Source organism: Enterobacter cloacae complex sp. P27C (genome assembly GCF_014895705.1).
Classification (GTDB): domain Bacteria; phylum Pseudomonadota; class Gammaproteobacteria; order Enterobacterales; family Enterobacteriaceae; genus Enterobacter; species Enterobacter bugandensis.
On the sequence record NZ_JADBQB010000001.1, the window covers coordinates 170532 to 280475 of the forward strand.

Below are 109944 nucleotides of genomic sequence, written 5' to 3' on the forward strand. Positions count from 1 at the left end.
CGGGAACAGTTCGGTTCCGGTAAATTCGGCATCGGTGGTGGACAGAGTTTTATCACCCAGAAGAACCGTCATCGGTACAATCTGATCCCCATCCGTGTTGGTGAGCTTAGCTGCGCTAACGAGGCGTACTTTGACGTTACTGGTCGCGGAGTTGGACCATACCTTGGTGTTCAGGCGGTAGCTTTCCAGGCCCCGACCCGGCAGATACTGCATGTCGATGCTGGCTGGCAGCGGCGTGTTATCGGCCTGGGTCATATCCAGCTGTGAATCAACGCTGGCGTTGACGGTAATATCTTTCTGGATCGCCAGCGCGCTGGCAGATGTGGTCATCGCGGCAACGATCATCAGAGGTTTAATAAATTTACGCATTGATATCTCCATATTTTACAAATGAGCACCCTGGCTCTTTAAACAAACCACAAGGGTTTTTACAGTGACGTCGTGTTATTGCACGACGGGTAAGTCAGCTTCTTCAGCGGTTTTTTTCACCCAGTTGAAGTAGCGGAATTTGTATTTCTTGCCGTTTACCTGATTAAGCGTTTTTAATTTCCGCTCGGTATCCGGATAAATCGTGGCGTCTTCTTTAATCCATTTACAGACGTCGTCTGACTGACAAATACCGATCTCCCTGAGCGGCACGCGCAGGGTGCCGGCGTTGGTGACGGTCCCCCGTGCGGGATCGATATGCAGCGAAACGCGCTCCGTGGCAGGGGCCAGATGTACCAGCGCCCCCCAGATAACATTGACCCCAAGCTTTGCCGTCGCTGCCGTGCTTTCGGGCTGACCGGGAATAATGCTGTCCGGCTGTTTCACCCCTTCAAAATAGACTCGCCAGGTGGTCTCTTTTTCCGGCGGCGTCAGTGAAACAAGGCGCACCACGCGCATTGCGCCTGCCGCCAGGGCAAATTTATCGGGCGTCACCACGACGCCGCCTTCTTTCCACGAAGCAACGTCAATCTCTTTTTCCTGGGCCGTTCCGGGGTTAAGAATTTTCTTTTGCCTCACCCGAATGAACTGAATATCATCCGTTTTCGATGCCACTTTTATTTGCGCTGCGCCGGCGCTATCCACGTTAAGTTCCATTGGATAGACGCTCATATTGGCCATTGTCATTTCTGAGAAAAATGACAGCGACAGCGCGGCGACATAAAACGCGGTTGTCATATTCACTTTTTGTTTCTGTTTCACATTCAGCCTGCCTGCTCTGAGTTCTTGTGCGGTTTTTAACACCAGGACACCGTCTGCTTTCGTATCGCTTCAGGGCAGGGAAACTTTAACCAGAACAGCAGGTTGTGAAAATTTGTATTAGTTAACCGCTGATATACAGTGATTTATCCTGATTTGCTGGGCTTAAAGTTGTATAGTTAAAAGAAAATGCCGCTACCCAGGATGGGAAGAAAATTCCTGTTGATGAAAAAAGAACCAGCTCAGGAAGCGATTTTCTTGCCGATGTCACAGGGATAAAAAAGCCTGCGGTAATAGCTGAGAGTGAAATATGTTTTTTATATGCAATAATTCGTTGTTATTTGATCCTGAAGCACATGCAATTAGTCTTGTTGGTCAACCGGAGTCTGTATTAACGCTCTCGGCGCCAGCCGTTCGCCTTTTACAGGAGTTTATTCGTCATAAAGGGCACGATCTGAGTCGGGAGGAATTAATTACGCGCGTCTGGGAGGAGTATGGCTTTACGCCGTCTGGAAATAACCTCAACAAAGCGGTCAGTGAATTACGCAAAAGCTTCCAGTCTCTTGGGGAACATCATAATTTCATTGTGACGATACCCCGGTATGGATTCCGTTTTGTTGCCGATGTGATTTGCCAGCCTGCGCAAATTGTTCAACCCGCTGAAGCACAGCCGAACTCTTCCGTCGTGCCGTCAGAGGCAAAACGTCAGCGTATTTCCCTTAAATGGGGCGCCGCGGCGGCGGTATTGTTAGCATCAGCACTGGGGTTAGGCTTGCTGTTTAACCAGCAGCAGAAGATCGCTATACCGATGACGCCAAAGCCCGTCGCGCAGAAAATAGCGGGCTGTAGCATCTGGCTTATTAACGATCATGGCCGGCCACTGGTGCTCTCGAAACTGGCGGGGCTGCTGGAGGCGAATAATGTAGCGTGCGCGCGCGAGGCGTACAATATCTACTATTTCAGCGCCCGCTTTAACCTTGCAGTTGCGGATGAAGTGTTCATTGGTGCATGCCCGGTCAATAAAACCAGCCTGTGCAAAACCATTCGCTATAAAAGCGGGGCAGAAAAATGAAAATGAGACTTCTGTTTGCTGCGGGTGGGGCGCTTGCTGGCGGCGCGCTGGCGCTCTTTATTTATTCCGGGGGCATATATAAGCGTGATGCGCTGGCCTGCAGTACGGAATTTAACTTTACGCGTAACGAGGGAAAAGCGAATGAGGTCCGGGTCAATACCGTGGCCCAGTTCTATTTTCATCGTGACGGCACCGGCTTAACAACGTACAAAGGTGCAGCTATGGCTGAAGGCCGGGGCATGATCGTTGACAGGGATGTGGATTTTACCTGGTCGCGACGGGACGATGATAACGTTATCGTGTTGAGCTACACCAAAACCTGGCGTCGGCATAATGACAATACCCCGGACGAAAAGTGGGGAGGCTTTGCGAGGCCGACAGCCCGCTATTACCTGACGATCTCCGAGCTTGCGCCCGCCGTGTGGCTGATACAGGACCGGCTCTATCCCACCTATATTTGCCGCGGTGACTAGGGCATAAAAAAAGGAGAATGCCTGAGGCATTCTCCTTTTTGTTTCAGCAGGTCTGCTTAATCGCGGCTGGCGAAGCCCAGGATGCTCAGCAGGCTGACGAAGATGTTGTACAGCGACACATACAGGCTCACAGTCGCGCGGATGTAGTTGGTCTCACCGCCGTGAATAATGTTGCTGGTTTCATACAGGATCGCGCCGGATGACAGCAGGATAAACACCGCGCTAATCGCCAGGTGCAGGGCAGGCAGCTGCAAGAAGATGTTTGCCACCATACCAATCAGCACCACCACGATACCCGCCATCAGCATACCGCCGAGGAAGGACATATCCTTGCGCGTGGTCAGCACGTAGGCCGAGCAGCAGAAGAACACCAGCGCGGTACCGCCCAGCGCCATGCCAATCACGTCACCCATACCGGCAGACAGATACGCGTTCAGGATCGGCCCCAGGATATACCCCAGGAAGCCGGTGAAGGCGAACGCGGAAAGAATACCGACCGGTTTATCAGCGGTTTTGTAGGTCAGGAACATCAGACCGTACATCCCCACCAGCGTCAGGATCAGGCCCGGAGACGGCAGCATCAGCACGGTACTGGCGGTAGCGGTGATCGCCGAAAACGCCAGCGTCAGGCTCAGCATGAAATAGGTATTGCGCAGCACCTTATGGGTGCTGAGTAGCGATGTGCGGTCGCGTGAGGAAGTAATTATACGATCCATGAGTCACTCTCTTATGACAGATGTAATTAACGGAAAGAATAGGAAACGGTGCGCCAGTCTCAAAGTGGTTTTACCCATCTTTACTCAGCACGTTAGCGCTGAAGGTGGTCATTTCTTCTGCAAAAGCATGTGTAACCAGTATGAACGGCGGTTTAAAAGTATTTACCAGATCAACCTCTTATAGGTTACTGAAAAATATTGCGTTATTGCCTTTCGGGCGCTAAGAGTTATCTCCGGATCGTCATAAAACAGACAATAAGGCGAAGGAAATGAAACCACAAACACGCACGCGCTTTACGCTCTCTTTACTCACCGCCGGGATCCTGTGCGCCAGCACGGCGACCTGGGCGGCTAACGTGCCAGCAGGAACAGCGCTGGCCGAAAAACAGGAACTGGTCAGAAACAATGGCAGCGAACCGGCCTCGCTCGACCCGCACAAAGTCGAAAGCGATGTCGAATTCAATATTATCAGCGATTTATTCGAAGGGCTGGTGAGCGTATCCCCGTCAGGAGAAATCCAACCCCGGCTGGCTGAAAAATGGGAGAACAAGGACAACACCGTCTGGACGTTCCACTTACGTCCGGGCATCACCTGGAGCGACGGGACGGCCATTACCGCAGAGGATGTGGTCTGGAGCTGGCAGCGCCTGGTTGATCCAAAAACCGTTTCACCGTACGCCAGCTATCCCGGCAACATGCATATCGTCAACGCGGCCGATATCGCTCAGGGGAAAAAATCCCCCGACACGCTGGGCGTAAAAGCAATTAACGATACCACGCTGGAAGTAACGCTCACCCAGCCCAACGCGGCGTTCCTGGCGATGCTGGCGCACCCGTCGCTGGTGCCGGTGGATAAAGTGCTGATTGGCCGTTTCGGCGAAAAGTGGACCAAACCGGAGCATTTTGTCAGCAGCGGAGCGTATAAGCTGTCCCAGTGGGTGGTCAACGAACGCATTGTGGCGGAGCGTAACCCGCGCTACTGGGATAACGCGCATACCGTTATTAACAAAGTCACCTATCTGCCGATCACCTCCGAGGCCTCGGATGTGAACCGCTATAAAGCGGGCGAAATTGATATTGTGTATACGGTACCCATTAACCAGTTTGCTCAGCTGAAGAAAACGCTGGGCAGCCAGCTGGACGTCTCCCCGCAGCTGGCGACCTATTACTACGAATTCAACACCACGCGCCCGCCGTTCAACGATGCCCGCGTGCGCAAGGCGCTGAACATGGCGCTGGATAAAGACATCATCGCTGAGAAGGTGATGGGGCAGGGGCAGCGCCCGGCGTGGCTGATTAGCCAGCCGGACATCGGCGGGGTCAAGCTGCAGAATCCGGATTACGCCAGCTGGCCGCTGGACAAGCGTATTGCTGAGGCGAAAAAACTGCTCAACGAGGCCGGGTATAACGAAAGCCATCCTCTGAGCTTCAACCTGCTCTATAACACCTCTGAATCGCACCAGCGCATCGCGATTGCGGCCAGCTCTATGTGGAAGAAAAACCTCGGCGTAGACGCGAAGCTGCAAAATCAGGAGTGGAAAACCATGCTGGATACCATGCACACCCACAACTTTGACGCGGTGCGCTACGCCTGGATTGCCGACTACGACGACGCGGCGACCTTCCTGAACAACTTCCGTACCGGCGACAGTGAAAACACCAGCCAGTACAGCAACCCGGACTACGATCAAGCCTTGATCAACGCCGCAAAGGCCAAAACGCCGGCAGAGCGGGGTAAGTTCTACCAGCAGGCGGAAGACCTGTTGGGCCGTGATGTGCCTGCCATTCCGGTTTATCACTACGTCCGTACGCACCTGGTGAAACCGTGGGTGGGTGGCTTTACGCCGGATAAGCTGGGGTACTATTTCACAAAAGATATGTACATCAAAAAGCACTAAGCGAGAGGGCTGGATTTTATGCTGATAAAATCGCCGATGTGTTGTCAGTTCAACCGATTAAGCACATTTTGGCTAATTTTAAAGCGAACGATTGCAGCCACTCTTTACAGCATGCGGTGAGGTGTTTATAGTTCGCCTCACTCAGGAAGTGTGGCCGAGCGGTTGAAGGCACCGGTCTTGAAAACCGGCGACCCGAAAGGGTTCCAGAGTTCGAATCTCTGCGCTTCCGCCAGATATAAACCCCAGCTTACTCGTTAAGCTGGGGTTTTTCTTTCGTCTTATCTCAGAGTTGCCTTTTACCAGATTCTGGCCATTCCTTCGCTTGCCGGGCGAACGAGAGTGAAGCCAAATTTAGAATACAGCTCGGGGACATCCGCCATTAAACAAACGTAGGCCCCTCTACAGGCATTGTTATCCAGCCATGCCACAAGCGTTTCCATGATGAGTCTACCGAGCCCCTTTCCCTGATGAAGATGGTCAACGGCGACGTCGACAATATCAAAATTCAACGCACCGTCTCCCACGATTCGCCCCATACCCACGAGTTTTCCCTCACACAAAATATGCATGCCATAACAACTGCCAGGCAGCGCTTTGCGTGCTGCCTCCAGCGGACGAGGGCTAAGACACGAGATTTCGCGCAGGCGGCAAAACGCTTCTGCGGAGGGGACGGTTTCAACTACGGTATAGTTTTCATGCATAAAAAGCTCCAGTCAGTATCTCTCGGTGTGTAATCCCCTCGGGCTAAACAGCGTTAGCGCCCGGCGGCGTTTCGCTGGCACAGGCTTACAATGAAACGTGCAACGTATTAATATTATTGCAGAATGTAGGCCGGGTAAGCGTAGCGCCACCCGGCAAGAAAGGCGAGGTTTATGAACGGATAAAGGCCAGAATGTCCGCGTTAATGGTATCCGCGTGGGTGGTATGCATCCCGTGCGGGAAGCCCGGATAAATTTTCAGTACGCTGTTCGCCAGCAACTTATCCTGCAGCAGGGCAGCATTCTTATACGGCACGACCTGATCGTCGTCGCCCTGCATCACCAGAACGGGAACCGTGATGGTTTTTAAATCTTCAGTCTGGTCGGTTTCTGAAAACGCCTTAATCCCCTCGTAGTGGGCCCTGGCGCTGCCGATCATGCCCTGACGCCACCAGTTCTGAATGGTGCCCTCTGAAACCTCAGCCCCCGCCCGGTTAAACCCATAAAAAGGACCGCTGGCGACGTCGAGGTAAAACTGGGCGCGATTCGCGGCCAGCGCTTTACGAAAGCCGTCGAAAACCTCTACAGGTGTCCCGCCAGGGTTGTTTTCTGTTTTCACCATCAACGGTGGAACGGCGCTCACGAGTACCGCTTTGGCAACGCGCCCCTGCGGCTGGCCGTACTTCGCAACATAGCGGGCCACCTGGCCACCGCCGGTTGAGTGGCCGACGTGCACCGCATTGTGCAGATCCAGGCTTTCGACCACGGCCGACGCGTCAGCCGCATAATGATCCATATCGTGCCCTTCGCTGACCTGGTCCGAACGCCCGTGACCACGGCGGTCGATTGCGATAACGCGATAGCCTTCCGCAAGGAAGAAGAGCATCTGGTTATCCCAGTCATCGGCACTCAATGGCCAGCCGTGATGGAAAACAATGGGCTGAGCCTCTTTCGGACCCCAGTCTTTGTAGTAAATATTGACGCCGTCTTTCGTTGTTACGAATGCCATACCGCAGACTCCTCTGTTAAAGACGCAACGATCGCTGGCTGAGCGCAGAGCGAACCATTATTGTCTTCATGATGTTGGCTTGTTTTGTTTCCCGTACCGACAGTACCCCTAAAGTGTAGGAGAAATAGTAAAACCGGTGGGTTTCATTCGTGTGAATGGTATCCAGAAGGGGAAAGCGAATGATGGGCTCTGGAGTGACTCCCAGAGCCATCAGAGGAGGGGGCGTTAACGGTTCTCTTCAATATAACGGGCGAGATCGGCCGGGGTTTTCAGCACCGTCGCCACGTCGGTAGGCGGGATCATACAGCCGTAAACGTCCTGCACCTCCAGCACCATGTCGACTGCCAGAATGGAGTCGAGAATGTCGGATTCAATCAGCTCATCGTGAAAGCCAACCTTGCGGGATAACACTTTTTCAAACAGGGCGAGAATATCGTGTTCCATCATTTTTCCTGGGATAATTAATGTGTGCGGGCGTAAGCGTCTAGCAGCTTGCGGTCAATTTTGCCGTTAGGATTTAGCGGCAAAGCGTCTTTTACGATAATTTGTGAAGGCACCATGTAGTGGGGCACCACGTTTGCCAGCGAGGTTTTGATCGCATCCGGTGCAAGCTCCGTCACGCAGAACGCGGCGATGCGCAGCACGCTGCCGCAGGGTTTCATCAGCGGCATCACCACCGCTTCGCTGATGCCGGACATGGCCAGCAGGCGGTTTTCAATCTCGCCGATCTCGATGCGGTAGCCATTCAGCTTGACCTGGCTGTCGTTGCGGCCCTGGCAGTAGATGAGCCCGTCTTCATAACCCAGATCGCCGGTCCGGTAGCCGCGGAACGCATCATTTTCCCGACGCAGCAGTTTTGCCGCGTTCTCCTGCGGCAGGCCTAAATAGCCGCGCATGACGTTTTTGCCCCAGATAATCAGCTCGCCCTCGGCGGAAATTTCCATTCTGCTGTCCGGCATCATCACGCCCACCGGCAGCACCGCGCTGTCGCTGTTAAGGATCTCATCCGTGATCTCAACCACGGTTGTCGCAATGGTCGCTTCCGTTGGGCCATAGGAGTTGATGATTTTGGCCTGCGGGAAACGGCGGCGGAGCTGTTTCACCAGCGCTTTATTGAGCACTTCACCAATGAAGATAAAGACGCTGAGTGCAGGCAAATACTCGCTGTTAAAGTGCGGAGAAAGCAGTTGCTGGTAGGCAAAAGAGGGGGTGGAAACCCAGGCGGAGACCGCGTTGCTTTGCAGTCGCTCGAGCCAGTTCTCTTTCTGGATATCCTCTTTGGCATTCAGCACGATGTGGCCTCCCATCGCCAGGTTCGCCAGCAGAGGGATCAGGGAGAGGTCAAAGCTGAACACCGCGTGGTTCATCAGCACCGGTTTTTCCGGCAGCGAAAAGTCCTGGCTGACCCACTTCATGAAGTGCCATACGCTTTCACGTCCAATCTGCACGCCTTTCGGTTTTCCGGTGCTGCCTGAGGTAAACATGATATAGGCCAGATCCTGCTCCTCCAGCACCTTGCCCGCCTCTCCGGTGGCGATGAACTGCCGCGTCACCACGTCGTAGTAATAAGGGGCGCCGGTCAGGTTGCAGATCTCGCGAAGCCGCTCCTGCGGGTAGATGCAGTCCACCGGGATGTACGGAATGTTGTGCAGCAGGCAGCTATAGATTGCCACGGCGAACTCGGCCTGCTGATGGCCGTACAGCACGATCGGCGTACCGTCTGCGGGCTGGCAGCGTCGATAACGATCTGCCCAGTCCGTCACGGCAGAGGAAAGCTGGAGCCAGCTTAAGGTTTCGTCGCTGCCGCTGATGGCCAGCTGCTGCGGGGAGGCGGGATCGCGCAGTGCCGCACGCAAGAAATCCTGCAGTTCCTGAAGATCGGAGTGATTTTTCATAGAGGTGACATTCCACTGAAGATGTAAAGGGATCCTGCGGCGCTTCCCAGCGTCAGAATTCGTCCCAAAAACGCAACGGCCGGATACTGCAATCCGCGGTGTAACGTTGGGCTGCGTTTGGCTGACCACAGCAGCATGTTGTGCGCAACGGAAATCGCGCCAAACAGCGCGCCGCTGATGACGTAATGGCGTTCCAGGCCATTCCACGCCCCCATGCAGAACAGGGTGCAAAAAATACCGATATTTTGCGCCAGCGTTTTGTTCTGGCGGAAAAAGTTAAACTTCATCAGGTTCATATAGACGGGCATAAAGACCACGTCGCGCAGCCATTCGGACAGGCTGATGTGGAAGCGGCGCCAGAAATCCTGCGGGTTCTTTGCAAGAAGCGGCATGTTGAAGTTTGCCGGAATATTCAGCCCAAACAGCCGGCCCGCGCCGATGGCCATATTGCTGTAGCCCGCAAAATCGAAGTACAGATAGGCGCTGTAGGCAATCGACATCACCACGCCCACGGTCAGGGTAAACGGCTTATGGCTCCAGGGCTGCACGACGAGCGAATCGATCAGCATGGCAAAAAGGAACTTCTGAATGATGCCGGTAATAATTTGCTCCAGCGCCGTTAAAAACTGTTCGCGGTTAAGGACAAATGCCGGCTTATTCACATCGCTCATCCATGTCCGCCAGCGATACATCGGGCCGGCCAGAATAATAAAGGGCATAAAGAGATAGCAGAAATAGTGCAGGAAATTCTGGCCCTCTTTTTTACTGCGATACAGCAGTACATCCACAGCGCGGAAGGTCATAAAAGAGAGACCGATTGTGCCGAGGTGATAATTAAAATGTAATTTCACCAGAACCAGAGGCAGCAGCGTTAAAACGACCGCCTGCCAGGTTTTTAATCTGCCTTTTTCTTTTAACGTGGCGACAAGATAAAACCAGCAAAAGACGGCCACGGGAACACTGTAATTGCCCTGAAAAATATAACCCCAGCCTAATGCTGTCACCACGGATAAGGAAACTAGCCAGGTCAGACGGTGGCGTAAAACACGATTAACCATCGCAAACGCCAGCGCGGATGAAAATAAACAGACAAAAAACATTCCTGAGCTGTACATCATTTCGCCTCAGAATTTTTGATATTCAAAATGCAGCTGCATACTCATGCTGTCATCGACAGCGGTCCATGCAACGACGGTGATCGCCAGCAGTAAATAAAGGCAAAAAAGACGGATCGCGATTTTCATTATTTAAAACTCTGTGCAATAAAGCGAAGCATTGGCACCCAGGCCAGTTCGGTAGGGTGCAGACGATCCCAGTTCCAGCCGTTCTGATACGGCATGGCGTACATATCCAAATACGGGATCTGGTTCTCTTTCAGAATGGTTTGAATCTGCTTATCGAACGGGCGGAAGGTGTCGGTATTGTAAAGTGCCCAGGGGTTAACCGGGTCGACGATAGCTATCACCTGCACGTGATGCGCTTTCAAAAGCTGAACGGTTTTCCTGAACGCGGCGAACTGCCCCGGCACCACCGGCGTGTCATCCCACTGCTGCGGCTTACCGTCCTCGTCGTAAATCGTTTTGTCCATCCACAGCGTGGCCGCGCTCTGATGGCGCTTTTTATTCAACTCGCGGGCATTCGCCAGCGCTTTATCCCAGTCAGGGGAAAGACGGGCGGTTGGCTGCTGAGGCCAGGGCTGCGCCGTCTGTGGCCTGATGTTGAGCAGCGACAGCCAGTCGTTTTTAATCAGGGTGCAGAAGTTTGCAAACTGAAAACTCAGCTCGTCCCATATCAGCGCCGGATGCCAGCCATACACACGCATTTGCCCGAAGGTTAAATGGCTTATCTCTTTCGCATCAATATGCTTCAGGTAATTAACCAGGAACGGGCGCGCCTGCGGATCCTTCATCAGGGGATTAAAAATCGAGCCCGGAAAATTATCCGCATAGATAGCGGGCGGCAGGCCTTTTGAATAAAAGCCGTCAGGCGCCAGAAGCAGCACCACTTTGCTGTTTGCGTTAAGGCTATCTTTAAAACGCGAGAGAAGTAAAAATTGCGTTTCGTCATCGACAAACGCATCGCCATAGGCCACGACGGGCTGGTGCAATTGCTTATTAAAATAATTAAATACGGCGTAATGTTCCTCTTCTGAGGTGGCGACCTCAGACGCACCAAGGAAGAAAATAGCATTCCCTTCTAAAGCATGGGAAATAGTGGCTATTTTTTCCGCCTGTTCTTTTGTCGTCCCTGCCATGGACTTGATCAGCGGCTGGAATTTAAGCGGCGGATCAAAGCTTGTCACCAGCGGGTGAAAACTCAGGACTAAAATGGCCAAAACGGCCATCAGGATATGTAAGCAAAACGTATTTTTGATTTTCATCATCAACCAGTAAGGCGCTATGACAGTAATGCGTTAAAACCCGCATTACCCGGATTTATTACCATTACAAAACACATGGCCGTCTATTTTTTTTGGCATTCTATACCACGGTGATTTAAAAGGATGAGCGTTGCTGTGTAACGGTATGTACAAGGGGGGAAGGGGGGAGGGCAGGAAAGCGTCCGGGTGACTTTTTGCGCAGTCAAACGCCTGCAGGCAAAAATAGAAAAATTCCTGCTTTACAAGGCGCTAATAGATGTTTATAGTGCGCCTCACTTTGGAAGCGTGGCCGAGCGGTTGAAGGCACCGGTCTTGAAAACCGGCGACCCGAAAGGGTTCTAGAGTTCGAATCTCTACGCTTCCGCCAAATTCGAAAACCCTGCGATAGCAATATCGCAGGGTTTTTTCGTTTTACAGCGCAATCACCAGCTCCCCGGAGTGACTCCGCGAACAGCAGAGCGCCACCTGCTGGTCAGCCGCGCTTTTTTCTGCCTCCGACTGCACGCTATCCCTGTGGTCCACCACGCCGTCAATCACTGGCGTCAGGCAGGCGCCGCAGATCCCCATTTCGCAGGACAGCGGCACGTCCACGCCGTTTTCCTGTAATACCTGAGCGATGGTCTTATCCGCAGGCACCGGCCAGCGCTCGCCGGTGGAGGCAAGTTTGACCGTAAAGATCTCACCTGCGACGCCGCTTGTGACAGGGGGAGCGGGCTGAAACGCCTCGCTGTGGATATGGGCGTCATCCCATCCCTTCGCCGCCGCCACATCGCGCGCTTTCTCCATAAACCCCGCCGGTCCGCACACCCACGCGTGCAGCCCCGCTTCAGGCGCGGGGAAATGCTTCGCCAGCGTGGTTCGTGGGGTGGTGGTATGAATAATGCAGTCACCGCACTGCGAGAGTTCGCGCGCAAACGCCGCGTTTTCCCGGTTTCTGACGTAATAGTGCAGCGTAAACGGCGTTCCGGTCGCTTTCAGCTGCAATGCCATCGCATACAGCGGCGTAATGCCAATCCCTGCTGCCAGCAGCAATACCCGCTCAGCCTGATGCAGCGGAAACAGATTGCGCGGGGCCGAGATTGAAAGCCTCTGTCCCGGACGCAGCGTTTCGTGAACGTAGCGCGACCCGCCGCGCGAGGCGGCTTCTCGCCCCACGCAGATAAGATAGCTCTCGTCGCCACATGCCCCGGTCAAAGAGTACTGGCGGACCACGCCGCAGGGCAGGTGGACATCAATGTGTGCGCCGGGTTGCCACGCCGGTAGCGCGTCGCCGTTTTCGGCCACCAGCCTGACGGCGAGGCTTTTATCCCCCTCGCGCCACAGCCCGTCAACGATCACGTTCAGCATATTGGCCTCCGTCATACCAGGAAAAATTCGCCAAAGCCCATCTTCTTCAGTCCCCGACGGTAGGCAATCGAACTCTTATCTGCCGGAATATGGGCTTCCAGAGTGAGATCCAGCGGCAGACTTTCCGGGCGCTGGGTTTCGACCATCAGGCGATCCTCTTCAAAAATGCGCAGGTTAAAGGCATGCACGTCCTCCACCGGAATATGCAGATCAAAGTTGCGCGCGATGGGCGCGAACATGCGGGTCACCCGTGACGAGACGGGCGAGGCGGCGTTCATAATCACCAGCCGCGATTCACCCGGAAAATGAATCGTCAGGGTGGCGGTAAACGGCAGATGCATTTCAAAATGGCGCAGCCACTGGAACCCTTCTGGCGCCTGCACGGGTGAACTGGCGGGATAGTTGCTCACGGAACTCCAGTAATCGGCCACGAAACCGAAGGCCGTCTCCTGCGGCTGATAGATAGGGACAAGCTGATTATTGGGATCGGCAAAGGTATCGGTATGGATCCACGCAAAGTGGGCGACATCCAGAAACCCTTCCACCTGGCGCCCGGCGAAGCCGTTCACCTCAAACGCCGGGCAGTTGATCTGCTGAAATCCGTCGTCGCTCCAGTGCGGCATGGTGGGCAGCGGCACGGGATTGTCCGGGTCAAACGCCAGGCAGGTCCAGATCAGGCCGAAGCGCTCTTCCACCGCGTAGTTAATCAGGTTCAGCTTCGCCGGAACGGGCTGGTCGGGGCTGGACGGAATGCGGTTGCAGCGGCCGTCTTCACCAAAGCGTAAGCCGTGGTAGGGGCAAATAATCCCGTGATCGTCGTGAAAGCCGAGCGTCAGCGGCACGCCGCGGTGCGGACACACGTCCCGGGCAACCACGACCTGGTCGTTAATTCGGTAAATCACCAGCTGTTCATCCAGCAGGGTGGCCTTGACGGGGGCCGGGCCGACGTCGCAGGCGCGCGCAACCGGATGCCAGCATTTCGCCAGGCGCAGCCAGTCCTCTGGCTCAAACGTGCAGTGGGCGGGTGGTGTCGGTTCTCTTTTCATCGTTGTCCCTCTTGTTTAGCCTAACGGGCCGCCCTGAATGGTCTCGCACAGACCGTTGATAATGCGTTCCCCGGTCTCCTCTTTGAGCTCCTGATACCAGGCCTGCGTCAACGCCATATCTTTCCCGTGGGTGACGTCGCAGCGTTTACGCGCTTTCAGCACCAGGTCACGCACCCGGTCGCAGCGCAGGGCTTCGTACTGCCGCAGCGCCAGCGTAATGTTGTGGTTTTCACGCAGGCATTCGCCCAGCACCACGGCGTCCTCCATGGCCGCGCAGCCGCCCTGGCCGATATCCGGCGTGGTGCTGTGCCCGGCATCGCCGAGCAGCGCGACGTTGCCGCGTACCAGGCTGTCGAACGGCTCGATGTCATGGATTTCAATGCGGTTGGTGGTATCGGGATCCAGCGCGGCGATAAGCTTCTGCACCGGCGGCGCCCAGCCGCGGAAGTAGCCCGTGAGATCGGCGCGCAGGGTGGTGCGATCCTCCGCCAGGCCCGCGGGCAGCGGCACGTCAAAAAAGAAATAGAAGCGTCCGTTGGAGACGGGCATCAGCGACACGCGTTTACCCTCGCCAACGAAGGTGGTCCACTGGTGCGCCGGGGCAATCTCTTCATCAATCTTCACCAGCCCGTTCCAGTTCACGTATCCGGCGTAGCGGCGCTCCGGGGTATAGCCCAGCACGTACGGACGAACCGCCGAGTGGCTGCCGTCGGCGGCAATCACAAAATCGCCTGTTGCCGTGGTGCCATCGGTAAAGGTCACGCTTACGCCCGCGTCGTCTTCGTGGACGTGTTCCACGCGCTTGCCGAACTGCACCTTGTCGCGCCCCCAGAAGTCCAGCATTTCGCGCTGGAGTTCAGCGCGCGAGACGGGGCAGGGGCGCCCGCCGGTACGCTCAACCAGCGGGGCGAGGCTGAAGCGGGTCAGGGTGTCGCCGCGCCGGTAATCCTTGTAGGCCATAAAACGCATCGGACCGCCGTAGGTTTCGATAATGTCGCCCATGCCGAGGTGCTGCATACACTTCACGCCGTTAGGCCAGATGGAGATGGCCGCCCCGACGGGCCGGATCTCTTTTACGGCTTCAAACACGGTACAGTCGATGCCCGCTTTCTTTAGCGCGACGGCAGCGCTCAGGCCGCCAATACCCGCGCCAATGACGATTGCTTTCATGCTTCTCTCCTTTTGCAGGGTGTAAAAACATTCAGCAATTTGCGTACCAGGCTGCAGAGTGGCGAAAACGGCGTTGTGGGAGGTGAGTTTGCACTGCTAAGGTGCGCAAACACGGTGAATATGCTTTTTTATGAATCAATAATTTCCTGTCCAGCCATACAGAATCGACTGTTTCACATCGGCGACAAGAGTGGCGTGGTTTGTGCAACAACCCGGAGGAGGACAATAAAGGAGACACTATGATCGCACTGCACGACTTCAATTATCTTCCTGAGAAAGAGGCTCTCGCGCTGCTCACCCCTTGCGTGGCGCTCCCCGGCTGGGCTGAGGCTCTGGTTTACGGACGGCCTTACCCGAGCCGGAGTGAATTGACGATCGCGGCGCAGGCGCTGATGCAGCGCTGGGATGAGGCGTCGTTAGCGCAAGCCCTGAGCGCGCACCCGCGCATCGGCGAAAAGCCCGCGGGTGAAGAGGTGGAGGCGGCGCTGTCGCGTCAGGAGCAGGGCGCGGTGAATGACCGTGACGCGGCGCTTGCGCAGGCGCTGCGCGAGGGTAACGCCCGCTACGAGGCCCGCTTCGGCCGGGTGTTTCTGATCCGCGCGAAGGGCCGGAGCGGCGAGGACATTTTACAGATACTGAATGCGCGGCTGAAGAACAGCGACGCGCAGGAAATCCATGCTGCGCTGGAACAGCTGCGGGAAATTACGCTGCTGCGCCTTGAAGGAGTTATCCACGAATGAGTACACTCAGCACCCATATTCTCGATATTTCTACGGGCAAACCCGCAGCGGGCGTGACGGTTCACCTTGAACGGGAGGGCGAAATCATGGCGACGGGCGTGACCAACGTAAATGGTCGCATCACCGAATTTGTCCCATTCCTGCCAAAAGGACGCTATCGGCTGGTGGCGGAGATAGGCGGGTGGTTTCGCACAACCGGCCGGGAGACGATCTACCCCTGCGCGCAAATTGATTTTGTGACGGGAGAAGCGGCAGACGAGCACTTCCATCTGCCGTTTGTGATTGCGCCAGGCGGGTGGTCAACCTACCGGGGCAGTTGACCACACCCGCTCGCCGTTGACCCAGGTCTCACTGATGTTGCGCTCGTCGCCCAGGGTCATCAGCACAAATAGCTGCTCGTAGATATCCTGACAGCGGCGATTGCGCAGGCGCTGCAGCGGCGTCACGTCAGGATCGATAACCACGAAATCCGCCTCTTTGCCGGGGGCGAAGTTGCCAATCTTATCGTCCAGCCTGAGGGCGTGCGCGCCGCCCAGCGTGGCGTGATAAAACGCCTCGCTGGCGCGCAGGCGGTAGCTCTGCAGCTGGCCGACCTTGTAGGCTTCTCCCAGGGTGCGCAGCATGCTGAAGGTGGTGCCCGCGCCGACGTCGGTGCCGATGCCCATCCGCACCTTGTGCTGCCAGCAGGCGGGCAGGCGAAACAGCCCGCTGCCGAGAAACAGGTTCGAGGTGGGGCAAAACGCCACCGCCGAACCGGTGTCGTGCAGGCACTGCCACTCGCTGTGATGCAGATGAATCGCGTGGGCAAACACGCTGCGCTCGCCGGTCAGGCCGTAGTGGTGATACACGTCCAGATAGCGCTCGTGCTCCGGCCAGAGATCGTTCACCCAGGCCACTTCGTTTGGGTTTTCGCTGAGATGGGTCTGCAGCCAGGTATCCGGAAACTCCTCTCTGAGCAGGCTGACCGCGGCGAGCAGCTCGGGTGAGGACGTTGGGGCAAAGCGCGGCGTAATGGCATACCCCAGCCGCTCCCGGTGGTGCCAGCGCTGGATCAACTCCCGCGTCTGCCGGTAGCTCTGCTTTGCATCTTCGCTCAGGTAGTCCGGCGCGTGCCGGTCCATCATCACCTTTCCGGCGATAAGGCGCATGTTGAGGCGCAGGGCTTCGGTAAACAGCGCTTCGACCGATTGCGGATGCAGCGTGCAAAACACCAGCGCGGTGGTGGTGCCGTTGCTCACCAGTTGGTTAATGAAAAATTCGGCGATCTCTTTCGCGTAGGCTTCATCGGCAAACTGGCTCTCCACCGGGAAGGTGTAGGTGGTCAGCCACTCCAGCAGCTGTTCGCCAAAGGCGCCGATCATCTCCGTTTGTGGATAATGAACGTGGGTGTCGACAAAACCGGGCAGCAGCAGCCTGCCGCGCAGGTCCGTATAGCCTTTGTGGGGGGCGAGATACTGCTCGCCCTCCTGCCACGCCATCTGCGCCAGAATTTTTCCGTTCTGGATAAACAGCAGCCCGTCCTCAAGGTAGCGGGCGTGTTGGGCAATCGCATCTGCGCTGTCGCAGACCTGGGCGATATCGAAAAATGCACCGCGTATCGCAGTCTGGTATTCCATCGTGGGTCCTGCCTAAGTGTTTGCGTAGCGGGGTGAAAAAGCTCAGCAAGAACGGTGCCAGAATGAACGGGCCGCAGATAAACTGCGGCCGGGGGGAGGGTTTACTCTTTTTGCGTCGCCACGCGGGAGCTGAACGAGGCCGCGCCTGCCGTCTCGCGCTCTTCCCGCGCCAGCCAGCGGTAGGTCACGCCGCCGAGGAAGACGCCGATAAACCAGCTGAAGTTTGCCACTTCATGCAGGGCCGGGATAAAGCCAATCACCAGACCTACGGCAACGGATGGGAGCAGCGCGCCAATGGCCTTCGGGTTAAAGCCGTTGCGGTACCAGTATTTGCCCTTTGGCGTGTCGTCGAACAGATCGTCTACCGACACCTTGCCGCGCTTAATCAGGTAGAAATCGGCAATCAGAATGCCGAACAGCGGGCCGATAAACGCTCCAAGCACGTCCAGGGTGTAATGGATGAGCTCCGGCGAGTTGAACAGGTTCCACGGGGTGAGCAGGATCGAGCCGACGGCGGCAATCATCCCCCCGGTGCGGAAGCTGATCTTCTGCGGCGAGCAGTTAGAGAAATCAAACGCCGGTGAGACAAAGTTCGCGACGATGTTGATCCCGATGGTGGCGGTGATCATCGTCAGCAGGCCAATTGCCACGGCCAGATCGTTACCTACGCGGCTGACGGTTTCGATCGGGTCGGTGATCATGCGGCCAAACAGCGACTGGGTGCCGGAGACAATCACCACGGTGACGATGGAGAACAGCAGGAAGTTAAACGGCAGCCCCCAGCGGTTGCCACGGCGGATCTCACCCATGCTTTTGCCGTAGCGGGAGAAGTCGCCAAAGTTTAGCAGCGGGCCGGAGAAGTAGGAGACCACCAGCGCGGTCGCGGTGATCATCTGCCAGGTCTGCTCGCCCGCGCTCAGGGATTTGCTGGCGAGGGTGAAAGAGATCCCGTCAAAACCGGCCTTGTATATAATCCAGCCCGCGAGGGCCAGCATCACCACATAGACCGCCGGACCGGCGATATCAATAAAGCGCTTAATGGCGCTCATGCCGTGCCAGAAGACCATCGCCTGGAGAGCCCACATGATGGCAAAGCAGATCCAGCCCAGCGGCGACAGTCCCAGGAAGGCACCGGCGGTAAGGCTCGCCAGAGAAGGCCAGAACTTCAGCACCACCAGCATCAGCGCGTTGGCCGCAAGCCAGGTCTGGATGCCGTACCATGCAAAGGCGATAAGCCCGCGGATCACCGCCGGAATATTGGCCCCGAACACGCCAAACGCCTGACGGCTGATCACCGCATAGGGCACGCCCGCCATCTGGCTCGGTTTGGCTACCAGGTTGGCGCATAGCTGCACAATGCAGATCCCCACCAGCAGGCAGAGCAGCACCTGCCAGCTTGCCAGCCCGAGCGTAAAGAAGCTCGCGGCAACAACGTAACCCCCCATGCTGTGAACGTCGGACATCCAGAAAGAAAAGATGTTGTACCAGCTCCAGTTCTGGTCACGCGTCGGTGCCAGATCCTCATTGCAAAGACGTGGGCTGTAAACCGCACCGGAATCAGCGGCCGTACCCTGCTGTGCGTTTTGACTGTTTGGCATGAAACCTGCTCCTGTGAATGAAAACCCGTTGAGTGGGAGTGCAAACGGTGTTGCAGGATCCAGGCCAAAATAATAAATCTTGTATGCAATATTTTATTTTTATGTATACGATTCGATAACGGAAAGTAAAATTCGGAGTGGTGAATGAACAACATAAACGCCCTGCAGACCGCGCCAGACCTGCATGACAAAGACGAAACCATCTTCCAGGCATTGATGACAGCGATTGTGGAACATCAGCTGCTGCCGGGGAGCAAATTGCCGGAAGAGGCGCTGGCCGAGGTGTTTGGCGTGAGCCGCACGGGCATCCGCAAGGTGCTTCAACGACTCGCCGCTGTGCAAATGGTCACCCTGACGCCCAAACGTGGTGCACACGTCGCCAGCCCGACGGTGGAAGAGGCGCGGCACATCTTCCGCACCCGCGCGCTGCTGGAGGTCGCTAACCTGCCGGACGTACTGGCGCACTGTCAGCCGCCGCACCTTGCAGCGCTGGAGGCCATTATTCGTCAGGAGCAGCAGGCGCACGAGGCGTACGACGGCCCGGCGGCAATCCGACATTCCGCCAGTTTCCACATACAACTGCAGGCCATCTCCGGTAACCAGGTGCTGACGGAGATGGTGACAAGCCTGAGTCAGCGCTCCTCGCTGGTGATTGCTACCTGGGGCGCGCCGTGGCGTCAGGGCTGTCGCTGCAACGACCACGAACAGCTGGTGGATCTGCTGCGTCAGAAGGCGCTGCAGCCGCTAAGCGATGCCCTCATGCACCATTTTGAACACATCGTTTCCAGCCTCTGCTTCGAGCGGGCGGGCGAGTGCCTGCCTGATTTTGCCCGGCTGTTTGCCGGCCACAAGGAGTCGTAATGTCTGTCTGTATACAAGTGATCAACCCCAACACCAGCCTCGCGATGACGGAAACCATCGGCGCGGCGGCCCGTGCGGTGGCGGCGCCGGGAACGGAGATCCTCGCGGTCTGTCCGGGCGCGGGCGTGCCGTCTATAGAAGGCCACTTTGATGAGGCCATCGCCGCCGTCGGTGTCCTGGAACAGATCAAAAAAGGCAGGGAGCAGGGCGTGGACGGTCACGTGATTGCCTGCTTTGGCGATCCGGGACTGCTGGCGGCGCGCGAGCTGGCGCAGGGGCCGGTTATCGGCATTGCCGAAGCTGCCATGCATATGGCGACGCTGGTCGCGACGCGCTTTTCGGTGGTCACCACGCTGCCGCGCACGCTGATTATTGCCCGCCATCTGTTGCACCAGTATGGCTTTCAGGACCACTGCGCAGCGCTGCACGCCATCGACCTTCCGGTGCTGGCGCTGGAGGACGGCAGCGGTCTGGCGCAGGAGAAGGTGCGCGCGCGCTGTATACAGGCGCTGAAAGAGGATGGCTGCGGCGCCATCGTGCTGGGCTGCGGCGGCATGGCGACGCTGGCGCAGGAGCTGACCCGCGAGCTGCGCGTGCCGGTGATCGACGGCGTCAGCGCGGCGGTGAAGATGGTGGAATCGCTGGTTGCGCTGGGGCTGTCGACCAGCAAGCATGGGGATCTGGCCTTCCCGGAGAACAAACCGTTAAGCGGGCAGTTTCAGGCATTGAATCCATTTTAACTTTTGGGGGTGGTATGGGGCTTTTCGAACAGGATTATCCGCGGGATCTGCGCGGCTACGCGGGCAACCCGCCGCACGCGCGGTGGCCGAATCAGGCGCGCATCGCGGTGCAGTTTGTGCTCAATTATGAAGAAGGGGCGGAAAACCACGTTCTGCACGGCGATGCCGGGTCCGAGCAGTTCCTGTCGGACATCATCGGCGCGGCCAGCTACCCGGACAAACACATGTCGATGGACTCCCTCTACGAATACGGCAGCCGCGCCGGGTTCTGGCGGATCCACAATGAATTTCAAAAACGCGGCCTGCCGCTGACGGTCTTTGGCGTGGCAATGGCGCTGGCGCGTCACCCGGAGATTGTTGAGGCGATCAAAGCCGCGGATTACGACGTGGTCAGCCACGGCTGGCGCTGGATCCACTATCAGAATATGGACATCAGCCAGGAGCGCGACCACCTGCATAAGGCGGTGCAGGTTCTTACCGACCTGTTCGGCAAGCCGCCGACGGGCTGGTACACCGGGCGCGACAGCCCCAATACCCGCCAGCTGGTTGTGGAGCACGGCGGCTTTGACTACGACAGCGACTACTACGGCGATGACCTGCCCTTCTGGATGGAAGTGACCTGCGGCGACGGCACTCAAAAACCGCACCTGATCGTGCCCTATACGCTGGATGCGAACGACATGCGCTTTGCGACCGCGCAGGGGTTTAACACCGCCGAGCAGTTTTATACGTACCTGAAGGATAGCTTTGACGTGCTGTACGAGGAGGGGGAGAGCGCGCCAAAGATGATGTCCATCGGCATGCACTGCCGCCTGCTGGGAAGGCCGGGGCGTTTTCGCGCGCTACAACGGTTTCTGGATTACGTGCAGCAGCACGATCGGGTGTGGGTCTGTACCCGCCAGCAGATTGCCGACCACTGGCGGGAAGTGCATCCGTTTCAGAAGTAATTGTGCGATGTTTTGCCGGGTGGCGGCTGCGCCTTACCCGGTCTACGGCTACGACATCAAACTCACCTGCGCCGCAACAATGCGCCACACGTAGGCAAACCGCACCTACGGAAACCTAAAAGATCGGCCTGACGTTGGATGCTCCGCTAGCCATTTTTAGGTGTACCCATCATGTGAGTATTAGGTTTTTTTTGCCTGAATGATAGATTTTTCGTCACTTCAGCCGGAAAATCCCTCCACTTTAAAGGGAAAAGGAAGGAACCGGATGTTCACGCTCTACATGAGATGGGAAGCCCAGCGAATACTGGCGCCGGATAATATTCAGTTCATCCTCACGCCACGTGAAGCGCTGGAGATGGCGAGCATATTCTACGAACTGGATTACCTGGAATATGACTATCAATGTAATCCCCTCCACCGTAATAGCGTCCCGAAACGGCGGCAAGGTGTTCACCATCGCCACGCGGCACAGCCCTACAGACGCAAGCAGCGTTCCGAATATGACGGACTTTATGATGAAGTGAGATGGAATCTTGAGCACGGCTGGATGGTCGGCGTGGACACGGGGGAAAAGTGGAATAAGTTCCGCAATCCATTCTCCTTTGATGGCGAAGGTAATCTGGTTTACGACTGCTTCATGGATACCTACAGCGAGAGCTTCCCGCAGGTTGTGCGTCAAATCTACGAGTACGCCCTTAACGAACACCAGGGCAGGAAGCCGCCTCCGACCGTTAAGGAGCACTATTCCGATGCCCCGATACAGCACGCTCAGGCCGCAAAAACCATAAACAGCAAAGCCGCGGGAAGTCTTCTTGCGGCGGGTGGCATCTACAACGGCAACATAGAGGGGTTTCATAAGACCGCACAGCAGCTAGGCGGCGATGCCCCAGCAGGTTACGATCAGGTTATGGACAACAAAGGGTTAATCATTGCTGGCGCTTCTGTTGCTGCGGGTCTTGGTCTTGTTCGATTAGGGGCTGCTAGTGAGATTAACGATCTTCACGTTCTGGGAAAAGTTGAGGGTGAATATTCGATGATAAAGCCCGGACCATTACCTAAAGAGCTAGCAGAAACCTTTTCCAGTGGTACATACAAAGAGATCTCTCTATCAACAGATACACGTTTTTATAGAGGTGGTGTTGAGGGGCGACCTTTAGGTCAATTTTTCGGATATGAACAACCTCTGGGTGTACTTCAAACCAGGGTAGATAAGGCGCTACTACCTAAATGGCCCAATGGAAGTGAATCTCCTCTTGATAGCTATCATGAGATTCAAATACCCGCAGGAACAAAAGTATATGTTGGAAAGGTAGGTTATCAAACAGACCTTTATTCCGGTGGAACTGAGCAAGTTATAGTGCCTACACCGTGGAAAATACCTGGCATTAAGATACTTGGACGTGGCGGTTTAAAATGAAAAATGAAATAAAGAAAACGGTAATTGATATCATCACCATACTGTCCTCAAATGATGAGGATTCGTGGGCAAAAATATTTGAAAAACTGGGCTTCGAGCTCGATGTTGATTATGAGTCATCCATTTACTCATTGAAAAAACTCTACGGTGGAATGGGATCATTTAACGATATTGTTCTTCATAAAAATGGAATACCTCTCATTCGAGAAAATGACGAGTTAGAAAATTTGAGACATAAACTCTATAAGCAACTCGATCATGCCATCGGCTTGTTAAAAGCAGGTTAATTACCATAACTGCTTACAACGTGCATCGCTAGAACAGCGCTCAGGGCGATTTCCCGCCCTGAGCAGCAAATCATTACACCATCAAACTCACCTGCGCCGCAACAATGCGCCACCCGTATGCAAATTTTACCCACGTCTGCTGCTGGCGGCCAATCCGCTCCGTACCTTCACGGGTAAACTCGGTGCTGCACACGGCATAATCCTCCCCGAAGGTGGTAATCACGGTGTGGCGCAGCGTCCGCTGAAGCCCGGCAGACGGGCGCGCCGCCCTAAAGGCGCGGATTTCATCGATCCCGTACAGATTTTCCCCCGCCCCCAGACGCACCGTGTTTTTGTCGTGCCAGAACAGCTCGTCCAGCACGGCAATGTTGTTACTCACCAGCGCGTCCTCGTAGCGGTAAAACGCGGCGGTCACCTCGGCAACCACCCACGGCAGGTTAATGTCATCGTGATTGATCATGCTGCAACCTCCGCCGGGCGGGCATCGGTGATGCCGCTCTCTTCCAGCACGCGCGCGACGCGCAGGCAGGCCTGCTCGTTAAACGGCGCGGCAATCAGCTGCAGGCCAATCGGCGCGCCATGTGCGGTGCGCAGCGGAACGGTGGTCACGGGCAGGCCCAAAAATGAAATTGGCTGGGTCAGCATCCCCATGCTGGCGCGGATGGGGAGCGGCTGACCGTTGATCTCCATGGTTTGCTCGCCGATCCGCGTGGCGCTGCGCGGCGTCGCGGGGGCGATCAGCACGTCGGCCTGGGCAAACAGCGCGTGAAACGCCTGCCGCGCCTGCGCGCGGAACCGCTGGGCCTGAATATACCAGGCGGAGGGGATCATCGCGCCTGCCAGCAGTCGCTCCCGGGAGTGCGGCTCAAAGCGCTCGGGCTCGCGGCGAAGCGCGGGCAGGTACTGATTTCCCCCTTCGGAGGCGCTGATGATAAACGCCGCGGAGCGCGCCAGCTCGGCGTCCGGAAACTGCAGCTCATCCTGCACGTCGAGCGCCTTCGCCACCCGCGCCACGGCGTCTCTGGCCTGTGCGTCGCACCAGGTGGTGAAGTAGCCGCCGAGCACCGCGCAGCGCAGGCCGTCAAGCCCGCGGTCTAGCAGGGGGCGCGTCTGCTCGCGCGAGCTCTCTGCCTGAAAACGGTCGCTGCTGTCCCGGCCCTGCAGCGCGTCGTACACGGACGCCAGGTCGCATACGCGGCGGGCGAAGGGGCCGATATGATCCAGGCTCGCGACAAACGGATGGCTGCCGGATCGTGACAGGCGGCCAAAGGTGGGCTTGAGGCCATAGATGCCGCACAGGGAGGCCGGAACGCGAATCGACCCGTTGGTGTCGGTGCCGAGCGAAAAGTGCACCAGCCCGGCGGCCACGGCGGCGGCTGAACCGCCGGAGGACCCGCCCGCAATGCGCGTCAGGTCGTGCGGGTTACGCGTCGCGCCGTAGTGGCTGTTCTCGGTGGTAAAGCCGTAGGCGTAGGCGTCCATATTCACCATCCCGGACAGCAGCCCGCCCGCGCTGCGCAGCTGGCGCACGGCGAAGCTGTCAGCGGCCGCAGCGGGACGCTGGCTGAACAGCTCGGCGCCCGCGAGGGTGGTGTGTCCGGCAACGTCGAACAGGTTTTTCACCGCGTAGGGCACGCCCGCCAGCGGCGGCAGGGGGCGCTTCTCGCGGCGCAGGGTGTCGATGTTCTCGGCCTCGGCGAGCATGCGTGCTTCCGTCACGGTGGTCCAGGCATTGATCTGCGGATTAACGCGCCCAATCGCCTCCAGCGTCTGGCGGGCAATCTCATGGGCGCTCAGCTCGCCCGCGCTCAGCGCCTGTTGAATGTCGCTGATACTCATCTCGTGTAGCGTCATGCTTTATACACTCCTGCGATCTCCAGACGGTCGTCGAGCGGCAGCGCCATCAGCGGGGCGGCCATGCTGGCAATGCGGCTGAACTGCAACTGCAGCTCAGCGCGGCGGGCATCGTCCAGCGTCACGCCGAGCACGGACTCCATTTGCGCAAGATACGCCTGCCAGTCGGGTTGTTGTGTCGTCATTGTTTTCTCCTCAGTATCCGGCGGCCGCGCCGTTGCTGCGCGGGTCAAACGCCCCTTCAAACAGCCCGTTGGGGTGGCGGACAATCGCGCCCGCGTGGCCCATCGCTTCACTGAAGTCAGGGAATATTTCTACCTCATGTCCGAGTACCTGAAGCCGTAAGACCGTCTCAGCGGTAAAGCGTCCTTCCAGCTTTAACGTGTCTGAGGTTTGTCCCCAGGTGCGCCCCAGCAGCCAGCGCGGGCGGGAAATGCTTTCCTGCAAGGGCACGCCCTGAACCACGTAGCGGGTAAAGAGCGCGGCCTGGGTTTGCGGCTGTCCGTCACCGCCCATCGATCCGTAGACCATTACGCGCCCGTCCTTAAGACGCGCCGCCGCCGGGTTCAGGGTATGGAAAGGCTGTTTGCCCGGCGCGAGGGCCAGAAGATGAGCGGGGTCGAGGCTGAACGACGCCCCCCGGTTCTGCCAGACGATGCCGGTATCGGGCAGCACCACGCCGCTGCCGAACTCGTGATAAATACTCTGGATAAACGACACGGCCAGCCCGCTGTTATCCATCACCCCCATCCACACCGTATCGCCGGGCCCTTTTCCGGTTCCCCACGGCGCGGCGTGGCCGTCGTCAACCCTGTCGGCAAGCGCCTGCAGGGCGGCGGGATCCAGCAGTTTCTGAATCTCGGTTTTCAGCTCATGCGGGTCGGTAATGTGGGCATCGCGCAGGCCAAAGGCCAGCTTGGTGGCTTCAACGATGCGGTGAATGGTGTCCGCGTCGTCGGCCTCCGCCATATTCAGGCGGTCGGTGATGCCGAGTATCGCCAGCGAGACCAGCCCCTGCGTCGGCGGGGCGTGGTTAAAGATCTCCCCCTGCTGATGCTGCAGCTTCAGCGGCGCGGTGCGCCGGGCGACGTGCGCGTTAAGATCGGCCAGCGTCACGGGCATGCCCAGCGTCTCCATGCCGTGCGCCACCACGTTCGCCAGCGGGCCGCGATAAAAGCTGTCCAGACCGTCCTCTACGAGGCGCGTCAGGGTTGAGGCCATGGCGGGCTGGTAAAAACGGCTCCCGACCTGGGGCGGCTTACCGTTCACCAGCCACGTTTCCGCGAAGCCGGGGATGGCCTTCAGCTCGTCGAATTTACTGGCCGTGGCATGGGCCTGTGAGTCCGTGACCGGGGTGCCGTTCTGCGCATAGTCAATGGCGTCGGCCAGCAGGCGGGCCAGCGGCAGCGACTTGCCGGTCATCTCGCGGGAGACCTTCAGCGCCTCGTCCCAGCCGCTCACCGTGCCGGCGACGGTCAGCGCCGCCTGCGGTCCGCGATGAGGAATGTGCGTGTGCCCGTCGTAGGCGGCAAGCGTTGCGCGCGATCCCGCCGCGCCGCTGGCGTCAACGGCGATGGGGTCGCCTTCTGGCGGCACGATAAGCCAGAAGCCATCGCCGCCCAGCCCGTTCATGTGGGGGTAAACCACGGCGATGGTGGCCGCCGCCGCGACCATCGCTTCAATCGCGCTGCCGCCTTCGCGCAGCACCGCCAGCGCGCTCTGGCTGGCAAGATGGTGGGGCGCAACGGCCATGCCGTGCGTGGAGACGTTGCTTTGCATGAGAAGTCCTCGTAACACTGAAAGTCACAAGGCGCTGCAAAAGCTGTTCCAGTTCTGAAAGAAAAGTTTCAGTAAACTGGCACGTATAATGAATACGTATAAAGAAAGGTATAATGTGATGAAACAAAAGTTACAGAGGCGCTATGGAACAACTGGATGAACGTCTGAAAGCACAATACCCGTCGCTGTCGCCGCAGGAGCAGCGGGTGGCAGACTTTATATTCGACCATTTTGACGACCTGATCAGCTACAACAGCGCCGAGCTGGCGCAGCTGAGCGGGGTGTCGAAAGCCACGGTCAGCCGCCTGTTTAAGCGTCTGGGCTATGAGAAATATAAGGATATGCGCGACGAGCTGCGCACCCTGCGCCAGAGCGGGATGCCGCTCACCGATAACCGCGATGCGGTGCAGGGCAACACGCTGCTGGCGCGCCACTACAAGCAGGAGATGGCGAACCTGACCCAGTGGGTCAATGCCCTTGACGCGCAGCAGTTTGCCGACGCCATGGCCTGCATGGTCAAGGCGCGGCGCATTGTCATTATCGGCATGCGTAACGCTTATCCGGCGGCGCTCCACCTGCGCCAGCAGCTGCTGCAGGCGCGCGGTCAGGTGCTGGTCCTGCCGCAGCCGGGCCAGAGCCTGAGCGAGGAGCTGGTGGACCTAACGCCGGACGATCTGGTGGTGATGATGGCCTTCCGCCGCCGCCCGCGCATCATTCGTCCGCTGATGCAGCAGCTTCAGAGTAGCGGTATTCCGGTGCTGCTGATGTGCGAGCCGCAGGCCCACAGCTTATTTCCGCTGGCGAGCTGGCAGCTCTGCGCCCCGCTGGACAGCGTCTCCGCCTATGACAGTTATTCCTCGGTCAACAGCCTGATCAACCTGCTGGCAAACGCCTTCCTGCATGACATTCTCGATAAAGGCCGTCCGCGCATTCACGAGATTGCCTCCCTCTACCAGCAGCTGGACGAACTCGAACAACGATAATGGGGCATCAGACTGGTGCTTTGCATTGAAATGGTGCAATTGAACGGGGCGAAAATAGAGAGTATTTTCGCCCCGTTCGCGTTTTATCAGGCTTTAAGAGAAAATTCCCCGCTTCGCCTTATCTGGCACATTAGTTGCAAAATCACATTCAAAGAATCTTTTGTTTCATGTTAACGTTACGGGGAAGCACCATGAAAAAACTGTTTATTGCACTGGCCGGGGCCGCCTGTCTCTTCACTCAGCTGCCGGCAAAGGCTGACCAGCTTCAGGATATCGAGAAGCGCGGCACCATTCGCATTGCCGTTCCGCAGGATTTCCCGCCGTTTGGCTCGGTAGGGACCGATCTGCAGCCGCAGGGCTACGACATAGACATGGCGCGCTATCTGGCGAAACAGATGAAGCTCAAGCTGCAGCTGGTGCCGGTGACCAGCGCCAACCGCGTGCCGTACCTGCAAACCGATAAGGTGGACCTGGTCATTTCCAGCCTCGGTAAAAACCCGGAGCGCGAGAAGGTGATCGACTTCAGCCGCGCCTACGCGCCGTTCTTCCTCGGCGTGTTTGGCCCGAAAGGCGCCGAGCTGAAGGACGCCGCCGCGCTGAGCGGAAAAACCATCGGCGTGACGCGCGGGGCGGTGGAGGACATGGTGCTGACCGGCCTGGCACCGAAAGATGCCAACGTGAAACGCTACGAAGACAACAACACCACGCTCTCGGCCTACCTCTCCGGCCAGGTGCAGTACGTGGCGACCGGCAACCTCGTGGTGGCGGCCATTTCGCGCCAGAACGCGGATAAAGCCCCGGTGCCGAGCTTTATGCTGAAAGACTCACCGTGCTTTATCGGCCTGAAGAAGAACGAACCGGCCCTGAAGGCGAAAGTGGATGCGCTGATTGAGCAGGGCATCAAGGACGGCACGCTGAACGGCCTGTCTGAGCAATGGCTGAAGGCCCCGCTGCCGGCAAACCTTGGCGCCTGAGCCTATGACGGAGCAACTTGATTTTTCAGCCCTCTGGCCGCACTGGCCGGAGCTGCTGGCCGGGCTGTGGGTCACCATTCAGCTGACGGTAATGGCAACCGTCGGCGGGCTGGCAATCGGGATTTTCGGCGCAGCGATCCGCAGCGGACGCACCACCTGGTACAGCCGGATCTGGGGCGGCTACGTGGAGATCATCCGCAACACGCCGTTTGTGGTGCAGCTGTTTTTCATCGTCTTCGGCCTGCCGAATCTTGGCCTGAAGATGACGGCGGGGGAGGCGGCGCTATTGGCAATGGTGGTGAACCTGGGCGCGTACAGCACCGAAATTATCCGCGCGGGCATTCAGGTCACGCCGAAAGGACAGTGGGAGGCCGGGCGCGTGCTGGGGCTGACCCGTCTGCAGACGTTTATTCGCGTGGTGCTGCCGCCCGCGCTGCAGCGCATTTATCCGGCGCTGGTGAGCCAGTGCATCATCGTGATGCTCGGCTCGTCGGTGGTGTCGCAGGTCTCGTATGAAGAGCTGACCTTCGCCGCTAACCTGATCCAGTCCAGAACGTTTTTGAGCTTTGAGGTCTATCTGGTGACAACCGGGATTTACTTAGCGCTGTCGATTACCCTGCGCCAGCTGATGATGGCGGCAGGACGCAAATGGCTGGGGGTGCAGGCATGATGACCACCTTTACCGACTGGGACATTATTCGCAACCTGCTGCTGGCCGGACGCTGGACGGTACTACTGTCGCTGGTGGCGTTTGTCGGCGGGGCGGTGGTAACGCTGCCGCTCCTGCTGCTGCGCCTGACGGGCGGACGCACGGTGAAGCGCATTATCCGCGGCTATATCGAGCTGTTTCAGGGCACGCCGCTGCTGATGCAGCTGTTCCTGGCCTTCTTCGGCGTGGCGCTGTTCGGCATCGACGTCTCGCCGTGGACCGCCGCCTCGCTGGCGTTAACCTGCTACACCAGCGCATTTCTGCTCGATATCTGGTACGGCAGCATTCGCGCCCTGCCGAAGGGGCAGTGGGAAGCCTCGCGCTGCCTGGGCCTGACCTTCGGACAGACCCTGTTTCGCGTGGTCGCTCCGCAGGCGCTGCGCATCGGCATCGCCCCGACGGTGGGCTTTGCGGTGCAGGTGATCAAAGGTACCGCGCTGGCGTCGATTATCGGCTTCATCGAGCTGACCAAGGCCGGGACCATGCTGACCAACGTGACCTATCAGCCATTTAAGGTCTTTGCGCTGGTGGCGCTGGGCTACTTTATTCTGTGTTATCCGCTGTCGCGCTACAGCCGCTATCTGGAGACCAAATTCAATGCCTCTCATCACCATTAATCAGGTGCAGAAGTACTACGGCGATAACCACGTGCTCAAGGGCGTCGATCTGGATATCGATATGGGCCAGGTGATCTCCATTATCGGGCGCAGCGGATCGGGCAAAAGCACGCTGCTGCGCTGCATCAACGGCCTGGAAGGGTATCAGGACGGAAGCATCAAGCTGGGCGGCATGACCATTACCGACCGGGATTCTCAGGCGCGCGAAATCAGCCGCTCGGTCGGGATGGTGTTCCAGAGCTTCAACCTGTTCCCGCACATGACGGCGCTGGAGAACGTGATACTCGCCCCGCGTCGGGTGCTGAAGAAAAGCGCCGCCGAATGCCGCGAATTGGCCCAGCGCATGCTGGAGAAAGTGGGGCTTGGCGATCGTCTGGATTACTACCCGTCGAGCCTCTCCGGCGGCCAGCAGCAGCGCGTGGCGATTGCCCGCGCGCTGGCGATGTCGCCGAAAGTTTTACTCTGCGACGAGATCACCTCCGCGCTCGACCCGGAGCTGGTGGGCGAAGTGCTCAAGGTGCTGGAGCAGCTGGCGGCCGAGGGGATGACCCTGATTCTCGTGACCCATGAAATGAATTTTGCCCGCGAAGTGGGCGACCGCGTGGTGTTTATGCACCAGGGGAAAGTCTGGGAGCAGGGCGACAGCAAAACGCTGTTCGCCAACCCGCAGACCACGGAACTGAAGCAGTTCATCTCCTCCGTGCGCGGCCTCAACTGATAAGGACTGACAAATGGATATCGCACACTTTCCGCAAATCAACCCGCCCCAGCGCCTGCTGATGGGGCCGGGGCCGATCAACGCCGACCCGCGCGTGCTGCGCGCCATGTCGAGCCAGCTGATCGGCCAGTACGATCCGGCCATGACCCACTACATGAACGAGGTGATGGCGCTCTATCGCGGCGTGTTTCGCACCGAGAACCGCTGGACGATGCTGGTGGACGGCACCTCCCGGGCGGGGATTGAAGCCATTCTGGTCTCCGCCATCCGCCCCGGAGATAAAGTACTGGTGCCGGTCTTTGGCCGCTTTGGCCACCTGCTGTGCGAAATTGCCCGCCGCTGCCGCGCGGAGGTGCATACCATCGAGGTGCCGTGGGGCGAGGTGTTTACCCCGGACCAGGTGGAGGATGCGATTAAGCGTATTCGTCCGCGCCTGCTGCTGACCGTGCAGGGCGACACCTCCACCACCATGCTGCAGCCGCTTGCGGAGCTCGGTGCCATCTGCCGCCGCTACGATGTGCTGTTTTACACCGATGCCACCGCGTCGCTCGGCGGCAACGCGCTGGAGACCGACGCATGGGGGCTGGACGCCGTCTCGGCAGGGATGCAGAAGTGCCTCGGCGGCCCGTCGGGCACGTCGCCGATCACCCTGAGCGCGCGCATGGAGGAGGCGATCCGCCGCCGCAAATGCGTTGAGGAGGGCATTCGCACCGACGCCCACCGCGACGGCGATGAGGAGATGATCTACTCCAACTATTTCGATCTCGGCATGGTGATGGACTACTGGGGGCCGGAGCGCCTCAACCACCACACCGAAGCGACCACCGCGCTGTTTGGCGCCCGTGAGTGCGCGCGTTTGATCCTGCAGGAAGGGCTGGATAACGGCATCGCCCGCCACAGGCTGCACGGCGATGCGCTGCTGAAGGGCATTCAGGCGATGGGGCTGGAGACCTTTGGCGATCTGAAGCACAAGATGAACAATGTGCTGGGGGTGGTCATCCCGCAGGGCATCAACGGCGACCAGGTGCGTAAGCTGATGCTGGAGGATTTCGGGATTGAGATCGGCACCTCGTTTGGCCCGCTGCACGGCAAGGTGTGGCGCATCGGCACCATGGGCTATAACGCGCGCAAGGACTGTGTGATGACCACCCTGAGCGCGCTGGAGTCGGTGCTGAACTACCTGAAATTCACCACCACGCAGGGTGCGGCGATGCAGGCCGCGTGGGACCACTATCGCCGCGAGACGCCGCAATGAGCCCGGCGGCAGAACGGGTGATGGCCCGCGCCGACGCGCTGGCCGCCATCAGCGAAACCCCGGATGCGCTGACCCGGGTCTATCTCTCGGTGCAGCATCAGCAGGCCAACCAACTGGTGGGGCAGTGGATGAGCCAGGCGGGCATGACCGTCTGGCAGGACAGCGTGGGCAACATCTGTGGACGCTATGAGGGGGCGCTGGAAGGGGCGCAGGCGGTGCTGCTTGGATCGCATCTGGATACCGTGCGCAACGCGGGACGCTACGACGGCATGCTCGGGGTGCTCACGGCCATTGAAGTGGTGGACAGCCTGCATCAGCAGGGGGTGCATCTGGCGCAGGCCATCGAGATTGTCGGCTTTTGCGATGAAGAGGGCACCCGCTTCGGCATTACGCTGTTAGGCAGCCGGGGGCTGACGGGCACCTGGCCGCAGGGCTGGCTGGAAAAAACTGACGCCAGCGGCATCAGCGTGGCGCAGGCGATGACCCAGACGGGGCTCGATCCTGCCCGCGTGTCGCATGCCGCAAGGCGTCAGGAAGATTTCAGCGCCTATCTCGAGCTGCATATTGAGCAGGGGCCGTGCCTTGAGCAGGAGGCGCTCGCACTTGGCGTGGTGGAAGCCATTAACGGCGCCCGTCGCCTGAACTGTCGCTTCACCGGCGAGGCCGGACATGCGGGAACCGTGCCGATGCTCCACCGCAGAGACGCGCTGGCCGCCGCCGCCGAGTGGATGGTTATCATTGAAAACGCTACCCGACAGCAGGGTGGCAACCTGGTGGCGACGGTCGGGGAATTGCGCTGTCTGCCGGGAGCGGTGAACGTGATCCCCGGTGAGGTTCAGCTCTCGCTCGATATTCGCGGCCCGCAGGATGCACCGCTGGACAGGTTGCTCAACGACCTGCTGGAACATGCCCGGGCGATCGCATCGCGCCGCGGGCTGGCATTTAGCGCCGAGGAGTTTTACCGCATTGCCGCCACGCCGTGCGATCTGCACCTGCAGAACGTGCTGGGGGAGGCCGTCAAATCGGTACAGGGGCGCTCGCTGTCGCTGCCCAGCGGCGCGGGCCACGATGCGATTGCCATCGCGGAACGCTGGCCGGTGGGCATGCTGTTCGTGCGCTGCAGGGGCGGAGTCAGCCACCACCCGGCGGAATCGGTGATGGCTGAGGATGTTGCGCTGGCGATTGAGGCGTTTTCGCTTGCGGTGATTCAGCTGGCGGATCGCGTTACTCCAGCCCCAGCGTATACTGCGCGATCTTAAAGTAGATAATCAGCCCGGTACCGTCGATAAGCGTCGCGATAAACGGCGCGGAGACGACCGCCGGGTCAATGCCGCAGCGCTTGAGCACCATCGGGATCACTGACGACACAATCGCGCTCCAGAGCGTAATGCATACCAGCGTCAGGCTGACGATAAGCGTGATTTCCAGCCCGATACCCATCATCCAGGCGCGGATGCACCCGGCAATACCGAGCGTCACGGCAATCATCAGCGAGGTGGTCATCTCTTTGCGCAGCACGCGGCCTACGTCGCGCAGATGCACTTCACCCAGCGCCATGGCGCGCACCAGCGTGGAGGTGATCTGCGTTCCGCTGTTGCCACCCGTGCCGATCAGCAGCGGAATAAAGAACGCCAGCGCGATGGCAGACTCCAGCGCCTCTTCGAAGTGCTGGATCACCGAGCTGGTGTAGGCTTCCGCGACAAACAGCAGCAGCAGCCAGACGGAGCGTTTCTTCCACAGGCTGAAGGCGCTGGTTTCCAGATAGGGCTTCTCCAGCGGCAGCGTCGCCCCCTGAAGCTGGGCGTCTTCGGTGACGTCATCTTCCAGCAGATGGGCGATTTCGCGCTCGGTCAGGCAGCCGACGAGCTTGCCGTGGGTTACCACCGGCACGACGTCCGCGTCGCCGTGGGCCAGAAGTCCGGCGACATCGGCTCGTTCATCTTCCGGTTTGACCTGCAAAAACTGTGAAATCATCAGGCTTTTAATTGGCTGCACGGTATCCGTGACCTGCAATAATTTGCGTACCGCAATCATGCCCGCCAGGCGTCCATGGTCTTCAATAAAAATATGCGACGGAATATCATCGTCTTTTAATTTTTCGAAGAATTGCTCGCGCGCCAGCGCCACGCATAATGAAACGTCGAGGACAATAAAATCGGTATTCATATATTGCGCGACCGCGCTGTCATTGAATGCCAGGTTGTGGTTGTGAATAGCGTAAGACATAGTGAATTCCCTTTGAATAATAAAATCTCTCAGGGGCGAGCAAGACAGGGCATGTCGGAAAGGAGATCCCCACGTCCTGGGTTCAGCACTGTACACCGTATCCCGCAAGGGAAGTTATACTGACAAAGCCTTGATTCGACAGTGCCTGTTTTACCCTGTGCCGGTTCTCTCGAACCCACCAGAGCGATAACGTGTATTTGTACAGGAGCCTCGCCATAACGAGATCGTTGTAAAGCGTGAGGAATAATACGCTTGTTTAAATTTATCGCTCAGGAAATTAAATAATGTTTAAGAAAGGTTTAGGTAAATCTTATTGATAAAATGTTGAGGGTTTATTTAAGGTTATTCATTTTAAATGGAGGATTAATTAACGGGGGAAGGAAAATGGCGTGGTTTGATAATCTGCTGAATCATTTTGCGCTTTATCCGGCACATCTGTTCGCGCTGTTATTCATAATGGCGCTGAGCAAGTCGACGGTGCTGATCTCCTCCGTGCTGCCGCCCGCCTCGGTGATGCTGCTGGCGGGCATCGGCGTCAGCCAGGGGAGCATGCACCCGGCGCTGGCGTGGCTCGCCGTGGTGCTGGGGGCAACGGCGGGATCGGTGCTGAACTACCATATCGGCCAGCTGATGGGGCACACCCGGCTGGTCGCGCGCTTTACGGCGAAGCATGCCGCTACGTTTTTACGGGTTCAGCATCAGCTGCAAAAAAACGGTGTCATCGTACTGTTTACGTCGCGCTTTCTGGCGGTGTTGCGTTATGTCGTGCCGCTGGCGGCAGGGATGCTCAGGCTGAACGCCGTCAAAGTTTACATCGTCAGCCTGCTTTCCGCCTGTGCATGGGCGGCGCTGTATGTCGGCGCGGTCACCGGCATCAGCGCCTTTTGAGTTACAGGCTTCCCATTCCGCCGTCCACCAGCAGTTCCGTTCCTACCGTGTAGCTCGACTCGTCGGACGCTAGGTAGAGCGCGGCTTTTGCCAGCTCCGTCGTCGAGCCCATTCTGCCGAGCGGCACCAGCTTGAAGATCTCCGCCATCATCGCGTTAAGCGTCTCTTCGCTTAAGCCCGTCTTCGTAAATGCCGGCGTTTCCACCGGACCGGGGCTCAACCCGTTGACGCGGATCCCGCGCGGCAGCAGCTCCGCCGACAGCGTACGCGCCAGCGACAGGAGGGCGGCCTTGCTCGCGGCATACACGCTGCTGGTGGGCAGGCCGATGCGTGCGCTCACGGAGCCGCAGAGGATCACCGACGACGGGTTATTCAGCAGCGGCAGCAGCGCCTGAATTAAAAAGAACGGTCCCTTCAGGTTGATGCCCATCAGGCGGTCCCACGCATCCTCCTGCCAGGCTTCCAGCGGCGCGTGCGTCACGTCGCCAGCGTTGAGAAACACCGCGTCCAGGCGTGGCCAGCGGGCGGCGAGGGTTTCCGCCAGCGCTTTTTGCGACGCGATATCGCCTGCGTCGGTTGGGATCACCCAGGCCTTATCGCCCAGAATGCGCTCTGCTTCGGCGAGGGTGTCCGGGTTGCGTCCGGTCACGGCGACGCGCGCGCCTTCGGCGATAAACGCCTGCGCGGTGGCAAGACCAATGCCGCTGGTGCCGCCGGTAATCAGCGTATATTTATCTGTTAAACGACCCATGTTCTTCTCCTGAAATGTCACTGGAGAAAGCACTATAGAAACGTTAGTATCGAAAGGAAACCAGGTACCAAATGGATACTAACGAGGCAAGAGGTGTGCTATGGCAGAAATGCTGGAGGTGTGCTGCGAAAAAAAATCTGAGGCGTATACCTGCCCGATGACGCAGTTTGTCAACCTGATATCCGGTAAGTGGGCGATCCCCATTCTCTATCGCCTGATTGTGTTCAACACGCCCGTACGCTTTGGCGATCTGCTGCGTGCCGCTGCCCCCATCACGCAGAAAGAGCTGACGAAGCAGCTCCGCCTGTTTGAGCAGCGCGGGCTGGTGACGCGGACGGTCTACCCGGAGATCCCCCCGCGCGTGGAGTATCAAATTACCGAGCTGGGGTTAACCCTGCAGGACGCACTTTCGCCGCTGGCCGCCTGGATGAGCGAGTACGGCGACCAGCTTGAGCGTTAGGCTACTGTTTAACGTAGCGCGGTGCTGGAACCCCGGTGCGCGCGCTGTTAAACAGCTCAAGGCGCGCCGCTTCGTAGCGATCCCACAGGGCGGCGTCATGCATCGGCGGAATAGTGATCTGTTCGCCCTGATCCAGACCCGCCAGTGACGCATCGACCATATCGTCGGTGGTCATCACCGACCCTTCCGGCAGATCGTTCACCGTAACCCCTGAATGGCTCCAGATCTCCGTCGCCGTCGCGGCGGGCAGCACGGCCTGAATGCGCACGCTGCTATCGGCAAATTCTTCCTGCAGTCCGCGGGTAAAGCTCAGTACCCAGGCTTTGGTGGCGCTGTACAGCGCGCTGCCCGCACGGACATGGAGCGATAACACCGAGGCGATATTGATCAGCGTCCCGCGATTGTTCTGCGCCAGGCGGGGCAGGATGGCGTAGGTCAGACGCATCAGCGCCGTGGTGTTGAGGGTGTTGATGGCTTGATGCTGCGCCACATCGCCCGCGAGGAACGGGGCCATCTGCGCGGTGCCCGCGTTGTTTACCAGCGTATCGATGGCGGTATTGTGACGCAGTTCATTTTCCACGGCGCGGATCCCGGCTTCATCGCTGAGATCGGCCACCAGTATAGCGACGGCCACGCCATAGCGCGCGCGCAGGTCGGCGGCGAGGGTTTTCAGGCGATCCTCGCGGCGGGCGACCAGGACCAGGTTAGCGCCGCGCGCGGCCAGGCGATCGGCATAGACGGCCCCGATCCCGGAAGAGGCGCCGGTAATTAAGGCGGTGGTGATTTGCGTAGTCATCATGTGTTACCTCAAAGCAAAGTAGGTTATTTGGTTTCAATATGAAACTGAATTAACTCTCTGCTATTTGGTTTTATAATGCAACTATTTTGCCGGGCATTTTGTGCTTTTGCCGTTGGGAACGATCAGGAGGGGAGTTTAGCCACGATCTCTTCAGGCGTCAGTTCGCGCCCATCGTCGGCGATAAGCGCCAGTTTACGCAGGGGTTTGCGCTGTTCGCTATCGACGAGAACGGTGCCGCATTCGTTTTCCGCGAACAAAAATTCATTGCCCCACTGGGAGAGAGCAACCAGCACCGTCTGGAGCGCGCGTCCCTTGTCGGTCAGAACGTATTCCTGCCAGGCGCTGCCGTCGGAGGCGGGCTGAAGCCGGAGGATGCCTTCATCGACCAGCAGCTTCAGCCGCGAGGTGAGCATGTTTTTCGCGATACCGAGGCTTTTCTGAAACTCACCGAAGCGTTTAATCCCGCGCAGCGCGTCGCGAACGATCAGCAGCGACCACCAGTCGCCAATGATATCCAGCGAACGGGCGACGGGGCAGGTGCTCTCTTCAAGGCGGGTGCGTTTCACGGTCAGGTCTCCGGTGGGGTATGGTTTTATTATAAAACTAATTAGCGCCCACCGTAAGCACGTTAATCATCAGTTTGAGAAATGCTTCCCGAAAAAACTGTCACGAATCTGTCACACTCACTGGAACATTAAAAAAACGTGAGGAACGAGGGATGAGAAAAGCACTACTCGCAGTGGCCGTGGCAGGTACCCTTTCAATGACCTTTGGCGCACAGGCGCAGGAGACGCCGAAAGGCTATCAGCTGGAGCAGGTGTTAATCATGAGCCGTCACAACCTGCGCGCGCCGCTCGCCAACAACGGCAGCGTGCTGGAGCAGTCCACGCCGAAGCAGTGGCCGGAGTGGGACGTGCCGGGCGGTCAGCTCACCACCAAAGGCGGCGTGCTGGAAGTCTATATGGGCCATTACATGCGCGAGTGGCTGGCGCAGCAGGGGATGGTGAAGACGGGAGAGTGCCCGCCAGCAGATAGCGTGTATGCTTACGCCAACAGCCTGCAGCGTACCGTCGCCACCGCGCAGTTCTTCATTACCGGTGCGTTCCCGGGCTGCGACGTTCCTGTGCACCATCAGGAAAAAATGGGCACCATGGACCCGACCTTTAATCCGGTGATTACCGACAACTCACCGGAATTCCGCGAAAAAGCGCTGAAGGCGATGGAGACCGAGCGGCAGAAAATGCAGCTTGGCGAAAGCTATAAGCTGCTGGAGCAGATGACAAATTACGCCGATTCCCCGTCCTGCAAAGAGAAAAAAGTCTGCTCGCTGGCAGACGCGAAAGATACCTTCAGCGCCGACTATGAAAAAGAGCCTGGCGTATCCGGGCCGCTGAAGGTGGGTAACTCGCTGGTGGACGCGTTCACGCTGCAGTATTACGAAGGTTTCCCGGCCGACCAGGTGGCCTGGGGTGAAATCAAGACCGACCAGCAGTGGCGCGTGCTGTCGAAGCTGAAGAACGGCTATCAGGACTCGCTGTTTACCTCCACCGAGGTGGCGCAAAACGTGGCGAAGCCGCTGGTGAAATATATCGATAAAACGCTGGTCACCGAACAGGCGAAAGCGCCTAAGATTACTCTGCTGGTAGGGCACGATTCGAACATCGCTTCACTGCTCACCGCGCTGGATTTCAAGCCGTATCAGCTGCATGACCAGCAGGAACGGACCCCGATTGGCGGCAAGATTGTCTTCCAGCGTTGGCACGACAAAAACAGCAATCAGGAGCTGATGAAAATTGAGTATGTCTACCAGAGCGCGGAGCAGCTGCGCAACGCCAGCGTGCTGTCATTGCAGTCACCCGCGCAGCGCGTGACGCTGGAGCTGAAGGGCTGTCCGGTGGACGCGAACGGCTTCTGTCCGGTTGATAAATTCAATGCGGTCATGAATAACGCGGCGAAGTAAAAGAGAACCCCCCGCTGCGGCGGGGGGAAACGCTTAGACGTTTTTACGTTCGATGGTTTGCTCGCCCCAGAAGAGCGAGTCTTTGTCCGTTTTTTCGAAGGCGCGAATCAGCACTTCATCGTTGCCTTCTTCCCAAATCTGCTCGGCCAGCTTTTCGTCGTAGTTCGCGACTTCAAAGATGGCTTCGGCAATCTCCGGAGAGGTGTTGCGTAAACTTGCCCATTCGCCCACGTGGTGAGCTTTGGATTCCTGTGTTGGCATACTTTTCCTCCTGTTGGGTTAGCCGTTCAGTTTTTTAGCGAGACCCGCGACGTATTCACCCTGATAGCGGGCGATAGAGAGTTCTTCATTGCTTGGCTGACGTGAGCCATCCCCACCGGCAATGGTGGTTGCGCCGTACGGCGTCCCGCCGCGCACCTGAGAAACGTCAAACAGCTCCTGCGCGCCGTAGCCAATTGGCACAATCACCATTCCATGATGAGCAAGGGTAGTCCAGGTTGAGGTAATCGTCTGCTCCTGGCCGCCGCCGGTGCCGGTAGAGCTGAATACGCTGGCGAGTTTGCCGTACAGCGCCCCGGATGCCCAGAGCCCGCCGGTTTGATCGAGGAAGGTACGCATCTGGCCTGACATATTGCCGAAGCGGGTCGGGGTGCCGAAGATAATGGCATCATACTCCGCCAGCTCCTGCGGGGTCGCGACCGGGGCATTTTGTGTTTTTCCCCCGGCTTTGGCGAACGCTTCCGCCTGCATGGTTTCCGGTACGCGTTTTACCACAACCTCAACGCCGTCCACTCTGTTTGCACCTTCTGCTACCGCGTGAGCCATGGTTTCAATGTGTCCATACATGGAATAATAGAGCACCAGAACTTTTGCCATTTTGCATCACTCCTCGTTGGTTTTTCTGACAGCGGATCGCTGCGTTCATTTAAAGATATGACATCACGGCCAGACTGCAAAAATGAACGGCATTTCTTTGATTTATAACAACATGGTTACAATAAGGTGCTGTAGCAAAATGAAACAACTTTCTGGTCGTCGAATTTTAAAATGATAAGAAAGGCTTATAGATTTCCGTCGCCTTATCTGACCCGAAAGGCAGATATCATGTTGCAGAATATTACCCGTGGCTTGCCGGATAGCCTCAGTCCACTAAGCTTAGTTTCACGCGGCACAGATAAAGGCCCTGTCCTTTAGCCGCGAGGTGAAAGAATCCTCTTTTACTGAATGCAATATGATGTCTAATGTTTCACACTCTGGAGGTTAGAGATGGCAAACCATCGTGGTGGTTCAGGTAATTTCGCTGAAGACCGTGAAAGAGCATCAGAAGCAGGTCGTAAAGGTGGCCAGTCTAGCGGGGGTAACTTCAAGAACGACCCTCAGCGCGCATCAGAGGCTGGTAAAAAAGGGGGTAAAAATAGCCACGGCAGCAATAAGTAGTACGCCGGGTTGACTCCCTGCCGCCGGGTTTCCCGGCGGTTTTTTTATGTCTGCAACATTGAACTGTAACCAAAGGCAACGCACACTACAGAATTGATCTCACTTGTTGGTGTCGCATGTCCGTCTCACGCTTTAAATTCTCCATAAAACCGCAGGAAGCCATCCTTATTCTCATCACCATGTTCTGGGGCGGGACCTTTCTTGCCGTCCAGTACGCGGTGACCCTCAGCGATCCGTTCTTTTTTGTCGGCCTGCGCTTTGCGACGGCGGCGATAGCCGTGGGGCTGATCTCCCTTAAAACGCTGCGGGGTCTGACGCTGAAGGAACTCAAGGCCGGCGTGGCGATTGGGATTGCGATAGCGATGGGCTACAGCCTGCAGACGTGGGGATTGCAGACCATCTCCAGCAGCAAATCCGCTTTTATTACCGCCATGTACGTGCCGCTGGTGCCGCTGCTGCAATGGTTATGCCTCGGGCGGCTACCGGGGCTGATGTCCTGCATTGGCATCGTGCTGGCGTTTATCGGCCTGATTTTATTAGCCGGGCCGGAAAATAACCTGCTGGCGCTGGGGCCGGGCGAGATCATTACCCTCGTCGGGGCCATTGCCATCGCGGCGGAAATTATTTTGATCAGCGCCTGGGCTGGGAAAGTGGACGTCAAGCGCGTGACGGTGGTGCAGCTCGCGACGGCGTCGCTGGTGGCCTTCGCGACGATGGTGCCAGCCGGGGAATCCGTGCCGCCGATGTCCACGGGGCTGGTGGTGGTCGCGCTGGGGCTTGGCATCTTCAGCGCCATTATCCAGGTGACCATGAACTGGGCGCAGCGCAGCGTATCGCCAACGCGGGCGACGGTGATCTACACCGGTGAACCGGTCTGGGCGGGGATTTTCGGACGACTGGCCGGCGAGCGTTTGCCGCTGCTGGCGCTGGTGGGCGCGGCGTTTATTGTCGCCGGGGTGCTGGTGAGCGAACTAAAGCTCAGAAAGCGGGGGCGTGAAGCGAGTCATTTGACTGCTGAAAAAGGTTTAGATTGAAAAAAAGCGCAACGTTACTTAGGATATGTACGGATTAAAACCGTACACGGTGATGTAAACCATGCCAGCACTTAAAAAACAGCGTATCGATCTTCGCTTAACGGACGAAGACAAAACAATGATTGAAGAAGCGGCGGCGATGACGAATCAAACGATCACCCAGTTTATGGTGAACAGTGCGTCAGAGCGTGCTGCAGAGGTCATCGAGCAGCACCGTCGTCTCGTGTTAAACGAAGCCTCCTGGAATGCGGTGATGGATGCCATCGATAATCCGCCAGAGCCAAATGAACGCCTCAAGCGAGCGGCAAAACGTCTTCGAAACATGGAGTGAAGCGTCTTGGCAAATCTCACGATTGAAATGTTTTCAGAGGGAACCGACTATGATTTCGGGGATTTTGATTGTGGTGAACCCTCGCTAAATGCCTTCCTGAGAGAACACCTGGTGCGCCAGCACAATGGACGTATTCTACGAGCCTACCTGCTTAAAGAGCGCGACCATCCGCGCGTGCTGGGCTATTACACGCTATCGGGAAGTTGCTTTGAGAGAGCGATGCTTCCTTCTAAGACTCAGCAGCGTCGGATCCCTTATCTCAACGTACCCAGCGTGACGCTGGGACGTCTGGCTATTCATAAAGAACTACAGGGAAACGAGTGGGGAACAACGCTTGTTGCACACGCTATGCGGGTGGTTTACCTGGCTTCGCAGGCTGTGGGAGTACACGGAATATTTGTTGATGCCCTTAGCGAGCAGGCTAAACGATTTTATCTGAAGCTGGGGTTCATCCCGCTGGCAGGCGAAAACAGCCATTCTTTGTTCTTCCCGACAAAAGCTATCGAACGACTGTTTGAGCAGGCGTGATCGCTCTTAAGGAGCATGCAGGTCGGGTAAGGCGTAGCCGTCACCCGACATATCGATTTCACGAATCCTGATGCGCCGCTGCGGCCTGCGGCGCGGCAGCCACCCGGCGGCTCAGCAGGGCGTTAAGCAGGATCGCGCCGAAGGTCGCCGTACCAATCCCGCCAATCGCAAACCCGCCCAGCGTCAGGGCAAAATCGCCCGCGCCCAGCACCAGCGTGACGGCCACCATGATCAGGTTGCTGTTCTGGCTAAGGTCAACCCGATGCTGCACCCAAATGCGCGCCCCGGCCACGGCGATCAGCCCGAACACCACAATCGACGCGCCGCCGATGACCGGTGACGGAATGGTGTGGATCAGCGCGCCGAACTTCGGTGAGAAACCAAGAAGGATCGCCATTACCGCCGCCGCCACGAAGACCAGCGTTGAGTAGACCTTGGTCACCGCCATCACGCCGATGTTTTCCGCGTAGGTGGTCACGCCGCTGCCGCCCACGGAGCCTGAGAGCATGGTCGCCAGCCCGTCGCCGACGAACGCGCGGCCCATGTACGGATCCATGCTGCGCCCGGTCATTCCCGCCACCGCCTTCAGGTGCCCTAAGTTTTCCGCCACCAGGATCACCGCCACCGGGGCGATAAGCATCATCGCCTGCGTGTTAAAGGTGGGCGAGGTCACCTGCGGCAGACCGAACCAGGCGGCCTGATGAAGCAGGGTAAAATCGACCGGCTTGCCCATGCCGAACACGTTCGCCAGCAGGGCGTAGATCAGACAGGCGACAATCAGCCCGACCAGGATCAGCAGACGCTGGATCATCCCGCGCGTAAAGACTGCCACCAGGCCGATGCACAGCACCGTGATCACCGCCATCCAGCTTTCAAACGGCGAAGCGGAGACGCTTTTCACCGCAATCGGCGCGAGGTTCAGGCCTATCGCCATCACCACCGCGCCGGTGACGACGGGGGGCATCATCCGTTCGATCCAGCGCGTGCCGATCTTCATCACAACGAGACCAATTAGGGTATAGACCAGCCCGCAGGCGATGATGCCGCCGAGGGCCACGCTCAGGTTGGGGTTGATCCCCTGGCCGTTAAAACCGGTAGTGGCGATGACCACGCCGACAAAGGCGGCGCTGGAGCCCAGGTAGCTGGGCACGCGCCCGCCGGTAACAAAAAAGAACAGCAGGGTGCCGATTCCCGACATCAGAATAGACAGGTTGGGATCGAGCCCCATCAGCATCGGCATCAATACCGTCGCGCCAAACATCGCGACTGCATGCTGGACGCCCATCACCATGGTTTGCCCGAGCGGGAGGCGTTCATCCGGCGCGACCACGCCTGCTTCAGTAGAGGTCGATTTCAACTGCCAGTGGGGAAATCCGAACATGGTCTGTCTCCTTAAAGCGCCTTAGCAGGCGGGTCGCATAAGCGCGTGGTAGCTGCGGTCGAACCACACCAGACCTTGCGGGGCGGGGTGGCGAATAATCGATACGATGTCGCAAAACAGAATGTCGTGAGTACCGACGCTGACCACCTGGCTGATGCGGCAGTCAAACGAGGCCAGCGCATCCTCCAGACGCGGGCAGCCCGTGTCGCCCGTCTGCCAGCGGGCGGCGGTAAAGCGTTCCGCCATCGGCGTTTTACCGCCAAACAGATTGGATAAAGGCTCCTGTCCGGCGCTCAGGGTATTCACGCACAGGGTGCGGTTTTCGCTGAACGTGGGCCAGACCGACGCGCCGCGGTTCAGGCACACCAGCAGGGTGGGAGGGGAATCCGTGACGCTGCATACCGCGCTGGCGGTGAAGCCCGCCATCCCCGCCGGGCCGTCGGTGGTGATGATGTTGACCGCCGCGCCGACGCAGGCCATGGCGTCGCGAAAGGTTTGTTTATCGGGTGTCATCACGATCGCTCCTTACGCCAGTCCGCAGGCATCGTCGAAGGTCAGGCGCGGCAGGCGCCCGTAAAGTTTGCGCGTATCGCCATAGCCAATGTTGATCAGCAGGTTGCTTTTAAGCGTTGTGCCGGTGAAAAAGGCCTCGTCGACCTTTTGTCGGTCAAAGCCCGACATCGGCCCGGTGTCCAGGCCGAGTGCGCGGCAGGCGAAAATCAGATACGCGGCCTGCATTGAGCTGTTGCGAAAGGCCGTCTCTTCCGCCAGCGCGGGGCTTGCGGTAAACCAGCTTCTGGCATCGCCGTGCGGGAAAAGCTCGGGCAGGCGCTCGTAGAATTCCCCGTCCCAGGCAACAATCGCTGTCACCGGGGCGGTAAGCGTTTTCTCGAGGTTGCCGCTGGAGAGCGCCGGGCGCAGCTTCTCTTTTCCCTCTGCGCTTCGCACAAAGACAATGCGCGCCGGTGAGCAGTTGGCAGACGTTGGGCCCCATTTCATCAGGTCATACATCTCGCGCAGCGTCTCGTCGCTGACCGGCATATCCAGCCAGCCGTTGTGGGTGCGGGCACCGGTGAACAGCGTTTCCAGCGCGGCGGGGGTAATGGCTTCGCTCATTAAAGCTCCTTATAAAGCGGGTTCAGGGCTGTGCAGCAGGCTGGCAAGCCCGTTCAGCAGCAGGGTGTTAAAGGTGTCCGGCTCGGTGACGTTGCAGGCATGTCCGCCCTGGCGCATGACCGTTTTGTGGGCGTGCGGGAGGGCGGCGTGCAGTTCAGCGGAACAGACGGACGGCACCAGCACGTCGTCGGCGGAACAGATAATGTGAACCGGGCAGCGAATGCGTGCGGACTGGCGGCGGAAGTCGGCTTTTTTCAGGGCGCTGAGCCTGCGCAGCAGGTTGGTTTTACCCTGGAAATGGGCCAGCGCCAGCGCTTCTTCGGCCTCCAGACGCGGCGCGCGGGCGGCCATCCAGTCTGCCGGGTAGAGAAACAGCGGCTGCGCCTCGACCCACGCCTGCGCGCCGCCGGAATGCAGCAGCCGCTCGCGAACGTCAAAACAGCGGCGGGTGTGGGCATTGAGGGTCAGCCAGCCGTTGACGCACACCAGCGCGGTGAGGGCGTCGGGCCTGTCGAGGGCCAGTTGCAGGCCGACCAGCGCGCCGAGCGCGTGCCCGACGACGCTGTAGCGCGCAATGCCTGCGTCAGCCAGCGCCTGGGCGAGCTCGTCTGCCATCTGCGCAAGGCTGTAACCCTCCGGCAGGGTGTCGGGGTTATTGCCCGTTCCCCGCTGGTCATAGCACACCACCTGATACTCCGGCTCCAGCGCGGCCTGCTGGGGCAGCCAGTAGCTGCCGCTGCCGCCGAGACCGGAAATAAAGACCACCACGGGCGCACCCTCGTACGGCGGCGGCGAGACGGAAAGTTTCATGCCTGCCTCACTTCGCGATGTGCGCAACGGTGGCGATCTCAACCAGCGCGTCCGGTTTTACCAGCCCGCACTGAATGCAGAACCGCGCCGGTTTATCGCCGGGGAAGAACTCGGCGTAGATTTCGTTAATCGCGGCGTAGTTTTTCCAGTCGGTGATAAAGATGCTGTTGAAGGTCACGTCCTCCATGGTGCCACCCGCCGTTTCGATCACGGTTTTGATCGTCTCCAGCACGTGGCGGGTTTGCGCCTTTGGGTCGTTGATAAATACCACGTTGTTGTCTTTATCAAACGGCAGCGTGCCGGAGACATACACCACGCCGTCGGCGAGGGTGCCGGGGACGAACGGGGCGATGGGCGTGCTGGTGCCCGGCGGGATGATTACGGATTTCGGCATCGTGTGTCTCCTCAGGCGATACGGGCGAGCGGAGGATTCAGGGCGTCGCAGAAATCCGCAACGTTACTGACCCAGCCAAAAAAGGTTTCGATATTGAACAAAGCTGCCTTTTGGGCGAATTCCGGCCCGGCCTGATGGGTCGCGTCTTCCAGCACCACGCCGAAATACTCGAGGAAAAAGCCGTCGCGCAGGGTCGATTCCACGCACACGTTGGTGGCAATGCCGGTGAACACCAGGTGGCGAATGCCCCGGCTGCGCAGGAGGCTGTCGAGCGGGGTGTTGAAAAAGCCGCTGTAGCGCGGTTTCGGCAGGACGATATCACCCGCCTGCGGGACCAGCTCATCCACCAGCTGATAATCCCAGCCGCCTTTGGCCAGCAGCTTGCCCTGCAGTTCGGGCCGCTTGCGCATGGTTTTCAGGGCGTTCGACTTGTGGAAGTTGGGCGAGCCGGGGCCGCCTGCCTCGATGTACTGGTCATCCCAGCCGTTCTGGAACCAGATGATGAGCATTCCCGCCGCGCGCGCGGCGGCGACGGCGGTTTTGATGTTCTCGATCACAGGCCTTGTGGCGGAGACGTCGAACCCCGCCAGATCCAGATAACCGCCCTGGCTGGCATAGGCGTTTTGCATGTCCACCACGATCAGTGCGCTCTGCTGCGGCGCAAAGGTGATGGCTTCCGGGCGAGCGTTTAAGGTCGTCATTACGCCACCTCCTTCGTGACGGCAGGGATATGGGCGCGGCACTGCATCAGCGGCTGGATGCGCTCGCCGAAGGTTTCCACGCCGGTGAGGAAATCATCGAAGGTCAGCAGGACGCCCTCCGCGCCGGGTACGGCTGCCACTTCGTCGAGCATCCTGGCAACGCTGGCGTACGAGCCAACCAGCGTGCCCATGTTGATATTGACGGCGGAGGTCGGGTCGGCCATCTGGCGCACGTTGGTGTCTGCGCCGGAACGGGTATCCTTCTGGCTCTGCTCGGTAAGCCAGCTCAGGGCGTCGTCGTCAGCGCCGTCCTTATACCGTTCCCATTTGGCGCGTGCGGCGTCGTCGGTTTCGTCGGCAATGACCATGAACAGCACGTACGAGCCCACGTCGCGCCCGGTTTTGTCGGCGGCCTCCTTCATGCGTGCCGCGGTCGGGGCAAAGGCGGCAGGGGTGTTAACGCCTTTGCCGAAGCAGAAGTTGAAGTCAGCATATTTCGCGGAGAATTCCATGCCCGCGTCGCTCTGCCCGGCGCAAATCACCTTCATCGGCACCGACGGCTGCGGGCTGACGCGGCAGTCGTTCATGGTAAAGAAGTCGCCTTTGAAGTCGCTTTTGCCGGTGCCCCACAGGTCGCGCAGCACCTGCACGTATTCGGTCAGGTAGTCGTAGCGACGGGAGAAGTAATCGTCGCCCGGCCAGAGTCCCATCTGCTCGTACTCCGGTTTTTGCCAGCCGGTGACCAGGTTAACGCCAAAGCGCCCGCCGGAGATGGAGTCGATGGTGGAGGCCATGCGTGCCACGATCGCGGGCGGAAGGGTGAGGGTGGCCGCGGTGGCGTAGATCTGGATCCGCGAGGTAACCGCTGCCAGCCCGGCCATCAGAGTGAAGGACTCCAGGTTGTGATCCCAGAATTCCGTTTTGCCGCCAAAGCCGCGCAGCTTGATCATCGAAAGCGCAAAGTCGAAATGGTAGTGCTCCGCTTTCTGCACGATGGCTTTGTTCAACTCAAAGGTCGGCATGTACTGCGGTGCAGTGGTCGAGATAAGCCAGCCGTTGTTGCCGATGGGTACAAATACGCCAATTTTCATCACGAACCTCTCTTCATTACGTCGCAGGTGTAACGGTGGTTTTGCAAAGGCAATGCCAGTTTTGAAAACGCTTGTGTTATTAATGTGTTAATGGGAAGTTGGGGAATTGATGCCGCTAAATGTGGACTAAATGGTCAAAAACATTGCACAGAAAACAGGCACTCATGCGCGATGGGAGTGCAGAAGGTCGTGGCGAGGCGGGGGTTTTGCTATGCTGAGCGCAGGAAAGAAAATGGAGAGCGGAAATGACACAAGGCGCAGTGAAAACACCCGGAAAACGTTCGCAGGCGGTGAGCGCCAAAAAGCAGGCGATCCTCAGCGCCGCGCTGGAGACCTTTTCACAGTTTGGCATTCACGGCACGCGCCTGGAGCAGGTGGCGGAGCAGTCCGGGGTGTCTAAAACCAATCTGCTCTACTATTACCCGTCGAAAGAGGCGCTGTATGTGGCGGTGATGCAGCAGATCCTCGATATCTGGCTGGCACCGCTCAAGGCATTTCGCGAAGAGCTGGCCCCGCTGGTGGCTATCGAGGAGTACATTCGCCTTAAGCTCGAGGTGTCGCGCGATTACCCGCAGGCGTCAAGGCTGTTTTGTCTTGAGATGCTGCAGGGCGCGCCGCTGCTGCAGGCGGAGCTGACGGGGGATTTAAAGCAGCTGGTGGACGATAAGTCGGCGATTATCGCCGGATGGGTTGCCAGCGGAAAGCTGGCCCCGGTCGACCCGCAGCACCTGATCTTTATGATCTGGGCCGCTACCCAGCATTACGCTGACTTTGCGGCCCAGGTTGAGGCGGTGACCGGTAAAACGCTCCAGGACAAGGCGTTTTTCCAGAGCACCCTCGAAAACGTGCAGCGGATGATTATCGAAGGGATCCGCGTGCGTTAATTGCCCGGCGGGAGAGGGCAGCTTAAGTCGCCCTCTTCACACTGCATCAGCGAGGCCAGAAACGCCTCGCGCTCCACGGTTTTTTCCGCCAGGCACTGGTTAACAATCATTGGCTGGACGCTCCCGCCTTCCGTCCCCGAACCGATAAACGCGCAGTCCGCGTCGCGCAGGGTAATCCACGCCTGCTGCGCTTTTTTCAGCAGGTCGCGCTGGGGGGCCGCCGCGCGTTTGATGGCGGCCTGATAGGTCTGGTTGAGTTTTTTATCGGCTGCCTGGTACTGCTGCGCGCTACAGGTATTCAGTTCAAGCTGCGTGGTGGCGTTGTCGCACTCGTTGGCCAGCGCGCTGGCGCTCAGCAGCAGTGCCGCACCGGCGATAAGATATCGTTTCATATACTCCCCAATAAAATAAGGCTCCGTCTCCGGAGCCTTATTAGCACAGCGTTAGCCGATTGTCATCAGGCTGGCGTTACCGCCCGCCGCCGCGGTGTTGACGCTGAGCGAGCGCTCCACGTACAGACGCTCCAGCAGCAGGTTGGTTTCCCCGCGGGCGAAGCCCTGCACGGAAACAATCGCCCCGCTGCGGGCCGCCACCTGCTCGCACAGCTCGCGCAGCTGGTCGGAATCACCGTGGTAGATCACCGCGTCAAACGGCTGGGTTAGCAGGGCATCGGCTTTCGCGAAGTGAATACGGGCCGAGACCGCTTTCGGCAGCTGTTTGGCGAGATCGCGATGCAGCGCATCGTCCGGCCACAGCACTTCACACCCGGTGGCCATCGCCGCGGCTAGCTGTACCAGCGCGTCCTGCTCGTTATCCGCCACGCACAGTACGTGCTCGCGCGGCATCAGCGTCCAGGTGTTGCGCTCGCCGGTTGGCCCCGGCAGCAGACGCTGGGTACCGGCCTGCGCCAGTTCGCCGTACTGCTGCGCAATCGCACGCAGTTCAGGACGGTTATCAGCCCACTTAATCAGCGCCTCCAGCGGCTGGGTCAGCACGGCTTTCACCTGCGCGTCCACCGGATATTCAGCGTCCTGACGCGCCAGCGTCACGCCCAGGGCATTTTCCGGACGGTTCGCCAGCAGACGGTACAGGTAGAGCGGACCGCCCGCTTTCGGACCCGTACCGGAGAGGCCTTCGCCGCCGAACGGCTGCACGCCCACGACCGCGCCAACCATGTTGCGGTTGACGTACAGGTTGCCGACTTTGGCCGTGCCGGTGACCTGCGCAATGGTCTCGTCGATACGGGTATGCACGCCGAGCGTCAGGCCGTAGCCGGAGGCGTTGATCTGGTCGATAAGCGCGTTGAGGTTGTTACGGTTGTAACGCACCACGTGTAGCACCGGGCCGAAGACCTCTTTTTTCAGCTCGTCGAAGCTTGCCAGCTCAATCAGCGTAGGCGGCACGAAGGTGCCAGTCTGCCACTCGCGGGCATCTTCGCTGTTCTCGCGCACCGCCTGGAACACTGGACGGCCTTTGGCGCGCATGGCCTGAATATGGTTTTCAATGTTGGCTTTGGCTTCCGCGTCGATCACCGGCCCGATGTCGGTGGTGAGACGGCCCGGGTTGCCCATGCGGCATTCCGCCATCGCGCCGCGCAGCATCTTCAGCGTGTGGTCAGCCACGTCATCCTGTAAGCACAGCACGCGCAGGGCGGAGCAGCGTTGACCGGCGCTGTCGAAGGCGGAGGCCAGCACGTCAACAACCACCTGCTCGGTGAGCGCGGAGGAGTCAACAATCATGGCGTTCATGCCGCCAGTTTCGGCGATAAGCGGGGTAGGACGACCCTGCGCATCCAGACGGGTGGCGATGTTGCGTTGCAGCAGGGAGGCCACTTCGGTCGAACCGGTAAACATCACGCCGCGCACGCGGTTATCGGAGGTGAGTTTGGCGCCCACCGTTTCACCGCGCCCTGGCAGCAGTTGCACCACGCCCGCCGGAACGCCTGCTTCCAGAAGAATGTTGATGCCCTGGGCGGCAATCAGCGGGGTTTGCTCTGCCGGTTTCGCCAGCACGCTGTTGCCTGCGGCAAGGGCGGCGGCAATCTGGCCGGTGAAGATCGCCAGCGGGAAGTTCCACGGGCTGATACAGACCACCGGACCGAGCGGGCGGTGCGTTTCGTTGTCGAAATCATCGCGCACCTGACCGGCGTAGTAGTGCAGGAAGTCGACCGCCTCACGCACTTCGGCGATGGCGTTGCTGAAGGTTTTACCCGCTTCGCGCACCAGAATGCCGATGAGCTGCTGCATCTGATCTTCCATTAGCACCGCGGCGCGTTCCAGAATGGCGGCACGCTCCTGCGGCGGGGTGGCGAACCAGATTGGCGCGTTGTTCACCGCGCTCTCCAGCGCCTGTTCCACTTCCGCTTCGGTTGCTTCACGCGCGTAGCCGACGATGTCCTTCGGCTCTGCCGGGTTGATCACCGGCTGCATTTCACCGTCCTCAACGGACTGCTCAAGGATCGGTTTGGCCTGCCACTTCTGCAATGCGCTGTTGAGCAGGGCAGAGGAGAGCGACGCCAGACGGTGTTCGTTCGCCAGATCCAGGCCCGCCGAGTTGACGCGGCCCGCGCCGTACAGCTCGCGCGGCAGGGCAATTTTCGGATGCGGCAGACCAATCTGGCCTTCCTGCGCCGCCAGCTTCTCTACGGCCTGCACCGGATCGGCCACCAGTTCGTCAAGCGGCAGGGTGGTGTCGGCGATGCGGTTAACGAAGGAGGTGTTCGCCCCGTTCTCCAGCAGACGACGCACCAGGTACGCCAGCAGGGTTTCGTGGGTGCCCACCGGGGCATAGATGCGGCACGGGCGGTTCAGCTTGCCGTCCGCCACTTTACCGGTGACCTGCTCGTACAGCGGTTCGCCCATGCCGTGCAGGCACTGGAACTCGTACTGGCCCGGATAGTAGTTCTGCCCGGCCAGGCTGTAGATCGCCGCCAGGGTATGGGCGTTGTGGGTCGCGAACTGCGGGTAAATCAGGTTCGGCACGCCGAGCAGTTTTTTCGCGCACGCGAGGTAAGAGACGTCGGTGTAGACCTTGCGGGTATAGACCGGATAGCCTTCCAGACCTTCCATCTGGGCGCGTTTGATTTCGCTGTCCCAGTAGGCGCCTTTCACCAGGCGGATCATCAGGCGGCGACGGCTGCGGCTGGCCAGGTCAATCAGGTAATCAATGACGAACGGACAGCGTTTCTGGTAGGCCTGGATGACGAAACCAATCCCGTTCCAGCCCGCCAGCTCCGGTTCGAAACACAGTTTTTCCAGCAGATCGAGGGAGATCTCCAGACGGTCAGCCTCTTCGGCGTCGATGTTGATGCCGATATCATACTGGCGCGCCAGCAGGGTCAGGGACTTCAGGCGCGGATAGAGCTCTTCCATCACCCGGTCGTACTGCGCGCGGCTGTAGCGCGGGTGCAGGGCGGAGAGCTTAATAGAGATGCCCGGACCTTCATAAATACCGCGACCGTTGGATGCTTTACCGATGGCGTGGATCGCCTGCTGGTAAGAGACCATGTAGGCCTGCGCATCGGCGGCGGTGAGCGCCGCTTCGCCCAGCATGTCATAGGAGTAGCGGAAACCTTTGTCTTCCAGCTTATGGGCATTCGCCAGCGCTTCGGCAATGGTTTCCCCGGTGACGAACTGCTCGCCCATCAGGCGCATCGCCATGTCCACGCCTTTGCGGATCAGCGGCTCGCCGCTCTTGCCGATAATGCGGTTCAGAGAGCGTGACAGGTTGGCTTCGTTATGGGTGGAGACCAGCTTGCCGGTAAACAGCAGACCCCAGGTGGCGGCGTTGACGAACAGCGACGGGCTGCGGCCAATGTGGGAGTGCCAGTTGCCGTTGCTGATCTTGTCGCGGATCAGCGCGTCGCGGGTAGCTTTATCCGGAATACGCAGCAGCGCTTCCGCCAGGCACATCAGCGCCACGCCTTCCTGTGAGGAGAGGGAGAACTCCTGCAACAGGCCCTGCACCATCCCGGCGCGGCCGGTGGCGGTTTTCTGGTTGCGCAGCTTGTCGGCTAACTGATACGCCAGGCTGTGCGCCTGGGCGGCAATGGCTTCCGGCAGGCGGGCCTGCTCCAGCAGCATCGGCACGGCGTCGGTTTCGGCGCGGCGGTAAGCCCCGGTAATGGCGGCGCGGCTGACGGACTGCGGCAGGATCTGCTCGGCAAATTCGAGGAACGGCTGGTGGTTTTCTTCCACCGCCGTCGCGGCGTCGTCGCTTTCGTTCGCTGCGCCCGCCAGCAGGGCAGGCAGCTCAGGCAGGCCATCTTCACTCTCCAGCCTTTCCAGATAGTTAAAAATCGCCTGCTTGATTAACCAGTGCGGTGTGCGGTCAATGCGGGTTGCTGCGGTCTTAATCCGTTCGCGGGTCGCGTCATCCAGCTTAACCCCCATGGTGGTCATCCCCATGCCAAAACTCCTGTTGTTCTGTAATAGCGTTCTGTTGATAGCGTGAAATATCTACCATGTTGCAACTTTGTGCAACCGTGTTAAATGTGACCTGGTTTGCAAGCTGGAAAATGAATGGATTGTTAACGATTAGTTAGCTGCGAAAAAGAACGCGCGACGGTTTACGAAGCCAGTTTTTATGCGGTGCTTAACACTTTTTAAAGGTGCAACCCGTAAAAGCGTGAGCGAGTGCAACCTATAGGAAAGACGTATAAAACCAGGGATGAAATTCATGTAAATGCAGTGTTAAATCGTTTGTCAGTGGGAAGCGTATACGGCAGGATAGCGCGCCCAACGGAAACACATACACACATCACTACGTTCCGGTGATGACATAACAAGGCAACCCGGACGGTTGTCGCTCGACATTTTGGAGAATTTGAATGGCTATTAGCACACCGATGCTGGTGACATTTCTCGTTTATATTTTTGGCATGATCCTGATAGGGTTTTTGGCATGGCGTTCCACTAAAAACTTTGACGACTACATCCTTGGCGGGCGCAGCTTAGGCCCAATGGTCACCGCGCTCTCTGCGGGCGCATCCGACATGAGCGGCTGGCTGCTGATGGGGCTGCCGGGCGCGATTTTCATCTCTGGTATTTCCGAAAGCTGGATCGCCATCGGCCTGACCGTCGGCGCGTGGATCAACTGGAAGCTGGTGGCAGGCCGTCTGCGCGTACATACCGAAGCCAACAACAACGCCCTGACGCTGCCGGATTACTTCACCGGACGCTTTGAGGATAACAGCCGCGTGCTGCGCATTATCTCCGCGGTGGTGATCCTGGTGTTCTTCACCATCTACTGTGCCTCCGGCATCGTGGCCGGTGCGCGTCTGTTCGAAAGTACCTTCGGCATGAGCTACGAAACCGCCCTGTGGGCCGGTGCGGCGGCAACCATCCTCTATACTTTCGTGGGCGGCTTCCTGGCCGTCAGCTGGACCGACACCGTGCAGGCGAGCCTGATGATCTTCGCCCTGATCCTGACCCCGGTGATTGTGATTTTCACCGTTGGCGGCTTTGGCGATTCACTGGAAGTTATCAAGCAGAAGAGCATCGAAAACGTCGATATGCTGAAAGGGCTGAACTTTGTCGCCATCGTCTCCCTGATGGGCTGGGGGCTGGGCTACTTCGGTCAGCCGCACATTCTGGCGCGCTTTATGGCGGCGGATTCTCACCACACCATCGTTCACGCGCGTCGCATCAGCATGACGTGGATGATCCTGTGTCTGGCGGGCGCGTGTGCGGTCGGCTTCTTCGGTATCGCCTACTTCAGCAATAACCCGGCGCAGGCGGGCGCGGTGAACCAGAACGCCGAGCGCGTGTTCATCGAGCTGGCGCAGATTCTGTTTAACCCGTGGATTGCCGGTATTTTGCTCTCCGCGATCCTGGCGGCGGTGATGTCCACCCTGAGCTGTCAGCTGCTGGTTTGCTCCAGTGCAATCACCGAAGACCTCTACAAGGCCTTCCTGCGTAAAAATGCGAGCCAGAAAGAGCTGGTGTGGGTAGGGCGCTTTATGGTGCTGGTGGTGGCGCTGGTAGCCATTGCGCTGGCAGCCAACCCGGAAAACCGCGTGCTGGGTCTCGTGAGCTACGCGTGGGCGGGCTTCGGTGCCGCGTTTGGGCCGGTGGTGCTGTTCTCCGTCATGTGGTCACGCATGACCCGCAACGGCGCGCTGGCGGGGATGATCATCGGTGCGGTGACCGTCATCGTCTGGAAGCAGTTCGCGTGGCTGGGCCTGTACGAAATCATTCCGGGCTTCATCTTCGGCAGCATCGGTATTGTGGTGTTCAGCCTGCTGGGTAAAGCGCCGTCTGCCTCTATGCAGAAGCGCTTTGCGGAAGCGGATGCGCACTACCACACTGCGCCACCGACTAAGCTGCAGCCAGAATAATTTTCTCACGCAGTACCGTAGGCCGGGTAAGCGCAAGCGCCACCCGGCTTTTTTCTTGCCAAAATCCGTATTTTCCTGTGATATCCATGTGCTTATAACAATGAGGATAGCGATACATGACCATCAAAACAGGGGTAATGGCGGCGGCATTATTGATGCTGGCGGGCTGCAACGCGTCATCGCAACATGCGGCGGTAGAGACCTGCAAAGCGGATAACCAGATGCAGCAGACCACGCTCTATTTTGGCTTGAATCGCCCGGCAGGGGCGCAGATTACCGGCAGCGAGTGGCAGCAGTTTGTTGACCAGGACGTGACGCCGCGTTTTCGCGATGGCTTAACGGTGTTTGATGCGCGCGGGCAGTGGCTGGGGAACGACGGGAAAGTGGCGCGTGAACCCAGCAAAGCGTTAATGCTGATCCACGGTAAAGATGCGCAGAGCGAGAAGAACATCGAAGCGTTGCGCGGGATCTATAAGTCTCGTTTCGCGCAGGAATCGGTGATGCGGGTCGACCAGCCGGTGTGCGTACAGTTTTAATAAAAAACGGCGGGATAACCCGCCGTTGTTGTTTTGTAGCAAAGCTATTTACAGCACTAATCCCGCAAAGCTCGCCGACAGCAGGCTCACCAGCGTCGCACCGTATACCAGGCGCAGACCAAACCGCGACACCACGTTGCCCTGCTGCTCGTTCAGCCCCTTAATCGCCCCGGCGACGATGCCGATGGAGGCGAAGTTGGCAAACGAGACGAGGAAGACGGACAAAATACCCAGCCCGCGCGGTGACATTTCATGAGCAATTTTTTGCAGCTCAATCATCGCTACAAATTCATTCGCCACCAGCTTGGTTGCCATAATGCTGCCCGCGTTTAACGCATCGCTGAGCGGAATCCCGATAAGCCACGCCAGCGGATAAAACACATAGCCCAGGATCTGCTGGAAGCTCATGCCGAATACGCTGGAGAAGAGGGCGTTAACGGCGCTGATGAGGGCGATAAAACCAATCAGCATCGCCAGAATAATCATCGCCACCTTAAAACCGGCCAGAATATACTCGCCCAGCATTTCAAAGAAGCTCTGGGATTCGTGCAGTTTTTCCAGCTTGATATCCGGCTCGGCTTCCGGACGCACCGGGTTAATGACCGAGAGAATAATAAAGGTGCTGAACATGTTCAGGATCAGCGCGGCAACGACAAATTTGGCGTCGAGCATGGTCATATAGGCACCGACAATCGACAGGGAGACCGTCGACATGGCCGTGGCCGCCATGGTGAACAGACGACGCGAGGAGAGATCCCCCAGCACGCCTTTATAGGCAATGAAGTTTTCCGACTGGCCGAGGATCAGCGAGCTCACCGCGTTGAACGATTCCAGCTTGCCCATGCCGTTCAGCTTTGACAGCAGCGTTCCGATGATTCGAATAAAAATCGGCAGGATCCGCCAGTGCTGGAGAATACCAATCAGTGCGGAAATAAAAATAATCGGACACAGCACGCCGAGGAAAATAAACGCCAGCCCTTTTTCTCCCATTCCGCCAAAGACGAAATTCGTCCCTTCCGAGGCAAATTTAAGCAGTGACTCAAAGAAGCCGGAAACGTATTTAATCAGGAATAGCCCGCTTTCGGCGTGCAGGAAAAAGAACGCCAGGGCAATTTCAATAACAATCAGCTGTAAAACATAACGAATGCGAATTTTTCGGCGGTCGAAACTCACCAGCCAGGCAAGCGCAAGAATAATCACCAGCGCCAGCAGGAAATGGACAATCTTAAACATGGAATATTTTCGGTTGGTTTTTGAGGCGGATATTTAGCCACAGCACTGGTTAACCGTAAATGGGCATTTTTATTATAACTTATAAACTTAACGGTAACGGTGGCAACTATTAACAGGCTTTGAGTTTACAACTCGTCATCAAATCACCACACATTTCGCTTGTGTTTCCTTCCGCCGTAATGATAATCACTATCACAAGAATTTACCTTTCTTTGCATCAGTTGACCGCGATAAACATTTAAGGTGTCGGCATGTTTGTTCCATTTCTCATTATGTTACGTGAAGGCCTTGAAGCGGCCCTGATTGTCAGCCTTATCGCCAGCTATCTGAAGCGCACCCAGCGTGGGCGCTGGATTGGCGTGATGTGGGTTGGCGTCTTCCTTGCCGCGGCGCTCTGCCTGGGCTTAGGTATCCTCATCAATGAAACCACCGGCGAATTCCCGCAGAAAGAGCAGGAGCTGTTTGAAGGTATCGTCGCCGTGATTGCGGTGTTCATCCTGACGTGGATGGTCTTCTGGATGCGCAAAGTTTCCCGCAACGTGAAGGTGCAGCTGGAGCAGGCGGTGGATAACGCCCTGCAGAAGGGGAATCACCACGGCTGGGCGCTGATCATGATGGTCTTTTTCGCCGTGGCGCGCGAGGGTCTGGAATCGGTTTTCTTCCTGCTGGCGGCATTCCAGCAGGACGTGGGCATCTGGCCGCCGCTGGGCGCCATGCTCGGTCTGGCAACGGCGGTGGTGCTGGGCTTTCTGCTCTACTGGGGCGGCATTCGCCTCAACCTGGGCGCCTTCTTTAAGTGGACCAGCCTGTTCATTCTGCTGGTGGCCGCGGGGCTGGCAGCAGGGGCGATCCGCGCCTTCCACGAGGCGGGCCTGTGGAACCACTTCCAGGACGTGGCGTTCGATCTTAGCAACGTTCTCTCCACCCATTCACTGACCGGCACCCTGCTCGAAGGCATCTTCGGCTACCAGGAAACGCCGAGCGTCAGCGAAGTGGCGATGTACTTTATCTATCTGGTTCCGGCGCTGGTGCTGTTCGCGATGCCGCCGCGTACCGGTTCGCAGGCGTCGCGCGTTGCGCCGTAATTATTGTTTTAGTTACAACATACTTTTTAAGGGAAGAGTCATGGCAATTCAGTTTCGTCGTAGTGCATTGTGCGCAGGCATTGCCGCGCTGTTCGCTTCTGCATTCGCTGCGCAGGCTGCGGATATTCCGCAGGTAAAAGTCACCGTTAACGATAAGCAGTGTGAGCCGATGACCATCACGGTTAACAGCGGTAAAACCCAGTTTATCATTCAGAACCACAGCCAGAAGGCGCTGGAGTGGGAGATCCTCAAAGGCGTGATGGTGGTGGAAGAGCGCGAGAACATCGCGCCAGGCTTCAGTCAGAAGATGACCGCCAACCTGCAGCCGGGTGAATACGACATGACCTGCGGCCTGCTGACCAACCCTAAAGGCAAGCTGATCGTCAAAGGTGCAGCGACGGCGGACGCGGCCAAAGGCACGGCCCTGCTGAGCCTGGGCGACGCTATCACCGCCTATAAAGCCTACGTCACCAAAGAGACGGCGGACCTGGTCACGGGTACCAAAGCCTTCACCGACGCCGTGAAAGCGGGCGATATCGAAAAAGCGAAATCCCTGTACGCGCCAACCCGTCAGCACTACGAGCGCATCGAGCCGATTGCCGAGCTGTTCTCTGACCTCGACGGCAGCATTGATGCCCGCGAAGATGACTACGAGCAGAAGGCCGCCGATCCGAAATTCACCGGCTTCCACCGTCTGGAAAAAGCCCTGTTTGGCGATAACTCCACCAAAGGAATGGAGAAATACGCCGGGCAGCTGAACACCGACGTGCTGGAGCTGCAAAAGCGCATCAGCGAGCTTGCCTTCCCGCCGTCGAAGGTGGTGGGCGGCGCGGCCGGTCTGATTGAAGAAGTGGCCGCGAGCAAAATCAGCGGTGAAGAAGATCGCTACAGCCACACCGACCTGTGGGACTTCCAGGCCAACGTCGACGGTGCGCAGAAGATTGTCGAGCTGCTGCGTCCTCAGCTGCAGAAAGAGAGCGGCGAACTGCTGGCGAAAGTAGATGCCAACTTCAAAAAGGTCGATACCATCCTGGCGAAGTACCGTACCAAAGACGGGTTCGAAACCTACGACAAGCTGACCGACGCCGACCGTAACGCGCTGAAAGGCCCGATTACGACGCTGGCGGAAGATCTCTCCCTGCTGCGCGGCGTACTGGGTCTGGACTAAGCACGATGCACAAGCACGAAGAATTCGACGTGGCGGAACCTTCCCGACGTCGTTTGTTAAAAGGGGTAGGGGCGCTGGGCGGCGCGTTTGCCCTGGCGGGAGGTTGCCCGGTGGCGCATGCGGCGAAATCGCAGAGCGCGCCCGGTACGCTCTCGCCGGATGCCCGCATGGAGACCCAGCCGTTTTATGGCGCGCACCAGGCGGGTATTCTCACGCCGCAGCAGGCTTCCATGATGCTGGTGGCCTTTGATTCGCTGGCCAGCGATAAGGCGGATCTGGAGCGTCTGTTCCGCCTGCTGACGGCGCGCATCGCGTTTCTTACCGCGGGCGGGCCGGCACCGGATACGCCGAACCCGCGCTTGCCGCCGATGGATTCCGGTATCCTCGGGGCGTTTATCGCGCCGGATAACCTGACCATTACCGTGTCGGTAGGGGAGTCGCTGTTTGACGGCCGCTACGGCCTGGCAAAACAGAAGCCGAACGCGCTGCAGAAGATGACGCGCTTCCCGAATGACTCCCTCGACGCGGCGCTATGCCACGGCGATCTGCTCCTGCAGATTTGTGCCAATACCCAGGACACGGTGATCCACGCCCTGCGCGATATCATCAAGCACACGCCGGATCTGCTGAGCGTGCGCTGGAAGCGGGAAGGGTTTATCTCTGACCACGCCGCCCGCAGCAAAGGCAAAGAGACGCCGGTTAACCTGCTGGGCTTTAAGGACGGCACGGCCAACCCGGACAGCAGCGATGCGGCGCTGATGAAAGACGTGGTGTGGGTGACGGCAGATCAGGGGGAACCCGCATGGGCGGTGGGCGGCAGCTACCAGGCTGTGCGCATTATTCAGTTCCACGTGGAGTTCTGGGACCGCACGCCGTTGAAAGAGCAGCAGACGATTTTTGGCCGTGACAAGCAGAGCGGGGCGCCGCTGGGCATGAAGCACGAGCATGATGTGCCGGACTACGCGAACGACCCGGATGGCGACATTATCGCGCTCGACAGCCATATTCGCCTTGCCAACCCCCGCACCAAAGAGACGCAGTCCAGCCTGATGATGCGCCGTGGCTACAGCTATTCGCTGGGCGTGACCAATTCCGGCCAGCTTGATATGGGGCTACTGTTCGTCTGCTATCAGCACGATCTGGAGAAAGGCTTCCTGACCGTGCAGAAGCGGTTAAACGGCGAAGCGCTGGAAGAGTACATTAAGCCCATCGGCGGCGGCTATTTCTTTGCCCTGCCCGGCGCGCGCGATGCTGGCGCGTATCTCGCACAAGGTCTGATGGAAGCCTGATAATCGTCCCTGCGATAGTTCGCGGGGACATTATTTTTTCATATGACTATCTTATTGTTATATTTCTGTAATATTCATATATAAGACTGATTCCGCTGCAGGAACAGTCTTAAAAGTTGCATTCAGGTAAAATAAATGTTGCATTTATGATAACTCCTGATGTACTTAAGATAATACAGCGGTAGTTCCCGGCAGTGATGCTGAATCACTATGGAGATCGCGAATGGTTGCGTCCTGTACTGGACAAGGTAAACATAACAACCGCAGCACCCGGCGCGGAGGCTCAGACTCCGGCAGCGATTTCCTCACCACTAAATTCTCCCCCACATCTCAAGAACCTGATTCGACCGACGTGCAGACCGGTGCGCGTAGCCGTTCTGTATCGTCATCTGATAAAGCAAGCAATGGCTTACAAGGAAGCCAACCCTCTGATGTTCGTGCGCATAATCGTGCCGAAGCTGGCGCGTGTGATGAATACCAACAACTCAAGGTGCTATCCATGGGAAGACAAAAAGCAGTGATCAAAGCTCGTCGCGAAGCAAAACGTGTGCTGAGACGGGACTCACGTAGCCATAAACAGCGTGAAGAAGAATCGGTCACCTCGCTTGTGCAGATGAGTGGCGTAGAAGCAATTGGCATGGCCAGAGACAGCCGTGATAATTCTCCAATTGTGGCGCGCAATGAGGCTCAGGCGCACTACCTGAATGCTATCGAGAGTAAACAGCTCATCTTTGCAACCGGTGAAGCCGGATGCGGGAAAACCTGGATCAGTGCAGCCAAAGCGGCGGAAGCGCTGATCCATAAGGACGTGGAGCGCATTATTGTTACCCGTCCTGTACTGCAAGCTGATGAAGATCTCGGCTTCCTGCCCGGCGATATTTCGGAGAAGTTTGCTCCGTACTTCAGGCCCGTCTATGACGTGCTGGTGAAGCGGCTGGGTGCATCCTTTATGCAGTACTGCCTGCGACCAGAGATTGGCAAGGTGGAAATCGCGCCGTTCGCCTATATGCGCGGACGTACATTTGAAAATGCGGTCGTTATTCTCGACGAGGCTCAGAACGTGACCGCTGCGCAAATGAAGATGTTTTTAACGCGCCTCGGGGAGAACGTGACGGTTATCGTCAACGGCGATATTACCCAGTGTGACCTGCCGTCGGGCGTGAAGTCCGGCCTCAGCGACGCCATGTCACGTTTTGAGGAAGATGAGATGATTGGGGTGGTACGCTTCACCAAAGAGGACTGCGTGCGTTCGGCGCTGTGTCAACGGACGCTGCAAGCGTATTACTGAGTGTGCTGTTGCGTTCAAGGCCCGGGAAACCGGGCTTTGTTTTATGTGCATTTTATTCCCTCTCCCCTGGGGAGAGGGTTAGGGTGAGGGTCTCAGGCCGCACCGAGCTGAATATAGCACTGAGGGGGATTGACTCGCTTCGCTCGCCCTGCGGGCAGCCTGTTCGCTTCGCTCTCAGTCTGTCCAACTGGCTGCGCCAGTTGTCGAACCCCGGTCGGGGGTTCTCATCCCCCCACAGGCGTGCAATATGCGAAAAAAAAGCCCGCATTTTCATGCGAGCTCTTCTTAAAATATGGCGGTGAGGGGGGGATTGACTCGCTTCGCTCGCCCTGCGGGCAGCCTGTTCGCTTTGCTCACAGTCTGTCCAACTGGCTGCGCCAGTTGTCGAACCCCGGTCGGGGGTTCTCATCCCCCCACAGGCGTGCAATATGCGAAAAAAAAGCCCGCATTTTCATGCGAGCTCTTCTTAAAATATGGCGGTGAGGGGGGGATTGACTCGCTTCGCTCGCCCTGCGGGCAGCCTGTTCGCTTTGCTCACAGTCTGTCCAACTGGCTGCGCCAGTTGTCGAACCCCGGTCGGGGGTTCTCATCCCCCCACAGGCGTGCAATATGCGAAAAAAAAACCCGCATTTTCATGCGAGCTCTTCTTAAAATATGGCGGTGAGGGGGGGATTCGAACCCCCGATACGTTGCCGTATACACACTTTCCAGGCGTGCTCCTTCAGCCACTCGGACACCTCACCATATTGTTTTGCTGCCTGACCGCTTGGGGGGCAACGGGGCGCTACTATAGGGAGTTGCGCGAAAGCGGTCAAGCAGATTTTCTGCATTCGTGCTTGTTCGGTTAAGCCTTAATCAGCTTATGTCGTATAGCGCAGGATTAACGCTGCGAATCGAGCACTTCGCTGTTTTTCACCACCTCCTGCGCTTTGCCGTAGCTTTCGATCAGCAGCTGGTAGGCCGGGAAGATGTGGGTGTATACCTCAGCCCATTCAGCCGCATCTTCACGGTTCCAGGTTCGCTGGATCTCAGAGGCCACAGCGGCGGTATCCATCGGCACCACGCCTGCCTGGACCACGCGGGCCAGGGTGATCTCCTGCGCCATTTTGCTGTAGGTGCCGGAGGCATCAATCACCGCAAACACTTTATATCCGTCCGCCACCGCGCTGATGGACGGGAAGGCCATGCAGACGCTGGTGATCGTGCCTGCAATAATTAACGTCTTGCGACCGGTAGCTTTTACCGCCGCCACGAATTCCGGGTTATCCCAGGCGTTGATCTCACCTTTGCGGGCCACATACTGCGCATGCGGCGCGTTGGCGTGGATCTCCGGGATAAGCGGGCCGTTCGGTCCCTGTGGAACGGAGGCGGTGGTGATCACCGGGATCTTCGCCAGCGTGGCGATCTTTGCCAGCGCCGCCGCACGGGCGCGCAGCTCCGGCATGGGCATGTCGCCGACGGTCTGGAACAGCCCGCTCTGGTGGTCGATAAGCAGCATGACGGCATCATTTACGTCAATGACGGGACGTGCACCGTTGAAGTTTGCAGGGGTAGACATATTGCGCTCCTTAATTACGTTCAGATCTGGCCAAAGCGGCCGGAGTTGAAATCACGAATGGCTTCCGCGATCTCGGTTTTACTGTTCATCACAAACGGGCCGTAGCCCACAATCGGTTCATTCAGCGGCTCACCGGCCATCAGCAGCAATTTCGCGTCGCTGTTCGCTTCCAGATGCAGCTTTTCACCGCTCTGACTTAGCACAACCAGCTGCGCTTCACCCGCTGGCGTGGTGCCGTTCACCGTTACGCTGCCCTCAAGTACCACCAGCGCCGTGCTCCAGCCTTCGGGCTGGTTGAGCGTCAGATGGCTGCCCTGGTTAAGCGCGATGTCCCAGACGTTCAGCGGTGAGAAGGTATGGGCCGGGCCCGTCACGTCCTCAAGGCGACCGGCGATGACCCGCAGCGTGCCGCTGTTATCCGGCAGCGTGACCACCGGGATATCCGCTTTGGTGATGCTCTGGTAGCCGGGCGTCGCCATTTTGTCTTTGGCGGGCAGGTTGACCCACAACTGCATCATTTTTAGTTCACCGCCTTTCTGCGCGAAGGCGCTGGAGTGGAACTCCTCGTGCAGGATGCCTGCGCCCGCCGTCATCCACTGCACGTCGCCGGGGCCAATAATGCCGCCTCTGCCGGTGGAGTCGCGATGCTCCACTTCGCCGGCGTAAACGATGGTCACCGTTTCAAAGCCGCGATGAGGATGCTCGCCCACGCCGCGTTTCGCGCCGTCCGCCGGGAAGGTGTACGGTCCGGCATAGTCCAGCAGCAGAAACGGGCTCAGCGGCTCGCCGTGCGTCTGGTAAGAAAACATTGAACGAACCGGGAAACCGTCACCGACCCAGTGCGGACGAGGTGCGGTATAAACGCCTGTTACGTTTTTCATGATGAACTCCTGATGTTCTGTTGATGTAATTAGCTTATATTCAGGGTTAATATCCCGGTAGATAGTGAAAATGACATTCACTGTTCTGAATATGGAACGATGAGGGCGTATGCAGGATCTCAATGATTTCGCGTGGTTTGTGAAGGTGGTGGACCATGGTGGATTTGCGGCGGCGGGTCGGGCGCTCGATCAGCCCAAGTCAAAACTGAGCCGCCGGATTGCCCAGCTGGAAGAGCGCCTTGGCGTGCGGTTGATCCAGCGCACCACCCGGCAGTTTACGGTGACGGAAGTGGGGCAGACGTTCTATCAGCACTGTAAAGCCATGCTGGTAGAGGCCGAAGCTGCGGAAGAGGCGGTGGCGGCGTTGCAGGCCGAGCCACGCGGCGTGGTCAGGATCACCTGTCCGGTCACCTTGCTGCACGTGCACGTGGGGCCCATGCTGGCGCGGTTTATGGCGCGCTATCCGGGGATCAATCTTCAGCTTGAGGCCACCAACCGACGGGTTGATCTGGTGGGAGAGGGCATCGACGTGGCGATCCGCGTTCGTCCACGTCCGTTTGATGACAGCGACCTGGTGTTAAGAGTGCTGGCAGACAGGGGACACTGCCTGGTGGCGAGCCCTGCGCTGATTGCGCGGATGGGTCACCCTGCCGTGCCCTCTGAGCTGAGCGAGTGGCCGGGTTTGAGCATGGGGGTGGGAAAGCAGCTGCACAGATGGGAGCTGAGCGGGCCGGAAGGAGCGAAAGCCGCGATTCATTACACGCCGCGCTTTATTACCACCGACATGCTGGCGCTGCGTGAAGCGGCGATGGCGGGGGTGGGCGTGGTGCAGCTGCCGATTTTGATGGTCAAGGATCAGCTGGCATCCGGGGAACTGGTAAGGGTGCTGGACGCATGGGAACCCCGACGGGAAGTGATTCACGCTGTTTATCCTTCCAGGCGAGGTTTGCTGCCGTCCGTCAGAACGCTGGTGGATTTTCTTACTGAAGAGTATGCGCGGATGGTGGAGGAGTAACGATCCCCTCGCCCTTTTGGGGAGAGGGTTAGGGTGAGGCGCTCAGGCTGCACCGAGCTGAATATAGCACCGGGGGGGATTGACTCGCTTCGCTCGCCCTGCGGGCAGCCTGTTCGCTTTGCTCACAGTCTGTCCAACTGGCTGCGCCAGTTGTCGAACCCCGGTCGGGGGTTCTCATCCCCCCGCAGGCGTGCAACATGCGAAAAAAAAGCCCGCATTTTCATGCGAGCTCTTCTTAAAATATGGCGGTGAGGGGGGGATTCGAACCCCCGATACGTTGCCGTATACACACTTTCCAGGCGTGCTCCTTCAGCCACTCGGACACCTCACCATATTGTCATCCCGTTGTTGCTGGGACGGGCGCTAATGTAAGGAAAAGCCGAACTGCCGTCAACCCACTTTTTCAGTAATTTAGCGCGTTTAGACAAACTTCAGGCAACATGATTCTTAAATGTGCTGAAAGCGTCTTTTTTATCAACAACACGGTCACGCAATAAATTTGCTATGCTGACCGTCCAGTTAAAAAGCAAAATAAATCAGCGCAATAAAAGGCAGGATTGACTATGGATATACTCTTCTATCACCCCACTTTTGATACGGCTTACTGGATTAAGGCACTTTCTGCGGCACTGCCGGGCGCTCGCGTTCGTGAGTGGAAGCGGGGCGATAACGAACATGCTGACTACGCGCTGGTCTGGCATCCGCCGGTAGAAATGCTCCAGGGCCGTAAGCTAAAGGCCGTGTTTGCGCTTGGAGCCGGCGTGGATTCCATTCTGAGCAAGCTGAAAGCACACCCTGAAATGCTGCCGGAAGATATTCCTCTGTTCCGCCTGGAAGATACCGGTATGGGCCAGCAAATGCAGGAATATGCCGTCAGCCAGGTGCTGCACTGGTTCCGCCGCTTTGATGACTATCAGGCGCTTAAGCAGCAATCCCGCTGGGAGCCGTTGCCTGAATATCCGCGCGAAGCGTTTACCGTTGGTATCCTCGGCGCGGGCGTGCTGGGTTCGAAAGTGGCTGAAGCGCTCGCGCCGTGGGGCTTCCCGCTGCGCTGCTGGAGCCGCAGCCGTAAAGACTATCCGGGCGTTGAGAGCTTTGCCGGAACGGATGAGCTTCCGGCCTTCCTGAACGGCACGCGTGTGCTGATTAACCTGCTGCCCAATACGGCGGAAACGGTGGGGATTATCAATGAAGGCCTGCTCAACCAGCTGGACGACCAGAGCTACCTGATGAACCTGGCGCGCGGCGTGCATCTGGTCGAGCCGGATCTGCTGAAGGCGCTGGATAGCGGGAAGCTTAAAGGCGCCATGCTGGATGTCTACAGCCGTGAGCCGCTGCCGGAGGAAAGCCCGCTGTGGCGACACCCGCGCGTGGCAATGACTCCGCACGTTGCCGCCGTGACGCGACCTGCCGAGGCGGTGGCCTATATCTCGCACACGATCGGTGAAATAGAGAAGGGTAACCCGGTCACCGGACAGGTCGACCGACAGCGCGGCTACTGAGAGAAACCCGGCGTTCGCCGGGTTTTTGCTAATATTCGCCGCTGATAACTGCTATCCTTTGGAAAAAACGCAGAGGAGAGAAAGATGTATCCCGTTGACCTGCATATGCACACCGTCGCCAGCACCCACGCGTATAGCAACCTCCATGATTATATTGCCCAGGCGAAGCTTAAGGGCATCAAGCTGTTCGCGATAACCGATCACGGCCCGGATATGGCGGATGCGCCGCACTACTGGCATTTTGTGAATATGCGTATCTGGCCACGTCTGGTGGACGGCATTGGGATACTGCGCGGCATTGAGGCGAACATCAAAAACACCGACGGTGAAATTGACTGTACCGGCCCGATGCTGACCTCCTTAGATCTGATCCTTGCCGGCTTCCATGAGCCGGTTTTCCCGCCGCAGGATAAAGAGACCAATACCGCGGCGATGATTGCCACTATTGCCAGCGGCAATGTGCACATCATCAGCCATCCGGGCAATCCGAAATACCCGATTGATATTCCGGCCGTGGCGCAGGCCGCGGCGAAACACCGCGTGGCGCTGGAGATTAATAACTCCTCGTTCGTGCACTCGCGTAAAGGCAGTGAAGCCAACTGTCGCGAAGTGGCTGCCGCCGTGCGTGATGCGGGTGGCATGGTGGCGCTGGGCTCTGATTCGCACACGGCCTTCACGCTGGGGGATTTTAGCGAGTGCCTGAAAATATTGCAGGATGTGGATTTCCCGGAAGAGCGCATCCTGAACGTCACGCCGCGTCGTATGCTTGATTTCCTCGAGTCGCGCGGCATGGCGCCGATTGATGAATTTGCCGATCTTTAATTGAATAACGGAATAAAACAATGAATGAATTTTCCATCCTTTGCCGCGTGCTGGGCTCCCTGTATTACCGCCAGCCGCAGGACCCGCTGCTGGTGCCGCTGTTTACGCTGATTCGCGAAGGTAAACTGGCGCAGAACTGGCCGCTGGAACAGGATGAGTTACTGGAGCGCCTGCAGAAAAACTGCGATATGCAGCAGATCTCAACGGACTACAATGCTCTGTTCGTGGGCGAAGAGTGCCGCGTGTCGCCGTATCGTTCCGCCTGGCAGGAAGGCGCGACCGAAGCGGAAGTGCGGGCATTCCTTTCAGAACGCGGGATGCCGCTGAGCGATACCCCAGCCGATCATATCGGTACGCTGCTGCTGGCCGCGTCCTGGATCGAAGACAACGCTGGCGACGATGAAAATGAAGCCATCGGGATCCTCTTCGAAACGTATCTGCTGCCGTGGGTGGGGACCTTCCTGGGAAAAGTGGAAGCCCATGCCACCTCTCCGTTCTGGCGAACGCTGGCCCCGCTGACGCGTGACGCCATTGCAGCAATGTGGGACGAGCTGGAAGAAGAGAGTGAAGAGTGATGTAAATCACAAAAATCCTGCAACGATACATTTCAACTTGCACGTAATGTGCTTCTGATCTCATTTCTATGGCGCGCTTCTGCTAAGATGCGCGCCATGAACATATTACTTTGTATTGCAATCACGACGGGCATCCTCTCCGGTATTTGGGGATGGGTAGCGGTGTCTCTCGGTCTGTTAAGCTGGGCTGGCTTCCTGGGCTGCACGGCCTATTTCGCCTGTCCTCAGGGCGGGCTGAAAGGGCTCTTTATCTCAGGCTGCACGCTGATGAGCGGCGTTATCTGGGCGCTGGTCATCATGAAAGGCAGCGCGCTGGCGCCGCATCTGGATATGCTGGGGTACGTCATGACGGGTGTCGTCGCCTTCCTGATGTGCATCCAGGCGAAGCATCTGTTGCTGTCGTTTGTGCCGGGAACCTTTATGGGGGCCTGCGCAACCTTTGCCGGGCAGGGGGACTGGAAGCTGGTGGTTCCTTCCCTGGCGCTGGGGCTGCTGTTTGGCTACGCCATGAAGAACAGCGGTCTTTGGCTGGCGGCGCGACGGGAAAAAACGCAAAACATCACCGCGGTGAGTGAATAAAAAAAAGGCGAGATAATCATCTCGCCTTTTTTTATGCGCTGCCCGTCAGGATTCCGGAGGCACCGACATATCACGGTATTTCACCAGGATCGGGTTCTGTACGTCCGCTTTGTTTTGCAGATCCCACAGCCCGCGATCGATACCATCGTTGATTAAGAAGATCACGCCGGTTTCAATGGCTGACATCAGACACATCATGACCGGTTCGTTAGAGGTGTAGCCAATTTCTCCCTCCAGCAGGCGCTGGTAATCAATAAAGCGGAATACCCCAGCCTGAACTTCATAAGACAATATCGTTTTGCTGGTGTTGACCGAAGAGAGCACTTCACCGGTACTGACGTTCACGACGCGCAGGTTAACCGCAATTTGGTCGAGCTGGTACTGGGTATCTGCGCCGATACCGAAGTAGCGCGCGCCCACGCCACCCGATTTCACATTGCTCTCGTAACCGATAATCGACCCTTCAATCATCACGTTTGCGGCGGCCAGAGACTGCAGAGGCATCCGGTTATTGTCCGCAACGGTGCCATTCTCCTGCGCGGCACGAATGATTTTTCGTTCATTTAACAGATTCTGAAGCCCCTGGCGTTCCAGCGGAATAAACCAGTGCGAATCTTTAAGTGCAGTCACCAGCATGGCGGTGGCGCTTTGCGGCACCGCGGTGGAGAAGTTACTTGCCGGATAAGGCTTAAATTGTCCGGTTTCATCCTGAATGTTGTATACCGAGACAAATATCTTGCCCGTAGGTGAAGGCAAATGGGTTAAATCACGGTAACTCTGGGCCCGCGGCATTAATGTGGGTTTTGCAGCTTCTTTAGGCGGAGCAGTTAAACAACCGCTCAATAAGCACACTGCAACAAATATCAGGAAGCGCTGCATGGTCGTTGTCCTTATTTAGCTATTGTTTAAAAGTCAGTTGAATTATTTTGCAGGCCGGAAACCTCTATGGTGGAAGTTTTTCCGGTTTTACGATCGGTCACATTCAACTGGAGCTGTCCGTCCCTGTTGGCGATGTCGACGATAAAGTCGTTGGTCATCATTCGGCCGGGTTTGCCGGTATTAATGTTGGTCAGCAATCCCCCTAAAATCTGCGACTGGATAGCCTGGGTGAAGTTATCCAGTGCGGAAGGGGTATCAACGGTAAAATCCTGAAAGCTCGGATCTTTATAGGAGTTTTGTGCCTGAGCTTGATTCAGCAGAAAGGCACCGTTGTTGGGGTTACCGCCAAAGTTAGGGTTACGGAACTGGAAGGTCATATTTCCGGCCCAGCTCAGGGGAGCAATAAGCATGATCGAAACAACTGCATATGCAATACGCATGACAGCCTCCGCATATCGGTTCGCTAGAACTCATCTTTTGCTAAATCGCTGGTGCTTAATAGGGCTTTATCTATTTGCAGGCGATTAATAGCGTCTTCAGTTTGAGCCAGTGCTAAGGCTACGTTTTTATCGAAGTCTGTTTTCGAGGGGAATAAAAACGTTTGATAAATAACGTCCTGATTGGCCGTTATGGTTATCCAGCTTCCCCAACGTGCACTGGGCCGCTCGTTGATTGTTAAATTACCCGTGTAAGGACTGTCCCATTTATCGCTGAAGGCCCGGTAAAAACTGTGCCCGATCGATGAGACAGTGTGGTCAGTTAACAATCCGGGAACTTCGACCTCAACGGCCTGCAGGTTCCCTGCAGCGAGCAGGAGACTCGCTGCGGCGATCCAACTCAACGTGCGCTTCATGTGATTAACGCCTGAGGTTATCGTTTGCCCATGAAACCGCCTGAGTTCGGTTTTTAACAGCTATCTTCTTGAAAAGATTATAAAGGTGCGTCTTTACCGTATTTTCGCTGATAAATAACGAACGGGCGATTTCAATATTTGAAGCACCAATGCGTAATTTGTTCAGGATCTCTTTCTCACGGTGGGTGAGCAGCGCTGATTCCGAACTGTTATAGCGGTAATTTCCGGAGTGCGTGATGAGGTAGCTGGCCAGCTTTTGCGAGAAATAGCATTCGCCGCGCAATATGCCTTGCAGACCATCTACCACCCGAACCTCTTCTTCAGTGACGTAGAACACGCCATTGATATGCGGCCAGCTTTCAATATCTCTGAAAGGATATTCATCAGGCGTATTCAATAATAACACGCGGATATTATTGTTTTTCCTGCTTAAGTTATCTTGCCAGTAATGGATAAGCTTTTTATCGGCTTCCATCATATCAAACAGAATGATGCTGCCAGGCGCAATATCATCAAAAGAACGTTGAATATTATGCAATTTCCCGTTCAGTGATAGAGATTGCTTTAAATGTTGTAATAAAGCTGTCGCTTGCAGAGAAGGTTTTGTGATCAACAGTAATGTATGACCATGTAAACTATGGACTTCATTATACATGATGAAACCCCACTTATTTTTGGCACCTGACAGCCGCCCTCTCTGTAAAGAAGAGGGCACCAGAAGTACTGACAGATGTTGCACTGCTGTGTGTAGAATCAGAACATAACCTCCACAGGGAGGTAAATATAAAACCAATTTCGTACATCTAATTTCAATCTAGCTTTTACGAATTTTAAAGCAAGTGTTAATCATGTAACAAGATGTAAAAATCAATATTAATTTGTGAAAATTGCAGATTTTGAATGTTGCTATTTGATATGAAAGTTGTACATGGAAATAGTAGTGCATAGATTTTAAAAATCATACAAATATAATTAACCAGTTAATATTTATAAGTATTTATTATTTTATTTAGTTTGTACCCAGGTATGAGTAACTGATACTTTCTAAGTCATGCCGTTCTGGTTTTTCTGGCTTAAGAAAACTCGCCTTGTGTCACGCCCTGAAGAAAATGTCATCCTGGCGTTACGCTTAAACAACGCGGGAAGGGGCATGGACGGCTTTCGCGCCGTTGTACAACATGTCGCGCATAAATATTTCATAAAAAATAAAAACGGCCTGTGTCATGCCTTTTATGGTGCAAATTAAAACTTTGTGGTGACCTGAAAAATAAAAATAAGCCGCGCGGGTGAGATATTTAAAATGTTTCAGCGGACATACTCTTCACCGTAACGACGCGTTAACAAAAACGAGTCGTTTAATACGAAATACGATCAGGGTGTTTTCAGGTAGCCGGGTCCAGGGTGACAACATGAAAAACACATCGTTATTTTTGATGTTTACATTACTGGGTGCGCCTGGATTTGTAACCGCCGCGAATTCAGATTTAGCAAACGCTGAATATAATTTTGCGGTTAATGAATTAAGTTATTCATCATTAAATCAGGCAGCCATTATTGGTCAACAGGGCGTATTTAATGACGCTCAGCTTCGCCAGGAAGGATCGAAACTCTTGTCCGTCATTTCTCAGGATGGGGCAGGCAACAGAGCGAGAGTTGATCAATCAGGGACTTACAATATTGCCTGGATCGATCAGAGCGGTAACGGGAACGATGCAGGTATTACGCAGGATGGATATGGTAATAGTGCGAAAATTATCCAGAAAGGGTCGGGTAATAGAGCAAATATTACGCAGTACGGTACGCAGAAAACCGCAGTTGTAGTGCAGAAACAGTCGCAGATGGCAATTCGCGTTATTCAGCGCTAGCTATTTCGCGACGACGTTAATCAATCCGATGGGGGTTTACCATGAAATTTATCAAAGTGGCAGCACTTGCAGCAATCGTCGTTTCTGGTAGTGCTATGGCTGGTATGATTAATCAGGGCGGATGGGGTCATGGACACGGTCATGGCGGAAACAGTGGTCCAAATTCAACCCTGAATATTTATCAGAACGGTGGCGGTAACTCCGCGCTGGCGTTGCAGACAGATGCCAGAAATTCCGTTCTTAATATTAGCCAGACCGGTGGCGGTAACGGGGCTGATGTCGGTCAGGGTTCTGACGACAGCAAAATCAACCTGACCCAGAACGGCTTTGGCAACAGTGCGACACTCGATCAGTGGAACAGCAAAAAATCCGTTATGAATGTTAGCCAGTACGGCGGCCTTAACGGTGCGCTCGTAGACCAGACGGCGTCTAACTCCACCGTCAACGTTACCCAGATCGGCTTTGGTAACCACGCGACAGCGCATCAGTACTGATACTGAAATCTGTACTACAAAAAACAGGGCCGATGCCCTGTTTTTTTTCGGGAGTTCCTCATGAATACCTTCATTCTCCTTGCCGCGCTTTCCGGGCAGATAACCTTTCAAACGTCACAGCAGGGAAATATGACGACCATTATTCCGCAGGTCATTTTGACGGAACCGTGTGATTGTCAGGTTCAGATCCTCTCTTTGAAGGAAGGGCAGAGTGGGCAAAGTGCTTCGCGACAGCAAAATACCCTTTTTATTCCCGCTAATCAGCCGATTGATTTAACGCGGTTGAGTTTAACTATTTCTGCGGAAGACACGATCAACATCGTTGTCACCGTCACGGATGGAAAAGCGCTTCATTTATCACAGCAGTGGTCGCCAGCCGGGGGTGCGCTGTAAATATTCATGAAATCAATGCATTGTGAATATTTGCCGTTGAACTAAGCTGTTATCAGGAACTGCGTTGTTAGGTTCCGTAACGTCAGCCTTCGTTTGCATAATGAAGCGCGTTTGCCCCTCATGGACGATTTTCATTGAGGAGTACATATCGTGACCCACTCTTTTGGACATCTTATTTCAGGTCTGGGCCTGCTTGTTTCGGCATTTATCGCTCCAGCTTATTCGGCCACGCTCGCGCAGGGCGGCGTTATTCACTTTCGCGGCGCAATCGTTGCTGACCCTTGCGAAGTTACACAGCAGCAGCGGCAGCTGGCGGTGTCGTGTCCGGAAAAAAATCGTATGCAAACGCGTATGGTGAGTTACGGCGACGCGCTGAACGGCAAGGCGACGGCTTCTGGCCTGGCGACAGTGAATATGACGTACCTGAATCCTGAAAAAACGCTCGCGGTTGTTCAGATCCAGTACCGTTAATACCCGTGCACGCCCGTCGGTGGGCGTGGTTTTATGCCTATCGTTTTTCTCAATAACCCCTCTGCGATACACTTATAAAAAAGGCGGGCAGCAGAGGGGCTTTATGAAACCGCAAATTGAAGTTATTCATGGCGATATTACGACAGTTCATGTCGACGTCATCGTCAATGCGGCCAATCCTTCTCTGATGGGGGGAGGAGGCGTAGACGGCGCTATTCACCGGGCTGCCGGACCGCAGTTACTGGAAGCCTGTAAAATGGTGCGTCAGCAACAGGGTGAATGCCCTCCGGGCCATGCGGTGATTACGCTGGCGGGCAACCTTCCTGCCAAAGCGGTGATTCATGCTGTCGGGCCCGTGTGGCACGGCGGAGACCAGCATGAAGCGAGCCTTCTGGAGGAGGCATACCGAAACTGTCTGCGGCTTGCCGCCGACAACGGCTATAAAACGATGGCGTTCCCGGCCATCAGCACCGGCGTGTATGGATATCCTAAGGCGGCAGCGGCGACCATCGCCGTCGAAACGGTTTACCGCTATTTGTCGCTTAAACCGCTGCCAGAGAAGGTGATTTTTGTCTGCTTCGATGAAGACACCACGCATCTTTATCAGCGGCTTTTGACTCAGCGCAGACAAGAGCTGGAGAGCTGAAGCGAAGGCGGCGCACCGTGAGTGCGCCGCGCTGCTCAGGCGGCTTTCGGCTGAGGTTTTCCTGAAAACAGGAAGCGCAGAAGAGGGATCCGCAGATGGATCTCGTAGAGTACGACGGCAATCCCCACCACAAACACCAGCCCGGTAAAGAAGCCCAGCGTGTTGGATGCGATATGCGGCGTGATGTATGCCCCGAAGAACAGCGTCAACGGGTGGTGCACCAGATAGATAAACAGTGAGGCATTGACGAAGTAGGTCACGCGGCTGGACTTAAAGTTCAGCAAACGGTGGCCGAGCGCGAACACCACGTTCACCATCCACAAGCCCAACAGCATGGTGATCACGCTTTCCGTTTCATACATCCAGGCGTCGCCACTCCCGTAGCGCTGGTTCAGCAGGTAGGCCGCAAACGCGATGGCCGCACCCACCGCGCACCACGGTGACGGGGTGGTAAACAGCGCTTTAAGCCTCGGATGAATAAAGGCCAGCGCGCCAATCAAAAAGAACGGAATGTAAAACAGCGACTGCATCACCACAAAATTGAACAGGCCGTCGCTCAGTATTGGTGGATAGACGATAAACAACGTGCGTCTCACCGCGGCATAAGCGATCCCCAGCAGTAAGAAGAGCACCGACAGTTTGCCCAGCGTGACGTTAGCGAAGAAAGAGTCTGCTGTCGTGCTGAGATGACGGCGCAGGCGGCTGAAAATCACCAGACTGACCGTGGTCAGCACCACCAGAACCAGCAGGAACCAGAGGTGAGACACCAGCTCCCAGACCAGCGTGTTGTACTTTTCATACAGCGAGAGATTCGGCCAGTTCTCCGCCTTGCCTTTAACGTATTGCAGCATAATGAACTGCGGCAGCGTCAGCAGCGGTATGGCGGTTAACATGGGAATACCTACGCGCTCCACGCGCACTTTCCACCAGCGCTTAAGCGGATAGCGTAAAAAAAGCATGTACGAGAAATAGCCGGAGATGACAAAAAACACCTGCATGCGGAAGGCGTGAATAAAGTCATTAAACAGCGTCAGCCACCAGGAGGGCATCTGGCTATTAACATGCCACGTGTGGCTGGAGTAAATCAGTGAAATATGAAAGGGGATCCCCAATAGCATCAGCCATGCCCGGATCGAGTCGAGGAAATATTCCCGTTGTATCGGTGTTGTGCTCATATAACGTTGCGCATTCTCAGACTTTTCGCCTTATCCCTAAGGCTCATAATGGTTACATTCGACGCCAACCCTACACCAAGACCGACACACTGTCTCCAGGATAAGCACGCAAAGTGAATAACGGGTTCTTTCATTTGCTTAATCCATGAGCCAGCAGCTGAACAAAGCAGTGATTATGTTGTCGGATTGCCTGAGTTTCCATTAAAATGGATCGGATCGATATAAGCACACAAAGGGGGAAGTGCTTACTTATTATGAAACATAAACCACAGATGATGAAAATGCGTTGGTTGGGTGTTGCGGTGGTGTTATCACTGTATACCTCATCGGCACTGGCCTTTAACATCGACGATGTCGCAAAACAGGCAAAATCGATGGCAGGCAAGAGCTACGAAGCGCCGAAAAGTAACCTGCCCTCCGTTTTCCGCGACATGAAGTATGCGGACTATCAGCAGATCCAGTTCAACCACGATAAAGCGTACTGGAACAACGTTAAAACCCCGTTCAAGCTTGAATTTTATCATCAGGGTATGTACTTCGACACGCCTGTTGCCATCAATGAAGTGACGGCGACCGCGGTACGTAAGATCAAGTACAGCCCGGATTACTTCAATTTTGGCAATGTGCAGCACGACAAAGATACGGTGAAAGACCTGGGCTTCGCAGGCTTCAAGGTGCTTTACCCGATCAACAGCAAAGATAAAAACGACGAAATCGTTAGCATGCTTGGCGCCAGCTACTTCCGCGTGATTGGCGCGGGGCAGGTGTACGGGCTTTCTGCGCGCGGTCTGGCTATTGATACCGCGCTGCCATCAGGTGAAGAGTTCCCGCGTTTCCGCGAGTTCTGGATTGAGCGTCCAAAACCAACGGACAAACGTCTGACTATTTATGCGCTGCTGGATTCCCCACGCGCAACCGGTGCCTATCGCTTTGTGATTATGCCAGGTCGTGACACGGTCGTTGACGTGCAGTCTAAGGTTTACCTGCGTGACAAAGTGGGCAAACTGGGCGTCGCTCCGCTGACCAGTATGTTCCTGTTTGGGCCGAACCAGCCGTCACCGGCAACCAACTTCCGCCCGGAACTGCATGACTCCAACGGTCTGTCTATTCATGCCGGTAACGGTGAGTGGATCTGGCGTCCGCTGAATAACCCGAAACATCTGGCGGTCAGCAGCTTTGCGATGGAAAACCCGCAGGGCTTTGGCCTGCTGCAACGTGGCCGTCAGTTCTCTCGCTTTGAAGATCTCGACGACCGCTATGACCTGCGTCCAAGCGCCTGGGTTACGCCGAAAGGCGACTGGGGTAAAGGCAAGGTAGAGCTGGTTGAAATCCCAACCAACGACGAAACCAACGACAACATCGTCGCATACTGGACGCCGGATCAGCTGCCGGAAGCCGGTAAAGAGATGAACTTCAAGTACACCATTACCTTCAGCCGCGACGAAGATAAGCTGCATGCGCCGGATAACGCGTATGTGACGCAGACTCGCCGTTCTACGGGTGACGTGAAGCAGTCTAACCTGATCCGTCAGCCTGACGGTACGGTAGCGTTTGTCGTGGACTTCACCGGCCAGGATATGAAGAAACTGTCTCCTGATACTGCGGTGTCGGCCCAGGCCAGCATCGGTGACAACGGTGAAATCGTAGAGAACACCGTGCGTTACAACCCGGTTACCAAAGGCTGGCGTCTGACCCTGCGCGTGAAAGTGAAAGATCCGAAACAGACCACTGAAATGCGTGCTGCGCTGGTCAGTGAAGATCAGCCGCTGAGTGAAACCTGGAGCTACCAGCTACCTGCCAATGAATAATACATCTGAATATATTGATGCCATGCCGCTGACGGATATCGAAAAAGCGGCGCTGCCTAAGAGCGACATCCGCGCGGTTCATACCGCGCTGGATGGCGAACATCGTCAGTTTTCCCGTGATGATGATACGCCGCTGGGGTCAGTCAAGGCGCGTCTGGAGCAGGCCTGGCCGGACTCGCTGGCAGAAGGGCAGTTGATTAAAGACGACGAAGGACGCGATCAGCTTCAGGCGATGCCGAAAGCGACGCGTTCCTCAATGTTCCCCGATCCATGGCGCACCAACCCGGTTGGCCGCTTCTGGGATCGCCTGCGCGGGCGTGACGTCACGCCGCGCTATCTGTCGCGCCTGACGAAAGAAGAGCAGGCCTCCGAACAGAAATGGCGTACCGTGGGGACAATTCGCCGTTATATCCTGCTGCTTCTGACGCTGGCGCAGACGGTTGTCGCGACCTGGTATATGAAAACCATTCTGCCTTACCAGGGCTGGGCGTTTATCAACCCGACGGACATGATGGGCCAGGATCTCTGGGTCACCTTCATGCAGCTGCTGCCGTATATCCTGCAGAGCGGCATTCTCCTGCTGTTCGCGGTTCTCTTCTGCTGGGTCTCTGCCGGTTTCTGGACCGCGCTGATGGGCTTCCTGCAGCTGCTGATGGGACGGGACAAGTACAGCATTTCGGCGTCAACGGTCGGGGATGAACCCCTCAATCCCGAGCACCGTACCGCGCTGATTATGCCTATCTGTAACGAAGACGTTGACCGCGTATTTGCGGGGCTGCGTGCAACCTGGGAGTCCGTAAAGGCAACCGGTAATGCGGCGCATTTCGACGTTTACATCCTGAGCGACAGTTACAACCCGGATATCTGCGTGGCAGAACAAAAAGCCTGGATGGAGCTGATTGCAGAAGTGCAGGGCGAAGGACAGATCTTCTACCGCCGCCGCCGCCGTCGCGTGAAGCGTAAAAGCGGCAACATCGATGACTTCTGCCGCCGCTGGGGTAACCAGTACAGCTACATGGTCGTGCTGGATGCTGACTCCGTCATGAGCGGTGACTGCCTGAGCGGTCTGGTGCGTCTGATGGAAGCCAACCCGAACGCGGGGATCATTCAGTCTTCGCCAAAAGCATCCGGCATGGACACCCTGTACGCGCGCTGCCAGCAGTTCGCCACCCGTGTTTACGGCCCGCTGTTTACCGCCGGTCTGCACTTCTGGCAGTTGGGTGAGTCGCACTACTGGGGCCACAACGCCATTATCCGCGTGAAGCCGTTCATCGAACACTGTGCGCTGGCGCCGCTGCCGGGCGAGGGTTCGTTTGCCGGTTCGATTCTGTCGCATGACTTCGTGGAAGCGGCGCTGATGCGTCGTGCTGGTTGGGGCGTCTGGATTGCCTACGACCTGCCGGGATCGTACGAAGAGCTGCCGCCGAACCTGCTGGACGAGCTCAAGCGCGACCGCCGCTGGTGTCACGGTAACCTGATGAACTTCCGCCTGTTCCTCGTAAAAGGGATGCACCCGGTTCACCGTGCGGTGTTCCTGACGGGCGTAATGTCTTATCTCTCCGCACCGCTGTGGTTTATGTTCCTCGCGCTCTCCACTGCGCTGCAGGTCGTCCATGCCCTGACGGAGCCGCAATACTTCCTGCAACCGCGCCAGCTGTTCCCGGTGTGGCCGCAGTGGCGTCCGGAGCTGGCGATTGCGCTGTTTGCTTCCACCATGGTGCTGCTGTTCCTGCCTAAGCTGCTCAGTATCATCCTGATCTGGTGCAAAGGCTCGAAAGAGTACGGCGGATTCTTCCGCGTCACCCTTTCGCTGCTGCTGGAAGTGCTGTTCTCCGTGCTGCTGGCGCCGGTGCGTATGCTGTTCCACACCGTGTTTGTGGTCAGTGCCTTCCTGGGCTGGGAAGTGGTCTGGAACTCACCGCAGCGTGATGACGACTCCACGCCGTGGAGTGAAGCCTTCATGCGTCACGGGTCTCAGCTGCTGCTGGGCCTGGTGTGGGCGGCCGGAATGGCCTGGCTGGATCTGCGCTTCCTGTTCTGGCTGGCGCCGATTGTCTTCTCGCTGATCCTGTCGCCGTTTGTGTCCGTGATCTCCAGCCGTTCAACGGTAGGGCTGCGTACCAAACGCTGGAAACTGTTCCTGATCCCGGAAGAGTATTCCCCGCCGCAGGTGCTGGTGGATACCGATACCTATCTGGAGCAGAACCGTAACCGCACGCTGGACGATGGCTTTATGCACGCCGTGTTTAATCCGTCATTCAACGCTCTGGCGACGGCAATGGCCACTGCGCGCCACCGCGCAAGCCAGGTGCTGGAGATTGCCCGCGATCGTCACGTTGAGCAGGCGCTTAACGAGACCCCGGAAAAACTCAATCGCGACCGTCGTCTGGTGCTGCTGAGCGATCCGGTCACGATGGCAAGACTTCACTATCGCGTATGGTCCGCTCCGGAGAAGTACTCTTCGTGGGTGAACTACTACAAAGAGCTGAAGCTGAACCCGCTGGCGCTGAAGGCGAAGTAAGCGGTTAAGCAAGGCGGGTAAGCAAAGCGCCACCCGCCAGATAAAATACCGGCTGTGAGGCCGGTATTTTTTTAGAGGTTACTGATGAAAATAATCATCGTCGTCATGATGGCATGCCTGCTGAGCGGCTGCGGCAGCATCATCAGCCGCACTATTCCAGGTCAGGGCCATGGCAACCAGTACTACCCGGGCGTAAAATGGGATGTCCGTGATTCCGCATGGCGCTACCTGACGGTGCTCGATCTGCCGTTCTCGCTGATTTTCGACACGCTGTTGCTGCCCATCGATGCCAGCCACGGCCCGTACGAGTAGCGTAAATTAACGCTCGTCCCATTCATCGGCTGCGGTTTGACCTTCTTCCGTATCCAGCGGTGGCTCGAGCTGAAATTCGCCCTCATCCCACTCGTGCAGCGTATTCTCCTCCAGCCATTCCTGGCGTAACTCGATTTCATCATAGTCGCCATCAAACACGGCCTGCGCACCTGCACCGCTCAGGACCGGCAAACATTCCCCTTCTTCACCTTCGTCGGCAAAGAATTCGGCCTGCCACATAATATCCCCATCCTGCAGAACATATTTTTGGATATTAAGTTGTTGCACGTCAGCATCTTCTTCCTCAACGCCGGGATTATCGGCAAGGAACTCTTCACGAGCGGCATCAATAGCTTCTTCCAGCGTGGCGTACATGGTCATTGGTGTCTCCCTGTTTTCCAGAAGGTTTCAGGGAAAGAATAGCTGAATATCAGATTCTGCAAGTATGAATGCGAAAATAAGCCGTCAGGCGTTCTTCTTATTCCGTCACCGGCCGTAACGCGCGGGATAAACTGAACCACGAGTAAATCGCGTTGAACAGCACCACGCCTGCCGTCACGATAAAGACGGCGCGAAAACCGAAGCTGGCGGAAATACCCGCCCCGAGAAGCGGCCCGGTGACGTTACCGATATCTCGAAACGACTGGTTATAGCTAAAGATACGCCCGGCAATCTGATTCGTGGAGTTGTAGACCAGCAGGGTCTGTACGGCGGGCAGCAACGCCCCGTCGGCGGCACCCAGCAAAAAGCGAAGCACGCCCAGCTGCCACGGAGAGTGCACCATCGACATGGGGATAAGCAGCAGGACGGAAATGATCAGTGCCCAGATCAGGATCTTTTCCGGGCCGACCCGGTCACCCAATTTCCCCAGTCTCGGTGCGCTAACCAGCGCCGCCACGCCGGGCACAGAAGCAATCAGTCCGCTGATAAATGCAATATTGCTGACGGTACCCGCCAGGTCGCGAACGTATAGGGTGAGAATAGGAGCGATCGATCCGGTTGCCACCTGAATGATCAATGTCGTTACGAACAGGCTCAGCACCAGTCTGGGATTTTTAAGCGAGGTCAGCACGTCTCTGGCGTGAAGCATCTCTTTTTTGGCGACGGGCGTAAATTTTTCACGGATGCAAACCAGGGTGACGATAAAGCACAGGAACAACACGCTGGCGGTGATGAAAAAGACCGGGCGCAGGCCGTAGTTATCCGCCAGTAATCCCCCCGCCAGCGGCCCAAGCAGGGCGCCGCTCACGCCACCGGTTGAGAGCGTGCCAAGCGCCCAGCCGCTCTTATGGCGAGGAATTTGCGTAGCGATCAGGGCGTTCGCGTTGGGAATAAATCCGCCCAATAAGCCCAGCAATGCGCGCAATATCAGGAACTGCCAGACGTTCTGCGCCACGCCCATCAGCGCCATGATTATCGCCATCCCCAGCGCCGAACGCAGCAGCATGATTTTACGTCCCTTGCGGTCGGCAAGGCCGCCCCAGAAGGGCGAGGCAATGGCGGAAAAGAGAAACGTGATGCTGAATACCAGGCCAGACCACATGTTGAGTGCGCTATGGCCCGTCACGCCCAGCTGTTCGACGTAGAGCGGCAGGAAAGGCATGACCAGGCTAAACGCCGCGCCGGTAAGAAAACAGCCAAGCCACGCAACCGTGAGGTTACGCTTCCAGTTTATGGGGGCATCTGAGGGTGTCATAACAATCCGCATAGTGAGGTGCAGAGCACCTGAGGCATGAAGTAATAAGCCTGCTAATTATGCGCCTGGGTTATGATTGCCGCAATGAGGGGGAGCTTTTAAAGCTAAAATAGCATGCGGCCCTGAGGGCCGCATGATGATCAATAGCGGGAAGGCGTGCCTTCTGGCCGCGTTTTAAAGCGTCGATGCAGCCACATGTACTGCTCGGGTGCCAGCATGATGCACTTCTCCACAACGCCGTTCATCCAGCGTGCGGTGGTTTCCGCATCTTCCAGCGGCGGCGCGAGTTCCGGCTCAAGCATCATCAGCTCGTAGCCTGAGCCATCCGGCATACGGCGGGGAACAAAGGGAACGATGGCGGCTTTGGACATCCGCGCCAGCATCCAGGTGCCGGTCGTGGTGGCGGCCTCATCAACGGCGAAGAAGGGGACAAAGACGCTGGCCTGGGGGCCATAGTCGTGATCGGGAGCATACCAGACCACTTCACCGGACTTCAGCGCGCGGATCATGCCCTTCAGATCCTTACGGTCGATCATGCTTTTGTTGGAGCGCATGCGGCCGTTGGTCTGGATGAGGTCGATAACCGGGTTGTCGTTAGGACGATAAACCCCGATGCCGGGCGCCTGCATGCCAAACATGCGCGCCCCGATTTCGAGCGTCAGGAAATGGACGCCGATCAGCAGCACGCCGGTCTGATTGGCCTGAAGCGTATGCACCGGCTCCATGCCGGTGCCTGTAACCTTGCTCCAGCGGGCCATACGTTTGTCCGACCAGAACCACGCCATTCCGGTCTCCATGAGACCCATGCCGACGGATTCGAAATTCTTCGAGACCATATCATGGCGCTCTGCCTCGCTCATCTGCGGAAAGCACAGCTCAAGGTTACGATACGCGATGCGGGCGCGGCGCTTCATAAGCGTTTGCGCGAGTCGGCCTAATGATGTACCTAACCGGAAGATAACAGGGTAGGGAAGCTGTACCAGTAGCCATAAAAAGCCAATGCCAAGCCAGGTCATCCAATAGCGGGGGTGCAAAAGGGCGACGGTAAATTTTGGTAACTGGGTCATGTCTTTCCTGTGTTCAAACGTCCTGTTTCGCTATTGTCGCATTTTTTGAGACGTAGCCAAAATATCTGCCGTCGAAACCTGCACGACGACGGCAATTGTTAAGCCTGATTCATCAGGGTGTGTGAAATGTAGCGTAAATTGTGTGGATGTAAATTGGTTTTGTTTGCTATATGATGCCGACCGATTTTGATTCTCTCTGACGATTGCAGGACTTGTACACCATGCCAGTGTTACACAACCGCGTTTCGAATGAGATGTTAAAGGCGCGCATGTTGGCTGAAACCGAACCGCGCACGACCATCTCCTTCTACAAATACTTCACCATCGACGATCCGCAGGCGACCCGCGATGCGCTTTATCAGGCCTTCACGGCGCTGAACGTTTTCGGGCGCGTCTACCTTGCCCGCGAAGGCATTAACGCGCAGATTAGCGTGCCGGAAAGCAAAGTGAATGCGTTCCGCGACGCGCTTTATAGCTTCGATCCGGCCCTCAACGGCTTACGCCTGAACATTGCCCTGGATGACGATGGAAAATCGTTCTGGGTGCTGCGCATGAAGGTGCGTGAACGCATCGTGGCGGACGGTATTGACGATCCTGAGTTTAACCCGGCGGACGTCGGCGAATATCTGAAGGCCGCGGAAGTGAATGCGATGCTGGACGATCCGGATGCCGTGTTCATTGATATGCGTAACCACTACGAGTACGAAGTGGGGCATTTCGAAAACGCGATGGAGATTCCGGCCGATACCTTCCGCGAGCAGCTGCCTAAAGCGGTGGAGATGATGCAGGAGCATAAGGATAAAAAAATCGTTATGTACTGCACCGGCGGTATCCGCTGCGAGAAGGCCAGCGCGTGGATGAAGCACAATGGGTTCAACAAGGTCTGGCACATTGAAGGCGGTATTATTGAGTACGCCCGCCGCGCCCGTGAGCAGGGCTTACCGGTACGCTTTATCGGTAAAAACTTCGTCTTTGACGAGCGCATGGGCGAGCGCATTTCAGAAGATGTGATTGCCCAGTGCCACCAGTGCGGCGCGCCGTGCGATACCCACACCAACTGCAAAAACGACGGGTGTCATCTGCTGTTTATTCAGTGCCCGGCCTGTGCCGAGAAGTTTAACGGCTGCTGTAGCGAGCTGTGCAGCGAAGAGAGCGTCCTGCCGGAAGAAGAGCAGCGTCGTCGTCGCGCGGGGCGTGAAAACGGTAATAAGATTTTTAATAAATCACGCGGCCGTCTGAATACCAAACTGGGTATTCCTGACCCGGAATGATAATAACGCCCGGCACGGCGAAAGCCTGCCGGGCGAATCTATTACGACTTCTGCTGCACACCTTCAACGGAAATAACCAGCTCAACGTCCTGCGACGCCGGGCCTAAATCCGTTGTGATATTAAAATCTTTCAGGTGAATTTTACCCGCCGCTTCGAAACCTGCGCGTTTTCCGCCCCACGGATCGTCGCCTTGACCGATCAATTTCGCATCCAGAGTAACGGGTTTGGTTACGCCATTCAGCGTCAGATTCCCGGTAATAGCCAATTTATCACCGTCTTTCTTAACTTCCGTGGAGGTGAAGGTGGCCTGTGGGAATTTTGTGACGTTGAGGAACTCTGCGCTGCGCAGGTGTTTATCGCGCTCAGCATGGTTCGTGTCGACGCTGTTCGTATTAATGGTCACATTGACTTTATCTGCCGCAGGATTTTTCTCGTCAAAAGTAAATGTGCCGTCGAAATCTTTAAAGGTGCCGTACAGCCAGCTGTATCCCAGGTGCTGAATGCGGAAATTGACGAAAGCGTGCTGGCCCTCTTTATCAATTTTATAGTCAGCCGCTACGGCAGAACCGGTGGTGAATAACAGAGAACCGAGGGCAATACCCAGCAGGTGTTTTTTCATTTTATGCTCCAGAGTCAACTGACGAGCGGCCAAGCATGCGCTTGAGCGTATCGTCTTTATCAATAAAATGGTGTTTAAGGGCGGCGAGCCCGTGCAGTACGGACAGGATCACCACGCTCCAGGCAAGACAGAGGTGAACGACGCCTGCCGTATCGGCCTGAGCCCCGGCATCGCTGAGCGTTGCCGGAACCTCGAACAGGCCAAAAACGCTAATTGGTTTGCCGTCTGCCGTTGAAATGAGATAGCCGCTGATCAGAATGGCGAAGAGCAGCGCGTAGAGCGCAATATGCGCGGCAACGGCGCTGACGCGGGTTATTTTTCCGTATGTCTTTAGTGGCGCGGGCGGTGGGGAAATATGTCGCCAGATGGCGCGAAATACCAGCCCCAGCATCAGCAGAACCCCGATGCTTTTATGCAGCTCGGGTGCCTGATGATACCAGCCATCGTAATAGCTGAGCGTGACCATCCAGAGTCCAAGTCCGAACATACCGTAGACGGCAATGGCAAATATCCAGTGCAAACTTATGGATATTATTCCGTAGCGCCGGGAGGAGTTACGCAATTGCATCAGAATGTCCATTTTCAAATTAACCGAAAGGTAAAAATGAACGGGAAGACGCGATATTGCAACTGAAATAATTGACTATTGATTTTTATTTTATTTATTTCAGCGATTTTGAAAAGAAACGGCGAGATTAATTCAATGGCTTCGTGCAAGACGTATTTAGCAGAAGAAAAAATCTTAAATAAACATAAAGTAACGTCAGTTAACGTCAATTGTCACTTTCAATAAAACACAATGTATATAACATCAACGATAGCGAGCAGCGCCCACAATAAGATATAGAGCATAAAGTGCTCGCGAATGTTATTGATGAGGAAATCCACTATCCTGCGCATAACGCCCCACAATTGAGTACGAAGAAAACGGGCCCCGATACCGCCGGAGCCCGTGGCCGATTATCCGTTAAAACGCGAGAGTGAGAACGGCGTCAGATCAAACTGTGGCGTGATACCCTGGGCAAACTGCGCGGCGATTTCACCCAACACCGAAGCGAACTTAAAGCCGTGGCCACTCAGCCCGGTAATCAGCAGGGTGTTGTCATGTCCCGGCAGCGTATCAATGATAAAGTCTTCATCCGGCGTGTTGTCATAGGTGCAGGCCGCGCCATAAAGCAGGCCACCGACGCCCGGGAGAATATTGCGCAGGAACGAGAAGGCTTCTGAGCCGTCCTGCGGGCAGGCGCCAAACGGCTTGCGCTCCTCAGGTGAGGAGATGACCTGCCCGCCGTTGTGTTTTCCAATCTTGAGAGCGTCCTTCTCGGAAGGGAAACCGTAGAACTGATCGCCGTTGGGTAACTCGCCGGTAAACGCCGGGAATTTATTTTGCGCGCTGTAACGCCCGTCAGACTGGAACCAGGAGAAGACCTTGCGTACCGGCTGGATCGGCAGGTCCGGGAGCAGGCGGGTAACCCAGGTTCCTGCGCTAATAAGCAGGCGGGAAGCCGAATATTCCCCGTCTACGGTTTTCACCGTAACGCCGTTTGCATCATGCGTGATGGCCTCTACGGGGCAATTGAACAGCTGCGCACAGCCCGCTTTGGCGGCAAGATCGACCCAGGTTTTGATCGCCGTTTCACAGTGCAGCACACCGGAGTTGGCTTCAAAGAGGCCGATATAATCCTCCGGGACGGTAATTTCAGGCCAGCGCGAGGTAATGGCCGCCGCGTCCAGTTTCTCAACGTCAAGATTAAAGGCTTTCGCGCTGCGTTCGACGTTGGCGAGAAATTCTGAACGGGCCGGACCGAGGTTGATGATCCCCGTGCGTTCGAAAATGCGCTCTTCAGTCTGTTTCGCCAGCTCGTCCCACAGCGTCTGGGCGCGAAGCACCAGCGGGACATAGCGCTCGCCTTCGCCATACGCATGGCGGATAAGGCGGGTATCGCCATGATGGCTGCCTTCGCTATGCGGCGGCAGGTGGGCGTCAATCATCAGGACGTTTAGCCCTGCCTGCGTTGCGTAATAACCGGCGGCCGATCCAACGGAGCCGCTACCAATAATGATTAAGTCGTATCTCATATGCATCTCGTAAACTTACGGTTTGTTAGCAGAGTAATTAACAACGCGGGCGTAAACAAGCGGGAAATAAATAAGGCACCGCGAGGGTGCCTGTTGAGTGAAAAGTGGGCATAAGGTTAGTGCCGTTTATACTCATTTTCCTGATAGTCGCCAGATTCTATTTTTGCAATGCCTGCCTCTAAAATAGAAATAAACTGACGGGCGACGTCTGTTGTTAGCCACAGCGTCTGTCCCACTTCCGCTTCGTCACGGTTGAGTTGATTTGGGGTCTGGTAGTGCAAACGCAGCATCAGTGCATCGTAGCTATCTACGGTACTGATATCCCAGCCTACAAGCGGATGGGTCTGGATGACTTCGTTATTCTTTTCCATTATAACCCCCTTAATGCGTGTTAGAAGACAACGGCTCTGAGGTTCAATGCATGTTTTTCTGAAAGCTTCTTCAGTATACCAAGTAATAAGGGTTCCAAAGGGAAAAATAAACAGGTAGCAACACATTTTTCTGCTTTTTAGGATTGTTCGAACAATAAAACACCATCTCGTTCACGATTTTTTAAGAACACGCTGAATTAATTTGAACTTTCGAAATTACAGGCAAAAAAAAGCCGGGGCGACCCGGCAAAAAACACAATGAGGGAGCAGTGTTAATCGGTAATGAACCAGTCGTCTGCGCTTTCCCACGTTTCCTGCAGGATTTCGCTGATGCGATCTTTATCTTCTTTTGCGGCACCCATGACGGAGAGGTTGTTCGCTGCGGCGTAACGCACCGTTACGGCGCCCGCGTTGTCGGGAAAGGTGTTGTTAATACGACGGGATAATTCGCCTGCCAGAGCGTCAAGCGCGCCGGCAGGCAGAACGGTAGTTTTGGCTATGGTGACTTCAATACGCATAAATGCCCCCTGTGTAATATACTGTTTATTTATACAGGCATATTATCGATTTGACAACAAGGGGCGTTGATTTTTTAGCGTTTTACCGTCCAGCTTACGGTTTCACCTGCCAGGAAGGGGATCAGCGTGTCATCCGTCAGCGCGATAGACTCCTCAACCTGGCTCGCTTTGCGCTCCAGCTCAATGAAGGTGTCATTGACCGGCAGGCCGTAGAAGCGCGGGCCGTTGAGGGAGCAGAACGCTTCGAAATGTTCCAGCGCGTTCATCTCTTCAAATACGGTTGCGTAGCTGGCAAGCGCCGTTGGGGCGTTGAAACAGCCCGCGCAGCCGCAGCTTGCCTCTTTGCGATGGCGGGCGTGAGGCGCGGAGTCCGTGCCCAGGAACGCACGCGTGAATCCGCTGGCGACCAGCTCGCGCAGCGCCTGCTGGTGAACGTTGCGCTTGAGGATCGGCAGGCAGTAAAGGTGAGGGCGCACTCCGCCCACCAGCATATGGTTACGGTTAAACATCAGATGCTGTGGGGTGATGGTCGCAGCGATCAGCTCGTTACCGTCGCGAACATACTCTGCCGCGTCTTTGGTGGTGATATGCTCAAAGACCACCTTAAGCGCCGGCAGGCGCTGGCGCAGGGGCTCCATCACGGTTTCGATAAAACGGGCTTCACGGTCGAAGATGTCAATCTCCGCATGCGTTACTTCACCGTGTACCAGCAGCGGCATGCCCAGTTTCTGCATGCGCTCCAGCACCGGCATGATGGCATCAATACTGGTGACGCCGTGGCTGGAGTTGGTGGTGGCGTTCGCCGGGTAGAGTTTCGCCGCCGTAAATACGCCTTCGTTAAACCCGCGTTCCACTTCGTTCGGATCCAGTGAATCGGTCAGGTAGCAGGTCATCAACGGAGTGAAATCATGTCCCGCCGGAACGGCATCCAGAATGCGCTGACGGTAGGCAATGGCGGCATCGACGGTGGTGACTGGCGGAACCAGGTTTGGCATGACAATCGCGCGGCCATAAATTTCACTGGTATAGGGCACGACGGTTTTCAGCATATCGCCATCGCGCAGATGGATATGCCAGTCGTCTGGGCGGCGGATTTTAAGAACCTGGGGTTGTGCAGTCATGGAAGCTCCGGCTTGTCAGGAATCAGTCATAGGGATGGCTGTTTTTGCCGGACACAAATCATAAGCGGAAACGTTTTCGTTTGCACACTTTTCCGTAAAAAAAAGGGCGCCGCAGCGCCCTTCTGGTTAATCGGTGAAAGGAATAACGATCTCTCCCGGTTTCACCTCTATCCCTTTTGCGTATTTCTTCGCGAGGGCTTCACCCTTGCTGTTGTCTTCGCTTAAGACGTACGCCGGCTGCTGGTTAAAGTAGTTTCGCAGCGACTGGTTCAGATAGGGCATCAGGGTTTGCAGTACCGGCGCCATTTTGTCCGGCGAAACCTGCGCATCGACTACTTCCATCTCCTGCAGGAATATCGCCCCTTTCTCTTTGTTGAAAACGGGGAGCGCCTTCAGCTTGAGCTTGATGTTGGCTTTCTGATTGCCAAAAAGGGACGTCATATCAAGCGCGGCATCGCCTGCGAGAGTGACTTTATTCGGCTCTTCGCGACCAATCTGGCTGGTGAGATTGGTGAGCACGATGTGGGCATCGGCCAGCCCCGGCACGCCAATGTCTTTAGAGAAATTGTTATGTTTTTCCAGCGCCTGATTAATTTCCTGCTCACTGACGGTATATTGCGTAAGCTGGTTACAGCCGACCAGCAGACCGCTGACAACGAATGCCGCGGCTAAGACAATTTTCTTCATAGTGCTCCTCAACGAAAAATCGGCGCTTCTGTCCTGTTACGCCAGTATGTCAGCGTGAATGGGCAGAAACCAGCAGAAAAAACTGAGAAGTGGGGCGGGAGAGGCTCCCGCCCGAGGGAAAGGCTACGCGCCAGGCTCGAGCATGCCGCTCGCGCTGCGCTTCTGGCTGAACTGCCACCACAGGGCGAGAAGCGTCATGACGCCCACCACGCCGAGCATCATCCAGGGGAGTTCCGGCTGGTTCAGCGCTTTGCCGGCATCGAACAGCCAGCCGCCGCCGGCGTAACCCAGCGCACCGCCAAAGGCCAGACCCAGGCGGCTGAAGCCCATATAGCTGCCGCGCGCACGCGCATCCGCAAGCGAGGCGCTCAGCGTTTCGCGGGCAGGCTCGGCGATGATGGAGCCGATATAGAAGGTGCAGATCAGCGTAAAAAGCTGCTGAAGCGTGTTTACCAGACCGATCGGCATCATGCTCAGCGTCATCAGAAACAGCCCGGCCATCAGACGATGCTCCAGGCGAAAACGCCGTTCACTCCAGCGGGCAATCGGGTAGAGCAGCGTTAATGACAGACAGGCTTCAATGGCGTACATCCATTTTACGGCAGCAGGCGTGCCCGCAATATCGTTCACCATGATTGGCAGCATCAGCATCACCTGTACGGCGAGCATGTAATAGCCGGTCAGGGTCAACACGTAGGTGACAAAACGCCTGTCGCGCAGGACGCGTCCTAGCCCCTCCCGCACCGGCGCTTTTACCGTCGACAGCTTCCAGGCCGGAAGGTAGAGGCCGTTAAACAGGGCGCACAGAATAAACAGCACCGCCCCGGCCGCGCAAACCAGACGGAAATCGTACTGCAGCAGCCAGCTGCCCAGCAGGGCGCCAAGAACCGCCCCGGCGCTGTCCTGCATCATCAGAATGGAGAAGAAACGGCCGCGGTGCTGAGGACGAATCAGCTTTACCACCAGCGCGGTGCGCGGCGGGTCAAACAGGGTGCCACCGATACCGGAGAGAAAGCAGGAAAACCACAGCAGCCAGGGCCCGTGGGCGATCGCCATCGTGGCAAAGCCTGCCGCACGGAGCAGCATCCCGGTCACGATCATCGGTTTAGCGCCAAAGCGGTCAGCGATCGCGCCGCCAAAGACGCCCAGCCCCTGCTGGACAAACTGGCGTAACCCCAGGGCAATCCCAACCATTAATGCCGCCCAGCCCATTTGATCGACAAAGCGGATCGAGATGAGGGGGAACACGACAAAAAAGCCGAGCACGACCAGCATGTTATCGACGAGCAGGAAATATTTACCCAGGCTCCTGGCCTGTGATACGCGGGACATTTTCCCTCCAGGGAAAATAAGAAGGTGAGCACGCTAACATTCTGCGGTGTCGCCGCGTTTTTTCCCACCCCCGGGCGCGACAATATTTTTTTATCAAAACGGTGCTTTGATAGAGAGTTCTCATCGAAAAATGTGAAAAGAGGTCAAAATGGTATGTCACTGTTTTCACAGACGGCACGGGCGCAGGTATAGTAAAGCTAATGGGTAAGCTGAAGTGACGGGAAGGAGTGGTATTGATGTTTGGCTATCGCAGTAATGTGCCAAAAGTGCGTCTGACAACGGACAGGCTGGTCGTTCGTCTTGTGCATGAGCGTGATGCCTGGCGTCTGGCGGATTATTACGCCGAGAATCGCCAGTTTTTAAAACCCTGGGAACCCGTTCGGGATGAGAGCCATTGTTACCCCTCCGGCTGGCAGGCACGCCTCAGCATGATCGCTGAATTTCATAAGCAGGGCAGCGCGTTTTATTTCGCGCTGCTGGATCCAGAAGAGAAAGAGATTATCGGGATCGCCAATTTTTCAAACGTGGTGCGGGGATCGTTTCACGCCTGCTACCTTGGCTATTCCATCGGCCAGAAATGGCAGGGGCAGGGGCTGATGTACGAGGCGTTAACGGTAGCCATCCGCTATATGCAACGCACGCAGCATATCCATCGCATTATGGCGAACTACATGCCGCATAATCAGCGCAGCGGGAATTTGCTGGCGCGTTTAGGGTTTGAGAAAGAGGGTTATGCCAAAGACTATCTGCTGATAGACGGAGAGTGGCGCGACCACGTTCTGACGGCATTAACCACCCGTGACTGGACCGCAGGTCGTTAAGGAGAAAAGATGAAGTATCAGCTAAACGGTACGGAAGCGCGCGTGATTGGGTGCTTACTCGAAAAACAGGTCACCACGCCGGAGCAGTATCCGCTCTCTGTTAACGCCGTGACCATGGCCTGCAACCAGAAGACCAACCGCGAGCCGGTGATGAATCTCAGCGAGCATGAGGTTCAGGACGTGTTGGATGCGCTGGTGAAGCGCCACTATCTGCGCACCGTCAGCGGCTTCGGCAACCGCGTGACCAAATACGAGCAGCGCTTCTGTAACTCCGAATTTGGCGATCTGAAGCTGAACAGCGCGGAAGTGGCGGTTATTACCACGCTGCTGCTGCGCGGGGCGCAAACGCCGGGGGAACTGCGAACGCGCGCTTCCCGAATGCATGAGTTCAGCGACATGCAGGAAGTCGAGCAGACCCTGGAAGGGCTGGCCGCGCGTGAGGATGGCCCTTACGTGGTGCGCCTGGCGCGCGAGCCGGGTAAACGTGAGAGCCGCTACATGCATCTCTTCAGCGGCGACGTTGACGCCGCAAGCGCGGCGACGGAATCGAGCCCTGCAACCCGTGACGACCTTGCCGCGCGCGTAGAGGCGCTGGAAGACGAGGTGGCCGGGCTGAAACAGCGTCTGGATGCACTGCTGGCACATTTGGGAGACTAACGGTGAAAAAATTACGCATTGGCGTGGTGGGGCTGGGCGGTATTGCGCAGAAAGCCTGGCTGCCCGTATTGGGCGCTGCGTCTGACTGGACGCTGCAAGGGGCATGGTCACCCACCCGAGAAAAGGCAGAACGTATCTGTGAAACCTGGCGTATCCCGTATGCGGCATCGCTCCAGGATCTGGCCCGCGAGTGCGATGCGGTCTTTGTGCATACCTCAACGGCAACCCACTATCAGGTGGTGAGCGAGTTGCTCAATGCGGGGGTTCACGTCTGCGTGGATAAACCGCTGGCGGAAAATGTTCAGGACGCTGAACGGCTGATTGAGCTGGCGGCACGTAAAAAACTGACGCTGATGGTCGGTTTCAACCGCCGCTTCGCGCCGCTTTACCAGCAGCTGAAGGCGCAGTCCGGCAATATGGCCTCGCTGCGCATGGATAAGCACCGCACCGACAGCGTGGGGCCGAACGATCTGCGCTTTACCCTTCTCGATGACTACCTCCACGTGGTGGACACCGCGCTGTGGCTGACTAACGGCGAAGCGCTGCTGAAAAGCGGTACTCTTGTCACCAACGAACAGGGGCAGATGGTGTATGCGGAACACCATTTTGCCGTTGAGCATCTTCAGGTCACCACCAGCATGCACCGCCGCGCGGGCAGCCAGCGGGAATCCGTGCAGGCGGTAACCGACGGCGCGCTGTACGACGTTACCGACATGCGTGAATGGCGGGAAGAGAAGGGCGGCGGCGTGGTGATGCAGCCGGTCCCCGGCTGGCAAAGCACTCTGGAGCAACGAGGTTTCGCTGGATGTGCCCGCCACTTTATCACCTGCGTGCAAAATCAGACGGTTCCTGAAACGTCCGGCGAGCAGGCCATTCTGGCTCAGCGCATTGTGGAACGGCTCTGGCGCGAGGCCATGAGTGAATAACTCGCTGTAACATCTGCGGATAGTAATTCGTTGAAATCGGGTTAGACTAAGCGCCGCTTGTTGGCTTTGCCGGGTGGCGCTTGTGCGTTCCCGGTCTATAAATCCGTATGGTTCTGGAAATTCACGTTAATGAACTTATTAAAATCGCTGGCGGCCGTCAGCTCGATGACCATGTTCTCTCGCGTTCTCGGTTTTGCGCGCGATGCCATTGTGGCAAGGGTCTTTGGTGCAGGGATGGCAACGGACGCCTTTTTCGTGGCGTTCAAGCTGCCGAACCTGCTGCGTCGCATTTTTGCTGAAGGGGCGTTCTCCCAGGCGTTTGTGCCCATTTTGGCGGAATATAAAAGCAAGCAGGGTGAAGACGCGACGCGCGTGTTTGTCTCTTATGTCTCCGGGTTGCTGACGCTGGCGCTGGCCGTGGTGACGGTAGTCGGTATGCTGGCCGCGCCCTGGGTCATTATGGTGACCGCGCCCGGCTTTGCCGACACGGCGGATAAATTTGCCCTGACCTCGCAGCTTCTGCGCATTACCTTCCCCTATATTCTGCTGATCTCGCTGGCCTCGCTGGTGGGGGCTATCCTGAACACCTGGAACCGCTTCTCCGTTCCGGCGTTTGCGCCGACGTTTCTCAACGTCAGCATGATCGGTTTTGCGCTGTTCGCCGCGCCGCACTTCAACCCGCCGGTGCTGGCGCTGGCCTGGGCGGTCACCGTGGGCGGCGTGCTGCAGCTGGCGTATCAGCTGCCGCATCTGAAGAAAATCGGCATGCTGGTGCTGCCGCGCATCAACCTCAAAGATGCCGGAGCGATGCGCGTTATCAAGCAGATGGGGCCCGCCATTCTTGGCGTCTCCGTCAGCCAGATCTCGCTTATCATCAACACCATTTTTGCCTCTTTCCTGGTGTCGGGTTCTGTCTCGTGGATGTACTACGCTGACCGCCTGATGGAGTTCCCGTCCGGCGTGCTGGGCGTGGCGCTGGGGACCATCCTGCTGCCGTCGCTGTCGAAAAGCTTTGCCAGCGGCAACCATGACGAATACTGCCGCCTGATGGACTGGGGCCTGCGTCTCTGCTTCCTGCTGGCCCTGCCAAGCGCGGTAGCGCTGGGGATCCTCGCCAAGCCGCTGACGGTGTCGCTGTTCCAGTACGGGAAATTCACCGCGTTTGACGCCGCGATGACCCAGCGCGCGCTGGTCGCTTACTCGGTGGGATTGATGGGGCTGATTGTCGTCAAAGTGCTGGCGCCGGGGTTCTATTCGCGTCAAGACATTAAAACGCCGGTGAAAATTGCCATTGTGACGCTGATTATGACGCAGCTGATGAACCTGGCATTTATCGGCCCGCTGAAGCATGCCGGCTTGTCGCTTTCTATTGGTCTGGCGGCCTGTCTGAATGCCGGGCTGCTTTACTGGCAGCTGCGCAAGCAGGATATCTTTACGCCGCAGCCGGGGTGGGCAAGTTTCCTCGTGCGTTTGGTCGTGGCGGTGCTGGTGATGTCTGCGGCACTCATCGGGATGATGTACGTCATGCCGGAGTGGTCTCTGGGTACGATGCCTTATCGTCTGATGCGGCTGATGGCCGTGGTGGGCGTTGGGGTGGTAGCGTATTTTGCCACGCTCGCCGTGCTGGGCTTCAAAGTGAAAGAGTTTACCCGCCGGACGGCATAAACGCCAAAAGGGGAGTTCACCTCAGGGTGCTCCCCATTGCATGATTTGTCGCTTACGCGTCAAATCGAAATCTTTTTTACACCCGCAATACGTGCCGTCGCCGTCTGACCATCCGCGCCGTACAGTCCGGTTTCTTTATGCGGCTTCAGCACCTCAAGCGCCTGCTGATTACGCTCTATCTGGCCTTCAAGCAGCCAGCCGTTATGCTGGTTGAGATCGCGAAGATGCTGGGTTTTTTCGGTAATGGTCTGCCAGCGCTCGGCAATATCGTCATTGGCGCTGCGCTTCGAGTCCTGCTCGGCGCGGCGCTGCTGCTCCAGATAATCCAGCGTGGCCAGCAGCGAACTCTTATCTTCAGTAATACGCTGCAGCGCGCTGCCGTTAATGTGACCGGAAGAGAGATGCTGTTGTTCAGCATCCATTACCGTTTTCAGGTCGTTCAGGACAACCGTCATTTGATCCAGTATTTCTGACAGTCGACTCATACGGTTAGTTACTCTGTAAGAAACTCTGTGCTTCCTGAATCAGGGCATCAGCGATTTTGCTGGTGTCCATTTTCAGCTCACCGTTGCGAATAGCCGTTTTCAGCGCTTCAACACGTTCCATATTGATATCGTTGCTGCCTGGCTGCATCAGTTTTGCCTGGGCATCGCTCAGGGTCACGCTGGTGCTGTTAGACGTTGACGGTTTTTCCAGACGCGTTTTCTGAGGGGTAGCGTCGTTCGTTTCGCGAGGCTGTACAGCGCTTACCGGCTTCAGGGCTGATGTACGATCAATGCTCATAGTGTTGTCCTCATCGAGGGTTCGCGGCGTTTGCGCCTGACATCATCATTAGTGGAATATTTATCGGCACGCGCCGCGAAATCTTTAAAAAGATTATAGGTTAATCAGAATATTCCCATCAGAATCGACGGTTCCGCTCACCACCTGGCCTGAGGACATTCTGACGCGGGCGTTTTGCGCTACCGCGGCATTGTTTAAAGCTTTCCCTTCACTGTTGATGCTAAAGCCGTCTCCGTTGGCAACGACCATCACCTGCTGTCCAGCTTTGACACGCCACGCCTGGCGCAGCATGGAGAGCTGAATCGGCTGGCCCGGCGCGACATCGCGCAGGCTGACGGCGTCCTGTGCCTGGTTAATGTCCAGCATTGTCCGCGGCGGGAGCTGATCCAGACGCCCGCGCTTTAACGTCACGCTGTTTGCCTGCAGCGCGCTGCCACGCACAATGGGGACGGCGGCGACAACATAATTGCCCGTCGCCTGAACTGCAACCTGTAAATAGCGTTTTTCGTTGGCGCAGCGTGCCAGGACGTTCACATTGCCCCACAGCTTCGTGGTCCCCGTCACGCTGAATGACGGTTGCTCGCAGGTCGGATACAGATTCGGCGGCGTGCGGATGGTCACGTTAACGTCATCGCTAAATCCCGCCAGCTTCTGGGCAAAAAAATTCGTCAGCGCATCCTGTAAATCCCCGGCACTCACCAGAGGGCTAAACAGCAAGAAGGTTGCCATCAGGCCACGTTTTAACGTTTGCATCGCAAGTTCCACCGTTTCCAGAGTTGGATGAATTCTACCTGCAGTGGTTTTGCATCAACGGAATAAATAGCGACGCATTTTGTGCTTATTCCGTCGATAGGGGAGACCGGGTGAGATTTAAGCTGTGAACTGAAATTTTGCCATTAGCGGAGGAGACATGCTCGATAAACTCGACGCCGCGTTACGTTTTCAGCAGGAAGCGCTCAATTTACGCGCCCAGCGGCAGGAGATTTTAGCCGCCAACATCGCTAACGCCGATACGCCCGGGTATCAGGCGCGCGATATTGATTTTTCCAGTGAGCTCAAAAAGGTGATGGAGCGTGGACGTGCCGAAGGAACCGGTGTTGCACTCGCCATGACATCCTCTCGCCATATTCCCGCTCAGGCGATGACCGCGCCAGCGACCGATTTACTTTATCGCATTCCTGACCAGCCTTCACTCGACGGTAACACCGTGGATATGGACCGGGAGCGTACGCAGTTTGCCGATAACAGCCTGAAATACCAGACGGGCCTGACCGTACTCGGCGGACAAATCAAAGGCATGATGAACGTCCTGCAGGGGGGCAACTGATAAATGGCCTTGCTGAATATTTTTGATATCGCCGGCTCGGCGCTAACTGCCCAGTCCAAACGTCTGAACGTGGCCGCCAGTAACCTGGCGAACGCCGACAGCGTGACCGGACCTGACGGACAGCCTTATCGTGCCAAACAGGTTGTGTTTCAGGTCGACGCTGCGCCAGGCGCGGCAACGGGCGGCGTGAAGGTGTCTGACGTGGTTGAGAGCCAGGCGCCGGACAAGCTGGTGTATGAGCCAGGTAACCCGCTCGCGGACGCTAACGGATACGTGAAGATGCCAAACGTGGATGTGGTAGGCGAGATGGTGAACTCCATGTCGGCGTCCCGTAGCTACCAGGCGAACGTCGAAGTGCTTAATACCGTGAAGAGCATGATGCTCAAAACACTCACTCTCGGCCAGTAAAGGAGACATGCATGTCCATCGCCGTAAATGTGAATGATCCGACGAACACGGGTGTTAACAACACCAAAAGTTCGACAAGCTCCAGCTCCCTGACGGGAAGCAATGCCTCCGATTTGCAGAGCAGTTTTCTGACGCTGCTGGTGGCGCAGCTTAAGAACCAGGATCCGACTAACCCAATGCAGAACAACGAACTGACCACGCAGCTTGCGCAGATCAGTACCGTGAGCGGCATTGAGAAACTGAACACCACCCTCGGTTCCGTCTCCGGTCAGATTAACAGCGCTCAGTCCCTGCAGGCGGCAAGCCTGATTGGTCACGGTGTGATGATCCCGGGGACCACGATCCTGGCGGGCACCAGCACCACCGACGGTACATCGACCACCACCACTACGCCGTTCGGCGTTGAATTGCAGCAGGCGGCTGACAAAGTGACGGCGACGATCACCGACTCAACCGGCGCCGTGGTTCGCACCATCGACATCGGCGAGCTGAAAGCGGGCGTTCACACCTTTACCTGGGACGGCAGCCTGACCGACGGCACGAAAGCACCAAATGGCTCCTACAAAGTCGCGATTAGCGCCAGCAACGGGACGACCCAGCTGGTGGCGCAGCCGCTGCAGTTCGCGCTGGTTCAGGGCGTGATTAAAGGGGGCGACGGCAACAAACTGGATTTGGGTACTTCAGGTACCACCACACTCGACGAAGTTCGGCAGATTATCTAAGCCTTAACACTTATCAGGAGTAAGTCATGGCCTTTTCTCAAGCGGTCAGCGGCCTGAATGCTGCGGCCACCAACCTGGACGTCATTGGCAACAACATCGCCAACTCCGCGACCTATGGTTTCAAATCCGGTTCTGCGTCTTTTGCAGATATGTTTGCCGGTTCCAAAGTGGGTCTGGGCGTAAAAGTGGCGGGCATCACTCAGGACTTTACCGACGGTACCACCACCAACACCGGTCGTGGCTTGGACGTTGCCATCAGCCAGAACGGTTTCTTCCGTATGGTCGATGCAAACGGCTCGGTGTTCTACAGCCGTAACGGCCAGTTCAAGCTGGACGAAAACCGTAACCTGGTGAACATGCAGGGGATGCAATTAACGGGGTATCCGGTTGCGGGAACGCCATCAACGGTTCAGACCGGTGCGAATCCACAGGCGATTAATATCCCGACCACGCTGATGGCCGCGAAGTCCACCACCACGGCTTCCCAGCAGATTAACCTCAACTCCACCGATGCTGCACCAACCGCCGCCTTCGATCCGGCCAACCCGGATACCTACAACAAAAAAGGTACGGTAACCGTCTTTGATAGCCAGGGTAATGCGCACAACATGAACCTGTTTTACGTCAAAGATGCAACCCCTGCTAACTCCTGGAAAGTGTATGCCCAGGACGGCAGCGTGGCAGGCAGCGCGGCACCAGCGGTCACTACCTTGACCTTCGATAATAACGGTACGTTGATCGGGGGTGGAAACATCAACATCACTACCGCGACTATCCCAGGTGCGGACCCGGCGACCTTCGCGATGAGTTTTGCTAACTCCATGCAGCAGAACACCGGTGCGAACAATATCGTGGCGACCAACCAGAACGGCTTCAAGCCGGGCGACCTGGTGAGCTATCAGATTAACGATGACGGCACCGTCGTCGGGAACTACTCCAACGAGCAGACTCAGGTGCTGGGCCAGATCGTGCTGGCAAACTTCGCCAACAACGAAGGTCTGAAATCTGAAGGCGATAACGTCTGGTCGGCTACCCAGTCCTCCGGCGTGGCGCTGCTGGGCACCGCGGGCTCCGGTAACTTCGGCACGCTGACCAACGGCGCGCTGGAAGCCTCTAACGTGGACCTGAGTAAAGAACTGGTGAACATGATTGTCGCGCAGCGTAACTATCAGTCGAACGCGCAGACCATCAAGACCCAGGATCAGATCCTCAACACGCTGGTTAACCTGCGTTAAGCGGCTAACAGGAAAGCGCAATGGATCACGCAATATATACCGCGATGGGCGCGGCAAGTCAGACGCTCAGCCAGCAGGCCGTTACCGCCAGCAATCTGGCAAACGCCTCTACGCCGGGCTTTCGCGCGCAGCTGAATGCGCTGCGCGCGGTGCCGGTGGAAGGGCTCTCCCTGCCGACCCGTACGCTGGTGGCGGCATCCACCCCGGGCGCAGACATGACGCCAGGGCAGATGGATTACACCTCACGCCCGCTGGACGTTGCTCTGCAGCAGGACGGCTGGCTGGCGGTGCAAACGGCGGACGGTGGCGAAGGCTATACCCGTAACGGGAATATCCAGGTCAGCGCGACCGGCCAGCTGACGATTCAGGGGCATCCGGTGATGGGTGAAGCGGGCCCGCTGACCGTGCCGGAAGGCTCTGAGCTGACCATCGCCGCGGACGGCACCATCTCGGCGCTGAACCCGGGCGATCCGGCCAACACCGTTGCCCCCGTCGGGCGTCTGAAGCTGGTCAAAGCGGAAGGCAAAGAGGTGCAGCGCGGCGACGACGGCATGTTCCGTCTGACCCAGGCAGCTCAGGCTACCCGTGGTGCCACTTTACAGGCCGATCCGAGCATCCGCGTGATGTCCGGCGTTCTGGAAGGCAGCAACGTTAAGCCGGTAGCCGCTATGAGCGACATGATCGCCAGCGCCCGTCGTTTTGAAATGCAGATGAAAATTATCAGCAGCGTGGACGAAAACGCGGGCAAGGCTAACCAACTTCTGTCGATGAGTTAACAGGACTCTTTATGATCAGTTCTTTATGGATCGCGAAAACTGGCCTGGACGCGCAGCAAACCAACATGGATGTGATTGCCAACAACCTGGCAAACGTGAGCACCAATGGTTTCAAGCGTCAGCGCGCCGTTTTCGAAGATTTGCTTTATCAAACCATCCGCCAGCCGGGCGCGCAGTCTTCTGAACAGACGACGCTGCCGTCAGGCCTGCAGATCGGTACCGGCGTTCGCCCGGTGGCGACCGAGCGTCTGCATAGCCAGGGCAACCTGTCTCAGACCAACAACAGCAAAGACGTGGCGATCAAAGGCCAGGGCTTCTTCCAGGTGCAGCTGCCTGACGGGACCTCTGCCTACACCCGTGACGGTTCCTTCCAGGTCGATCAGAACGGTCAACTGGTGACGGCGGGCGGTTTCCAGGTTCAGCCTGCGATCACCATTCCGGCGAACGCCCTGAGTATTACCATCGGCCGCGACGGCATCGTGAGCGTGACCCAGCAGGGGCAGGCCGCGCCGGTCCAGGTCGGCCAGCTCAACCTGACCACCTTCATGAACGATACCGGTCTGGAAAGCATTGGTGAGAACCTCTACACCGAAACGCAATCCTCCGGTACGCCAAATGAAAGTACGCCAGGCCTGAACGGTGCCGGTCTGCTGTATCAGGGGTATGTCGAAACCTCCAATGTGAACGTGGCGGAAGAGCTGGTGAATATGATCCAGGTCCAGCGCGCGTATGAAATTAACAGTAAAGCAGTGTCGACGACCGATCAGATGCTGCAGAAACTGACGCAACTCTAAGGTGTAGCCCGGTGCGGTAAACCCCGCACCGGCTCCCTGTTTTCGAAGATGAATGCAATGCAAAAAAACGCGGCGTTTCGTTATCCGATACTGACTGTTCTGGCCGTCACCCTCACCGGGTGTGCCTGGATCCCGTCTAAACCATTGGTCCAGGGTGCGACGACTGCCCAACCCGTTCCTGGCCCTGCGCCAGTTGTAAACGGCTCCATTTTCCAGACCGCGCAGCCGATTAACTACGGCTATCAGCCGCTGTTTGAAGATCGCCGCCCGCGTAATGTCGGCGATACATTGACCATTGTGCTGCAGGAAAACGTCAGCGCGAGCAAGAGCTCGTCGGCGAACGCCAGCCGCGATGGCAAAACCAATTTTGGCTTTGACACCGTTCCACGCTATCTGCAGGGCCTGTTCGGCAATGCCCGTGCGGATGTTGAGGCCTCCGGCGGCAACACCTTTAACGGTAAAGGTGGCGCGAACGCCAGCAACACCTTCAGCGGTACGCTGACGGTCACGGTTGACCAGGTGTTGGTTAACGGCAATTTACACGTCGTGGGTGAAAAACAGATCGCCATTAACCAGGGCACTGAATTCATTCGCTTCTCGGGCGTGGTGAATCCACGCACCATCAGCGGCACCAACACCGTTCCGTCCACCCAGGTGGCGGATGCGCGCATTGAGTACGTCGGCAACGGCTACATTAATGAAGCGCAGAATATGGGTTGGCTGCAGCGCTTCTTCCTTAATTTATCGCCGATGTAAGCGAGGTGACCCATGTTTAAATCGATCTTCGCCGCGGCGCTGGTTCTTGTCGCAACGTTTGCCCAGGCCGATCGCATTCGCGATCTCACCAGCGTTCAGGGCGTCCGCGGGAACTCGCTGATTGGCTATGGCCTGGTGGTGGGGCTGGACGGTACCGGTGACCAGACGACCCAGACGCCGTTTACCACCCAAAGCTTAAACAACATGCTTTCCCAGCTCGGCATTACCGTGCCGGCGGGAACCAACATGCAGCTGAAAAACGTGGCCGCGGTAATGGTCACTGCCTCATACCCGGCGTTTGCGCGCCAGGGGCAGACCATTGACGTGGTGGTCTCCTCAATGGGTAACGCCAAAAGCCTGCGCGGCGGTACGCTGCTGATGACCCCGCTGAAAGGCGTCGACAGCCAGGTCTACGCGCTGGCGCAGGGGAACATCCTGGTCGGCGGGGCAGGCGCATCCGCTGGTGGAAGCAGCGTACAGGTGAACCAGCTGAACGGCGGGCGCATCACCAACGGTGCGATCATCGAGCGTGAACTGCCGACCCAGTTTGGCGCGGGCAACACCATCAACCTGCAGCTGAATAATGAAGACTTCACGATGGCGCAGCAGATTGCCGACACCATCAACCGCAGCTATGGCAATGCCACGGCACTGGATGCGCGTACCGTGCAGATCCGCACCTCCACCGGCAGCAGCAACCAGGTGCGCATGCTGGCGGATATCCAGAATCTGGAAGTGAACGTGCCGGTGCAGGATGCCAAAGTGATCATCAACTCCCGTACGGGCTCCGTGGTGATGAACCGGGAAGTGTCGCTGGATAGCTGTGCCGTGGCGCAGGGTAACCTGTCGGTGACGGTTAACCGTTCCGCCAACGTCAGCCAGCCGGATACACCATTTGGTGGCGGCCAGACGGTAGTGACGCCGCAAACGCAGATTGATTTACGCCAGAGCGGCGGTTCCCTGCAGAGCGTGCGCTCCAGCGCCAACCTGAACAGCGTGGTACGTGCCCTGAACGCCCTGGGCGCGACGCCGATGGATCTGATGTCCATTCTGCAATCGATGCAAAGCGCGGGCTGCCTGCGCGCCAAACTGGAAATCATCTAATGTTGACCGATAGCAAACTGTTGACCAGTGCCGCCTGGGACGCCCAGTCGCTCAACGAACTGAAAGCCAAAGCAGGTAAAGACCCGGCGGCGAATATCCGCCCGGTTGCCCGCCAGGTGGAAGGGATGTTTGTACAGATGATGCTGAAGAGCATGCGCGAAACCCTGCCGAAAGACGGGATGTTCAGCAGCGATTCAACGCGTCTCTACACCAGCATGTATGACCAGCAGATTGCGCAGCAGATGACCGCCGGTAAAGGCCTCGGTCTGGCTGACATGATTGTCAAACAGACCGCCGCCGCACAGGGTGTTCAGCCAGAAGAGCAGACGCCGCAGGTGCCGATGAAGTTCGACCTCGAAACGGTGACCAGTTATCAGAACCAGGCGCTGACGCAGATGGTGCGTAAAGCGATACCGAAGGCAACGGGCAGCGGCGACGAGGCGCTCTCCGGTGACAGCAAAGACTTCCTGGCGCAGCTTTCTCTGCCGGCACGGCTTGCCAGTGAACAGAGCGGCGTGCCTCACCACCTGATTCTGGCCCAGGCCGCGCTGGAGTCGGGCTGGGGCCAGCGCCAGATCCGCAAGGAAAACGGCGACCCGAGCTTCAACATCTTCGGCGTGAAGGCCACCTCCAGCTGGAAGGGGCCGACCACCGAGATCACGACTACGGAATACGAGAACGGCGCGGCGGTGAAGGTGAAAGCCAAATTCCGCGTTTACAGCTCTTATCTGGAAGCGTTGTCTGACTATGTGGGGCTGCTGAGCCGAAATCCGCGCTATACCGCCGTTACGCAGGCGGCGACAGCGGAGCAGGGCGCTCAGGCCCTGCAAAACGCGGGCTACGCAACCGACCCGAACTACGCGCGCAAGCTCACCAGCATGATCCAGCAGCTGAAATCGATGGGCGAGAAGGTCAGCAAAGCCTATAGCACAGATATCGAAAATCTGTTCTGAAAGTTCTCAAGTCCCGGTGGAGGTTGCCGATAACCTTCATCAGGACTCGTGTCTGAACGTATAAAAGGAACCCCCATGTCCAGTTTGATTAACAGCGCCATGAGTGGCCTCAGTGCCGCGCAGTCGGCACTCAATACCGTCAGTAATAATATTTCAAGCTATAACGTGGCAGGTTACACCCGCCAGACGACGGTGCTGGGTGCATCTAACAGCACGCTGACCGGCGGTGGCTGGGTGGGTAACGGGGTATATGTCTCCGGTGTCCAGCGTGAATATGACGCTTTCATCACCAACCAGCTGCGCGCCGCGCAGACCCAGAGCAGCGGCCTGACCACGCGCTATCAGCAGATGTCAAAAATTGACGATGTGCTCTCCGATACCACCAACTCGCTTTCCACCACCCTGCAGGATTTCTTTAAGAGCCTGCAAACGCTGGTGAGCAACGCGGAAGACCCGGCTGCGCGTCAGACGGTGCTGGGAAAAGCGAGCGGCCTGGTCAATCAGTTCAAAACCAACGATCAGTATCTCCGCGATCAGGATTCGCAGGTGAATACCGCGATTTCAACCAGCGTGTCGCAGATCAACAACTACGCCAAACAGATTGCCAACCTGAACGATCAGATCTCCCGTCTGACCGGCGTTGGCGCGGGCGCATCCCCGAATGATTTGCTCGACCAGCGCGATCAGCTCGTCACTGAGCTGAACAAAATCGTGGGCGTGGAAGTCTCTGTGCAGGATAGCGGCACGTATAACATCTCTTTCGGCAACGGTTACAGCCTGGTGCAAGGCAGCAAAGCTAACCAGCTGGCGGCCGTGAAGTCCAGCGCCGATCCGTCCCGTACCACTATCGCCTACGTTGATGACGTGGTGGGTAATGTCGAGATCCCGGAAAAGACGATCACGACCGGTTCGTTAGGCGGTTTGCTGACGTTCCGTGCTGAAGATCTGGATAAAGCTCGTAACACCCTGAACCAGATGGCGCTGGCCTTTGCTGATGCGATGAACAAACAGCATGAGGCCGGCTTTGATGCCAATGGCGATGCGGGCGGTAAGCTGTTCGACTTTGGTTCTCCGGCCGTGCTTTCCAACAGCAAGAATAGCGGCACGGCGGCGGTCACTGCCACCGTTGCGGACAGCACCAAAGTTCAGGCAACGGACTATACGCTGCAGTTTAACGGCACCGACTGGACCATCACCCGTGCCTCGGACAAGACCAGCTTTACAATGAGCCCGGATGCCAGCGGTAATCTGTCGTTTGATGGCCTCAACGTGAACGTCAGCGGTTCGGCAAATACCAAAGACAGCTTTACCGTGAAGCCCGTGGCCGATGTCATCATGAATATGGAATTGTCCATCAGCGACGAGTCCAAACTGGCCATGGCCGCGGTGCAGAAGGGCGGTGAGAGCGACAACCGCAACGGGCAGAAAATGCTCGATCTGCAAAACAGCAAAGTGGTTGGCGGAAACAAAACCTTCAACGATGCGTACGCTTCGCTCGTCAGCACCGTCGGGAGCACCACTGCCTCACTGAAGGTGAGCAGCCAGACAAAAGCCAACGTGGAAACGCAGTTAACCAAGCAGCAGCAGAGCATCTCCGGGGTCAACCTCGACGAAGAGTATGGCAACCTGCAGCGGTATCAGCAGTACTACCTCGCCAACGCGCAGGTGCTTCAGACTGCCAGTACGCTCTTTGATGCAATTATCAACATTCGTTAAGGTTGAGGTGAATAATGCGCATTAGCACCCAGATGATGTACGAGCAGAACATGCGTGGGATCACCGATTCCCAGAGCAAATGGCTGAGCTACGGTGAGCAAATGTCGACCGGTAAGCGCGTCAACCGTCCGTCGGACGATCCTATCGCGGCTTCGCAGTCCATTGTGCTGTCACAATCTCAGTCACAAAACAGCCAGTTTGCGTTAGCGCGTACCTTTGCAACGCAGAAGGTCTCGCTGGAAGATAACGTGCTGGCCCAGGTGAATACTGCGTTATCAAGCGTGCGTGAGAAGCTGGTCTATGCGTCTAACGGCACGTTAAGCGATGACGACCGTCTCTCTCTGGCGACCGATATCCAGGGGATCCGCGACCAGCTGATGAACCTGGCTAACACCACGGACGGCAACGGTCGTTTTATCTTTGCGGGATACAAAACCGAGACCGCGCCGTTTGATGCCGCAACCGGCACCTACAATGGTGGTACTGAGGCGATTACGCAGCAGGTTGATACGGCGCGAAACATGGCAATCAGCCATACCGGCCAGCAGATCTTCGAGAGCATTACCAGTAATGCGCAAGAGCTGCCGGGCGGGGGCTATGGCGACACCAACATGTTTAAAATCCTGGACTCTGCCATTGCGTCGCTGAAAACGCCGATTGAGAACGATCCGGCCGCCGCCGCCGCGCAAAGCCAGGTGATTTCCAACGCGCAAATCGGCATCAAAAACTCTCAGAACAATGTCCTGACGGTTGTTGCGGATGTGGGAACGAAGATGAACGAGCTGGAAAAACTCGATACGCTGGGCGATGACCGCGCGCTGGGTCAGACCAAGCAGATGAGCGACCTGGTTGATGTCGACTGGAACGAAGCGATCTCCTCTTACACCATGCAGCAGGCGGCCCTGCAGGCCTCTTATAAAGCGTTTAGCGATATGCAGGGCATGTCTCTGTTCCAGCTGAACAAATAACATCTTGACCTCTTGGAACATGTCTTGAAACTGGGCATGTTTTACTGCCCAATCCGTCTGGATTGGGCATTTTTTTTATGCCATTTCTGCTGGTGCCGAGGCGACCCGCGCGCTTTCAATCATACGGATTGCCAGCGCAATGATGCCGCAGACCGTTGCCAGCGCAACCACGCCCGTCCAGCCAGCCAGCGTGTAAATATTGCTGCCTAACGCGGAACCCAAAGCCATGCCGATAAAGATCACGGTAAAGAGCAGGGCGTTCAGACGACCCCGCGCCTGTGGCTCAAGGCTGTAAACCAGATTCTGGTGCGCGACCAGGCTGGACTGCAGGCCCAGATCGAACCCGATAGCAGAGACGGCAATCAGAATCAGCTGTCCGTGAATCCCCAGGGCGGGCATCAGGAACATCAGGGCAAACGAGACGGTCACAAGGACGGCACCAAGCTGCGTGACTTTCCCGGCACCCAGTTTATCCGCCAGGCCGCCCGCCAGCGGGGCTGCCAACGCACCGGCTGCCCCTGCGATACCAAAACCACCGGCGACGGCACTCCCGAGGTGATAGCGTTCCAGCAGCATGACCGCAAGCGTAGACCAGAAGGCGCTAAAGGCTATCGACAGAAAACCCTGGGCCAGCGCGGCACGGCGCAGAGCGGGATAGCGACGCCACAGATGTTCCATCGAGCGCAGCAGTGCGGGATAGCTCAGCGTGGAGTGAACGGCGAAACGAGGGAGTACGGCCCACATCACCACGCCGATAAACGCAATACTTCCCGCAGCCAGCTGATACATCACGCGCCAGCCAAACGCTTCGCCCACCACGCCGCTGACGGTTCGGGAGAGCAAAATGCCCAGCAGCAGACCGGTCATCACCGTACCCACGGTTTTCCCCTGTTTGCCTTCCGGCGCAAGGATCGCCGCAGCCGGGACAATATCCTGCGCCATGGTGGCGGCCATGCCGATGAGCAGGCTTGCCAGCAGCAGGGAGTGGATCTGTCCGGTCAGGCTACAGCCCAGCAGGAACAGAGCCAGGGCCGCGCTCTTTATCAGGATTAACGTTCTGCGGTCGTGGCGATCGCCGAGCGGCAACAGGAACAGGATCCCTAAGGCATATCCCGCCTGGGTGAGGGTCGGGACCAGGCCCATTCCTTCGATACTCAGGTGAAGGTCGGCGCCCATCAGAGGCAGCAGAGGCTGGGCATAATAGATGGATGCCACGCTGAAGCCTGCACCCAGCGCCAGCATTAAGATTACCCAGCGGCTTACGGCATGGGCGGCGGTTGTTGTGTTCATAAGACGTTCCTCATTCATCGTGTGAGGCTATTTTTCATCAGTACGCCTTGCGGCGGTAGCGGGCGCGGTGGTAAAACGCTTATACGTTGAACGTATTGATGAAAAGTAAATGAAAAGAGCTGAGCGTATAGACAGGGTAGAGCTAATGCGGACGTTTGTCCGCATTGTGGAGGCGGGTTCCCTCTCTGCGGCGGCACGGCAGCTGGACACCACCCAGGCCACGGTGAGCCGGCGGCTGCAGTCGCTTGAGACTATGCTGGGCGTGCGTCTGATGTTGCGCACCACCCACACGACGCGGCTGACGGATGACGGGGAGCGCTGCTATCAGCATGCCCGTCGGGTAATTGACAGCTGGCTGGCGCTGGAAGATGAGGTGGGGCAGACGGAAGATGAACCTGTAGGCGTGCTGCGGGTGCGGGCACCGCATGCGTTTGGTCAGGATCAGCTCCTGAAACCACTAACAGAATTTCTACAGCGTTATCCGCAGCTTTCTATTGAGTGGATGCTCAACGATCGGTCGGCTGATTTTCTGGGCGACAACCTTGACTGCGCTATTCGGGTGGGAATGGAAGTCGACCCGGCGACCGTGTCCGTGCTGCTGGCCGAAGTGCCGCGCTCGGTGGTGGCTTCTCCGGCATTGCTGGACCGCTTTCCGACGGTTAACGCCCCGGAGGATTTGCAGCAGCTTCCCTGGATTGCCATTAGCTCTTTCTACCAGCGCCATGTGGAGCTTTTTCACGAGGCATCATCCGCCACCGCACGCGTGATAATTACCCCACGCCTGAGCACTGACAGTCTGTATGTCGCACGCACTACGGCACTCACCGGTCTTGGCGTGGCGGTAGTATCCAGCTGGACGGTACAGGATGATATCCGGGAAGGTCGGCTGGTACATTTGCTGCCAGAGTGGCAGCCGGCGGCGTTACCGGTGCATCTGGTTTACCCCTGGTCCCGGTATTATCCTGCGCGCTTGCGGCGATTTCTGGAGCTAATGCGGCAGATCATGCCGGAGGTCACCGGGATGAGAAAGCCCGTGCAGCAGCCATAAAAAAAGCCGACCCGAAGGTCGGCTTTTTACTTTCTGCGTCGTTATTCGACAGACTGTGGACGCGTCGCTGGTGCAGTCGCCTGATGCGTTGCACTGTGACCGCCTGCAGCGCCTTTACCGTCAAAGCTGAACGCCGGGCGAACCCAGTCGCTGTGACGCGGTGCTTCAGGCACATACTCTGGTGCCGGAGCGCGCGTCATCGGCGCTGTCGCAACGTGAGCAGGCGCAGGAGCGGTAACAACCTTAACCGGCTCTGGCTCCACTTCAGGCGCTTTCGCTTCTTCAACAACCGGTTCAACCTGAATCTCAACGTCCTGAACGATTTCTTCAGTGGTGGTTTCTACGACGGTTTCAGCGGCTTCTTCCACTGCGGCTACTGGTTCAGCCTCTTCAGCGACTTCCTCAGCCACCACGACATCTTCTTCGGCGATAATCTGCGGTGCGGCATCAACCGGCGCGGCAATCACTTCAGGATGGGTGGTTTCGACGTCCACTGCGTGTGGTTCTGCCGCTTCAACAACCTGAGGTTCAACCACGGTTGCTGCTTCGGTCACAGCGTCTTCAACCGCTGCTACAGGAGCAATCACCTCTTCGGTCACAGCCTGCTCTTCAACAACCTGTTCCAGGCGAGCGACCGGATAACGGATCCAGACTTTGCCGGATGCCATTTCTGGTGACGCGCACGCCACGGTCAACGGCATTGGAGACTGAGTCGGATAACGCTCGTCACGGTAGCGACGACGACGCTGGCCACTCACGCGCAGATGACGCGGAGAACGGCGGGAGCGACGCGGCATACCCGCGTTGTCACGGTTTTCACCGTTTTCATCCTGCTCAACGTTATTGTCCACTACGGCTGGCAGGTCAACTTTTGCAACCTGCGTGCCTGTTGCGGTTTCTGCCACTTCAGCCGCAACTACGGTGGTTTCTTCTACCGGAGCCGCACCAATGCGCACTTTCTGTGCCAGCTGGCGCTGCTTACGACGAGGCATCACCTGAGTACGTTCTTCCTGCTCGCCGTCCTGCTGCTCAGCGGGCTCTTCGCGGTTCAGGTTTTTAACTTCCTGCTGCGCCTGACGCTTCTCGTCGTTACGACGACGGTTGCGTTCGCGGCGTGGCTGCTGCTCGTCGCGCTGCTTGCTCTTCTCGGACTCATCGCCCGCCTGCTGGCGA

The 109944-nt window shown here is 57.1% G+C and carries 118 protein-coding genes, 4 tRNA genes, 2 other RNA genes, 1 pseudogene and 1 riboswitch (2 of these 126 running past the window's edge); of the genes and pseudogenes, 63 read left to right on the plus strand and 62 right to left on the minus strand.

The genetic code is table 11. The annotated features are described in order from the left end of the window. On the minus strand, positions 1 to 369 hold the 5' portion of the coding sequence (locus IM291_RS00760) for a CS1 type fimbrial major subunit (protein WP_028012615.1). It extends 138 nt beyond the left edge of the window; only the first 369 of its 507 coding nucleotides appear in the window; the start codon lies at positions 367 to 369; its stop codon lies off the left edge, out of view. A gap of 75 nt (positions 370 to 444) precedes the next feature. Beyond that, a complete protein-coding gene (locus IM291_RS00765; protein WP_045261698.1) occupies positions 445 to 1188 on the minus strand; it encodes a fimbrial protein in 744 nt (247 codons plus the stop codon). 307 nt (positions 1189 to 1495) lie between these two features. On the opposite strand from IM291_RS00765, the gene IM291_RS00770 reads away from it, so the two are divergent. Then, positions 1496 to 2257: a winged helix-turn-helix domain-containing protein gene (locus IM291_RS00770; protein WP_192985914.1), complete on the plus strand. Its 762-nt coding sequence runs from the start codon at positions 1496 to 1498 to the stop codon at positions 2255 to 2257. Next, complete coding sequence (locus IM291_RS00775) at positions 2254 to 2730, plus strand: hypothetical protein (protein ID WP_047368236.1); 477 nt, start codon at positions 2254 to 2256, stop codon at positions 2728 to 2730. The genes IM291_RS00770 and IM291_RS00775 overlap by 4 nt, the downstream gene beginning before the upstream one ends. A 56-nt stretch (positions 2731 to 2786) precedes the next feature. On the opposite strand, the gene yccA is transcribed toward IM291_RS00775, so the two are convergent. Next, complete coding sequence (yccA, locus tag IM291_RS00780) at positions 2787 to 3446, minus strand: FtsH protease modulator YccA (protein WP_013097244.1); 660 nt, start codon at positions 3444 to 3446, stop codon at positions 2787 to 2789. 269 nt (positions 3447 to 3715) lie between these two features. Here yccA and IM291_RS00785 point away from each other — a divergent pair, with 269 nt between their 5' ends. Together IM291_RS00785 and IM291_RS00790 are read left to right on the plus strand one after the other, a co-directional pair. Beyond that, complete coding sequence (locus IM291_RS00785; protein ID WP_028012619.1) at positions 3716 to 5344, plus strand: ABC transporter substrate-binding protein; 1629 nt, start codon at positions 3716 to 3718, stop codon at positions 5342 to 5344. A gap of 144 nt (positions 5345 to 5488) precedes the next feature. Further along, positions 5489 to 5576: transfer RNA gene (locus IM291_RS00790), tRNA-Ser, on the plus strand. 64 nt (positions 5577 to 5640) lie between these two features. Here IM291_RS00790 and IM291_RS00795 read toward each other — a convergent pair. The 6 genes from IM291_RS00795 to IM291_RS00820 form a co-directional block, all read right to left on the minus strand. After that, positions 5641 to 6045, minus strand: coding sequence for a GNAT family N-acetyltransferase (locus IM291_RS00795; RefSeq protein WP_192985915.1), 405 nt, complete (start codon positions 6043 to 6045; stop codon positions 5641 to 5643). 169 nt (positions 6046 to 6214) lie between these two features. Continuing rightward, on the minus strand, positions 6215 to 7051 hold the full coding sequence (locus tag IM291_RS00800; RefSeq protein WP_048999094.1) for an alpha/beta fold hydrolase: 837 nt from the start codon (positions 7049 to 7051) through the stop codon (positions 6215 to 6217). A 225-nt stretch (positions 7052 to 7276) separates the two neighbouring features. Continuing rightward, positions 7277 to 7495, minus strand: coding sequence for an acyl carrier protein (locus IM291_RS00805; RefSeq protein ID WP_028012621.1), 219 nt, complete (start codon positions 7493 to 7495; stop codon positions 7277 to 7279). 17 nt (positions 7496 to 7512) lie between these two features. Beyond that, positions 7513 to 8946 (minus strand): AMP-binding protein, encoded by a 1434-nt coding sequence (locus tag IM291_RS00810; protein WP_192985916.1) that lies wholly within the window; start codon positions 8944 to 8946, stop codon positions 7513 to 7515. Beyond that, positions 8943 to 10061, minus strand: a complete 1119-nt coding sequence (locus tag IM291_RS00815) for an MBOAT family O-acyltransferase (protein ID WP_045630046.1) — start codon at positions 10059 to 10061, stop codon at positions 8943 to 8945. The genes IM291_RS00810 and IM291_RS00815 overlap by 4 nt, the downstream gene beginning before the upstream one ends. A gap of 128 nt (positions 10062 to 10189) precedes the next feature. After that, positions 10190 to 11326: a D-alanyl-lipoteichoic acid biosynthesis protein DltD gene (locus tag IM291_RS00820; protein WP_028012624.1), complete on the minus strand. Its 1137-nt coding sequence runs from the start codon at positions 11324 to 11326 to the stop codon at positions 10190 to 10192. Positions 11327 to 11605: 279 nt separating this feature from the next. Between IM291_RS00820 and IM291_RS00825 the strand changes: the two genes are divergently transcribed. Continuing rightward, positions 11606 to 11693 (plus strand) — tRNA-Ser (locus IM291_RS00825). Positions 11694 to 11737: 44 nt separating this feature from the next. Here IM291_RS00825 and IM291_RS00830 read toward each other — a convergent pair. The 3 genes from IM291_RS00830 to hpxO are packed head-to-tail and all read right to left on the minus strand — an operon-like array spanning position 11738 to position 14889. Beyond that, positions 11738 to 12673 carry a PDR/VanB family oxidoreductase gene (locus IM291_RS00830; protein ID WP_192985917.1) on the minus strand — a complete coding sequence of 312 codons (936 nt, stop codon included), beginning with the start codon at positions 12671 to 12673 and terminating at the stop codon, positions 11738 to 11740. A gap of 11 nt (positions 12674 to 12684) precedes the next feature. Beyond that, positions 12685 to 13719, minus strand: a complete 1035-nt coding sequence (gene hpxD, locus IM291_RS00835; RefSeq protein WP_049136545.1) for a molybdenum cofactor-independent xanthine hydroxylase subunit HpxD — start codon at positions 13717 to 13719, stop codon at positions 12685 to 12687. 15 nt (positions 13720 to 13734) lie between these two features. Beyond that, on the minus strand, positions 13735 to 14889 hold the full coding sequence (hpxO, locus tag IM291_RS00840) for an FAD-dependent urate hydroxylase HpxO (protein ID WP_088204964.1): 1155 nt from the start codon (positions 14887 to 14889) through the stop codon (positions 13735 to 13737). Between the two features lie 239 nt (positions 14890 to 15128). On the opposite strand from hpxO, the gene uraD reads away from it, so the two are divergent. Continuing rightward, on the plus strand, positions 15129 to 15629 hold the full coding sequence (gene uraD / locus IM291_RS00845; RefSeq protein ID WP_192985918.1) for a 2-oxo-4-hydroxy-4-carboxy-5-ureidoimidazoline decarboxylase: 501 nt from the start codon (positions 15129 to 15131) through the stop codon (positions 15627 to 15629). Continuing rightward, positions 15626 to 15949, plus strand: coding sequence for a hydroxyisourate hydrolase (gene uraH, locus IM291_RS00850; protein ID WP_136343082.1), 324 nt, complete (start codon positions 15626 to 15628; stop codon positions 15947 to 15949). The genes uraD and uraH overlap by 4 nt, the downstream gene beginning before the upstream one ends. Here uraH and guaD read toward each other — a convergent pair. Continuing rightward, positions 15929 to 17245, minus strand: a complete 1317-nt coding sequence (guaD, locus tag IM291_RS00855; protein WP_192985919.1) for a guanine deaminase — start codon at positions 17243 to 17245, stop codon at positions 15929 to 15931. The genes uraH and guaD overlap by 21 nt on opposite strands. A gap of 101 nt (positions 17246 to 17346) precedes the next feature. Beyond that, positions 17347 to 18843 (minus strand): NCS1 family nucleobase:cation symporter-1, encoded by a 1497-nt coding sequence (locus tag IM291_RS00860; RefSeq protein WP_192985920.1) that lies wholly within the window; start codon positions 18841 to 18843, stop codon positions 17347 to 17349. 144 nt (positions 18844 to 18987) lie between these two features. Here IM291_RS00860 and IM291_RS00865 point away from each other — a divergent pair, with 144 nt between their 5' ends. From IM291_RS00865 to IM291_RS00885, 5 genes and pseudogenes are all read left to right on the plus strand, one after another. Then, positions 18988 to 19704 carry a GntR family transcriptional regulator gene (locus tag IM291_RS00865; protein ID WP_063154516.1) on the plus strand — a complete coding sequence of 239 codons (717 nt, stop codon included), beginning with the start codon at positions 18988 to 18990 and terminating at the stop codon, positions 19702 to 19704. Then, positions 19704 to 20574 (plus strand): annotated as a pseudogene (hpxA, locus tag IM291_RS00870) (allantoin racemase). The gene IM291_RS00865 and the pseudogene hpxA overlap by 1 nt, the downstream one beginning before the upstream one ends. Beyond that, positions 20492 to 21391: an allantoinase PuuE gene (puuE, locus tag IM291_RS00875; protein ID WP_370552177.1), complete on the plus strand. Its 900-nt coding sequence runs from the start codon at positions 20492 to 20494 to the stop codon at positions 21389 to 21391. The pseudogene hpxA and the gene puuE overlap by 83 nt, the downstream one beginning before the upstream one ends. 265 nt (positions 21392 to 21656) lie before the next feature. Then, positions 21657 to 22808, plus strand: coding sequence for a hypothetical protein (locus IM291_RS00880; RefSeq protein ID WP_192985922.1), 1152 nt, complete (start codon positions 21657 to 21659; stop codon positions 22806 to 22808). Then, positions 22805 to 23095, plus strand: coding sequence for a hypothetical protein (locus tag IM291_RS00885; RefSeq protein ID WP_192985923.1), 291 nt, complete (start codon positions 22805 to 22807; stop codon positions 23093 to 23095). The genes IM291_RS00880 and IM291_RS00885 overlap by 4 nt, the downstream gene beginning before the upstream one ends. Positions 23096 to 23168: 73 nt before the next feature. Here the strand turns inward: IM291_RS00885 and hpxZ are convergent, their stop codons facing one another. From hpxZ to hpxW, 4 genes are read right to left on the minus strand one after another with little or no spacing between them, the layout of a single operon-like run. After that, the gene (gene hpxZ / locus IM291_RS00890) at positions 23169 to 23555 is read right to left on the minus strand and encodes an oxalurate catabolism protein HpxZ (RefSeq protein WP_192985924.1); all 387 of its coding nucleotides are present in this window, start codon (positions 23553 to 23555) and stop codon (positions 23169 to 23171) included. Next, complete coding sequence (locus IM291_RS00895; RefSeq protein WP_028012636.1) at positions 23552 to 24949, minus strand: AtzE family amidohydrolase; 1398 nt, start codon at positions 24947 to 24949, stop codon at positions 23552 to 23554. Before IM291_RS00895 ends, hpxZ begins: the two co-directional genes overlap by 4 nt. Further along, on the minus strand, positions 24946 to 25134 hold the full coding sequence (hpxX, locus tag IM291_RS00900) for an oxalurate catabolism protein HpxX (protein WP_028012637.1): 189 nt from the start codon (positions 25132 to 25134) through the stop codon (positions 24946 to 24948). Before hpxX ends, IM291_RS00895 begins: the two co-directional genes overlap by 4 nt. A gap of 10 nt (positions 25135 to 25144) precedes the next feature. Further along, on the minus strand, positions 25145 to 26728 hold the full coding sequence (gene hpxW, locus IM291_RS00905; RefSeq protein ID WP_192985925.1) for an oxamate amidohydrolase: 1584 nt from the start codon (positions 26726 to 26728) through the stop codon (positions 25145 to 25147). Positions 26729 to 26871: 143 nt separating this feature from the next. Here hpxW and hpxU point away from each other — a divergent pair, with 143 nt between their 5' ends. The 7 genes from hpxU (at position 26872) to hpxK (ending at position 33243) form a co-directional block, all read left to right on the plus strand. Further along, entirely contained in the window at positions 26872 to 27711 is an 840-nt protein-coding gene (gene hpxU / locus IM291_RS00910; protein WP_045261682.1) for a MurR/RpiR family transcriptional regulator HpxU, read from the plus strand. 191 nt (positions 27712 to 27902) lie between these two features. After that, the gene (locus IM291_RS00915; RefSeq protein ID WP_045261681.1) at positions 27903 to 28685 is read left to right on the plus strand and encodes a transporter substrate-binding domain-containing protein; all 783 of its coding nucleotides are present in this window, start codon (positions 27903 to 27905) and stop codon (positions 28683 to 28685) included. 4 nt (positions 28686 to 28689) lie between these two features. Next, positions 28690 to 29355 (plus strand): amino acid ABC transporter permease, encoded by a 666-nt coding sequence (locus IM291_RS00920; protein ID WP_041912033.1) that lies wholly within the window; start codon positions 28690 to 28692, stop codon positions 29353 to 29355. After that, positions 29355 to 30011, plus strand: coding sequence for an amino acid ABC transporter permease (locus tag IM291_RS00925; protein WP_080351084.1), 657 nt, complete (start codon positions 29355 to 29357; stop codon positions 30009 to 30011). Before IM291_RS00920 ends, IM291_RS00925 begins: the two co-directional genes overlap by 1 nt. Next, a complete protein-coding gene (locus tag IM291_RS00930) occupies positions 29992 to 30729 on the plus strand; it encodes an amino acid ABC transporter ATP-binding protein (RefSeq protein WP_192985926.1) in 738 nt (245 codons plus the stop codon). Before IM291_RS00925 ends, IM291_RS00930 begins: the two co-directional genes overlap by 20 nt. Before the next feature lie 13 nt (positions 30730 to 30742). After that, on the plus strand, positions 30743 to 31984 hold the full coding sequence (locus IM291_RS00935) for an alanine--glyoxylate aminotransferase family protein (protein WP_032651243.1): 1242 nt from the start codon (positions 30743 to 30745) through the stop codon (positions 31982 to 31984). Continuing rightward, positions 31981 to 33243 (plus strand): allantoate amidohydrolase, encoded by a 1263-nt coding sequence (gene hpxK, locus IM291_RS00940; RefSeq protein ID WP_049001618.1) that lies wholly within the window; start codon positions 31981 to 31983, stop codon positions 33241 to 33243. Before IM291_RS00935 ends, hpxK begins: the two co-directional genes overlap by 4 nt. Here the strand turns inward: hpxK and IM291_RS00945 are convergent. Further along, positions 33209 to 34210, minus strand: coding sequence for a magnesium transporter (locus IM291_RS00945; protein ID WP_045630063.1), 1002 nt, complete (start codon positions 34208 to 34210; stop codon positions 33209 to 33211). The genes hpxK and IM291_RS00945 overlap by 35 nt on opposite strands. Positions 34211 to 34270: 60 nt before the next feature. Then, positions 34271 to 34440, minus strand: a riboswitch (M-box (ykoK) riboswitch). A gap of 154 nt (positions 34441 to 34594) precedes the next feature. On the opposite strand from IM291_RS00945, the gene IM291_RS00950 reads away from it, so the two are divergent. Further along, positions 34595 to 35098: a DedA family protein gene (locus IM291_RS00950; RefSeq protein ID WP_192985927.1), complete on the plus strand. Its 504-nt coding sequence runs from the start codon at positions 34595 to 34597 to the stop codon at positions 35096 to 35098. A 1-nt stretch (position 35099) separates the two neighbouring features. Here IM291_RS00950 and IM291_RS00955 read toward each other — a convergent pair whose 3' ends face one another. Continuing rightward, positions 35100 to 35849 (minus strand): SDR family oxidoreductase, encoded by a 750-nt coding sequence (locus tag IM291_RS00955; RefSeq protein WP_192985928.1) that lies wholly within the window; start codon positions 35847 to 35849, stop codon positions 35100 to 35102. A gap of 100 nt (positions 35850 to 35949) precedes the next feature. Between IM291_RS00955 and IM291_RS00960 the strand changes: the two genes are divergently transcribed. Beyond that, positions 35950 to 36309 (plus strand): helix-turn-helix domain-containing protein, encoded by a 360-nt coding sequence (locus IM291_RS00960; RefSeq protein ID WP_023335206.1) that lies wholly within the window; start codon positions 35950 to 35952, stop codon positions 36307 to 36309. 1 nt (position 36310) lies between these two features. Here IM291_RS00960 and IM291_RS00965 read toward each other — a convergent pair whose 3' ends face one another. Both IM291_RS00965 and IM291_RS00970 read right to left on the minus strand, forming a co-directional pair. Further along, positions 36311 to 37105, minus strand: coding sequence for an SDR family oxidoreductase (locus IM291_RS00965; protein ID WP_028012646.1), 795 nt, complete (start codon positions 37103 to 37105; stop codon positions 36311 to 36313). 125 nt (positions 37106 to 37230) lie between these two features. Then, positions 37231 to 37674 carry a helix-turn-helix domain-containing protein gene (locus tag IM291_RS00970; protein WP_028012647.1) on the minus strand — a complete coding sequence of 148 codons (444 nt, stop codon included), beginning with the start codon at positions 37672 to 37674 and terminating at the stop codon, positions 37231 to 37233. A gap of 152 nt (positions 37675 to 37826) precedes the next feature. Here IM291_RS00970 and agp point away from each other — a divergent pair, with 152 nt between their 5' ends. Next, on the plus strand, positions 37827 to 39068 hold the full coding sequence (agp, locus tag IM291_RS00975; RefSeq protein ID WP_126817606.1) for a bifunctional glucose-1-phosphatase/inositol phosphatase: 1242 nt from the start codon (positions 37827 to 37829) through the stop codon (positions 39066 to 39068). Between the two features lie 33 nt (positions 39069 to 39101). On the opposite strand, the gene IM291_RS00980 is transcribed toward agp, so the two are convergent. Together IM291_RS00980 and wrbA are read right to left on the minus strand one after the other, a co-directional pair. Next, positions 39102 to 39329 (minus strand): YccJ family protein, encoded by a 228-nt coding sequence (locus IM291_RS00980; protein WP_028012649.1) that lies wholly within the window; start codon positions 39327 to 39329, stop codon positions 39102 to 39104. 18 nt (positions 39330 to 39347) lie between these two features. After that, positions 39348 to 39944, minus strand: coding sequence for an NAD(P)H:quinone oxidoreductase (wrbA, locus tag IM291_RS00985; RefSeq protein WP_041910554.1), 597 nt, complete (start codon positions 39942 to 39944; stop codon positions 39348 to 39350). 390 nt (positions 39945 to 40334) lie between these two features. Between wrbA and IM291_RS00990 the strand changes: the two genes are divergently transcribed. The 4 genes from IM291_RS00990 to IM291_RS01005 all read left to right on the plus strand — a co-directional run bounded on the left by IM291_RS00990 (position 40335) and on the right by IM291_RS01005 (position 42398). Continuing rightward, positions 40335 to 40505, plus strand: coding sequence for a general stress protein (locus IM291_RS00990; protein ID WP_001273664.1), 171 nt, complete (start codon positions 40335 to 40337; stop codon positions 40503 to 40505). 116 nt (positions 40506 to 40621) lie between these two features. Next, positions 40622 to 41539: a DMT family transporter gene (locus tag IM291_RS00995; RefSeq protein WP_045261672.1), complete on the plus strand. Its 918-nt coding sequence runs from the start codon at positions 40622 to 40624 to the stop codon at positions 41537 to 41539. A gap of 61 nt (positions 41540 to 41600) precedes the next feature. Beyond that, entirely contained in the window at positions 41601 to 41870 is a 270-nt protein-coding gene (locus IM291_RS01000; protein ID WP_008499829.1) for a DUF1778 domain-containing protein, read from the plus strand. A 27-nt stretch (positions 41871 to 41897) separates the two neighbouring features. Beyond that, complete coding sequence (locus tag IM291_RS01005) at positions 41898 to 42398, plus strand: GNAT family N-acetyltransferase (RefSeq protein ID WP_172616463.1); 501 nt, start codon at positions 41898 to 41900, stop codon at positions 42396 to 42398. Positions 42399 to 42456: 58 nt separating this feature from the next. Here the strand turns inward: IM291_RS01005 and rutG are convergent, their stop codons facing one another. Genes rutG through rutA form a run of 7 tightly spaced genes read right to left on the minus strand, consistent with a single transcriptional unit; the run spans position 42457 to position 47891 of the window. Then, the gene (gene rutG / locus IM291_RS01010) at positions 42457 to 43779 is read right to left on the minus strand and encodes a pyrimidine utilization transport protein G (RefSeq protein WP_192985929.1); all 1323 of its coding nucleotides are present in this window, start codon (positions 43777 to 43779) and stop codon (positions 42457 to 42459) included. Between the two features lie 21 nt (positions 43780 to 43800). After that, positions 43801 to 44292, minus strand: coding sequence for an NADH-dependent FMN reductase RutF (rutF, locus tag IM291_RS01015; protein WP_032644856.1), 492 nt, complete (start codon positions 44290 to 44292; stop codon positions 43801 to 43803). 12 nt (positions 44293 to 44304) lie between these two features. Next, on the minus strand, positions 44305 to 44895 hold the full coding sequence (locus IM291_RS01020) for a malonic semialdehyde reductase (protein WP_041910551.1): 591 nt from the start codon (positions 44893 to 44895) through the stop codon (positions 44305 to 44307). Positions 44896 to 44904: 9 nt separating this feature from the next. Beyond that, positions 44905 to 45705 carry a pyrimidine utilization protein D gene (gene rutD / locus IM291_RS01025; RefSeq protein WP_028012656.1) on the minus strand — a complete coding sequence of 267 codons (801 nt, stop codon included), beginning with the start codon at positions 45703 to 45705 and terminating at the stop codon, positions 44905 to 44907. Between the two features lie 7 nt (positions 45706 to 45712). Beyond that, entirely contained in the window at positions 45713 to 46099 is a 387-nt protein-coding gene (gene rutC / locus IM291_RS01030; RefSeq protein ID WP_008499822.1) for a pyrimidine utilization protein C, read from the minus strand. A gap of 11 nt (positions 46100 to 46110) precedes the next feature. Beyond that, positions 46111 to 46800: a pyrimidine utilization protein B gene (gene rutB, locus IM291_RS01035; RefSeq protein WP_192985930.1), complete on the minus strand. Its 690-nt coding sequence runs from the start codon at positions 46798 to 46800 to the stop codon at positions 46111 to 46113. Beyond that, a complete protein-coding gene (gene rutA, locus IM291_RS01040) occupies positions 46800 to 47891 on the minus strand; it encodes a pyrimidine utilization protein A (protein ID WP_192985931.1) in 1092 nt (363 codons plus the stop codon). Before rutA ends, rutB begins: the two co-directional genes overlap by 1 nt. Before the next feature lie 245 nt (positions 47892 to 48136). Between rutA and rutR the strand changes: the two genes are divergently transcribed. Then, positions 48137 to 48775 carry an HTH-type transcriptional regulator RutR gene (gene rutR, locus IM291_RS01045; RefSeq protein ID WP_192985932.1) on the plus strand — a complete coding sequence of 213 codons (639 nt, stop codon included), beginning with the start codon at positions 48137 to 48139 and terminating at the stop codon, positions 48773 to 48775. Here rutR and IM291_RS01050 read toward each other — a convergent pair. Continuing rightward, positions 48772 to 49167: a lysozyme inhibitor LprI family protein gene (locus IM291_RS01050; protein ID WP_028012660.1), complete on the minus strand. Its 396-nt coding sequence runs from the start codon at positions 49165 to 49167 to the stop codon at positions 48772 to 48774. The two genes, rutR and IM291_RS01050, sit on opposite strands and share 4 nt — an antisense overlap. A gap of 51 nt (positions 49168 to 49218) precedes the next feature. Then, a complete protein-coding gene (putA, locus tag IM291_RS01055; RefSeq protein WP_192985933.1) occupies positions 49219 to 53181 on the minus strand; it encodes a trifunctional transcriptional regulator/proline dehydrogenase/L-glutamate gamma-semialdehyde dehydrogenase in 3963 nt (1320 codons plus the stop codon). Between the two features lie 422 nt (positions 53182 to 53603). Between putA and putP the strand changes: the two genes are divergently transcribed. Together putP and IM291_RS01065 are read left to right on the plus strand one after the other, a co-directional pair. Further along, positions 53604 to 55112, plus strand: coding sequence for a sodium/proline symporter PutP (gene putP, locus IM291_RS01060; RefSeq protein ID WP_192970892.1), 1509 nt, complete (start codon positions 53604 to 53606; stop codon positions 55110 to 55112). 116 nt (positions 55113 to 55228) lie between these two features. Then, the gene (locus IM291_RS01065) at positions 55229 to 55648 is read left to right on the plus strand and encodes a DUF3574 domain-containing protein (RefSeq protein WP_192970893.1); all 420 of its coding nucleotides are present in this window, start codon (positions 55229 to 55231) and stop codon (positions 55646 to 55648) included. Between the two features lie 48 nt (positions 55649 to 55696). On the opposite strand, the gene IM291_RS01070 is transcribed toward IM291_RS01065, so the two are convergent. Further along, on the minus strand, positions 55697 to 56881 hold the full coding sequence (locus tag IM291_RS01070; protein ID WP_047368266.1) for a NupC/NupG family nucleoside CNT transporter: 1185 nt from the start codon (positions 56879 to 56881) through the stop codon (positions 55697 to 55699). A 251-nt stretch (positions 56882 to 57132) separates the two neighbouring features. On the opposite strand from IM291_RS01070, the gene efeU reads away from it, so the two are divergent. The 4 genes from efeU (at position 57133) to phoH (ending at position 61711) form a co-directional block, all read left to right on the plus strand. Next, positions 57133 to 57966, plus strand: a complete 834-nt coding sequence (gene efeU / locus IM291_RS01075) for an iron uptake transporter permease EfeU (RefSeq protein ID WP_028012665.1) — start codon at positions 57133 to 57135, stop codon at positions 57964 to 57966. Between the two features lie 40 nt (positions 57967 to 58006). Then, positions 58007 to 59134 carry an iron uptake system protein EfeO gene (gene efeO / locus IM291_RS01080; RefSeq protein ID WP_192985934.1) on the plus strand — a complete coding sequence of 376 codons (1128 nt, stop codon included), beginning with the start codon at positions 58007 to 58009 and terminating at the stop codon, positions 59132 to 59134. Between the two features lie 5 nt (positions 59135 to 59139). Continuing rightward, positions 59140 to 60423 (plus strand): iron uptake transporter deferrochelatase/peroxidase subunit, encoded by a 1284-nt coding sequence (gene efeB / locus IM291_RS01085; protein WP_192985935.1) that lies wholly within the window; start codon positions 59140 to 59142, stop codon positions 60421 to 60423. Positions 60424 to 60922: 499 nt separating this feature from the next. Then, the gene (gene phoH / locus IM291_RS01090) at positions 60923 to 61711 is read left to right on the plus strand and encodes a phosphate starvation-inducible protein PhoH (protein ID WP_024908976.1); all 789 of its coding nucleotides are present in this window, start codon (positions 60923 to 60925) and stop codon (positions 61709 to 61711) included. Positions 61712 to 62004: 293 nt separating this feature from the next. On the opposite strand, the gene IM291_RS01095 is transcribed toward phoH, so the two are convergent. From IM291_RS01095 to IM291_RS01115, 5 genes are all read right to left on the minus strand, one after another. Beyond that, a non-coding RNA gene (locus IM291_RS01095) (RtT sRNA) lies at positions 62005 to 62141 on the minus strand. 44 nt (positions 62142 to 62185) lie between these two features. Then, positions 62186 to 62322: non-coding RNA, RtT sRNA (locus tag IM291_RS01100), on the minus strand. A 44-nt stretch (positions 62323 to 62366) separates the two neighbouring features. Next, positions 62367 to 62454 (minus strand) — tRNA-Ser (locus IM291_RS01105). A 137-nt stretch (positions 62455 to 62591) separates the two neighbouring features. Continuing rightward, positions 62592 to 63269 (minus strand): isochorismatase family protein, encoded by a 678-nt coding sequence (locus IM291_RS01110; protein WP_025755865.1) that lies wholly within the window; start codon positions 63267 to 63269, stop codon positions 62592 to 62594. Positions 63270 to 63289: 20 nt separating this feature from the next. After that, positions 63290 to 64150: a pirin family protein gene (locus IM291_RS01115; protein WP_048999532.1), complete on the minus strand. Its 861-nt coding sequence runs from the start codon at positions 64148 to 64150 to the stop codon at positions 63290 to 63292. A 109-nt stretch (positions 64151 to 64259) separates the two neighbouring features. Here IM291_RS01115 and IM291_RS01120 point away from each other — a divergent pair, with 109 nt between their 5' ends. After that, positions 64260 to 65165 (plus strand): LysR family transcriptional regulator, encoded by a 906-nt coding sequence (locus IM291_RS01120; RefSeq protein ID WP_059356856.1) that lies wholly within the window; start codon positions 64260 to 64262, stop codon positions 65163 to 65165. A 243-nt stretch (positions 65166 to 65408) separates the two neighbouring features. Here the strand turns inward: IM291_RS01120 and IM291_RS01125 are convergent. Beyond that, positions 65409 to 65496, minus strand: a tRNA-Ser gene (locus tag IM291_RS01125). A 232-nt stretch (positions 65497 to 65728) separates the two neighbouring features. On the opposite strand from IM291_RS01125, the gene ghrA reads away from it, so the two are divergent. From ghrA to IM291_RS01145, 4 genes are all read left to right on the plus strand, one after another. Next, the gene (gene ghrA, locus IM291_RS01130) at positions 65729 to 66667 is read left to right on the plus strand and encodes a glyoxylate/hydroxypyruvate reductase GhrA (protein ID WP_028012670.1); all 939 of its coding nucleotides are present in this window, start codon (positions 65729 to 65731) and stop codon (positions 66665 to 66667) included. 84 nt (positions 66668 to 66751) lie between these two features. Beyond that, entirely contained in the window at positions 66752 to 67489 is a 738-nt protein-coding gene (locus IM291_RS01135) for a phosphatase (RefSeq protein ID WP_048998815.1), read from the plus strand. A gap of 20 nt (positions 67490 to 67509) precedes the next feature. Then, the gene (locus tag IM291_RS01140; protein ID WP_048998814.1) at positions 67510 to 68064 is read left to right on the plus strand and encodes a molecular chaperone; all 555 of its coding nucleotides are present in this window, start codon (positions 67510 to 67512) and stop codon (positions 68062 to 68064) included. A gap of 96 nt (positions 68065 to 68160) precedes the next feature. After that, on the plus strand, positions 68161 to 68643 hold the full coding sequence (locus tag IM291_RS01145; RefSeq protein WP_075206640.1) for a DUF1097 domain-containing protein: 483 nt from the start codon (positions 68161 to 68163) through the stop codon (positions 68641 to 68643). Between the two features lie 45 nt (positions 68644 to 68688). Here IM291_RS01145 and csgG read toward each other — a convergent pair whose 3' ends face one another. From csgG to csgD, 4 genes are read right to left on the minus strand one after another with little or no spacing between them, the layout of a single operon-like run. Further along, a complete protein-coding gene (csgG, locus tag IM291_RS01150; protein WP_028012674.1) occupies positions 68689 to 69522 on the minus strand; it encodes a curli production assembly/transport protein CsgG in 834 nt (277 codons plus the stop codon). Positions 69523 to 69548: 26 nt separating this feature from the next. Beyond that, complete coding sequence (gene csgF / locus IM291_RS01155) at positions 69549 to 69962, minus strand: curli production assembly/transport protein CsgF (protein WP_028012675.1); 414 nt, start codon at positions 69960 to 69962, stop codon at positions 69549 to 69551. Positions 69963 to 69985: 23 nt separating this feature from the next. Beyond that, positions 69986 to 70375: a curli production assembly/transport protein CsgE gene (csgE, locus tag IM291_RS01160; protein ID WP_048998812.1), complete on the minus strand. Its 390-nt coding sequence runs from the start codon at positions 70373 to 70375 to the stop codon at positions 69986 to 69988. 4 nt (positions 70376 to 70379) lie between these two features. Then, a complete protein-coding gene (gene csgD, locus IM291_RS01165) occupies positions 70380 to 71030 on the minus strand; it encodes a biofilm master transcriptional regulator CsgD (protein ID WP_028012677.1) in 651 nt (216 codons plus the stop codon). 754 nt (positions 71031 to 71784) lie between these two features. Between csgD and csgB the strand changes: the two genes are divergently transcribed. The 5 genes from csgB (at position 71785) to ymdB (ending at position 74244) form a co-directional block, all read left to right on the plus strand. Then, positions 71785 to 72240, plus strand: a complete 456-nt coding sequence (csgB, locus tag IM291_RS01170) for a curli minor subunit CsgB (protein ID WP_028012679.1) — start codon at positions 71785 to 71787, stop codon at positions 72238 to 72240. Positions 72241 to 72281: 41 nt separating this feature from the next. Then, a complete protein-coding gene (csgA, locus tag IM291_RS01175; RefSeq protein WP_047368274.1) occupies positions 72282 to 72734 on the plus strand; it encodes a curli major subunit CsgA in 453 nt (150 codons plus the stop codon). 60 nt (positions 72735 to 72794) lie between these two features. Continuing rightward, positions 72795 to 73127: a curli assembly chaperone CsgC gene (gene csgC, locus IM291_RS01180; RefSeq protein ID WP_041910536.1), complete on the plus strand. Its 333-nt coding sequence runs from the start codon at positions 72795 to 72797 to the stop codon at positions 73125 to 73127. 150 nt (positions 73128 to 73277) lie between these two features. Next, positions 73278 to 73598: a hypothetical protein gene (locus IM291_RS01185; RefSeq protein ID WP_048998810.1), complete on the plus strand. Its 321-nt coding sequence runs from the start codon at positions 73278 to 73280 to the stop codon at positions 73596 to 73598. A 103-nt stretch (positions 73599 to 73701) separates the two neighbouring features. Continuing rightward, positions 73702 to 74244 carry an O-acetyl-ADP-ribose deacetylase gene (ymdB, locus tag IM291_RS01190; RefSeq protein ID WP_045630081.1) on the plus strand — a complete coding sequence of 181 codons (543 nt, stop codon included), beginning with the start codon at positions 73702 to 73704 and terminating at the stop codon, positions 74242 to 74244. Positions 74245 to 74279: 35 nt separating this feature from the next. Here ymdB and mdoC read toward each other — a convergent pair whose 3' ends face one another. Further along, complete coding sequence (gene mdoC, locus IM291_RS01195; protein ID WP_041910534.1) at positions 74280 to 75419, minus strand: glucans biosynthesis protein MdoC; 1140 nt, start codon at positions 75417 to 75419, stop codon at positions 74280 to 74282. Positions 75420 to 75673: 254 nt separating this feature from the next. On the opposite strand from mdoC, the gene mdoG reads away from it, so the two are divergent. From mdoG to IM291_RS01210, 3 genes are all read left to right on the plus strand, one after another. Continuing rightward, positions 75674 to 77227: a glucans biosynthesis protein MdoG gene (mdoG, locus tag IM291_RS01200; RefSeq protein ID WP_028012685.1), complete on the plus strand. Its 1554-nt coding sequence runs from the start codon at positions 75674 to 75676 to the stop codon at positions 77225 to 77227. Then, positions 77220 to 79748, plus strand: a complete 2529-nt coding sequence (gene mdoH / locus IM291_RS01205) for a glucans biosynthesis glucosyltransferase MdoH (protein ID WP_192985936.1) — start codon at positions 77220 to 77222, stop codon at positions 79746 to 79748. The genes mdoG and mdoH overlap by 8 nt, the downstream gene beginning before the upstream one ends. Before the next feature lie 84 nt (positions 79749 to 79832). Then, entirely contained in the window at positions 79833 to 80060 is a 228-nt protein-coding gene (locus IM291_RS01210; RefSeq protein ID WP_013097162.1) for a YceK/YidQ family lipoprotein, read from the plus strand. A gap of 6 nt (positions 80061 to 80066) precedes the next feature. Here the strand turns inward: IM291_RS01210 and IM291_RS01215 are convergent, their stop codons facing one another. The 3 genes from IM291_RS01215 to IM291_RS01225 form a co-directional block, all read right to left on the minus strand. Further along, entirely contained in the window at positions 80067 to 80441 is a 375-nt protein-coding gene (locus IM291_RS01215) for a MysB family protein (RefSeq protein WP_028012687.1), read from the minus strand. A 97-nt stretch (positions 80442 to 80538) separates the two neighbouring features. Beyond that, on the minus strand, positions 80539 to 81756 hold the full coding sequence (gene mdtG, locus IM291_RS01220; protein ID WP_048998807.1) for a multidrug efflux MFS transporter MdtG: 1218 nt from the start codon (positions 81754 to 81756) through the stop codon (positions 80539 to 80541). Positions 81757 to 81896: 140 nt separating this feature from the next. Further along, entirely contained in the window at positions 81897 to 82823 is a 927-nt protein-coding gene (locus tag IM291_RS01225) for a Kdo(2)-lipid IV(A) acyltransferase (protein ID WP_028012689.1), read from the minus strand. A gap of 221 nt (positions 82824 to 83044) precedes the next feature. On the opposite strand from IM291_RS01225, the gene IM291_RS01230 reads away from it, so the two are divergent. Next, on the plus strand, positions 83045 to 84094 hold the full coding sequence (locus tag IM291_RS01230) for a rhodanese-related sulfurtransferase (protein ID WP_028012690.1): 1050 nt from the start codon (positions 83045 to 83047) through the stop codon (positions 84092 to 84094). 41 nt (positions 84095 to 84135) lie between these two features. Here IM291_RS01230 and IM291_RS01235 read toward each other — a convergent pair whose 3' ends face one another. From IM291_RS01235 to mdtH, 9 genes are all read right to left on the minus strand, one after another. Further along, a complete protein-coding gene (locus tag IM291_RS01235; RefSeq protein ID WP_028012691.1) occupies positions 84136 to 84714 on the minus strand; it encodes a YceI family protein in 579 nt (192 codons plus the stop codon). A 1-nt stretch (position 84715) separates the two neighbouring features. After that, positions 84716 to 85282 (minus strand): cytochrome b, encoded by a 567-nt coding sequence (locus tag IM291_RS01240; protein ID WP_192985937.1) that lies wholly within the window; start codon positions 85280 to 85282, stop codon positions 84716 to 84718. 218 nt (positions 85283 to 85500) lie between these two features. After that, positions 85501 to 85614: a YceO family protein gene (locus IM291_RS01245; protein ID WP_032644857.1), complete on the minus strand. Its 114-nt coding sequence runs from the start codon at positions 85612 to 85614 to the stop codon at positions 85501 to 85503. Between the two features lie 60 nt (positions 85615 to 85674). Beyond that, positions 85675 to 86793 (minus strand): N-methyl-L-tryptophan oxidase, encoded by a 1119-nt coding sequence (gene solA, locus IM291_RS01250; protein WP_047368279.1) that lies wholly within the window; start codon positions 86791 to 86793, stop codon positions 85675 to 85677. 116 nt (positions 86794 to 86909) lie between these two features. Next, positions 86910 to 87164, minus strand: a complete 255-nt coding sequence (bssS, locus tag IM291_RS01255) for a biofilm formation regulator BssS (protein ID WP_023299782.1) — start codon at positions 87162 to 87164, stop codon at positions 86910 to 86912. A gap of 272 nt (positions 87165 to 87436) precedes the next feature. Next, a complete protein-coding gene (gene dinI / locus IM291_RS01260) occupies positions 87437 to 87682 on the minus strand; it encodes a DNA damage-inducible protein I (RefSeq protein WP_028012694.1) in 246 nt (81 codons plus the stop codon). A gap of 74 nt (positions 87683 to 87756) precedes the next feature. Beyond that, entirely contained in the window at positions 87757 to 88803 is a 1047-nt protein-coding gene (gene pyrC, locus IM291_RS01265) for a dihydroorotase (protein ID WP_028012695.1), read from the minus strand. A gap of 126 nt (positions 88804 to 88929) precedes the next feature. Beyond that, positions 88930 to 89490: a lipoprotein gene (locus IM291_RS01270; protein WP_028012696.1), complete on the minus strand. Its 561-nt coding sequence runs from the start codon at positions 89488 to 89490 to the stop codon at positions 88930 to 88932. Between the two features lie 123 nt (positions 89491 to 89613). Next, positions 89614 to 90822, minus strand: coding sequence for a multidrug efflux MFS transporter MdtH (gene mdtH / locus IM291_RS01275; RefSeq protein WP_192985938.1), 1209 nt, complete (start codon positions 90820 to 90822; stop codon positions 89614 to 89616). Between the two features lie 236 nt (positions 90823 to 91058). Between mdtH and rimJ the strand changes: the two genes are divergently transcribed. From rimJ to murJ, 4 genes are all read left to right on the plus strand, one after another. After that, entirely contained in the window at positions 91059 to 91643 is a 585-nt protein-coding gene (rimJ, locus tag IM291_RS01280; RefSeq protein ID WP_013097146.1) for a ribosomal protein S5-alanine N-acetyltransferase, read from the plus strand. A gap of 9 nt (positions 91644 to 91652) precedes the next feature. Beyond that, a complete protein-coding gene (locus tag IM291_RS01285) occupies positions 91653 to 92300 on the plus strand; it encodes a YceH family protein (RefSeq protein ID WP_192985939.1) in 648 nt (215 codons plus the stop codon). A gap of 2 nt (positions 92301 to 92302) precedes the next feature. Further along, positions 92303 to 93226 (plus strand): Gfo/Idh/MocA family protein, encoded by a 924-nt coding sequence (locus IM291_RS01290; protein WP_047368281.1) that lies wholly within the window; start codon positions 92303 to 92305, stop codon positions 93224 to 93226. A 129-nt stretch (positions 93227 to 93355) separates the two neighbouring features. Beyond that, positions 93356 to 94891, plus strand: a complete 1536-nt coding sequence (murJ, locus tag IM291_RS01295) for a murein biosynthesis integral membrane protein MurJ (RefSeq protein WP_028012700.1) — start codon at positions 93356 to 93358, stop codon at positions 94889 to 94891. A gap of 59 nt (positions 94892 to 94950) precedes the next feature. Here murJ and flgN read toward each other — a convergent pair whose 3' ends face one another. The 3 genes from flgN to flgA form a co-directional block, all read right to left on the minus strand. Further along, the gene (gene flgN / locus IM291_RS01300; RefSeq protein ID WP_028012701.1) at positions 94951 to 95376 is read right to left on the minus strand and encodes a flagella biosynthesis chaperone FlgN; all 426 of its coding nucleotides are present in this window, start codon (positions 95374 to 95376) and stop codon (positions 94951 to 94953) included. A 4-nt stretch (positions 95377 to 95380) separates the two neighbouring features. Continuing rightward, positions 95381 to 95674: a flagellar biosynthesis anti-sigma factor FlgM gene (gene flgM / locus IM291_RS01305; protein ID WP_014883360.1), complete on the minus strand. Its 294-nt coding sequence runs from the start codon at positions 95672 to 95674 to the stop codon at positions 95381 to 95383. A 93-nt stretch (positions 95675 to 95767) separates the two neighbouring features. Further along, entirely contained in the window at positions 95768 to 96427 is a 660-nt protein-coding gene (flgA, locus tag IM291_RS01310; RefSeq protein WP_192985940.1) for a flagellar basal body P-ring formation chaperone FlgA, read from the minus strand. Between the two features lie 157 nt (positions 96428 to 96584). On the opposite strand from flgA, the gene flgB reads away from it, so the two are divergent. The 11 genes from flgB (at position 96585) to flgL (ending at position 106433) form a co-directional block, all read left to right on the plus strand. Next, positions 96585 to 97001, plus strand: coding sequence for a flagellar basal body rod protein FlgB (flgB, locus tag IM291_RS01315; RefSeq protein ID WP_008500815.1), 417 nt, complete (start codon positions 96585 to 96587; stop codon positions 96999 to 97001). A 3-nt stretch (positions 97002 to 97004) separates the two neighbouring features. Further along, positions 97005 to 97409: a flagellar basal body rod protein FlgC gene (gene flgC / locus IM291_RS01320; protein ID WP_013097138.1), complete on the plus strand. Its 405-nt coding sequence runs from the start codon at positions 97005 to 97007 to the stop codon at positions 97407 to 97409. An 11-nt stretch (positions 97410 to 97420) separates the two neighbouring features. Then, positions 97421 to 98131: a flagellar hook assembly protein FlgD gene (flgD, locus tag IM291_RS01325; protein ID WP_041910524.1), complete on the plus strand. Its 711-nt coding sequence runs from the start codon at positions 97421 to 97423 to the stop codon at positions 98129 to 98131. Positions 98132 to 98157: 26 nt separating this feature from the next. Beyond that, positions 98158 to 99366: a flagellar hook protein FlgE gene (gene flgE / locus IM291_RS01330; RefSeq protein ID WP_182035271.1), complete on the plus strand. Its 1209-nt coding sequence runs from the start codon at positions 98158 to 98160 to the stop codon at positions 99364 to 99366. Positions 99367 to 99386: 20 nt separating this feature from the next. Then, positions 99387 to 100142 carry a flagellar basal body rod protein FlgF gene (locus IM291_RS01335; RefSeq protein ID WP_028012705.1) on the plus strand — a complete coding sequence of 252 codons (756 nt, stop codon included), beginning with the start codon at positions 99387 to 99389 and terminating at the stop codon, positions 100140 to 100142. A gap of 11 nt (positions 100143 to 100153) precedes the next feature. Next, positions 100154 to 100936 (plus strand): flagellar basal-body rod protein FlgG, encoded by a 783-nt coding sequence (gene flgG / locus IM291_RS01340; protein ID WP_000625853.1) that lies wholly within the window; start codon positions 100154 to 100156, stop codon positions 100934 to 100936. 57 nt (positions 100937 to 100993) lie between these two features. Continuing rightward, on the plus strand, positions 100994 to 101692 hold the full coding sequence (gene flgH, locus IM291_RS01345; RefSeq protein ID WP_192985941.1) for a flagellar basal body L-ring protein FlgH: 699 nt from the start codon (positions 100994 to 100996) through the stop codon (positions 101690 to 101692). A gap of 12 nt (positions 101693 to 101704) precedes the next feature. Next, a complete protein-coding gene (locus IM291_RS01350; RefSeq protein WP_028012706.1) occupies positions 101705 to 102796 on the plus strand; it encodes a flagellar basal body P-ring protein FlgI in 1092 nt (363 codons plus the stop codon). After that, positions 102796 to 103749, plus strand: coding sequence for a flagellar assembly peptidoglycan hydrolase FlgJ (flgJ, locus tag IM291_RS01355; protein WP_192985942.1), 954 nt, complete (start codon positions 102796 to 102798; stop codon positions 103747 to 103749). The genes IM291_RS01350 and flgJ overlap by 1 nt, the downstream gene beginning before the upstream one ends. Before the next feature lie 75 nt (positions 103750 to 103824). Next, positions 103825 to 105465 (plus strand): flagellar hook-associated protein FlgK, encoded by a 1641-nt coding sequence (gene flgK / locus IM291_RS01360; RefSeq protein WP_192985943.1) that lies wholly within the window; start codon positions 103825 to 103827, stop codon positions 105463 to 105465. A 14-nt stretch (positions 105466 to 105479) separates the two neighbouring features. Further along, entirely contained in the window at positions 105480 to 106433 is a 954-nt protein-coding gene (gene flgL, locus IM291_RS01365) for a flagellar hook-associated protein FlgL (protein WP_048999996.1), read from the plus strand. A 75-nt stretch (positions 106434 to 106508) separates the two neighbouring features. Here flgL and IM291_RS01370 read toward each other — a convergent pair whose 3' ends face one another. Next, entirely contained in the window at positions 106509 to 107723 is a 1215-nt protein-coding gene (locus IM291_RS01370) for an MFS transporter (protein WP_028012710.1), read from the minus strand. Positions 107724 to 107832: 109 nt separating this feature from the next. Here IM291_RS01370 and IM291_RS01375 point away from each other — a divergent pair, with 109 nt between their 5' ends. After that, positions 107833 to 108771 (plus strand): LysR family transcriptional regulator, encoded by a 939-nt coding sequence (locus tag IM291_RS01375; protein WP_192985944.1) that lies wholly within the window; start codon positions 107833 to 107835, stop codon positions 108769 to 108771. Between the two features lie 41 nt (positions 108772 to 108812). Here the strand turns inward: IM291_RS01375 and rne are convergent, their stop codons facing one another. After that, a protein-coding gene (rne, locus tag IM291_RS01380; RefSeq protein WP_192985945.1) for a ribonuclease E crosses the window boundary here: on the minus strand, positions 108813 to 109944 show its end. 1976 nt of this gene lie beyond the right edge of the window; the window shows 1132 of its 3108 coding nt (coding positions 1977-3108); its start codon lies off the right edge, out of view — the gene reads right to left on this strand; the stop codon is at positions 108813 to 108815.

Coding starts and splice junctions, on each gene's coding strand:
- uraH (WP_136343082.1), top strand. CDS start 15,626: ATGAGTACACTCAGCACCCATATTCTCGATATTTCTACGGGCAAACCC.
- IM291_RS00820 (WP_028012624.1), bottom strand. CDS start 11,326: ATGAAAATCAAAAATACGTTTTGCTTACATATCCTGATGGCCGTTTTG.
- IM291_RS01020 (WP_041910551.1), bottom strand. CDS start 44,895: ATGAGCGAAGCCATTACCCCCGCCGCGCTGGAAACGCTGTTCACCGGT.
- IM291_RS00865 (WP_063154516.1), top strand. CDS start 18,988: ATGAACAACATAAACGCCCTGCAGACCGCGCCAGACCTGCATGACAAA.
- flgG (WP_000625853.1), top strand. CDS start 100,154: ATGATCAGTTCTTTATGGATCGCGAAAACTGGCCTGGACGCGCAGCAA.
- IM291_RS00995 (WP_045261672.1), top strand. CDS start 40,622: ATGTCCGTCTCACGCTTTAAATTCTCCATAAAACCGCAGGAAGCCATC.
- IM291_RS01050 (WP_028012660.1), bottom strand. CDS start 49,167: ATGAAACGATATCTTATCGCCGGTGCGGCACTGCTGCTGAGCGCCAGC.
- IM291_RS01240 (WP_192985937.1), bottom strand. CDS start 85,282: ATGCAATTGCGTAACTCCTCCCGGCGCTACGGAATAATATCCATAAGT.
- ghrA (WP_028012670.1), top strand. CDS start 65,729: ATGGATATACTCTTCTATCACCCCACTTTTGATACGGCTTACTGGATT.
- pyrC (WP_028012695.1), bottom strand. CDS start 88,803: ATGACTGCACAACCCCAGGTTCTTAAAATCCGCCGCCCAGACGACTGG.
- hpxK (WP_049001618.1), top strand. CDS start 31,981: ATGAGCCCGGCGGCAGAACGGGTGATGGCCCGCGCCGACGCGCTGGCC.
- IM291_RS01135 (WP_048998815.1), top strand. CDS start 66,752: ATGTATCCCGTTGACCTGCATATGCACACCGTCGCCAGCACCCACGCG.
- csgB (WP_028012679.1), top strand. CDS start 71,785: ATGAAAAACACATCGTTATTTTTGATGTTTACATTACTGGGTGCGCCT.
- phoH (WP_024908976.1), top strand. CDS start 60,923: ATGGGAAGACAAAAAGCAGTGATCAAAGCTCGTCGCGAAGCAAAACGT.
- IM291_RS00800 (WP_048999094.1), bottom strand. CDS start 7,051: ATGGCATTCGTAACAACGAAAGACGGCGTCAATATTTACTACAAAGAC.
- rimJ (WP_013097146.1), top strand. CDS start 91,059: ATGTTTGGCTATCGCAGTAATGTGCCAAAAGTGCGTCTGACAACGGAC.
- rutR (WP_192985932.1), top strand. CDS start 48,137: ATGACACAAGGCGCAGTGAAAACACCCGGAAAACGTTCGCAGGCGGTG.
- IM291_RS00770 (WP_192985914.1), top strand. CDS start 1,496: ATGTTTTTTATATGCAATAATTCGTTGTTATTTGATCCTGAAGCACAT.
- rutA (WP_192985931.1), bottom strand. CDS start 47,891: ATGAAAATTGGCGTATTTGTACCCATCGGCAACAACGGCTGGCTTATC.
- flgA (WP_192985940.1), bottom strand. CDS start 96,427: ATGCAAACGTTAAAACGTGGCCTGATGGCAACCTTCTTGCTGTTTAGC.
- IM291_RS01370 (WP_028012710.1), bottom strand. CDS start 107,723: ATGAACACAACAACCGCCGCCCATGCCGTAAGCCGCTGGGTAATCTTA.
- rutB (WP_192985930.1), bottom strand. CDS start 46,800: ATGACGACCTTAAACGCTCGCCCGGAAGCCATCACCTTTGCGCCGCAG.
- IM291_RS01070 (WP_047368266.1), bottom strand. CDS start 56,881: ATGTTTAAGATTGTCCATTTCCTGCTGGCGCTGGTGATTATTCTTGCG.
- murJ (WP_028012700.1), top strand. CDS start 93,356: ATGAACTTATTAAAATCGCTGGCGGCCGTCAGCTCGATGACCATGTTC.
- solA (WP_047368279.1), bottom strand. CDS start 86,793: ATGAGATACGACTTAATCATTATTGGTAGCGGCTCCGTTGGATCGGCC.
- flgB (WP_008500815.1), top strand. CDS start 96,585: ATGCTCGATAAACTCGACGCCGCGTTACGTTTTCAGCAGGAAGCGCTC.
- IM291_RS00930 (WP_192985926.1), top strand. CDS start 29,992: ATGCCTCTCATCACCATTAATCAGGTGCAGAAGTACTACGGCGATAAC.
- csgC (WP_041910536.1), top strand. CDS start 72,795: ATGAATACCTTCATTCTCCTTGCCGCGCTTTCCGGGCAGATAACCTTT.
- IM291_RS00895 (WP_028012636.1), bottom strand. CDS start 24,949: ATGACGCTACACGAGATGAGTATCAGCGACATTCAACAGGCGCTGAGC.
- flgM (WP_014883360.1), bottom strand. CDS start 95,674: ATGAGCATTGATCGTACATCAGCCCTGAAGCCGGTAAGCGCTGTACAG.
- uraD (WP_192985918.1), top strand. CDS start 15,129: ATGATCGCACTGCACGACTTCAATTATCTTCCTGAGAAAGAGGCTCTC.
- rutD (WP_028012656.1), bottom strand. CDS start 45,705: ATGAAACTTTCCGTCTCGCCGCCGCCGTACGAGGGTGCGCCCGTGGTG.
- IM291_RS01335 (WP_028012705.1), top strand. CDS start 99,387: ATGGATCACGCAATATATACCGCGATGGGCGCGGCAAGTCAGACGCTC.
- IM291_RS00795 (WP_192985915.1), bottom strand. CDS start 6,045: ATGCATGAAAACTATACCGTAGTTGAAACCGTCCCCTCCGCAGAAGCG.
- IM291_RS00950 (WP_192985927.1), top strand. CDS start 34,595: ATGGCGTGGTTTGATAATCTGCTGAATCATTTTGCGCTTTATCCGGCA.
- csgF (WP_028012675.1), bottom strand. CDS start 69,962: ATGCGTATTGCATATGCAGTTGTTTCGATCATGCTTATTGCTCCCCTG.
- IM291_RS00815 (WP_045630046.1), bottom strand. CDS start 10,061: ATGTACAGCTCAGGAATGTTTTTTGTCTGTTTATTTTCATCCGCGCTG.
- IM291_RS00955 (WP_192985928.1), bottom strand. CDS start 35,849: ATGGGTCGTTTAACAGATAAATATACGCTGATTACCGGCGGCACCAGC.
- agp (WP_126817606.1), top strand. CDS start 37,827: ATGAGAAAAGCACTACTCGCAGTGGCCGTGGCAGGTACCCTTTCAATG.
- hpxU (WP_045261682.1), top strand. CDS start 26,872: ATGGAACAACTGGATGAACGTCTGAAAGCACAATACCCGTCGCTGTCG.
- wrbA (WP_041910554.1), bottom strand. CDS start 39,944: ATGGCAAAAGTTCTGGTGCTCTATTATTCCATGTATGGACACATTGAA.
- IM291_RS00935 (WP_032651243.1), top strand. CDS start 30,743: ATGGATATCGCACACTTTCCGCAAATCAACCCGCCCCAGCGCCTGCTG.
- IM291_RS00830 (WP_192985917.1), bottom strand. CDS start 12,673: ATGCTGAACGTGATCGTTGACGGGCTGTGGCGCGAGGGGGATAAAAGC.
- csgA (WP_047368274.1), top strand. CDS start 72,282: ATGAAATTTATCAAAGTGGCAGCACTTGCAGCAATCGTCGTTTCTGGT.
- efeB (WP_192985935.1), top strand. CDS start 59,140: ATGCACAAGCACGAAGAATTCGACGTGGCGGAACCTTCCCGACGTCGT.
- IM291_RS01350 (WP_028012706.1), top strand. CDS start 101,705: ATGTTTAAATCGATCTTCGCCGCGGCGCTGGTTCTTGTCGCAACGTTT.
- mdtH (WP_192985938.1), bottom strand. CDS start 90,822: ATGTCCCGCGTATCACAGGCCAGGAGCCTGGGTAAATATTTCCTGCTC.
- efeU (WP_028012665.1), top strand. CDS start 57,133: ATGTTTGTTCCATTTCTCATTATGTTACGTGAAGGCCTTGAAGCGGCC.
- hpxZ (WP_192985924.1), bottom strand. CDS start 23,555: ATGATCAATCACGATGACATTAACCTGCCGTGGGTGGTTGCCGAGGTG.
- mdtG (WP_048998807.1), bottom strand. CDS start 81,756: ATGACACCCTCAGATGCCCCCATAAACTGGAAGCGTAACCTCACGGTT.
- flgC (WP_013097138.1), top strand. CDS start 97,005: ATGGCCTTGCTGAATATTTTTGATATCGCCGGCTCGGCGCTAACTGCC.
- IM291_RS01285 (WP_192985939.1), top strand. CDS start 91,653: ATGAAGTATCAGCTAAACGGTACGGAAGCGCGCGTGATTGGGTGCTTA.
- IM291_RS00805 (WP_028012621.1), bottom strand. CDS start 7,495: ATGGAACACGATATTCTCGCCCTGTTTGAAAAAGTGTTATCCCGCAAG.
- yccA (WP_013097244.1), bottom strand. CDS start 3,446: ATGGATCGTATAATTACTTCCTCACGCGACCGCACATCGCTACTCAGC.
- putP (WP_192970892.1), top strand. CDS start 53,604: ATGGCTATTAGCACACCGATGCTGGTGACATTTCTCGTTTATATTTTT.
- IM291_RS00965 (WP_028012646.1), bottom strand. CDS start 37,105: ATGACTACGCAAATCACCACCGCCTTAATTACCGGCGCCTCTTCCGGG.
- csgE (WP_048998812.1), bottom strand. CDS start 70,375: ATGAAGCGCACGTTGAGTTGGATCGCCGCAGCGAGTCTCCTGCTCGCT.
- IM291_RS00775 (WP_047368236.1), top strand. CDS start 2,254: ATGAAAATGAGACTTCTGTTTGCTGCGGGTGGGGCGCTTGCTGGCGGC.
- flgN (WP_028012701.1), bottom strand. CDS start 95,376: ATGAGTCGACTGTCAGAAATACTGGATCAAATGACGGTTGTCCTGAAC.
- ymdB (WP_045630081.1), top strand. CDS start 73,702: ATGAAACCGCAAATTGAAGTTATTCATGGCGATATTACGACAGTTCAT.
- IM291_RS00990 (WP_001273664.1), top strand. CDS start 40,335: ATGGCAAACCATCGTGGTGGTTCAGGTAATTTCGCTGAAGACCGTGAA.
- IM291_RS00860 (WP_192985920.1), bottom strand. CDS start 18,843: ATGCCAAACAGTCAAAACGCACAGCAGGGTACGGCCGCTGATTCCGGT.
- csgD (WP_028012677.1), bottom strand. CDS start 71,030: ATGTATAATGAAGTCCATAGTTTACATGGTCATACATTACTGTTGATC.
- hpxD (WP_049136545.1), bottom strand. CDS start 13,719: ATGAAAAGAGAACCGACACCACCCGCCCACTGCACGTTTGAGCCAGAG.
- IM291_RS01005 (WP_172616463.1), top strand. CDS start 41,898: ATGTTTTCAGAGGGAACCGACTATGATTTCGGGGATTTTGATTGTGGT.
- IM291_RS01120 (WP_059356856.1), top strand. CDS start 64,260: ATGCAGGATCTCAATGATTTCGCGTGGTTTGTGAAGGTGGTGGACCAT.
- flgD (WP_041910524.1), top strand. CDS start 97,421: ATGTCCATCGCCGTAAATGTGAATGATCCGACGAACACGGGTGTTAAC.
- IM291_RS01115 (WP_048999532.1), bottom strand. CDS start 64,150: ATGAAAAACGTAACAGGCGTTTATACCGCACCTCGTCCGCACTGGGTC.
- IM291_RS00980 (WP_028012649.1), bottom strand. CDS start 39,329: ATGCCAACACAGGAATCCAAAGCTCACCACGTGGGCGAATGGGCAAGT.
- IM291_RS01235 (WP_028012691.1), bottom strand. CDS start 84,714: ATGAAAAAACACCTGCTGGGTATTGCCCTCGGTTCTCTGTTATTCACC.
- mdoG (WP_028012685.1), top strand. CDS start 75,674: ATGAAACATAAACCACAGATGATGAAAATGCGTTGGTTGGGTGTTGCG.
- flgH (WP_192985941.1), top strand. CDS start 100,994: ATGCAAAAAAACGCGGCGTTTCGTTATCCGATACTGACTGTTCTGGCC.
- IM291_RS01145 (WP_075206640.1), top strand. CDS start 68,161: ATGAACATATTACTTTGTATTGCAATCACGACGGGCATCCTCTCCGGT.
- csgG (WP_028012674.1), bottom strand. CDS start 69,522: ATGCAGCGCTTCCTGATATTTGTTGCAGTGTGCTTATTGAGCGGTTGT.
- flgJ (WP_192985942.1), top strand. CDS start 102,796: ATGTTGACCGATAGCAAACTGTTGACCAGTGCCGCCTGGGACGCCCAG.
- hpxO (WP_088204964.1), bottom strand. CDS start 14,889: ATGAAAGCAATCGTCATTGGCGCGGGTATTGGCGGCCTGAGCGCTGCC.
- IM291_RS01245 (WP_032644857.1), bottom strand. CDS start 85,614: ATGCGCAGGATAGTGGATTTCCTCATCAATAACATTCGCGAGCACTTT.
- IM291_RS01140 (WP_048998814.1), top strand. CDS start 67,510: ATGAATGAATTTTCCATCCTTTGCCGCGTGCTGGGCTCCCTGTATTAC.
- rutG (WP_192985929.1), bottom strand. CDS start 43,779: ATGTTCGGATTTCCCCACTGGCAGTTGAAATCGACCTCTACTGAAGCA.
- IM291_RS00880 (WP_192985922.1), top strand. CDS start 21,657: ATGTTCACGCTCTACATGAGATGGGAAGCCCAGCGAATACTGGCGCCG.
- IM291_RS00925 (WP_080351084.1), top strand. CDS start 29,355: ATGACCACCTTTACCGACTGGGACATTATTCGCAACCTGCTGCTGGCC.
- IM291_RS00960 (WP_023335206.1), top strand. CDS start 35,950: ATGGCAGAAATGCTGGAGGTGTGCTGCGAAAAAAAATCTGAGGCGTAT.
- IM291_RS01110 (WP_025755865.1), bottom strand. CDS start 63,269: ATGTCTACCCCTGCAAACTTCAACGGTGCACGTCCCGTCATTGACGTA.
- hpxW (WP_192985925.1), bottom strand. CDS start 26,728: ATGCAAAGCAACGTCTCCACGCACGGCATGGCCGTTGCGCCCCACCAT.
- IM291_RS00920 (WP_041912033.1), top strand. CDS start 28,690: ATGACGGAGCAACTTGATTTTTCAGCCCTCTGGCCGCACTGGCCGGAG.
- guaD (WP_192985919.1), bottom strand. CDS start 17,245: ATGGAATACCAGACTGCGATACGCGGTGCATTTTTCGATATCGCCCAG.
- flgE (WP_182035271.1), top strand. CDS start 98,158: ATGGCCTTTTCTCAAGCGGTCAGCGGCCTGAATGCTGCGGCCACCAAC.
- IM291_RS01230 (WP_028012690.1), top strand. CDS start 83,045: ATGCCAGTGTTACACAACCGCGTTTCGAATGAGATGTTAAAGGCGCGC.
- IM291_RS00785 (WP_028012619.1), top strand. CDS start 3,716: ATGAAACCACAAACACGCACGCGCTTTACGCTCTCTTTACTCACCGCC.
- IM291_RS00915 (WP_045261681.1), top strand. CDS start 27,903: ATGAAAAAACTGTTTATTGCACTGGCCGGGGCCGCCTGTCTCTTCACT.
- IM291_RS01065 (WP_192970893.1), top strand. CDS start 55,229: ATGACCATCAAAACAGGGGTAATGGCGGCGGCATTATTGATGCTGGCG.
- IM291_RS01215 (WP_028012687.1), bottom strand. CDS start 80,441: ATGACCATGTACGCCACGCTGGAAGAAGCTATTGATGCCGCTCGTGAA.
- IM291_RS01375 (WP_192985944.1), top strand. CDS start 107,833: ATGAAAAGAGCTGAGCGTATAGACAGGGTAGAGCTAATGCGGACGTTT.
- IM291_RS01210 (WP_013097162.1), top strand. CDS start 79,833: ATGAAAATAATCATCGTCGTCATGATGGCATGCCTGCTGAGCGGCTGC.
- rutF (WP_032644856.1), bottom strand. CDS start 44,292: ATGACACCCGATAAACAAACCTTTCGCGACGCCATGGCCTGCGTCGGC.
- rutC (WP_008499822.1), bottom strand. CDS start 46,099: ATGCCGAAATCCGTAATCATCCCGCCGGGCACCAGCACGCCCATCGCC.
- IM291_RS00945 (WP_045630063.1), bottom strand. CDS start 34,210: ATGTCTTACGCTATTCACAACCACAACCTGGCATTCAATGACAGCGCG.
- IM291_RS01225 (WP_028012689.1), bottom strand. CDS start 82,823: ATGACCCAGTTACCAAAATTTACCGTCGCCCTTTTGCACCCCCGCTAT.
- putA (WP_192985933.1), bottom strand. CDS start 53,181: ATGGGGATGACCACCATGGGGGTTAAGCTGGATGACGCGACCCGCGAA.
- dinI (WP_028012694.1), bottom strand. CDS start 87,682: ATGCGTATTGAAGTCACCATAGCCAAAACTACCGTTCTGCCTGCCGGC.
- bssS (WP_023299782.1), bottom strand. CDS start 87,164: ATGGAAAAGAATAACGAAGTCATCCAGACCCATCCGCTTGTAGGCTGG.
- efeO (WP_192985934.1), top strand. CDS start 58,007: ATGGCAATTCAGTTTCGTCGTAGTGCATTGTGCGCAGGCATTGCCGCG.
- flgK (WP_192985943.1), top strand. CDS start 103,825: ATGTCCAGTTTGATTAACAGCGCCATGAGTGGCCTCAGTGCCGCGCAG.
- IM291_RS00885 (WP_192985923.1), top strand. CDS start 22,805: ATGAAAAATGAAATAAAGAAAACGGTAATTGATATCATCACCATACTG.
- hpxX (WP_028012637.1), bottom strand. CDS start 25,134: ATGACGACACAACAACCCGACTGGCAGGCGTATCTTGCGCAAATGGAG.
- IM291_RS01270 (WP_028012696.1), bottom strand. CDS start 89,490: ATGAAGAAAATTGTCTTAGCCGCGGCATTCGTTGTCAGCGGTCTGCTG.
- mdoH (WP_192985936.1), top strand. CDS start 77,220: ATGAATAATACATCTGAATATATTGATGCCATGCCGCTGACGGATATC.
- flgL (WP_048999996.1), top strand. CDS start 105,480: ATGCGCATTAGCACCCAGATGATGTACGAGCAGAACATGCGTGGGATC.
- IM291_RS00810 (WP_192985916.1), bottom strand. CDS start 8,946: ATGAAAAATCACTCCGATCTTCAGGAACTGCAGGATTTCTTGCGTGCG.
- mdoC (WP_041910534.1), bottom strand. CDS start 75,419: ATGAGCACAACACCGATACAACGGGAATATTTCCTCGACTCGATCCGG.
- IM291_RS01000 (WP_008499829.1), top strand. CDS start 41,601: ATGCCAGCACTTAAAAAACAGCGTATCGATCTTCGCTTAACGGACGAA.